Annotated in this window: 104 protein-coding genes and 3 pseudogenes (1 of these 107 running past the window's edge); 53 read left to right on the forward strand and 54 right to left on the reverse strand. The window is 59.2% G+C overall.

Annotated elements, in window-relative coordinates:
• Positions 1 to 58 precede the first annotated feature (58 nt).
• Positions 59 to 250, reverse strand: coding sequence for a CsbD family protein (locus NE850_RS11710; RefSeq protein WP_007175795.1), 192 nt, complete (start codon positions 248 to 250; stop codon positions 59 to 61).
• Between the two features lie 174 nt (positions 251 to 424).
• Here NE850_RS11710 and NE850_RS11715 point away from each other — a divergent pair, with 174 nt between their 5' ends.
• The 5 genes from NE850_RS11715 (at position 425) to NE850_RS11735 (ending at position 5,074) form a co-directional block, all read left to right on the forward strand.
• Complete coding sequence (locus tag NE850_RS11715) at positions 425 to 751, forward strand: hypothetical protein (RefSeq protein ID WP_007175796.1); 327 nt, start codon at positions 425 to 427, stop codon at positions 749 to 751.
• Positions 752 to 1,039: 288 nt separating this feature from the next.
• The gene (gene dcm, locus NE850_RS11720) at positions 1,040 to 2,320 is read left to right on the forward strand and encodes a DNA (cytosine-5-)-methyltransferase (RefSeq protein ID WP_007175797.1); all 1,281 of its coding nucleotides are present in this window, start codon (positions 1,040 to 1,042) and stop codon (positions 2,318 to 2,320) included.
• A gap of 54 nt (positions 2,321 to 2,374) precedes the next feature.
• A complete protein-coding gene (locus NE850_RS11725; RefSeq protein ID WP_007175798.1) occupies positions 2,375 to 2,821 on the forward strand; it encodes a very short patch repair endonuclease in 447 nt (148 codons plus the stop codon).
• 163 nt (positions 2,822 to 2,984) lie between these two features.
• Positions 2,985 to 3,488 (forward strand): YbhB/YbcL family Raf kinase inhibitor-like protein, encoded by a 504-nt coding sequence (locus tag NE850_RS11730; RefSeq protein ID WP_007175799.1) that lies wholly within the window; start codon positions 2,985 to 2,987, stop codon positions 3,486 to 3,488.
• Positions 3,489 to 3,625: 137 nt separating this feature from the next.
• Positions 3,626 to 5,074, forward strand: coding sequence for an MFS transporter (locus NE850_RS11735; protein WP_165185335.1), 1,449 nt, complete (start codon positions 3,626 to 3,628; stop codon positions 5,072 to 5,074).
• Positions 5,075 to 5,231: 157 nt separating this feature from the next.
• Here NE850_RS11735 and otsA read toward each other — a convergent pair whose 3' ends face one another.
• The 6 genes from otsA to NE850_RS11765 form a co-directional block, all read right to left on the reverse strand.
• On the reverse strand, positions 5,232 to 6,659 hold the full coding sequence (gene otsA, locus NE850_RS11740) for an alpha,alpha-trehalose-phosphate synthase (UDP-forming) (RefSeq protein WP_007175801.1): 1,428 nt from the start codon (positions 6,657 to 6,659) through the stop codon (positions 5,232 to 5,234).
• A gap of 213 nt (positions 6,660 to 6,872) precedes the next feature.
• Entirely contained in the window at positions 6,873 to 7,085 is a 213-nt protein-coding gene (locus NE850_RS11745) for a hypothetical protein (protein WP_007175802.1), read from the reverse strand.
• Positions 7,086 to 7,238: 153 nt separating this feature from the next.
• Complete coding sequence (locus NE850_RS11750; protein ID WP_007175803.1) at positions 7,239 to 7,508, reverse strand: hypothetical protein; 270 nt, start codon at positions 7,506 to 7,508, stop codon at positions 7,239 to 7,241.
• A 126-nt stretch (positions 7,509 to 7,634) separates the two neighbouring features.
• Complete coding sequence (locus NE850_RS11755; protein WP_007175804.1) at positions 7,635 to 9,035, reverse strand: sigma-54 dependent transcriptional regulator; 1,401 nt, start codon at positions 9,033 to 9,035, stop codon at positions 7,635 to 7,637.
• A gap of 315 nt (positions 9,036 to 9,350) precedes the next feature.
• Complete coding sequence (locus NE850_RS11760) at positions 9,351 to 9,620, reverse strand: hypothetical protein (protein WP_007175805.1); 270 nt, start codon at positions 9,618 to 9,620, stop codon at positions 9,351 to 9,353.
• Positions 9,621 to 9,666: 46 nt separating this feature from the next.
• Positions 9,667 to 9,984, reverse strand: a complete 318-nt coding sequence (locus tag NE850_RS11765; RefSeq protein WP_007175806.1) for a YqjD family protein — start codon at positions 9,982 to 9,984, stop codon at positions 9,667 to 9,669.
• 373 nt (positions 9,985 to 10,357) lie between these two features.
• On the opposite strand from NE850_RS11765, the gene NE850_RS11770 reads away from it, so the two are divergent.
• The 3 genes from NE850_RS11770 to NE850_RS11780 all read left to right on the forward strand — a co-directional run bounded on the left by NE850_RS11770 (position 10,358) and on the right by NE850_RS11780 (position 12,909).
• A complete protein-coding gene (locus NE850_RS11770; protein ID WP_007175807.1) occupies positions 10,358 to 11,416 on the forward strand; it encodes a sigma-54-dependent Fis family transcriptional regulator in 1,059 nt (352 codons plus the stop codon).
• A 348-nt stretch (positions 11,417 to 11,764) separates the two neighbouring features.
• Positions 11,765 to 12,343 carry a hypothetical protein gene (locus tag NE850_RS11775; RefSeq protein ID WP_165185333.1) on the forward strand — a complete coding sequence of 193 codons (579 nt, stop codon included), beginning with the start codon at positions 11,765 to 11,767 and terminating at the stop codon, positions 12,341 to 12,343.
• Positions 12,340 to 12,909, forward strand: coding sequence for a hypothetical protein (locus NE850_RS11780; protein ID WP_007175809.1), 570 nt, complete (start codon positions 12,340 to 12,342; stop codon positions 12,907 to 12,909). The genes NE850_RS11775 and NE850_RS11780 overlap by 4 nt, the downstream gene beginning before the upstream one ends.
• Before the next feature lie 87 nt (positions 12,910 to 12,996).
• Here NE850_RS11780 and NE850_RS11785 read toward each other — a convergent pair whose 3' ends face one another.
• Complete coding sequence (locus tag NE850_RS11785; protein ID WP_007175810.1) at positions 12,997 to 14,343, reverse strand: AAA-associated domain-containing protein; 1,347 nt, start codon at positions 14,341 to 14,343, stop codon at positions 12,997 to 12,999.
• A gap of 97 nt (positions 14,344 to 14,440) precedes the next feature.
• Complete coding sequence (locus NE850_RS11790; protein WP_007175811.1) at positions 14,441 to 16,192, reverse strand: ABC transporter permease subunit; 1,752 nt, start codon at positions 16,190 to 16,192, stop codon at positions 14,441 to 14,443.
• Positions 16,193 to 16,896: 704 nt separating this feature from the next.
• Between NE850_RS11790 and NE850_RS11795 the strand changes: the two genes are divergently transcribed.
• On the forward strand, positions 16,897 to 18,588 hold the full coding sequence (locus NE850_RS11795; protein WP_007175812.1) for a sensor domain-containing diguanylate cyclase: 1,692 nt from the start codon (positions 16,897 to 16,899) through the stop codon (positions 18,586 to 18,588).
• A gap of 195 nt (positions 18,589 to 18,783) precedes the next feature.
• Positions 18,784 to 19,050 carry a hypothetical protein gene (locus NE850_RS11800; RefSeq protein ID WP_007175813.1) on the forward strand — a complete coding sequence of 89 codons (267 nt, stop codon included), beginning with the start codon at positions 18,784 to 18,786 and terminating at the stop codon, positions 19,048 to 19,050.
• A gap of 86 nt (positions 19,051 to 19,136) precedes the next feature.
• On the opposite strand, the gene NE850_RS11805 is transcribed toward NE850_RS11800, so the two are convergent.
• Entirely contained in the window at positions 19,137 to 20,456 is a 1,320-nt protein-coding gene (locus NE850_RS11805; protein WP_007175814.1) for an ATP-binding protein, read from the reverse strand.
• A complete protein-coding gene (locus NE850_RS11810; protein WP_012432166.1) occupies positions 20,440 to 21,165 on the reverse strand; it encodes a response regulator in 726 nt (241 codons plus the stop codon). The genes NE850_RS11805 and NE850_RS11810 overlap by 17 nt, the downstream gene beginning before the upstream one ends.
• A gap of 221 nt (positions 21,166 to 21,386) precedes the next feature.
• Between NE850_RS11810 and NE850_RS11815 the strand changes: the two genes are divergently transcribed.
• Positions 21,387 to 21,914 (forward strand): periplasmic heavy metal sensor, encoded by a 528-nt coding sequence (locus NE850_RS11815; RefSeq protein ID WP_165185332.1) that lies wholly within the window; start codon positions 21,387 to 21,389, stop codon positions 21,912 to 21,914.
• Positions 21,915 to 22,080: 166 nt separating this feature from the next.
• On the opposite strand, the gene NE850_RS11820 is transcribed toward NE850_RS11815, so the two are convergent.
• On the reverse strand, positions 22,081 to 22,791 hold the full coding sequence (locus NE850_RS11820; protein WP_165185331.1) for a pirin family protein: 711 nt from the start codon (positions 22,789 to 22,791) through the stop codon (positions 22,081 to 22,083).
• A 693-nt stretch (positions 22,792 to 23,484) separates the two neighbouring features.
• Here NE850_RS11820 and NE850_RS11825 point away from each other — a divergent pair.
• From NE850_RS11825 to NE850_RS11840, 4 genes are all read left to right on the forward strand, one after another.
• Positions 23,485 to 24,174: an ABC transporter permease gene (locus NE850_RS11825; protein ID WP_007175818.1), complete on the forward strand. Its 690-nt coding sequence runs from the start codon at positions 23,485 to 23,487 to the stop codon at positions 24,172 to 24,174.
• Entirely contained in the window at positions 24,171 to 24,884 is a 714-nt protein-coding gene (locus NE850_RS11830; protein WP_007175819.1) for an ABC transporter permease, read from the forward strand. Before NE850_RS11825 ends, NE850_RS11830 begins: the two co-directional genes overlap by 4 nt.
• Before the next feature lie 46 nt (positions 24,885 to 24,930).
• Entirely contained in the window at positions 24,931 to 25,710 is a 780-nt protein-coding gene (locus tag NE850_RS11835) for an ABC transporter ATP-binding protein (protein ID WP_007175820.1), read from the forward strand.
• A gap of 590 nt (positions 25,711 to 26,300) precedes the next feature.
• Entirely contained in the window at positions 26,301 to 27,452 is a 1,152-nt protein-coding gene (locus tag NE850_RS11840) for a porin (protein WP_007175821.1), read from the forward strand.
• Positions 27,453 to 27,708: 256 nt separating this feature from the next.
• Here NE850_RS11840 and NE850_RS11845 read toward each other — a convergent pair whose 3' ends face one another.
• Both NE850_RS11845 and NE850_RS11850 read right to left on the reverse strand, forming a co-directional pair.
• Positions 27,709 to 28,047: a P-II family nitrogen regulator gene (locus NE850_RS11845; RefSeq protein ID WP_007175822.1), complete on the reverse strand. Its 339-nt coding sequence runs from the start codon at positions 28,045 to 28,047 to the stop codon at positions 27,709 to 27,711.
• A gap of 136 nt (positions 28,048 to 28,183) precedes the next feature.
• Positions 28,184 to 29,884, reverse strand: coding sequence for an NAD+ synthase (locus tag NE850_RS11850; protein ID WP_007175823.1), 1,701 nt, complete (start codon positions 29,882 to 29,884; stop codon positions 28,184 to 28,186).
• Between the two features lie 133 nt (positions 29,885 to 30,017).
• On the opposite strand from NE850_RS11850, the pseudogene NE850_RS11855 reads away from it, so the two are divergent.
• From NE850_RS11855 to NE850_RS11885, 7 genes and pseudogenes are all read left to right on the forward strand, one after another.
• A pseudogene (locus tag NE850_RS11855) lies at positions 30,018 to 30,284 on the forward strand (peptidogalycan biosysnthesis protein); the annotation flags it as partial.
• Between the two features lie 311 nt (positions 30,285 to 30,595).
• Complete coding sequence (locus NE850_RS11860) at positions 30,596 to 32,557, forward strand: hypothetical protein (RefSeq protein WP_165185326.1); 1,962 nt, start codon at positions 30,596 to 30,598, stop codon at positions 32,555 to 32,557.
• A gap of 550 nt (positions 32,558 to 33,107) precedes the next feature.
• Positions 33,108 to 34,934 (forward strand): hypothetical protein, encoded by a 1,827-nt coding sequence (locus NE850_RS11865; protein WP_165185323.1) that lies wholly within the window; start codon positions 33,108 to 33,110, stop codon positions 34,932 to 34,934.
• Positions 34,927 to 35,553, forward strand: a complete 627-nt coding sequence (locus NE850_RS11870; protein ID WP_165185320.1) for a hypothetical protein — start codon at positions 34,927 to 34,929, stop codon at positions 35,551 to 35,553. The genes NE850_RS11865 and NE850_RS11870 overlap by 8 nt, the downstream gene beginning before the upstream one ends.
• Positions 35,550 to 35,945, forward strand: a complete 396-nt coding sequence (locus NE850_RS11875) for a hypothetical protein (protein WP_165185317.1) — start codon at positions 35,550 to 35,552, stop codon at positions 35,943 to 35,945. Before NE850_RS11870 ends, NE850_RS11875 begins: the two co-directional genes overlap by 4 nt.
• 6 nt (positions 35,946 to 35,951) lie before the next feature.
• Positions 35,952 to 38,051, forward strand: a complete 2,100-nt coding sequence (locus NE850_RS11880; RefSeq protein WP_165185314.1) for a helix-hairpin-helix domain-containing protein — start codon at positions 35,952 to 35,954, stop codon at positions 38,049 to 38,051.
• A gap of 4 nt (positions 38,052 to 38,055) precedes the next feature.
• Complete coding sequence (locus NE850_RS11885; protein ID WP_165185311.1) at positions 38,056 to 39,342, forward strand: hypothetical protein; 1,287 nt, start codon at positions 38,056 to 38,058, stop codon at positions 39,340 to 39,342.
• Positions 39,343 to 39,404: 62 nt separating this feature from the next.
• On the opposite strand, the gene NE850_RS11890 is transcribed toward NE850_RS11885, so the two are convergent.
• From NE850_RS11890 to NE850_RS11915, 6 genes are all read right to left on the reverse strand, one after another.
• On the reverse strand, positions 39,405 to 40,541 hold the full coding sequence (locus tag NE850_RS11890; RefSeq protein WP_165185309.1) for a GNAT family N-acetyltransferase: 1,137 nt from the start codon (positions 40,539 to 40,541) through the stop codon (positions 39,405 to 39,407).
• Positions 40,542 to 40,715: 174 nt separating this feature from the next.
• On the reverse strand, positions 40,716 to 41,258 hold the full coding sequence (locus NE850_RS11895) for a hypothetical protein (protein ID WP_165185306.1): 543 nt from the start codon (positions 41,256 to 41,258) through the stop codon (positions 40,716 to 40,718).
• 243 nt (positions 41,259 to 41,501) lie between these two features.
• The gene (locus NE850_RS11900; RefSeq protein WP_165185303.1) at positions 41,502 to 42,371 is read right to left on the reverse strand and encodes a hypothetical protein; all 870 of its coding nucleotides are present in this window, start codon (positions 42,369 to 42,371) and stop codon (positions 41,502 to 41,504) included.
• Complete coding sequence (locus tag NE850_RS11905; protein WP_310698789.1) at positions 42,364 to 44,085, reverse strand: AAA family ATPase; 1,722 nt, start codon at positions 44,083 to 44,085, stop codon at positions 42,364 to 42,366. Before NE850_RS11905 ends, NE850_RS11900 begins: the two co-directional genes overlap by 8 nt.
• A 58-nt stretch (positions 44,086 to 44,143) precedes the next feature.
• Positions 44,144 to 45,304 (reverse strand): DUF3800 domain-containing protein, encoded by a 1,161-nt coding sequence (locus NE850_RS11910; RefSeq protein WP_165185297.1) that lies wholly within the window; start codon positions 45,302 to 45,304, stop codon positions 44,144 to 44,146.
• A 413-nt stretch (positions 45,305 to 45,717) separates the two neighbouring features.
• Positions 45,718 to 47,706 carry an ATP-binding protein gene (locus NE850_RS11915; protein WP_232064119.1) on the reverse strand — a complete coding sequence of 663 codons (1,989 nt, stop codon included), beginning with the start codon at positions 47,704 to 47,706 and terminating at the stop codon, positions 45,718 to 45,720.
• Between the two features lie 289 nt (positions 47,707 to 47,995).
• On the opposite strand from NE850_RS11915, the gene NE850_RS11920 reads away from it, so the two are divergent.
• On the forward strand, positions 47,996 to 48,622 hold the full coding sequence (locus NE850_RS11920; protein WP_165185294.1) for a rhomboid family intramembrane serine protease: 627 nt from the start codon (positions 47,996 to 47,998) through the stop codon (positions 48,620 to 48,622).
• Between the two features lie 103 nt (positions 48,623 to 48,725).
• Here NE850_RS11920 and NE850_RS11925 read toward each other — a convergent pair whose 3' ends face one another.
• The 7 genes and pseudogenes from NE850_RS11925 to NE850_RS11950 all read right to left on the reverse strand — a co-directional run bounded on the left by NE850_RS11925 (position 48,726) and on the right by NE850_RS11950 (position 54,353).
• Positions 48,726 to 49,451 carry a hypothetical protein gene (locus NE850_RS11925; protein ID WP_165185292.1) on the reverse strand — a complete coding sequence of 242 codons (726 nt, stop codon included), beginning with the start codon at positions 49,449 to 49,451 and terminating at the stop codon, positions 48,726 to 48,728.
• A 111-nt stretch (positions 49,452 to 49,562) separates the two neighbouring features.
• A complete protein-coding gene (locus NE850_RS39455) occupies positions 49,563 to 49,940 on the reverse strand; it encodes a GIY-YIG nuclease family protein (RefSeq protein ID WP_197740244.1) in 378 nt (125 codons plus the stop codon).
• Positions 49,918 to 50,094 carry a hypothetical protein gene (locus tag NE850_RS11930; RefSeq protein ID WP_310698792.1) on the reverse strand — a complete coding sequence of 59 codons (177 nt, stop codon included), beginning with the start codon at positions 50,092 to 50,094 and terminating at the stop codon, positions 49,918 to 49,920. Before NE850_RS11930 ends, NE850_RS39455 begins: the two co-directional genes overlap by 23 nt.
• A 17-nt stretch (positions 50,095 to 50,111) precedes the next feature.
• Positions 50,112 to 50,249 (reverse strand): annotated as a pseudogene (locus tag NE850_RS11935) (flagellar basal body protein); the annotation flags it as partial.
• A gap of 107 nt (positions 50,250 to 50,356) precedes the next feature.
• Positions 50,357 to 51,853, reverse strand: coding sequence for a flagellar filament capping protein FliD (gene fliD, locus NE850_RS11940; protein ID WP_310698793.1), 1,497 nt, complete (start codon positions 51,851 to 51,853; stop codon positions 50,357 to 50,359).
• Between the two features lie 409 nt (positions 51,854 to 52,262).
• Complete coding sequence (locus tag NE850_RS11945; RefSeq protein WP_310698794.1) at positions 52,263 to 53,405, reverse strand: NADH:flavin oxidoreductase/NADH oxidase; 1,143 nt, start codon at positions 53,403 to 53,405, stop codon at positions 52,263 to 52,265.
• Between the two features lie 351 nt (positions 53,406 to 53,756).
• Complete coding sequence (locus tag NE850_RS11950; RefSeq protein WP_310698795.1) at positions 53,757 to 54,353, reverse strand: short chain dehydrogenase; 597 nt, start codon at positions 54,351 to 54,353, stop codon at positions 53,757 to 53,759.
• Between the two features lie 97 nt (positions 54,354 to 54,450).
• Between NE850_RS11950 and NE850_RS11955 the strand changes: the two genes are divergently transcribed.
• Positions 54,451 to 55,386, forward strand: coding sequence for a LysR substrate-binding domain-containing protein (locus NE850_RS11955; protein ID WP_310698796.1), 936 nt, complete (start codon positions 54,451 to 54,453; stop codon positions 55,384 to 55,386).
• On the opposite strand, the gene NE850_RS11960 is transcribed toward NE850_RS11955, so the two are convergent.
• Positions 55,349 to 56,380, reverse strand: coding sequence for an AraC family transcriptional regulator (locus NE850_RS11960; protein ID WP_310698797.1), 1,032 nt, complete (start codon positions 56,378 to 56,380; stop codon positions 55,349 to 55,351). The two genes, NE850_RS11955 and NE850_RS11960, sit on opposite strands and share 38 nt — an antisense overlap.
• A 260-nt stretch (positions 56,381 to 56,640) precedes the next feature.
• On the opposite strand from NE850_RS11960, the gene NE850_RS11965 reads away from it, so the two are divergent.
• Complete coding sequence (locus NE850_RS11965) at positions 56,641 to 57,348, forward strand: response regulator (protein ID WP_310698798.1); 708 nt, start codon at positions 56,641 to 56,643, stop codon at positions 57,346 to 57,348.
• Between the two features lie 17 nt (positions 57,349 to 57,365).
• Here NE850_RS11965 and NE850_RS11970 read toward each other — a convergent pair whose 3' ends face one another.
• Complete coding sequence (locus NE850_RS11970; RefSeq protein ID WP_310698799.1) at positions 57,366 to 57,737, reverse strand: response regulator; 372 nt, start codon at positions 57,735 to 57,737, stop codon at positions 57,366 to 57,368.
• A gap of 149 nt (positions 57,738 to 57,886) precedes the next feature.
• The gene (locus NE850_RS11975) at positions 57,887 to 59,728 is read right to left on the reverse strand and encodes an ATP-binding protein (protein ID WP_310698800.1); all 1,842 of its coding nucleotides are present in this window, start codon (positions 59,726 to 59,728) and stop codon (positions 57,887 to 57,889) included.
• Positions 59,729 to 60,200: 472 nt separating this feature from the next.
• Between NE850_RS11975 and NE850_RS11980 the strand changes: the two genes are divergently transcribed.
• The 10 genes from NE850_RS11980 (at position 60,201) to NE850_RS12025 (ending at position 72,238) form a co-directional block, all read left to right on the forward strand.
• Positions 60,201 to 60,329 carry a hypothetical protein gene (locus tag NE850_RS11980; RefSeq protein ID WP_310698801.1) on the forward strand — a complete coding sequence of 43 codons (129 nt, stop codon included), beginning with the start codon at positions 60,201 to 60,203 and terminating at the stop codon, positions 60,327 to 60,329.
• 361 nt (positions 60,330 to 60,690) lie between these two features.
• Positions 60,691 to 60,954, forward strand: coding sequence for a DUF3331 domain-containing protein (locus NE850_RS39460; protein WP_405044826.1), 264 nt, complete (start codon positions 60,691 to 60,693; stop codon positions 60,952 to 60,954).
• A 170-nt stretch (positions 60,955 to 61,124) separates the two neighbouring features.
• On the forward strand, positions 61,125 to 61,811 hold the full coding sequence (locus NE850_RS11990) for a gamma-glutamylcyclotransferase (protein ID WP_165187396.1): 687 nt from the start codon (positions 61,125 to 61,127) through the stop codon (positions 61,809 to 61,811).
• A gap of 51 nt (positions 61,812 to 61,862) precedes the next feature.
• On the forward strand, positions 61,863 to 62,891 hold the full coding sequence (locus NE850_RS11995) for a LysR family transcriptional regulator (protein ID WP_165185287.1): 1,029 nt from the start codon (positions 61,863 to 61,865) through the stop codon (positions 62,889 to 62,891).
• Between the two features lie 29 nt (positions 62,892 to 62,920).
• Positions 62,921 to 63,853: an alpha/beta hydrolase gene (locus NE850_RS12000; RefSeq protein ID WP_232064118.1), complete on the forward strand. Its 933-nt coding sequence runs from the start codon at positions 62,921 to 62,923 to the stop codon at positions 63,851 to 63,853.
• A 194-nt stretch (positions 63,854 to 64,047) separates the two neighbouring features.
• Positions 64,048 to 65,223, forward strand: coding sequence for an efflux RND transporter periplasmic adaptor subunit (locus NE850_RS12005; protein ID WP_165185285.1), 1,176 nt, complete (start codon positions 64,048 to 64,050; stop codon positions 65,221 to 65,223).
• An 18-nt stretch (positions 65,224 to 65,241) separates the two neighbouring features.
• Entirely contained in the window at positions 65,242 to 68,508 is a 3,267-nt protein-coding gene (locus NE850_RS12010) for an efflux RND transporter permease subunit (protein WP_165185284.1), read from the forward strand.
• A gap of 10 nt (positions 68,509 to 68,518) precedes the next feature.
• A complete protein-coding gene (locus NE850_RS12015; protein ID WP_165185282.1) occupies positions 68,519 to 70,069 on the forward strand; it encodes an efflux transporter outer membrane subunit in 1,551 nt (516 codons plus the stop codon).
• Positions 70,070 to 70,146: 77 nt separating this feature from the next.
• A complete protein-coding gene (locus tag NE850_RS12020; RefSeq protein WP_165185281.1) occupies positions 70,147 to 70,368 on the forward strand; it encodes a hypothetical protein in 222 nt (73 codons plus the stop codon).
• A gap of 706 nt (positions 70,369 to 71,074) precedes the next feature.
• The gene (locus NE850_RS12025) at positions 71,075 to 72,238 is read left to right on the forward strand and encodes a porin (RefSeq protein WP_165185279.1); all 1,164 of its coding nucleotides are present in this window, start codon (positions 71,075 to 71,077) and stop codon (positions 72,236 to 72,238) included.
• A gap of 355 nt (positions 72,239 to 72,593) precedes the next feature.
• On the opposite strand, the gene NE850_RS12030 is transcribed toward NE850_RS12025, so the two are convergent.
• The 8 genes from NE850_RS12030 to NE850_RS12065 form a co-directional block, all read right to left on the reverse strand.
• Complete coding sequence (locus tag NE850_RS12030; protein WP_405044827.1) at positions 72,594 to 73,397, reverse strand: VacJ family lipoprotein; 804 nt, start codon at positions 73,395 to 73,397, stop codon at positions 72,594 to 72,596.
• Between the two features lie 92 nt (positions 73,398 to 73,489).
• A complete protein-coding gene (locus NE850_RS12035; protein ID WP_165185278.1) occupies positions 73,490 to 73,705 on the reverse strand; it encodes a hypothetical protein in 216 nt (71 codons plus the stop codon).
• A 137-nt stretch (positions 73,706 to 73,842) separates the two neighbouring features.
• Entirely contained in the window at positions 73,843 to 74,130 is a 288-nt protein-coding gene (locus NE850_RS12040; protein WP_165185275.1) for a hypothetical protein, read from the reverse strand.
• 192 nt (positions 74,131 to 74,322) lie between these two features.
• A complete protein-coding gene (locus tag NE850_RS12045; protein ID WP_165185272.1) occupies positions 74,323 to 74,742 on the reverse strand; it encodes a DUF3331 domain-containing protein in 420 nt (139 codons plus the stop codon).
• 648 nt (positions 74,743 to 75,390) lie between these two features.
• A complete protein-coding gene (locus NE850_RS12050; RefSeq protein WP_165185270.1) occupies positions 75,391 to 76,296 on the reverse strand; it encodes a LysR family transcriptional regulator in 906 nt (301 codons plus the stop codon).
• A gap of 76 nt (positions 76,297 to 76,372) precedes the next feature.
• Positions 76,373 to 77,389, reverse strand: a complete 1,017-nt coding sequence (egtD, locus tag NE850_RS12055; RefSeq protein ID WP_405044828.1) for an L-histidine N(alpha)-methyltransferase — start codon at positions 77,387 to 77,389, stop codon at positions 76,373 to 76,375.
• A complete protein-coding gene (gene egtB, locus NE850_RS12060) occupies positions 77,373 to 78,623 on the reverse strand; it encodes an ergothioneine biosynthesis protein EgtB (protein WP_165185267.1) in 1,251 nt (416 codons plus the stop codon). The genes egtD and egtB overlap by 17 nt, the downstream gene beginning before the upstream one ends.
• 100 nt (positions 78,624 to 78,723) lie before the next feature.
• Complete coding sequence (locus NE850_RS12065; RefSeq protein WP_165185264.1) at positions 78,724 to 80,301, reverse strand: MFS transporter; 1,578 nt, start codon at positions 80,299 to 80,301, stop codon at positions 78,724 to 78,726.
• Positions 80,302 to 80,564: 263 nt separating this feature from the next.
• Between NE850_RS12065 and NE850_RS12070 the strand changes: the two genes are divergently transcribed.
• Positions 80,565 to 81,740, forward strand: a complete 1,176-nt coding sequence (locus tag NE850_RS12070) for an epoxide hydrolase family protein (RefSeq protein ID WP_165185261.1) — start codon at positions 80,565 to 80,567, stop codon at positions 81,738 to 81,740.
• Between the two features lie 90 nt (positions 81,741 to 81,830).
• Here the strand turns inward: NE850_RS12070 and NE850_RS12075 are convergent, their stop codons facing one another.
• Positions 81,831 to 82,217, reverse strand: coding sequence for a DUF427 domain-containing protein (locus NE850_RS12075; RefSeq protein WP_165185257.1), 387 nt, complete (start codon positions 82,215 to 82,217; stop codon positions 81,831 to 81,833).
• 273 nt (positions 82,218 to 82,490) lie between these two features.
• Between NE850_RS12075 and NE850_RS12080 the strand changes: the two genes are divergently transcribed.
• Positions 82,491 to 84,116 carry a methyl-accepting chemotaxis protein gene (locus tag NE850_RS12080; protein WP_232064117.1) on the forward strand — a complete coding sequence of 542 codons (1,626 nt, stop codon included), beginning with the start codon at positions 82,491 to 82,493 and terminating at the stop codon, positions 84,114 to 84,116.
• A 71-nt stretch (positions 84,117 to 84,187) separates the two neighbouring features.
• On the opposite strand, the gene NE850_RS12085 is transcribed toward NE850_RS12080, so the two are convergent.
• Positions 84,188 to 85,309: an alkene reductase gene (locus tag NE850_RS12085; protein WP_165185254.1), complete on the reverse strand. Its 1,122-nt coding sequence runs from the start codon at positions 85,307 to 85,309 to the stop codon at positions 84,188 to 84,190.
• 525 nt (positions 85,310 to 85,834) lie between these two features.
• Between NE850_RS12085 and NE850_RS12090 the strand changes: the two genes are divergently transcribed.
• The 4 genes from NE850_RS12090 to NE850_RS12105 all read left to right on the forward strand — a co-directional run bounded on the left by NE850_RS12090 (position 85,835) and on the right by NE850_RS12105 (position 89,788).
• A complete protein-coding gene (locus NE850_RS12090; RefSeq protein WP_165185251.1) occupies positions 85,835 to 86,500 on the forward strand; it encodes a gamma-glutamylcyclotransferase in 666 nt (221 codons plus the stop codon).
• 300 nt (positions 86,501 to 86,800) lie between these two features.
• Positions 86,801 to 87,862, forward strand: a complete 1,062-nt coding sequence (locus tag NE850_RS12095) for an MFS transporter (protein ID WP_165185248.1) — start codon at positions 86,801 to 86,803, stop codon at positions 87,860 to 87,862.
• A gap of 123 nt (positions 87,863 to 87,985) precedes the next feature.
• On the forward strand, positions 87,986 to 88,624 hold the full coding sequence (locus tag NE850_RS12100) for a glutathione S-transferase family protein (protein WP_310698802.1): 639 nt from the start codon (positions 87,986 to 87,988) through the stop codon (positions 88,622 to 88,624).
• Positions 88,625 to 88,780: 156 nt separating this feature from the next.
• A complete protein-coding gene (locus NE850_RS12105) occupies positions 88,781 to 89,788 on the forward strand; it encodes an LLM class oxidoreductase (RefSeq protein WP_232064116.1) in 1,008 nt (335 codons plus the stop codon).
• A gap of 22 nt (positions 89,789 to 89,810) precedes the next feature.
• Here NE850_RS12105 and NE850_RS12110 read toward each other — a convergent pair whose 3' ends face one another.
• Entirely contained in the window at positions 89,811 to 90,749 is a 939-nt protein-coding gene (locus NE850_RS12110) for a LysR family transcriptional regulator (protein ID WP_165185242.1), read from the reverse strand.
• A gap of 297 nt (positions 90,750 to 91,046) precedes the next feature.
• On the opposite strand from NE850_RS12110, the gene NE850_RS12115 reads away from it, so the two are divergent.
• Positions 91,047 to 92,525, forward strand: coding sequence for an MDR family MFS transporter (locus NE850_RS12115; RefSeq protein ID WP_310698803.1), 1,479 nt, complete (start codon positions 91,047 to 91,049; stop codon positions 92,523 to 92,525).
• Between the two features lie 506 nt (positions 92,526 to 93,031).
• Positions 93,032 to 93,136: pseudogene (locus tag NE850_RS39465) on the forward strand (hypothetical protein); the annotation flags it as partial.
• A 16-nt stretch (positions 93,137 to 93,152) separates the two neighbouring features.
• On the opposite strand, the gene NE850_RS12120 reads toward NE850_RS39465, so the two are convergent.
• From NE850_RS12120 to NE850_RS12155, 8 genes are all read right to left on the reverse strand, one after another.
• A complete protein-coding gene (locus NE850_RS12120) occupies positions 93,153 to 93,341 on the reverse strand; it encodes a LysR family transcriptional regulator (protein WP_310698804.1) in 189 nt (62 codons plus the stop codon).
• 261 nt (positions 93,342 to 93,602) lie between these two features.
• Positions 93,603 to 94,535 (reverse strand): electron transfer flavoprotein subunit alpha/FixB family protein, encoded by a 933-nt coding sequence (locus NE850_RS12125; RefSeq protein ID WP_165185234.1) that lies wholly within the window; start codon positions 94,533 to 94,535, stop codon positions 93,603 to 93,605.
• A gap of 22 nt (positions 94,536 to 94,557) precedes the next feature.
• Positions 94,558 to 95,307, reverse strand: a complete 750-nt coding sequence (locus NE850_RS12130) for an electron transfer flavoprotein subunit beta/FixA family protein (protein WP_165185232.1) — start codon at positions 95,305 to 95,307, stop codon at positions 94,558 to 94,560.
• Between the two features lie 47 nt (positions 95,308 to 95,354).
• Positions 95,355 to 95,816 (reverse strand): PaaI family thioesterase, encoded by a 462-nt coding sequence (locus NE850_RS12135; RefSeq protein WP_165185229.1) that lies wholly within the window; start codon positions 95,814 to 95,816, stop codon positions 95,355 to 95,357.
• Entirely contained in the window at positions 95,806 to 96,978 is a 1,173-nt protein-coding gene (locus tag NE850_RS12140; RefSeq protein WP_165185226.1) for an NADH:flavin oxidoreductase/NADH oxidase, read from the reverse strand. The genes NE850_RS12135 and NE850_RS12140 overlap by 11 nt, the downstream gene beginning before the upstream one ends.
• Positions 96,979 to 97,084: 106 nt before the next feature.
• Positions 97,085 to 97,744: a TetR/AcrR family transcriptional regulator gene (locus NE850_RS12145; RefSeq protein ID WP_197740211.1), complete on the reverse strand. Its 660-nt coding sequence runs from the start codon at positions 97,742 to 97,744 to the stop codon at positions 97,085 to 97,087.
• 119 nt (positions 97,745 to 97,863) lie between these two features.
• The gene (locus tag NE850_RS12150) at positions 97,864 to 99,021 is read right to left on the reverse strand and encodes an acyl-CoA dehydrogenase family protein (RefSeq protein WP_165185223.1); all 1,158 of its coding nucleotides are present in this window, start codon (positions 99,019 to 99,021) and stop codon (positions 97,864 to 97,866) included.
• 59 nt (positions 99,022 to 99,080) lie between these two features.
• Positions 99,081 to 100,241: an acyl-CoA dehydrogenase family protein gene (locus NE850_RS12155; protein WP_197740210.1), complete on the reverse strand. Its 1,161-nt coding sequence runs from the start codon at positions 100,239 to 100,241 to the stop codon at positions 99,081 to 99,083.
• Positions 100,242 to 100,506: 265 nt separating this feature from the next.
• Between NE850_RS12155 and NE850_RS12160 the strand changes: the two genes are divergently transcribed.
• Complete coding sequence (locus NE850_RS12160; RefSeq protein WP_165185220.1) at positions 100,507 to 101,007, forward strand: 6,7-dimethyl-8-ribityllumazine synthase; 501 nt, start codon at positions 100,507 to 100,509, stop codon at positions 101,005 to 101,007.
• 78 nt (positions 101,008 to 101,085) lie between these two features.
• Here NE850_RS12160 and NE850_RS12165 read toward each other — a convergent pair whose 3' ends face one another.
• The 5 genes from NE850_RS12165 to NE850_RS12185 form a co-directional block, all read right to left on the reverse strand.
• Positions 101,086 to 101,940: a 3-hydroxybutyryl-CoA dehydrogenase gene (locus NE850_RS12165; RefSeq protein ID WP_165187377.1), complete on the reverse strand. Its 855-nt coding sequence runs from the start codon at positions 101,938 to 101,940 to the stop codon at positions 101,086 to 101,088.
• A gap of 48 nt (positions 101,941 to 101,988) precedes the next feature.
• Positions 101,989 to 103,173, reverse strand: coding sequence for a beta-ketothiolase BktB (bktB, locus tag NE850_RS12170; RefSeq protein ID WP_165185218.1), 1,185 nt, complete (start codon positions 103,171 to 103,173; stop codon positions 101,989 to 101,991).
• A gap of 35 nt (positions 103,174 to 103,208) precedes the next feature.
• Complete coding sequence (locus NE850_RS12175) at positions 103,209 to 103,979, reverse strand: enoyl-CoA hydratase (protein ID WP_165185215.1); 771 nt, start codon at positions 103,977 to 103,979, stop codon at positions 103,209 to 103,211.
• Positions 103,980 to 104,228: 249 nt separating this feature from the next.
• Positions 104,229 to 105,350: an LLM class flavin-dependent oxidoreductase gene (locus tag NE850_RS12180; protein ID WP_165185212.1), complete on the reverse strand. Its 1,122-nt coding sequence runs from the start codon at positions 105,348 to 105,350 to the stop codon at positions 104,229 to 104,231.
• Between the two features lie 159 nt (positions 105,351 to 105,509).
• Positions 105,510 to 106,025, reverse strand: a complete 516-nt coding sequence (locus tag NE850_RS12185) for a flavin reductase family protein (RefSeq protein WP_165185209.1) — start codon at positions 106,023 to 106,025, stop codon at positions 105,510 to 105,512.
• A gap of 221 nt (positions 106,026 to 106,246) precedes the next feature.
• On the opposite strand from NE850_RS12185, the gene NE850_RS12190 reads away from it, so the two are divergent.
• The 9 genes from NE850_RS12190 to NE850_RS12230 all read left to right on the forward strand — a co-directional run.
• Complete coding sequence (locus NE850_RS12190) at positions 106,247 to 107,200, forward strand: LysR family transcriptional regulator (protein WP_165185206.1); 954 nt, start codon at positions 106,247 to 106,249, stop codon at positions 107,198 to 107,200.
• 65 nt (positions 107,201 to 107,265) lie between these two features.
• The gene (locus tag NE850_RS12195; protein WP_165185204.1) at positions 107,266 to 108,060 is read left to right on the forward strand and encodes an SDR family NAD(P)-dependent oxidoreductase; all 795 of its coding nucleotides are present in this window, start codon (positions 107,266 to 107,268) and stop codon (positions 108,058 to 108,060) included.
• Between the two features lie 73 nt (positions 108,061 to 108,133).
• Positions 108,134 to 109,714 (forward strand): class I adenylate-forming enzyme family protein, encoded by a 1,581-nt coding sequence (locus NE850_RS12200; protein WP_165185201.1) that lies wholly within the window; start codon positions 108,134 to 108,136, stop codon positions 109,712 to 109,714.
• A 49-nt stretch (positions 109,715 to 109,763) separates the two neighbouring features.
• Entirely contained in the window at positions 109,764 to 110,546 is a 783-nt protein-coding gene (locus NE850_RS12205) for an enoyl-CoA hydratase/isomerase family protein (RefSeq protein ID WP_165185198.1), read from the forward strand.
• 99 nt (positions 110,547 to 110,645) lie between these two features.
• Positions 110,646 to 111,356 (forward strand): enoyl-CoA hydratase/isomerase family protein, encoded by a 711-nt coding sequence (locus tag NE850_RS12210; protein ID WP_165185196.1) that lies wholly within the window; start codon positions 110,646 to 110,648, stop codon positions 111,354 to 111,356.
• A 72-nt stretch (positions 111,357 to 111,428) separates the two neighbouring features.
• Entirely contained in the window at positions 111,429 to 112,928 is a 1,500-nt protein-coding gene (gene glcD, locus NE850_RS12215; RefSeq protein WP_165185193.1) for a glycolate oxidase subunit GlcD, read from the forward strand.
• Positions 112,928 to 113,995 carry a glycolate oxidase subunit GlcE gene (gene glcE, locus NE850_RS12220; protein ID WP_165185191.1) on the forward strand — a complete coding sequence of 356 codons (1,068 nt, stop codon included), beginning with the start codon at positions 112,928 to 112,930 and terminating at the stop codon, positions 113,993 to 113,995. The genes glcD and glcE overlap by 1 nt, the downstream gene beginning before the upstream one ends.
• Before the next feature lie 15 nt (positions 113,996 to 114,010).
• Entirely contained in the window at positions 114,011 to 115,228 is a 1,218-nt protein-coding gene (gene glcF, locus NE850_RS12225) for a glycolate oxidase subunit GlcF (protein WP_165185188.1), read from the forward strand.
• 44 nt (positions 115,229 to 115,272) lie between these two features.
• Positions 115,273 to 115,343, forward strand: partial view of a heme-binding protein gene (locus NE850_RS12230; RefSeq protein WP_165185186.1) — the 5' end (the start) only. It continues 334 nt past the right edge of the window; 71 of the gene's 405 nt are visible here — the first part of the coding sequence; the start codon lies at positions 115,273 to 115,275; its stop codon lies off the right edge, out of view.

Below are 115,343 nucleotides of genomic sequence, written 5' to 3' on the forward strand. Positions count from 1 at the left end.
CGCTAAAGAACGGAAAAGGCGCCGAAGCGCCTTGTCCGTCAATTGCATCGGAGCCCGGTTACGGCGCGTTGCGCTTTGCATTGTCCTTGGCGTCTTCCTTAGCGTCGCCATAGGCCTTTTGCACCTTGCCCGCGCCTTGTTGCAGGTCGCCCTTCAGTTCCTTGCCCGGGTTGTCGGTGACCTTGCCGACCGCTTCATTGACCTTGCCCTTGACCTGCTCGGTCACACCCTTCACCTGGTCCTTGTTCATGTTCGGCTCCACTATTTGGAATGCCGGCGCGACATTACGCCAGTATCCACATTCAGCAACGGGTGTGCCCGAAGCCGCAGGCGGCCCGTTTGCCTGGCGAGCGCCGCGAAAAAATATTCCAGAAAAGTCCTAAAGTCCCGCCGCAGCCTGCCGTAAAGGTGCCAAGGAGGAGCCATGGACCGTCCACTCGTTACGCTTTTGGGGTCGTCCCAAGCTGTACTGATCGATCGGGACATCGCGCATATCGCGCGTGTGATGAGGCCGTCTTTACACGGCGATCTGGGCGGCCCAATCCTGCCGGCCGCCTACTGGCGCAAACGTCTGTACCAGTTGCTCGACGCCGGCAATCTGTCCCACGCGCAACTGTGCGCGGTCGACAGCCTTCTGCTCCAGCTCGATCAGTATCAGGCCGAGCCCCAATTGGCATGGGACGCACTGGCCCCGGCCTCCGCCGCCTTGTTCCCGCCACCTTATCCGGCTAGCGCCCGCCACACTGCCTGAAACGCTGCGAGCCTGAACCGCCGGCCCTTTTCAGGCTAGCCGTCCGCTCTTTGCTCACGAATAAAAAAAGGCCGCGAATCATGCCGCGGCCTCAACACGTCGCAACGCGGGGAATTCGCGTCACGCGGCAAGCCTACACGCACAATTGTGACAGCCGCATTTAGCCGCGGACTTTCCGCGTCCGTGGCGGACCGAGGCGTGAAATTTTCCACCCAAGCGGCGCAAAAAATGGGGAATTGGGACGACCTTAGGTCATAATGTCCGCAAAAATTCCCAGCAAGGACACTCGTGACCCTCGCCGCACCGCTCGCACTGCTCAAGCAAGCGCGCGCCCGCTTCACTCAACGCGAAATCGCCGCGCATGTCGGCAAGGACATCAAGACGGTGCGCCGCTGGGAAAAAGGCGAAACGCCGTGCCCTGCCATGTTGGAGCCGGCTTTGCGCGATCTGCTGCAAAACCGGGCGCAAGCCGGAGGCGGCGCGGGCGGCGGTGCCCAATTCCGCTTTATCGATCTGTTCGCCGGCATCGGCGGGATTCGCATGGGCTTCGAAGCGCACGGCGGCGACTGCGTCTTTACGAGCGAGTGGAACGACTTTTCGACCAAAACGTATCGCGAGAATTACCCGGGCGACGGCGAGCACGCGCTGATCGGCGACATCGTGTCGTTTCCGGCTGAAGAGGTGCCGGGCCACGACGTGCTGCTCGGCGGCTTCCCATGCCAGCCGTTTTCGATCGCTGGGGTCAGCAAGAAAAATGCGCTCGGGCGGCCACATGGTTTCGAGTGCACGACGCAGGGCACGCTGTTCTTCGACGTCGCCCGGATCATCGCGGCAAAACGTCCCGCCGCGTTCCTGCTGGAGAACGTGAAGAATCTGCTGTCACACGACAAGGGCCGCACCTTCGACGTGATCCTGCAAACTTTGCGCGATGAACTGGGCTACGAAGTGCACTACCGCGTGGTGGACGGCCAGCATTTCACGCCGCAGCACCGCGAGCGGATCATTATCGTCGGCTTTCGCGGCGAGACCTCCTTCTCCTGGGACGATCTGCATCTGCCGGAAAACGGCCCGCGCCTCGGTTCGATCCTGCATCGCACGGACGGCAGCGAACCGGTGCTGCCGTGGGACCACGACCGCTTCTTCGATCACACGAGCCGGCGCGTGCAACCCAAGTACACGCTCACGCCGAACCTCTGGACCTATTTGCAGAACTACGCGGAAAAACACCGCGCGGCGGGCAACGGTTTCGGCTTCGGTATGGCTTATCCGGACAGCGTGACGCGCACGTTATCGGCGCGCTATCACAAGGACGGCTCGGAGATCCTCGTCTATCAGGGCGAGGCGCTGCGTCCGCGCCGCCTCACGCCGCGCGAATGCGCGCGGCTGATGGGCTTTCCCGACACCTTCAGAATCCCGGTGAGCGACACGCAGGCCTACCGGCAATTCGGCAACAGCGTCGTGATGCCGGTGATGCGCGAAGTGGCGCGCATCATGCTGCCGCACGTGCAAACCCTGCTCGCGAAGGAGACGCGCCGTGGTTCGAAGCAGACTCTCTCGCTGCACGCCTGAGCGCTCGGTCGGTGTTTGCGCCCGGCATGTCGCCTCATTGGCCCAGCATTAGAAATGGTCGATATCGTCGATAGCGCGACGCGCAGCCGGATGATGTCCGGCATCCGCGGCCGCAATACCAAGCCCGAGATCCTGATCCGCAGCCTGCTGCACCGGCAAGGCTTTCGCTTTCGTCTGGATGCGCGCGATCTGCCGGGACGCCCGGACATCGTCTTGCCGCGCTATCGCGCTGTCGTGCTGGTGCATGGCTGTTTCTGGCATGGCCACGACTGCCGTCTTTTCAAATGGCCGCAAACGCGGCCGGAGTTCTGGCGCGACAAGATCGGCCGCAATCGCAGCAACGACGAGAAGGTTCGCGCGGCGCTGCTCGCAAGTGGCTGGCGCGTCGCCGTGGTGTGGGAATGCGCTTTGCGTGGTGCCAACCGCGATATCGAAGGTGTCTTGCAACGGCTCGTCGAATGGCTGAAAGGCGACGCGCCGAGCTTCGAGGAGCGCGGCTGAAAGCCGCAAACAGCCCTTCCGGCTTGAGCCGGTCCGAAGCCCGCTGGTGATACACTCGACTGGCTAACCCGGGGGTATTTCGGCGTGGCGCCCTGCGCTGCAACACAAGCGCACAACTGCCCGCCCCGACCATCCCGGAACCACTCAAGAAGGGAGGCACATCATGGCAGAATTCCGTCTCTGGTCCGACGAATTTCCCACCAATGGCTTCATGCCGAAAGCCCACGAATATCATGACAAGGCCTTCGGCGTGGACGGCGAGAACATCTCGCCCGCGTTGCAGTGGGAAGCGCCGCCGCCCGACACCCAAAGCTTCGCGCTCACCGTTCACGATCCCGACGCGCCCACCGGCAGCGGCTTCTGGCACTGGGTCGTGGTGAACATCCCGGCCGACGTCCGCTCACTGCCGCGCAACGCCGGCAAGGCGGACGGCTCGTTGCTGCCGCACGGCGCGCTGCAGGTGCGCAACGACTACGGCACGGTCGGCTTCGGTGGTGCCGCACCGCCGCGCGGCGACAAGGCGCACCGCTACATCTTCCGTCTGCATGCGCTGCGGGTGCCGCATCTGCCGATCAACGCGGACACCACCAATGCGGTGGCACGTTTCATGACCCATCTGAACGAACTCGACTCGACTACTCATACCGGCCTGTACGAACTCAAATAACGCGCGAGCCGCGATGCCGGCGCGCGCCAGATGGCGCCGGCATCAGCGTTGCGACTGCCGGCTCTCCCGACAACGGCGGGCAGCGCATGCGACTTGTCGCGTGACCCGCGAGCCGCCTACTACAACTCGAACAATCGATGCACGCACAACCATCGCGCAAGGACGGCGCAGTGCCCGCCGAAGCGGCCGACACACTCGCCCCCGACACTTCGATTCCGGACAACGCCGAACAGGGCCTGCCGGTTCCACAACGCTACTGGGCGATGCTGGTCATCGCGCTCGCCCTCACGCTCGCGGTACTCGACAGCGCGATTGCCAACGTGGCGCTGCCGACAATCGCGCGCAACCTGCGCGCCAGCGCGGCCGGTTCGATCTGGGTCGTCAACGCCTATCAGCTTGCGATCACCATCTCGCTGCTGCCGCTCGCCTCGCTCGGCGACCGCATCGGCTACCGGCGCATCTATCTGTCCGGCCTGATCCTCTTCACGGCCGCGTCGTTCGGTTGCGCGTTGTCGACTTCGCTGTCTACTCTCGCACTCGCTCGCGTGATTCAAGGCTTCGGTGCGGCGGGCATCATGAGCGTGAACACGGCGCTGGTGCGCATGATCTATCCACGCGCACAACTCGGGCGCGGCATCGCCGTCAACGCGATGGTAGTGGCGGTGTCGTCGGCAGTCGGGCCGACCGTCGCGTCCGGCGTGCTGTCCATCGCCTCGTGGCCGTGGCTGTTCGCGATCAATGTGCCGATCGGCATCGCGGCCATCGTCGGCGGCTTCAAGGCGCTGCCGATGAACCGCGGCCACGAATCGCCGTACGACTACCTGAGCGCCGTGATGAACGCGTTCGTATTCGGCCTGCTGATTTTTGCCGTGGACGGCCTCGGCCACGGCGAGCGCTTCGGCTACGTCGCGATCGAGGTGGTCGCCGCGGTGGTGATCGGCTATTTCTTCGTGCGCCGTCAGTTGACGCAACCCGCGCCTTTGCTGCCGGTGGATCTGCTCAAGATTCCTGTCTTCGCGCTTTCCATCGGCACGTCGATCTGTTCGTTCTGCGCGCAGATGCTCGCTTTCGTGTCGCTGCCCTTTCTGTTGCAGGAAACCTTGGGGTTCTCGCAAGTGGATACCGGCTTGCTCATGACGCCCTGGCCGGCAGTGATCATTATCGCGGCGCCGATTGCGGGCGTACTCTCGGACAAGGTGTCCTCGGGATGGCTGGGCGGCATCGGACTAGCCGCGATGGCGGCCGGGCTGATCCTGCTCGCCACACTCGGCGCGCATCCGGACGCCATGCAGATCACGTGGCGCATGGCCTTGTGCGGCGCGGGCTTCGGCATCTTCCAGTCGCCCAACAATCGCACCATGCTGGCCGCGGCGCCGCGCGAGCGCAGCGGCGGCGCGAGCGGCATGCTGGGCACCGCGCGCCTGACCGGGCAGACGCTCGGCGCGGCGCTGGTCGCGCTGATCTTCGGCGTTGCGCCGCAACACGGACCGACGATCGCGCTGTATGTGGCCGCATGCTTTTCGGCGGTTGCTGCGGTGATCAGCACGATGCGCGTCATGCAGCGGGTCAACGCGCAGCCGGCCTGAGCGCTTGCTCCAAGTTTTCAGTTGCGCCCATGCAAAAAGGGCACGTCTCGCATCATGCGATTCGCGCCCTTCTGTTCCTCTGCCCCACCTACGCTGCCCCTGATGACGTGACCGGCACACGCGGCGACACTTGCAAGCCGCGCGGCCGCTGCTCCCGCTACGACGATGCGGTCACGTCAGCGAGCTTTACCGCTTTGGCGGTCACCGAAGAGGCCGTGGCGACGTTGCGCAGATCGGCAAGGAAGGTGTCGCGCCAGACCGACAGATTGTTCTCGCGCATCGGCGCCATCATGTCGGCATGCCGCGCCTGACGTTCGGCGAGCGGCATCGACAGAGCGCGTTCGAGCGCTTCGGCCATCTGCGACAGATCGAACGGATTGACGACCAGCGCGCCCGGCAACTGCTCGGCGGCGCCGGCGAATTGCGACAGCACCAGCACGCCCGGATCGGCCGGATCCTGAGAGGCGACATACTCCTTCGCGACCAGATTCATGCCGTCGCGCAGCGGCGTCACATAACCGACCTGCGATTGGCGGAACAGCGCCATCAGCAGATTGCGCTCGTATTTGCGGTTCAGATACTGGATCGGCGTCCAGTCGAGTTGCGCGAACCGGCCGTTGATGCGCCCCGCCTCGCCCTCCAGCGTCTGACGAATCCGCTGGTAAGTCTGCACGTCCGCGCGCGTCGGCGGCGCGATCTGCACCAGCGAGACGCGTCCGTGCCACCCCGGCGCATTCAGCAACAGCCGCTCGAACGCCTGAAAGCGCTCCACCAGCCCCTTCGAATAGTCGAGACGGTCCACGCTCATGATCAGCTTGCGTCCGCGCATGCCGTCGCGCAGACTGCGCACCGGCTTGCGGTCGGTGAACTGCTCGGCGGCCTTGGCAATCGCGTCCGGATAGATTCCGATCGGATACGCGCCCACTTTCAGGAAGCGGTTATACGCATGCACCATGCCGTCTTCGCTCGACGTGCCGTGCTGGCCGCGCTCGATGAAATCGACGAACGACTGGCGATCGGCGTCGGTCTGGAAGCCGATCACGTCGTAGCTGCACATGGCCTTGACCAGTTCTTCGTGTGGCGGAATGGTGCGCAGCACTTCCGGCACCGGAAACGGAATATGCAGGAAGAAGCCGATGGGATTCTTCACGCCCAGCTCGCGCAGGCAGCGCGCGAACGGCAGCAGGTGATAGTCGTGAACCCAGATGATGTCGTCGGGCCTCAGCAATTCCTTGAGTTGCCTGGCGAGCGTGGCGTTCACGCGCTGATAGCCCGCGTATTCCTGCCGGTCGTAGCGCGAGAGGTCGTTGCGATAGTGGAACGTCGGCCACAGCGTCGCATTGGAAAACCCACGGTAGTACTGGTCGTAATCGCGCTTGGTGAGACCCACCGTCGCGTACGTCACGTTGCCCTGTTTCTCGATCACCGGAGCGCTCGGCTCGCTCACCGTCTCGCCGCTCCAGCCGAACCAGACCCCGCCGGTTTCCTTCAGCGCGTCCAGCACGCCGATCGCCAGCCCCCCCGCTGCGGGACGGCCTTCCTGAGTCGGCGCGACACGATTCGATACCACGATCAGTCTGCTCATTGGTGCTCCACCTAGTTCAGTTGTTTCGTTGCATACGGATATGTGCCAAAAAGGTGCATGCAAGTCGCGTGCCGTTTTTAGAGATATTGGAAATAAAAATGTATGCAGATGTGACAGACAAGCAGAAACGCGCAGCACCGTTTCGCCACGAAGAAATTTTTTCTGCTTTATCCGACGAAACCGGAAGGCCTATTTACCGGCCCCTGATCGGCTTTACGCGTCCTGTTCCGAGCCGAGGTCGCGCTGGTATTCGAGCCCTTCCGGGCGCACGCCGCCCTGGTTGTGCTCGCCGTCCGGCGGCGCATCGGGTGCGACGCGGTTCTGCCCGGCCGGATCGGGCGACGCCGGCGGGCCGTCTTTGCTGCCGCCCGGCCGGGAGTCGCGCTTCGAGTGGCGCGCTGAACGTCGCAATGCGGGATGTCTCATGATCCATGCCTCCAGGGGAAGCCCGCCGCGAGGTTTTGCGGCATCAGTACAGTCTAGGGGTCGCCAAGGTAAATTGCCGGTAAAAGATGCGCCGGCTTTGTAACAAGTACATAAATTCTCTGCGCCGGACTGTGGTGTAGCGCACGGAACGCGTCAGAGTTGCATGCGTCGCTGCTGTAACGGCTGACGCTGACTGGCTTGTGGCGTTTGCGTGGGCTGCGGCGGCGGATCGCCGATCGGCGGCGCGACCGGTTCGATGGGTTCGATCGGTTGCGGCCCCGGATCGGGACTCGGAACAGGAACCGTGTCGGGTTCGCCGGGGCTCGGCGGCGCGACCGGAGGCGCAGAGGGCGGTTCGATCGGCTCGGGACGATGAGCGTGCTTCGACAGGGGAAGCGCGGGAGCGGCGGCGTATTCCGGCATGTTGGTTATCCTCGTTTGCGTTTCACTGGATCGCAGCAAGGCCTGTGCCGTTACGGGCCGCTCCCGGATGGGGTGGCGTTAGCAGTGTGCCAGCGGTGCACGTCGCGCGAATGGCGTGCGAAGCCGTCAAGCGTCCGCGCCGCCCAGCGCGCGCGATTCGTCGGCGGCGTCACCGTCTTCACGTGCGTCGTTGCCATATTCGACCAGGCGGTTGTACAGCGTCTTGAGGCTGATGCCGAGAATCTCGGCGGCCCGCGTCTTCACGCCGCCGCACTGTTCGAGCGTGGCCAGAATCAACTGACGGTCCGCTTCCGCAAGGGAGGTGCCGAACGGAATCGTGATCGCCGTGCCGGCCGCGGGCTTGGACAGCGTGATCTGCAGCGGCACGGTCGCCGTGCTGTCCGAATCCGAGCCCGACATGATGTGGGCACGTTGCACGTAATTCTTCAGTTCGCGCACATTGCCCGGCCACGGATACGACATCAGCATGTCCTTCACGGCCGGGGGGAAATGCTTTTTGGTGCTGTGGCGTTCGTTGAGTTCGTCGAGGAAAGCCTGGGCCAGCAGTTCCACGTCTTTGCCCCGGTCGCGCAACGGCGGCAGGCTGATCGGAAACACATTCAACCGATGGTACAGGTCGAGCCGCAGCTTGCCTTCCAGCACGGCCTGCTCGGGATCGCGGTTGGTGGCCGCAATCAGGCGCACGTCCGTTTCGATCTCCTTGGTCGTGCCGACCCGCATGAACATGCCGGTTTCGAGCACACGCAACAGCTTGACCTGCAACTCGATCGGCATCTCGGTGATTTCGTCGAGGAACAGCGTGCCGCCGTTCGCGCGCTCGAAATAGCCTTTGTGCTGGCGGTCCGCGCCGGTGAACGAGCCGCGCTCGTGGCCGAACATTTCCGATTCGATCAGATTCGGCGAGATCGCGCCGCAGTTCACCGCGAGAAACGCGTGCTTACGGCGCAAGCTCAACTGGTGCAGGGTTTGCGCGGCGACTTCCTTGCCGGTGCCCGACTCGCCCACCAACATGACCGAGGCCGCCGTCGGCGCGACACGGCCTATCTGGTCGTAGACCTCCTGCATGGCCGGCGAATTACCGAGCATCAGACCGAAGCGTCCCATGCGGCGTAACTCGCCGCGCAGCGTGCCGATTTCCGCCTTCAGGTCGCCCGCGCGCGGCAGGCGCGAGAGGATCGCCTTCACGCGCTGCATGTTGATCGGCTTGACCAGATAGTCGGTGGCGCCCATTTTCAGCGCGTTGACCGCCGACTCGACCGTGGCGTGGCCGGTAATCACGATCACTTCCACGCCGGAGCGCGGATCCAGATCTTCGAACAGATCGACCCCGCTGCCGTCGGGCAGCTTCAGGTCCGTAAAAACGACGTCCGGCATCTGCCGGACCAGTTGAATGCGCGCTTCGCGCAAATCGCCCGCGGTGGCGGTGGTCAGACCGTCTTCCCCGATGATGGCGGAAAGCGCCTCGCGGGTACCGGCATCGTCATCGACAATCAGTACATGTGGCATCGCGTCTCGAAAGCCTGCAAGCGTGGGTATGGGAAAACATGCTAAGGCGCATGCTGAAAAGTGCGCCGGCGGCGCGGCGCTTCGCCGGCGTTAGCGGGTGCTCCAATGTGAGTGCCCACCAACTTCAAGTCAACATACTCGCCGGTGACTTGATCCAATTTTGCAACAATACGGGGCCAAAGCCCCGGGCGAAAACCGCCATTGTTGTCTATTTGTCCATTATACGGCTTTATTGGTACAAATTAGTAATGCGCGCCGCGGTGCACGGCGCGCCGCTCGTTAGAGCCGCGCGCCCGTCGCCGTGCGGGCAAACGCTCAACTACGCGGAAACGGCCATGCGCCGCCATTGCCGTTCGGATAGGCGGAACCGTTGCCGCCGGGGGTGTCCGGGCTCACCTCCGCTGCCGGCGTAACATTAGCCGCCGGTGTAGCCGAAGCCGCCACCGCGCCGCCCTCGTTTTCCCAACGGCTCAATTCTCGCGCCGCAGGGACTTGAGCGGCGCGGCTGCGCTGCACGTAACGAATGGCCAGAAAACCGCCGAGCGCCATCAGTGCGCCGAAAATGCCGATCTTGGGTCGTGCCATCGTGAACTCCTTGTCTTCATCAAGCGGATTGACACCGGAATGCGCATCAGCGGGTAGTCAGCACGCCGAGCACGAAGCCGACGCCCGCAGCAATGCCGATCGAGCGCCACGGGTTGTGCCGCACGTAACGTTCGGTATTGACCGTGGCCGTGCGGTAACGTCGCTGCGCATTCTGCTGCGCGTCGCCAAGCGCCGATTGCAGGGTTTCGACGTGCGTGCCAAGTTTGTCGCGCAGCACGCCGACGCCCTCGCCCGGCACATTGGCGGCAAGCCGCAGCATTTCTTCCGAGTCCTTCAGCAGCACCCGCAGGTCTTCGACAATCTTCTGGCCGCCGAGTGCAAGTTGTTGTGTACTGTCAGTCATCATTCACTCCTGGTCTGAGTTCGGCGTTCGCATGTGTGCTTTGCGGCGAATCTGCGCGTCCTGCGAATTGGCGAGCGTCGAGTGCTGCCATCGCGAGAACATGAAGTGCAATTGCTCAAAAAAGCAAGCGCGTGTCGGATCAGTTCAGCAAACGTCGTGCCCGGTAACTTCGCCCTCAGAATGCATGACAAGTGTGGCGCCACGCACTTTCGACCGAGCGTATAAGAATGTATCCCGTCGACGCGACATCGTTTGCCGAAAACGGTGTCAAAGTGGTTAAATCGATCTTTGAGAGATAGCGGCTTGACTGGTTTATCTCGTTCCCAGGCCTGCGCGCCGCAACACCGAACTCATTTGCACAGGATCCCCGTTTATGGCGTCAATCGACCTGGACTCGCCCACCGTCTCCGCCGGAGGCAATGCTTCGGCACAGGCGAAGCAGCGCGTCGCGGACGGCATCGCGGGACTGAAATCGTACGGCCTGCTGTACGGCTCGTCGCCGGTGATGCTCGATCTGTACGAGCAGATCGAACGCGTCGCCAGCACCGACGCGACCGCGCTGATCATCGGCGAATCCGGCACGGGCAAGGAACTGATCGCCCGCACGATTCACGATAAAAGCAGCCGTAAGGACGCACCGTTCGTTGCCGTGAACTGCGGCGCGATTCCCGACGAACTCATCGAAGCCGAATTGTTCGGCCACGAGAAAGGCAGTTTCACGGGCGCGGTCCAAGGCCGAGTCGGCTACTTCGAACACGCGAACGGCGGCACGCTGTTCCTCGATGAAATTACCGAAATGGCGCCGGTGCGCCAGGTCAAACTTCTGCGCGCGCTCGAAACCGGCACGTTCTACCGGGTGGGCGGCACCGACCTGATCAGCGGCAACGTGCGCGTGATCGCCGCGACCAATCGCGACCCGGCGGTGGCGGTCAAGGAAAACGGCTTGCGTGAAGACCTCATGTACCGGCTCGCGGTTTTCCCGCTGCGCGCGCCGCCGCTGCGCGAGCGCGAGAACGACCGCGAACTGCTCGCGCAGCACTTCCTCGCGCTGCTCAATCAGCAGGAAGGCACGAGCAAGAGCTTCAGCAAAAGATCGATCGAAACGCTGCGCACCTGGTCGTGGCCGGGTAACGTGCGTGAATTGAAGAACGCGGTCTATCGCGCGTTCATTCTCGCGGAGAAGACGGTGGAGCTGCCGCATCCGCATCTTGCGTCGCGCGTGAAAAAGCCCATGACGCAGGGCGATGCGATGAGCGTATGGATCGGCACGCCGCTCGCCGACGCGCAAAAACAGATCATTCTCGGCACCCTCAAATATTGCGGCGGCGACAAACGGCGCGCGGCCAAAGCGCTCGGCGTGAGCCTCAAGACGCTATACAACCGCTTGAGCACATACGGCGACGAAGGCGCGGAAGAAGAGGCTGAGCAATAAGTTCATGCCGCAGTGCTCACGTGACGCAGTCGCGTGAGTTACTCCGCGCGCGTTACTCCGCGTGAATACTTGCATCGTGCGCCCGGCCGCCGGTTACGAAACCTCTGCTACACGCTCCGAATCTCGAATCAAATCCCTTCGTACCACCAATCAAAATCGGCGAGCACTCACCAGAAACCAGTTTATCCCGCATCATCTTTTGCAATTGCTTGCATTTTCCCTCTGCCAATTACAAATAGCATCCTGCAAAATGCGGCACACGCATTGCTGGGTGGGGAACGCGTGTCGCTCGTTCAGAGTGGCTCTCGAGCGCGAACGAAAGGCATTTGCAGGAGCAGAGACAGGGAAATGCAAAAAAGTGTGATGTGGGCCGAATGGACAAAACGAACAGCCGGGCGTGGACATCCCAAGGCAACGGCGCTTGTTGTTCTGGTCGCGGCCATTTCGTCGGCGTTGAGCGGTTGTAGCTCACTCTATTCGGAAGGCGCCACCGCAGGCGCCGGTATCGCGGGCGCCGCGCTCGCGGCGAAAGTCACGAGCAACGCGGCCGTCGCCACCGGCATCGGCCTCGGCGCGGTGGCCGCCGCGCGGGCCGGCGTGCAGTACTCGGAGCGCGTGGTCCACACGAATACGCAGGACGGCATCGCCAAAATTGCCGGGCCGCTCGACGTCGGCGCGGTGGCGCCTTGGAGCGTGACCCATTCCGTGCCGATCGAAGACGACGAACACGGCCGCGTCACCGTCAGCCGCACAATCAGCGCGGGCGCGCTCGACTGCAAGGAAATCGTCTTCTCCGTCGATCAGTCTGCCACCAAGAATGTGCCGGCCAGCAGCGCGTTTTACGTCGCTTCGATCTGCCGTGACGGCGACAACTGGAAATGGGCGTCGGCCGAACCCGCCACCGAACGCTGGGGCGCGTTGCAATGACGGCGCGTTCGCGTACGGCCGGACAAGCGGCGCGCCGCCGTCGCCACGCCGCATGGTCCGGCAACCGGCTGCGGCTCGTACTGGCCGGCGTGCTGTGCGTCGGGGCGAGCGTCCTGACGAGCGGCTGCTCGTCGGTCGGCGCGGCAAGCGGCGCGGCGGCCGGTGTCGCGTCGGGTCTGGTGACATCCAATCCGGCAATCGGCATCGGTGTCGGCATTGCCGTACAGGCTGCGACAGACGAGGCCATCGGCCACTATATGCGCACCATGCACACCGATCAGCAGAACATGATCGCCGCGTTGGCGGGCGCCATGCCGGTCGGCGAGACCCGCCCGTGGGCGGTCAAGCACACGCTGCCGATCGAAAACGGCCACGGCCAGGTGCGCGTGACGCGCGCGTTCGGTTCGGCGCTCGCGCTCTGCAAGGAATTCGTGTTCTCGGTGCAGGACGGCGACGGCCCGAACGCGCATGAGGACTGGTACACGGCAAGTGCGTGCCAGCAGGACAAGGGCTGGAAGTGGGCCTCCGCTGAGCCGGCCGTTACACGCTGGGGCAATCTGCAATAAGCGCGCGGCGATAAAAAACGGCAGGGTCTCCCCTGCCGTTCTTGCTTCGCGTCAGCGTCGAGCGCCTTGATCGTTACTTAAGCGCGCTCAAGACTCCACGTCTTCCAGACTGAAGATTTCGGTCTGGTCGTTGTACGAGAAGATCTCGCCATAACGGCCCCAGTTGATGACCGCGTCGAGCGTCTCTTCCGCAGCGCTGTCCGACAGAAAATCCTCCAGCTCCTGCTCGAAGCGCACGCGCGGCGCGCGATGCCCCGGCCGTTCGTTGAGCACCTTCTTGATTCGCGCGGCGAGCGGCACGTGCCGCAGCAGATGCTCGGCGAACATCATCTTGCGTTCCTGCGTGCCGAACTCGGCGAACACGCGCGCCGGCGGCGTCAGGAAAATATCGCCTTCGCGCACGTCGGCGAAACCGAGATGCTGCAGCACTTCGGCCACCGGGAACAGATCGTCCACCTCCAGATGCAGCGAACGGGCGATTTCCGGCATGTCGGCGCGGCCGTGGTACGGCGCTGCCGCGAGCGTTTCGATCAGACCGGCCATCAGGTTGGTCGACACATGCGGCAGCCAGCTGTGCAGCTCGAGCCCCTTCTTGGTCTTTTCGTCGGTCTGGCGCGCGGTCATCTTCGCGTAGATCTCGTCCACCAGCCGGCGGAACGCCGGATCCAGGCGATTACGCGGATGCTTGAACGGCACCTTGATCTCGGCGATCACGCGCCCCGGATTCGACGACAGCACCAGAATCCGGTCGCACATGAACACCGCTTCCTCGATGTTATGCGTGACGATCAGCACCGCCTTGATCGGCATGCGGCCTTGCGTCCACAGGTCGAGCAGGTCGGTACGCAGCGTTTCGGCGGTCAGCACGTCGAGCGCGGAGAACGGCTCGTCCATCAGCAGCAGCGTGGGGTCGACCACCAGCGCGCGCGCAAAGCCTACGCGCTGACGCATGCCGCCCGACAGTTCGCGCGGATAGGCGTTCTCGAAACCGTCCAGACCGATCAGGTCGATCGCCGCAAGCGCGCGCGTGCGCCGCTCGCTCGCGCCCACGCCTTGCGCTTCGAGCCCTGCTTCCACGTTCTGCAGCACGGTCAGCCACGGGAACAGCGCGAAGGTCTGGAACACCATCGCGACGCCCTTGGCGGGGCCGTCGAGCGGCTTGCCCATATACGTGACTTCGCCGTCGGTCGGCTCGATCAGACCGGCGATGATACGCAACAGCGTCGACTTGCCCGAGCCTGAACGGCCCAGCAGTCCGACAATCTCGCCTTCACGCAGCGACAGGTTCGCGTCGTCGAGAACGAGCAGCTCGCCCTGCGACTTGTTGAAACCGCGGCACACGTCCTTGACGCGCAGGATCTCTTCGCCGAGGCGCGGCGGCTTCGGCGGCGTCTGGATCGGCGCGGCGGTCATAGCAGCTTTAGGATTTTGCATCGCGTTTTGCCTTTATTACTCAAGAAAACGCCGGGCCGCCCCCCAAGTTTTCTTACCCCCTCGGGGGGCCTGGCGCCAAGCGACAGGTCCGGGGCACTTAATCAAGCCGGAGCTTGGCTTCGGCGTAGGCGTACATCGGACGCCACAGCAGGCGGTTGAACAGTGTCACGAACAGGGACATCACGGCGATCCCCACGATGATCTTCGGATAGTCGCCCGCGGCGGTGGACTGGGCAATGTAGGCGCCCAACCCATGCGCGGCCACTTTGGTGTCGCCCCACTGCACGAATTCCGCGACGATGCTCGCATTCCACGCGCCGCCCGACGCGGTGATCGCGCCCGTCACGTAATACGGGAAAATACCCGGCAGAATTGCCTGACGCCACCACTGCCAGCCGCGGATATGGAAGTTCTTGGCCGCCTCGCGATAGTCGTTCGGATACGACGTCGCGCCGGCAATCACGTTGAACAGGATATACCACTGAGTGCCGAGCACGATCAGCGGCGACAGCCAGATGTCCGGGTTCAGATGGAAGCGCACGATCGCGATCACGAACACCGGGAACAGCAGATTGGCCGGGAACGCGGCGAGAAACTGCGCGAGCGGCTGGATCTTCTCGGCGAGCGCCGGGCGCAAGCCGATCAGCACCCCGACCGGCACCCACACCACCGACGCCAGCGCGATCAGCACCACCACCCGCAGGAGCGTGATGAGCCCGAGCACGAAGACGTGCCAGACTTCGTCCAGCGAGACGCCGGTGCGCACATACATGACGACGCGATACACCACGTAGACGGTCGTGACCAGCACCAGCGCCGCCCACGCGATATCGCCGACGCGCGAACTCTTCTGCATCTGCGGGATCTGGAAGCGCGGCCCCTGGAAGGCCGGCAGCCGCAACGGCACGCGCGCGGCCTTGGCGAACATCCAGCCGAGCGGCACCAGCAGCCGGTGGATCAGCCGGGTACGGCGAATCAGATCGAGCAGCCATGACTCCGGCGCGTCGCCCGAACTGGTGTTTTCCATGCGGAATTTGTCGGCCCACGCGACGAGCGGCCGGAACAGCAACTGGTCGTACGCGAGAATCACGATCGTCATGGCGAGAATCACCCAGCCGATCGCGTGCAGATTCTTGTCCGAGATCGCCTGCGCCAGATACGCGCCGATCCCCGGCAGGATGATCGTCCGGTTGCCGACCGTGATCGCTTCGGAAGCCACCACGAAGAACCAGCCGCCGGACATCGACATCATCATGTTCCAGATGAGGCCGGGCATCGAGAACGGGACTTCCAGTTTCCAGAAGCGCTGCCACGAAGTCAGATGAAAGCCGCGCGAGACTTCGTCCAGATCGCGCGGCACCGTGCGCAGCGACTGATAGAAGCTGAACGTCATGTTCCACGCCTGGCTCGTGAAGATCGCGAAGATCGCCGCCAGTTCGGCGCCGAGCACGCGGCCGGGAAACAGCGCGAGGAAGAACGTGACCGTAAACGAAATGTAGCCGAGCACCGGCACCGACTGCAGGATGTCCAGAATCGGCACCAGCACGAGGCCGGCGCGGCGGCTCTTGGCCGCCAGCGTGCCGTACGCCAGCGTGAAGACCAGCGAGGCGACCATGGCCGCCAGCATGCGCAGCGTGGTGCGCATGGCGTACTCGGGCAGATTCGCCGGATCGAGGGAGATGGCTTGAGTCTTGAGCGTCGACATGGGCGCCAAGGTCTCGTGAAAGCCGATCGCCGCCATCGCGATCAGGCAGATGATCAGCGGAAAGGCAACGAAGTCCCAGCGGTTGGGCAGCACCCGCCATGCCGATGCATTCGCGGTGCGCTTGAGGTCGAAGCTGAAATCCATCAGACGCCCTCCCCGTCGAGCCAGCTGGTCGAAAAGGAGGCCGCGGCTGCGGCGCGGCGGTCTGAAGATCGGTCCGGAAAGCGGAAATCAGGCATGGCAAAACGCGTGTGCGCGGTAAATCGTTAGCGTTGGAGACACGTGGACCGGTGAAGGATGTGTCCATGGACGAGCCCGCCCAAGACCGCAACCGTCAAGCCGGACTCCTGTCGCCGCAGGCGCCGCCCGTAGGCTGGCGAGCTTTCCTTGTTTTGGACGGCACGACACTACACCATCCTATGTTTCAGGCACAACCTTTCGCGGCAAATAGCGACAAATAACAGGGAACGTCCGGCTAGCGCCGTTGGGCGCCGCGCGTACCCGCCGAGCGGCCGGCCATTCATCGGCGCGCGCGGACCACGGCTTCAGCGAGCGCGGCCGCAACCCGGAATCGCGCCGGGCAACCCGGAAAACCCGTACAGCCATCAAGAAACCAGCCGGGCCGCCGTTAAGATCCTGATGGGCGCGCTATACGGGCTTTGCATTCCCGCAATAACGATGGCGTCAGGCCCCATGCCGGTTAAAATCAGAAGACGACGCCTGCCGTCGATTTATCCCGGGCCACAGCGGCGGCATATTGCCGAGCGCTTGCAAAGGGACGACACAGCGCCGGCGCGCTGCCACGAATGAGCTAGTTGCATGTCACAGCCAGACGGATCACAGAGTCGATGAACAGGACAACCTTGCGCCAGGCAACCGGGCCGGTCAGCTTCATGCTGGTCGTACTGGTTTGCTGGTTCGTGGCCGGCATGGTTGCGGACCGGATGGTACAGCAAGAGCTGAACGCGGCCCTGCGTGCGCAGCGCCAGATGTCCACGTCGATCGTCGACAACATGGCGGAGGTGATCGCCAGCGATCTCGCAATGTCTCGGGCCATCCCCGCGACCATGGCCGAAATGGACGTGATCCAGCGTGCCCTGGTGCAATCCCAGAATTATGCCGTGAACAGCGAAGCGACGGAACCCGCCCTGCGCGCCGCATTGCTCAAAGACACGAAGATGGCCGCCGTGAGCAACTTCCTGCACGACGCGCAAGGTTTCTCCGGGCTTGACCAGATCTGGCTCGTCAATGCGAACGGCGTCTGTGTCGCATCGAGCAACTCCGCCAATAATCCGCTCGCGGCCAGGCGCTCCTTCGTCGGCACCGACATGCGCGTGCGCAGCTATCTGACGAACGCGCTGCTCGGCGCGTTCTCCGAAGCCTATGGCGTGGGCCGCACGAGCGGCGAGCCGGGCATCTTCATCGCCGCGCCGGCGTATTCGGAAGGTCTGCTGGTCGGCGTGGTCGTCGCCAAGGTCGGGATCGCGCGGCTGCGCCACTGGGTCGCGCATGCCGGCACCTTCGTGACCGACGAGAACGGCGTCATCATCATGGCGCACGACAGCACGCTCGAAGGCCGCGCGCTGCCGAACTCACGCGTCATGCAGATGAACCCCGCCGAGCGCAAGGTCATCTATCTGCGCGAGACATTCCCCGACATCCAGATCAGCGTGGACTCGCAAGTGCGCGAACAGGCGCCGTGGGTACCCACCGCTGTGGCCGGACAGCTGTTCGGCATGTCCGAGCGCCCCGTGCCGTCGCTCTATCAGGCGCGCGGGGGCCTGAACTCAGGGCTGTCGGCGCATCTGGTCGATCCGCTCGCAGCCTGGCCGGAACTGCTGCGCAATCACAAGCGCGATCATCTGCTGGTGTTCCTGACGCTGGCCGGCACGGTCGCGCTGGCCTGGGTGATCACCGTGTCGTATGTGCGCGAGCGGCGCCACCATCGCGCCACTCGCGATCTTGCCGAGCAACTGCAATCCGCCAATACGCTGCTATCCGCCGAAGCCCGTCACGACGCGCTGACCGGTGCGCTGTCGCGGCGCTACTTCCTCGATCTGCTGCGCCATGAGATCGAACGCGCGCGTGTGAGCAACGAACCGTTGTGCATGGCGATCGCCGACCTCGACCACTTCAAGCAGATCAACGACCGCTTCGGCCACGCCGCGGGCGACCGCGCGCTCGAACATTTCGTCGACACCTGCCGCGCCGAGTTGCGCGGCGCCGATGCGATCGGCCGGCTCGGCGGCGAAGAATTCGGGCTGCTGCTGCCGGCCACGGACCTGGCCGGCGGCCGCGAAGTCGTCGAGCGGCTGCGGCTGCGTCTGAAAGCGATGCCTTCGCCGAAGCTGCCCGCTTCCGTGGGCTTGAGCGTGAGCATCGGCATCACCGAACTCTCCGCCGACGACCTGCCCGAACGGATCATGAGCCGCGCCGACACCGCGCTTTACGCGGCGAAATCAGGCGGCCGCGACCGCACCGAAGCCCTGCCGCCCGACGACACCGCGCCGCCCGCCCGCACGGTGGCCAACGTCTGGTAACGCTCCCGCCGGCGGCTGGCCGCCGGCGTCTCGACGCGCACGCAAGTTAAGCGCGCTACTGAGCACGCCACCGGGCACGCAATGTCAGCACGCACGCTGACGCAGCGCAAGACCCGCCCTCGGGCATCCCGTAACGAAGCAGGTATGATCGACCCTGATATCAAGGTTGCCGCTACCGCTCTAACGGAGATTCGCATGAAGGGAAATCTGGTCATCGTCTGTCGCGATCAGGATGCTGACGCGTTCGACCATCTGCTGGCCGAATATGGTGCGTTCCAGACGCGCCTGTCGTCCACCGCGTGGTATCTGAAACTGGATGTGGCGCCGGAACTGATTCAGGAGGAGATCCTGGCGCGTCTCGGCAAATACACCACGCATTACATTTTCGAAGCCGAAACGGTAACGTGGAATACCGTGGATAGCGACGCGGCGAATGCGCTAAATACGCTGTTTTCAGACTAGCGCGCCGCCGCCTGGCCGCGCCGCCGGATCTTGCGTCCGGGTCTCAGGGCGCGGTGCAGACTGCTGGAGCCGGCGCCGCGCTCCGATCATGACCACGCGCTTTCCGAGGTGGCCGCGACGCGCGGCAACACGTCGAACGGAAAGCTCATCAAGACGCGCAAGCCCCGCCCGCCGTGGTTGCCGATCTCCCACTCCCCACCCGCACGCCGCACCAGCCGCTCGACAATGGCGAGCCCGAGGCCGCTATGGCCGTTGCCGCCGCGCGCCGGATCGAGCCGCACGAACGGCCGGCTGGCGTTGATCAGGTCCTGAGCCGCAATGCCGCCGCCGCTGTCGCTCACCGACAAGGTGAAGCCTTGCGGGGTCCGCGCCGTGGCGACGACGATTGGCGGCGCGCCGTACGCATGCGCATTGTCGAGCAGGTTCGACAGAATCCGGTCGAGCGTGGCGGCGGGCAACAGGAACGCCGGCCCCGCGTCGAGTTCGGTCTGCACGGTAGGTGTGCCGGAAGCCACCGCGCGATAACTGCGCACCACCCGCTCGCACTGCGCGTCCACTTCGACCGCCTCGCTGCGATCGGCGCCGTCGTGCGCGAATACCAGAAACTGGTCGACGATATGCGTCATGGAATCGACGTCGCGCACCACGCCGTCGCGCATCTTCACTTCCTCCATCATCTCGGCGCGCAGCCGCAGACGCGCGAGCGGCGTTTTCAGATCGTGTGCGACACCCGCCAGCATCACGGCGCGGTCGTTCTCCGTGCGCGCCACTTCCTGGACCATCTGGTTGAAACCGTGTGTCAACTGACGCAACTCGCGCGGGCCGCGCTCCGGCACCGGCGGCACCGGCAGACCGCGCCCGAAGCGCGCCACCGCCTGGGCAAGCGAGCGCAATGGCTGCTGCAGCGCCCACGCGGCAAAGAGCGCCGCCATGACCGCGAACGAGAAAATGATGGCAAGCCACAACACCGTGCGGTCGAGCGAGCGCGGCGTGCGCAACGGCTGCACCGGCACGACGATCCAGCTGCGATCCGACGTGGCGCGCACCCAGAGCGTGGGCGGACGGCCCGGCAGGCCGACGCGCACCTGTGTGCCGGACGGCATGCGGTCGCGCACGTCTTCGACGAAACGCTCCATTGGCGGCGGCATGTCAGCGGTTTCCGGCGGCACTTCCGGGCTCGCCGGATCGACCAGCTTCACGCGTGACGGCAACGGCTGATCCGGCGTTCGGGCCACATGCTGGCGCACCGCGTCGACGAGGAAGGTGGCTTCTTCGACCGCGTAGCGCGTTTGCAGTTGACTGCGCTCGAGGCGCATGAGCGCGTACCACGCGAAATGCGACAGCAGCAATACCGCGACGACTAGCAGCGCCAGCCGCCCGAACAGCGAATCAATGGGCCGGCGCATGCTGTTCGCCGTCGGGCACGAACACGTAGCCGCGGCCGCGCACCGTTTGAATGAAGCGCGGCGTGGACGGGTCGGTTTCGAGAATGCGGCGCAAACGCCAGACCTGTACGTCGATGCCGCGGTCGGTGCCGTCGTACTCCGGACCGTGCAGCAGTTCGAGCAGGCGCTCGCGCGTGAGCGTGCGCATGGGGTGATTGACGAAGATCTTCAGCAATGCGAATTCGCTGCCCGACAACGTGAGCGGCTTGTCTTCCAGATGCAGCGTGCGCGACTGGAAGTCCAGCGTGAAGCGGCCGAAGTTGAACGGCTCGCGCTGCTCCGGCGCTGCCGCCGACGGCAGCGTGCGGCGTCGGCGCAGCACGGCCTGCACGCGCGCCAGCAGCTCGCGCGGATTGAACGGCTTGCCGAGGTAGTCGTCCGCGCCGAGTTCCAGCCCGACAATGCGGTCGACGTCGTCCGCCCGCGCCGTGAGCATGATCACGGGAATGTCGTCGCCCGACGCGCGCAGCTTGCGCAGCGCCGTGAGCCCGTCGACACCCGGCATCATCAGATCGAGCACGATCAGATCCGGGCGCTCGCGTTCGAGGCGGCGCTCGAGCGAGCCCGCGTCGTGCAGCACCGAAACCTCGATACCCTGGCGGGCCAGATAGTCGCGCAGCAGATCGCGCAATTCGACGTCGTCGTCGACAACAAGTATTTGAGTAGCCATGAGATGAAGTTTAACGCGCAGCGAGAAGGGTTTTCGATTTCAAACGGCCCCCAAGGGTTACCGGGTGTTACGGTGAAAGCCACACGTAATGTCCCGTAACAGCCGCGTCCAGCCACGTAACACAGCGAACGGCGCAGTTCTCTACGCTGTGTCTTACCGAATGCAGGCCGCCCACTTCGAACCGGTTGCTTCGTCGGCTATTCCATTACAGGGAGTCTCATATGTCCACCAAAAAGATGTCGCGCGTTCTCGCCGTTGCCGCCACTGCTCTCGCCATCGGCGCGGGCGCTGCCTATGCCGCACAACCCGCCGAGCACGGCGGCCCCGGCGGCTGGCACGGCCACTTCATGAAGCAACTGACGCAACTGCACGACCAGCTGAAGCTGAACGCGGATCAGGAAAAGCAGTGGCAAGCCGCGCTGGATACCATGAAGCAGAACCATGAGGCCATGCGCGCCAACCATGAGCAGATCAAGAACCAGTTCAAGGCCGAGCAGCAACAGCCGATCCTGGATCTGAACGCAATGGCCGCCGCGCACCAGCAGGTCGAGCAGAAAGACGCGCAACTGCGTCAGCAGACTTCGGACGCCTGGCTCAAGTTCTACAACGGCCTGAACGACCAGCAGAAGACCACCGTCAGCACGGCGCTCAAGCAGCGCTTTGCGAAGATGGAGTCGCGTCACGAGAAGATGCATGAGCGCTGGGAGCATCGCAAGGGCGCAGCGTCGGCGCCGGCTGCCAATCAGTAAGCGGCGCGGACAGGCAGCAGGCAGCTTGCGCGGCCGCCTGCCTTGCCGGATGCAAAAACGCCACGGAGGTTTCCTTCCGTGGCGTTTTTTTTGTTACACGGCGTGCTCGTTGCGCGTTCAACCTTTCCTTCGGAAACAACGAAACACGTCGCTGGCGAATTCCGGCCTAGCCGTTGAGCTGGCCCAGATCGAACAGCAGCACTTCAGCGTTCTCACCGTTCTCCAGCTTTACCGTCTCCGTGTCGCTGAGTTTGGCGGCGTCGCCCGCATGGAGCGCCTCGCCGTTTACCGTCACGGCGCCGCGCGCCACATGCACATACGCGAGCCGTCCTTTGGGCAGCGCGAACGTGGCCGTTTCCGCGCCGTCGATCAGCGCCGCGTAAATCGACGCATCCGCATGGATCGTCACCGAGCCGTCGCGGCCATCGGGCGAAGCGATCACCCGCAAACGGCCGCGCTTGTCGGCGGCGTCGAAGCGTTTTTCCTCATAGCCCGGCTGGTCGCCCGCGCGTTGCGGAATCACCCAGATCTGCAACAGATGCGTGGGTTCATCCTGCGACGCGTTGAACTCGCTGTGCTGCACGCCCGTGCCGGCGCTCATGCGCTGCACGTCGCCGGGACGGATGGTCGAGCCGTTGCCCATGCTGTCACGGTGAGCCAGCGCCCCTTCGAGCACATAGGTGACGATTTCCATGTCGCGATGGCCGTGCGTGCCGAAGCCCTGGCCGCCGGCAATCCGGTCTTCGTTGATGACCCGCAGCGGGCCGAAATGGACGTGCTGGGGATCGCGATAGGCGGCAAACGAGAAGCTGTGATACGAGTCGAGCCAGCCGTGGTTGGCGCGGCCGCGTTCCTGCGAGCGGCGAATCTCGAACATGATGGTGGGGCTCCCGGTGAATAAATAGCGATGCAGGGAATGTATGGGCACGGGTTGCGCAAGACAATCGGCACAGGCGCACCGGATCGTTTCATCAATCACCGCAATCACACCGCAATCGCGGTCATGCGCCGGCAGGAACGCGACGGCGTCGCGCTCGCACAACGTCCTCGCATGGCAGTTTGCCGCTGGAATCCTGCCGGACTGGCGCCTCGTCCACGTTCGGGTAAAATACCGCCCTTTTCGAGATTGCCTGGGCGCCGAAGGCGCGCCGGCGGGCTCGTCACGGGGAAGCGCGATGGATTGGTGGCGCGTTTCAGAGAGGCGCCAGGCTGCGTCGATGCATCGAATGGACGCGCCTTGCGCCGAAGCGGAAACCCCGAGCGGCGTGACAATTTTGACCGCCTAGAATAGCGACGGCCGGCCACCGGGCGCGGCGCCCACGAAACCGGGGGCTCGCCCGCATGGGCTTTCGCGAGGCTTCGTAATACAGTCGGCAGTAGATTCACAAGCAGTTTCACGACAAGAGTCGAAAAGCGCGCTGCAGGACCGGCAACGGCCATGCAGTCATGATTTGCACAGCGGTGCGCTGTGCGCCGCAGGTCACAGCGAGCCACAAGCTCGCGGCAAACGCGGCGCAGAGTTGGCCGCGTCTTTCGCGGTGTGTCGCAAGCACATCGTCAAGGACCCCCTATGTTCCTTCAAGGCTACGGCCCGCTGCTCCTCAACGGCACCTGGCAAACCGTCAAACTGGCGGTGTTGTCGCTGGCGTTCGCTTTCGTGCTGGGCCTGCTCGGCGCGGCGGCGAAACTGTCGAAAAACCGCATCTCGAACGGCGTAGGCACCGTCTACACCACGCTCGTGCGCGGCGTGCCCGATCTGGTGCTGATGCTGCTGCTGTTCTATAGCATCCAGATCTGGCTGAACAACCTGACCGATCTGCTCGGCTGGGACCAGATCGACATCGATCCGTTCGTGGCCGGCGTCGCGGTGCTCGGCTTCATTTACGGCGCGTACTTCACCGAGACCTTCCGCGGCGCGTTTCTCGCGGTGCCGCGCGGCCAGCTCGAAGCCGGCGCGGCTTACGGCATGACCGGCTGGCAGGTGTTCTCGCGCGTGATGTTCCCGCAGATGATGCGCTTCGCGCTGCCCGGCATCGGCAATAACTGGCAGGTGATGGTCAAGGCCACGGCGCTGGTGTCGATCATCGGCCTCGCGGACGTCGTCAAGGCCTCGCAGGATGCGGGCAAGGGGACGCTGCGGTTCTTCTTCTTCACCCTGTTCGCAGGGGCGATCTATCTCGTCATCACCACAGTGTCCAACTTCGTGCTGATGTACCTCGACAAGCGTTACTCGACCGGCGTGCGAAAGGCGGATCTATGATCGAGATCATTCAGGAATACTGGCGCAATTATCTTTATACCGACGGCTACCGCTTCACCGGCCTCGCGATCACGCTGTGGCTGCTGGTGGTGTCGATCGGGCTCGGCTTCTGCCTGTCGATTCCGCTCGCGGTAGCGCGCGTGTCCAAGAAGAAGTGGCTCGCCGGCCTGGTGTGGCTGTATACGTATATCTTCCGCGGCACACCGCTGTATGTGCAGTTGCTGCTCTGCTACACCGGCTTGTACAGCCTCGAGATCATTCGCAATCACGAACTCACCAACGCGTTTTTCCGCGACGGCATGCATTGCACGCTGCTCGCCTTCACGCTGAACACCTGCGCGTACACCACGGAGATTTTCGCCGGCGCGATCAGGGCGACGCCGTATGGCGAAATCGAAGCGGCACGCGCTTATGGCATGTCGTCGTTCACGCTGTACCGGCGCGTGATTCTGCCGTCGGCATTGCGCCGCGCATTGCCCTACTACAGCAATGAAGTGATCCTGATGCTGCATGCCACCACCGTTGCATTTACCGCGACCGTGCCGGACATCCTCAAGATTGCGCGCGACGTGAACTCCGCGACGTATCAGTCGTTCAATGCATTCGGCATCGCTGCCGTGCTCTATCTGTGCATCTCTTTCGCGCTCGTGTGGCTGTTTCGCTGCGCCGAGCGCCGCTGGCTCGCTTACCTGCGGCCGCAAGGCAAGTAACCCGGGGCACCGCGCCCTCAGCAAGTAAGCACGCCCAAGGATCCTGATGAACACCAAGAAGCAGAAGCTCTTCGTCGACGAGCTTCACAAACAGTACGGCGACAACGAAGTTCTCAAAGGCGTCTCGCTCAAAGCCAACGCCGGCGACGTGATCAGCGTGATCGGCTCGTCCGGTTCGGGCAAGAGCACGATGCTTCGCTGCATCAACTTTCTCGAACAGCCGAACTCAGGGCGCATCTTCGTCGACGGTGAAGAAGTGCGCACGCAGATCGGCAAGAACGGCGCGCTGCGCGTGTCGGACCCGAAGCAGTTGCAGCGCGTGCGCACCCGGCTGTCGATGGTGTTCCAGCACTTCAACCTGTGGGCGCATATGAACGTGCTCGAGAACATCATCGAGGCACCTGTGAACGTGCTGGGTCTGAAGCGCAAGGAAGCCGAAGAGCGCGCGCGTGAATATCTGGAAAAGGTCGGCCTCGCGCCGCGCCTCGAAAAGCAGTATCCGTCGCATCTGTCGGGCGGCCAGCAGCAGCGCGTGGCGATTGCCCGTGCGCTCGCCATGAACCCGGACGTGATGCTGTTCGACGAGCCGACTTCCGCGCTCGACCCCGAACTGGTCGGCGAAGTGCTGAAGGTCATGCAGAAGCTCGCCGAAGAAGGCCGCACGATGATAGTCGTCACGCATGAAATGGCATTCGCGCGCAACGTATCGAATCACGTGATGTTTCTGCATCAAGGCCGGGTGGAAGAAGAAGGCCATCCCGACGAAGTATTCAGGAACACGAAGAGCGAACGACTCAAGCAATTCCTCTCCGGAAGCCTCAAATAGAGACCCCCTGACAACCCGCTATTTGGGCTGTAGTCAAAGTAGTATTACAAGGCGCTTACGAGCGCCTTTTTTGTTTCGGTCAACTGCACATTCCGGCGATTTCGGCCGCGAAAACTGTGTCCCGCCACCCTCCAGCCCCCACCTTTCCGCCTTACTCTGCCGCATCTTAAGCGTCAATAGTGGCAATCCTTAACGTTACTCGCGCCGAACCGTGATTCCCTTGTCGTATAAGGGTTTGCGCGTTTTTTGCACGCGTTGCCGCGGGCGGTCGCGCACATTCTTATTGCAATTTGGAGACATCAAACGAGGCAGGTACTAATTTCTTCTCCCACTGAAGGGTATTTTTGATAAATTAGTAACCAAAGTAGCAAAACAAAGTTGATTAAAAGTAGTTTCACTTCAAAGCACAGAGGAGAACCGGTCGGCGAGGGATCGGCATGGCGACCAGATAGCCTCAAGGCTACACGTCACGGCAGGAGACCCAATCCACCCGCTAATCTCCCTGGTACCGATTTCTGTTCGGCGCAGCTTGCGGCCGAGCACCATTCGCAGTACTGGGTTTCACTTTTTGACAGGGTATGGAGGAGAAGATGAAGAAAGCTTTGCTCGCCGCTGCGCTGATGACAGCCGGTGTTGTTGCGCACGCCCAAAGCAGCGTGACGCTGTACGGCCGCCTTGACGCCGGTATCGAATACATGACGGGCGTTCCGCAAGGCGTGGGTGCGAATGGTCAGGCAACTGGCAGCACGAACCGCTGGCGCGCGGAAAGCGGCGACTGGGGTACCAGCCTGTGGGGCTTGAAGGGCGTTGAGGACATCGGTGGCGGCAACAAGGTCCTGTTCCAGTTGGAAGGCTCCTTCAACACCATGACGGGTGCAGGCCCTGGCGGCGGCGGTCTCTTCAATCGTTGGGCAACTGTCGGCCTGTCGAACGACCAGTACGGTACGTTCACGATGGGCCGCATGCTCTTCATCTCGAACGGCGATTGGGACTTCGACCCGTTCGGTCAATCCAACTGGTCGTCGGCATCGCTGGTGCGTGGCCGCAACTGGCCGCAATCGAGCAACAACTTCGCGTACCAGTCGCCGAAGATCGCAGGCTTTGACTTCTACGGCCAATACGCGCTGTCGAATGCAACGAGCTGGAACGGCAACGGCACCACTCCGCAAGGTCGTGAAGCCGGCGCGCAGATCACCTATACGAATTCGCTGTTCCAGGTTCGCGGCATGTACGACGAAATCCGCAATCCGACGAACGGTACGCTGTACGGCCCGAACGCAAGCGCGGTCAATCCGGGCAACATCGGCAGCGGCGTATTCGCGGCATCGCGTGAATACTCGGCGTTCGTGAACGTGTTCCTCGGCCAGTTCAAGATTCAGGGCGCTTACCAGGCTATCCGTTCGGCAGGTGCAACGGGCGTTCTGCCGGGCCAGCCGACCACGCTCGATCACGAATGGGGCGGTGTGACGTGGCAAGCAACGCCGGCTGCAGCGCTGATCGCAGCGGTCTACCACGTGAATGGCAACAATGGCGCAGGCAACGCGACGATCTACACGGTCGGCGGTTCGTACAACCTGTCCAAGCGCACGCTGCTGGACATCCAGGTCGCGACGACGCAAAACAGCAAGACGGCTAACTACGGCCTGAACGCGAACAATGCAGGTACGGCAACCAGCACGGACAACCCGCTGCCGGGTCATAGCCAGACTGGCGTGTACGCAGGCATTCAACACTCGTTCTAATCGAACGGTGGCCCTTGGGGAGAGTTCCTTAGGGGCCTGGTCACAAGTTCTTCAAAGAGAATCTTTTTCACGCTGCTGCGAGAGGCGCGTATCGGTGCGATGTCCGAAAGGGTATCGCACCGTTTTTTATTTGAGCGCACGGTTTTGCCACTGCCCGAGCGCACCGCGGCGGTGCAGTTACGGACCGCGTTGTGCGTCTGAGCAGTCGGTAAATTCTGGCACCCGCCCCTGCTTCAGGATGACGAAGCCAGGTACTTCAGACCGCTGCTTCGTTTTCTTCGCCGGTACGAATGCGGATCACGCGCTCCACGTCCGCGACGAAAATCTTGCCGTCGCCGATCTTGCCGGTGCGTGCCGCGCCGATGATCGCGTCGATCACCTGGTCGCACTGGATATCCGCCACCACCACTTCGATCTTCACTTTCGGCAGAAAGTCGACCACGTACTCTGCACCACGATAGAGCTCGGTATGCCCCTTCTGCCGACCGAAGCCCTTGACCTCGGTGACGGTCAACCCCGTGAGGCCGACTTCAGCGAGCGCCTCGCGCACTTCGTCGAGTTTGAACGGTTTGATGACTGCAGTGATGCGCTTCATGGCGGACCTCGTCTCGTGTCTGGAAGAGTGAAAGGGAAATGGATGATTTTTATTCTACGCCGCACCGGATGCGTTGCGGCAATCCGGCGCGTGGTTCAGTTGGGTCCGCAGCGATTCGCTGCGGATGCGCCGCAGTTCACTCCACCGGCTCGGTGTAGCGCGACGTGATCGGATAACGCCAGTCGCGCCCGAACGCGCGATGCGTGACGCGAATGCCGATCGGCGCCTGACGCCGTTTGTACTCGTTGATCTTGATGAGGCGCGTGACGCGTTTGACGTCTTCGACCGCGTAGCCCGCCGCGATGATTTCGGCGAGCGAGCGGTCCTCTTCCATGTACATGCGCATGATCGCGTCGAGCACTTCGTACGGCGGCAAGCTGTCCTGATCGGTCTGGTTCTCGCGCAGTTCCGCCGACGGCGCGCGCGTCAGGATCCGTTCGGGAATGACGTCCTGCTTGCCGAAGGTGGTCGCCTGGTTGCGGTAGTGACAGAGCCGGTAGACCAGCGTCTTCGCAATGTCCTTGATGACCGCGAAGCCGCCGGCCATGTCGCCGTACAACGTGCAGTAGCCCACGGCCATTTCGCTCTTGTTGCCGGTGGTCAGCACGATCGCGCCGAACTTGTTCGAGAGCGCCATCAGCAAGGTGCCGCGAATCCGTGCCTGAATGTTTTCTTCGGTGGCGTCTTCGGCGCGACCGGCGAATTCTTCCGCGAGCGAGCCCCGGAACGCGTCGAACATCGGCGCGATCGCGATTTCGTCGTAGCGCACGCCGACGCGGCGCGCCATCTCGGCGGCGTCGGTCGTGGAAATGTCCGCCGTGTAGCGCGACGGCATCATCACCGCGCGCACGCGGTCAGCGCCGAGCGCGTCGCACGCGACGGCCAGCACCAGCGCCGAATCCACGCCGCCCGAGAGGCCGATCAGCGCGCCGGGGAAACCATTCTTGTTGATGTAGTCGCGCACGCCCATGACGAGCGCCGCATAAACCTGAGCCTCGATCGAGAGATCCGGCGCGATCGCCGTGCGCAGCGGCTTGCCGTTTTCGAATTCGACGATCGCGGTCGCCTCTTCGAACTGCGCCATCTTGGCGACCAGCTCGCCCTGCGCGTCGAGCACGAACGAGCCGCCGTCGAACACCAGTTCGTCCTGCGCGCCGACCATGTTCACGTAGACCATCGGCAGGCCGGTCTCGCGAATCCGCGCGCGCAGAATGTCGAAGCGCACCACTTCCTTGTTCAGGTGATACGGCGAGCCGTTCGGAATCAGCACGACTTGCGCGCCCGCCGCCTTCGCCATTTGCGCCGCCGACGCATGCCATGCGTCCTCGCAGATCACCACGCCGTACTTCACGCCGTCGAGTTCGAACACGAACGGCTGCGGGTCGGACGCGAAGTAGCGCTTCTCGTCGAACACCTCGGTGTTGGGCAGATCCTGCTTGCGATAGGTGCCGCGCACTTCTCCGTCGACGATCAGCGAAGCCGCGTTGAACGTATCGACCGGCGGCACGCCGCGCTCGATCGGCGCGTTTGCATTACCATGGCCGTGCGCCGCGGTGTGAGTCACATCGCGCAACGGATGGCCGACAATGACATGCAACCCGGTGAACGGCTTGAGTTGCGCAGCGAGGTCGGCCAGCGCCGCCGCGCTCGCGGCATAGAACGCGGGACGCAGCAGCAGATCTTCGGGCGGATAGCCGGAGAGCGCGAGTTCAGGCGCGATCAGCAGCTTCGCACCATCGTTGTGCGCGGCGCGGGCGGCGGCGACAATCTTTTCGACGTTGCCGGCGAAGTCGCCGACGGTGACATTGATTTGGGCAAGAGCGATTCGGGTCTTCATGGCAGGATCGACAGGCAAGCCGACGTGGCTTGCGAGTACCGCGGCTGGTTAGCTCGACGGAATGGACAAATCGGATAAACGATCGGCATGGCGCTCAACGCGCTGCGCCGCTCATTGGGAACAGTCACACAGATTGAACCAGGAACGCTTTGATTATCGCACGGGCATTCTGGCGTCGCCCTCCGAGGTGGACGCCGCCGAATGGAACGCCCTTCTCGCGCAGCAGCCGCAACCCACGCCGTTTCTGCGGCACGAGTTTCTGAGCGCCCTGCATGCGACCCGCTGCGCGGTCGCCGATACCGGCTGGGCGCCGCAATTCGTCACACTGACGGACCCGCGCACGGACAAACTCGTGGCCGCCGCGCCCGTGTATCTGAAGGGCCACTCGTACGGCGAGTACGAATAGATATGTACTATAGTAAGGCGTGACCAACCGAGCGAGCGACTGCAAATCGTTGATTTATATGAAGTATATTTCAATACATGCCTTCGAACGCACTTGGACATGCACCGGTCTTTGCGAAACACGCAAGCCAGTGCGCTCAGTCGGCTTCCATCAGTTGATTGAACGTGGCTTTGTGCCGCCGTCCTCGGGGGATTCCAAACGGTCTGGTTCGGCAAGACTTCTCAACTTCTCCGCCGTTCGGGCGACCCAGTGCCGCTCCAAGGTGCCTTTCCGGGTAGGTCAATAACTAACCGCATAGGTCAGCAATGGACGTCGACGCCGACTCACCACTTCAGCACACCGTGACGCCCACCGGGGTCCTGATGCTGACCAGAGCGCGCGACACCGGACGCAGCATTGCCCGAGCCCCTGTCCTCATCGACTTCGACGAATTAGGCATAGCTCGCGGAGGATTACTCGAGACAGCACTGCTCGCAACAGAATGCCCCATCGGAAGGGCGACGTTGAACTGCTTGCGCCGCGTGCTAAATCTAGCGCCGCTTCCTTTAAAGCTTACTCAGCTACTCGGTACCAAAATACACGAACTAGGCTCCGCCGATATATTAGAGATTTTCGGCTTGATTGAAGATGTGCTGGCAAGGAGAAATACCAAATCACTGTACACCGACTCTGTTAATGCCCGCTCAATCCTTAAGAATTGCAACCTCCCCCTTAAAGACAATCGATATATTAGTAATTTCAAATTCTCCTCCCGCTTCCCAATACCACCTCGCGGAGTCATATCTCTATGGAGCGAATTTCACGTACCGGACAGTACAGATGCAGACCTCCGGACGCCTATTTCTCAACAAGACTTCAATAGCATTGAAGAGAGAAACAAAAATGCATACAAAAAAATTGAAAAAACGAAAGCCTTGCTTATTTCAAAATGCAAAGAAACTCTAGACGCACACGAATCACTCGTACGACTTCTTTTGGAAACAAAGTATCGGAACGCCCCTGCACTGGATAAACGTTCAAAGAAGTCCTTAGAGCGCGGAAATATTCCGTGCATGAAGAAAGAAGTTTATGAAAAAATGACCGAGGAAGATAGATTGTGGATAATATGTGACGCCATAGAGCGTTTTCAAATCTATAACAATCTAACCGCGCGAACTCTTCGACTGTCGGGGATAACAGCGCTCTACCCTCTCGTAGCAACTACCAAATCGTCTCATGAACTGCTGGCTGCAGCACTTTCAGATTACTATTTGCCACGACTAGCCGTTACCGCCTGCTCGATACTACTCACGCTAGAAAGCACCTGGAACGCTGACACACTCTACTCACTGACCCGCGCCGACATCCAAACAACAAAATCCGGCTTTCATCTGACTGGGTTGAAAGGCAGAGGAAATCAGCCTCAAGATTTCAAATTAGAACAAGACGATTCGCTTGAAGCCGAACTTGAAATCCTGGCCCGCGAATCTGAAGATGTTGAAATTACAGACAGCGAAGCAGTAAGGGCATTAAAACTGCTATTGGCAAATCAAGAGCGCATAAAAATATTTACTGAAATTGAAAAAGCGCACCTTTTTTCATCCTTGAGACTCGGCAAGCATTCTGAATCTATTTTTGTTTATGCGGTTCAGGATACAGCGATTCTCGAATTTTGCAAACACCATAATCTTCCTCGGCTATCCCTCAAAGACATTCGAACCATTGGAGCGCACGCTGCATATTTGCGGCCCAATGGTGGAATACATTTAGCAAATGCTCTCCTCCGACACAGAAGTCTAGCAACGACAAGCGATTATCTTCGGTCCAGCATCATCAATGCACTTTGCGACGCGAATATATTGAGATTCATGAAAAAGCTACAAGCGTCCATTCTTTTCTCTTGTGGCCGAGAAGACATCTTAATATCCAAAAATATTTCCAATGATTTTATTGACAAAGACCTCCTTTTTCCGATTAGCCCGTTTCAAAGCGAAGGCGAGCAATCACTCATCGATAAGTGGCTAGACGCCAGCGGCGAAATGAAGCTGGAAATTGGAGTAATCGAGATTCATCATTGCGCAGCGCAATACGCCTTCTATCGCGACAACTTTGGCGAACTTTCGACGGCCTCGCCTGAGCGCTTTATCAAACGTCATCTCCCGCGAATCGTTACCTGCGTAGCCCTTCGGAATGTTATCCGGGGAAGCACTCACTCCGCATTGTTGATGCAACTTGAGGAGAAGTATCGTGAACCATGGCCCTTCGTCGCAAACCCGCTCAACGGATAGCGGCAAACCCGATTCTGATGGGTTCGCCTGCGACGTCAGTCACCGAGACCCTATGGTCGACGTTGACCTAAACGCGGCCTTACAGCCGTCCGAGGTGGGCCAAGGCAGGTCCAATTGGTCGAGCATACGAAAACATAGCAGATACCTTTCGGATTGGGAGGAAGACGTTCTGCGCATCAACGTAGCCCATCATAGTGCACGGGACCCTAAGATAATTCGAGTCGACCTTCGCGCAATCTGGCTCGATTGCGGTGGTGTGGGCATATACGAGGGCCCCGTCCCCTTAACGCACTTTCGAAATCTTAAAGACGTTGTCAAGTACGCCGTCAATCAATGCGTCTCGAAGCATCACAAAGGCGAGGTCGCCAGCGCCGTCGGCCCCCTTGTGCGGACGCTAACTCGCATTTTCATTTGGATGTTGCGCAACGGTTTCTACAACCTACACGACGTTACGCCGCCAGCAGTCGACCGCCTGATAATTAGATTATCGGTTCAATCCTGGGAGCGAGTGCTCCATCACGGTCGTAGTTTGGTTCTTCTCTTGCAACGAATGAAGGACACCCCCGGTCTTGCCGCAGAGTTCACGGGCGCAGGCCATCTTGCCGAGTACACCCTAAATTTAGACAAGGTTGAACAAACGATAGGAATTCCTCGACCGTGGGTCGGGTATCCGCTTTGGTTTCGACGCCGGGTAAGACTCCTCTCCGGCGACAGACGACGTCCTCCGAAAAAGGTTGGTCGGCGCAAGGCGCCAGAGCGCTACTCTGAGCTTGCAAAGACCATGTACGCGCTCAACTACTTGGCGGCACATACGGACGGCGCGGATTGTCTTAATTTCCTACCGTGCCCTGGGGTAACTGCTCAAGCTGAACGTCTCGCTCCCTACGCGCCACAACGTTCTGCCGACATCGAAACCATTGACTATCTCAAGCTGCTGAACGAGAGCATCAAATGGTTATACGACCGGCGAGAAGCCTTCGTGGAGCTTCTCTCAGCTGCTCGCGAAGTGCTCGTGAAGTCGATGAAGGATTCGCCTTCTGTCGGCCCAGAGGCAATCAACCAAAGAGTCGCAGCGCACGTGGCTGCCTGCTACGCCCATCTGAATGTCGACGGTCTCTTTCCTTATCAAAGCATCGGACTAGCGCAGGGTGTTGAGTCTCTTTCCGGTTTGGTTACGACCGCGCAGAGTGCAATGTTTGTGCTTATCGCATCAAACCATGGTCGTCGGTCGAACGAGGTCATCGGTCACGGAGTTCCGTACGGTCTATCACTAAGTTCTCTCCGGAGTATCGGCAACGGTTTTGAGGAGTGGTCAATAGAGTTCTACGTCGAAAAGACCATTCAAGATTACGATGACTTCCCCTGCAATGACCTCGTCGCTGATGCGGTTTCATTCCTTATCGACATCTACCATGAACTGCGCGGGTTGGATGCGCCCCCAGTAATGGTCCCGTCCGATAGAGAGGAGGGGCGGCGCCACAAGCTTTTCACCAGTCGCCCTCTCACAGTACTTGGCTTGCGAGGGCAGCGTTTTGAATTTGGCTTGCGACAGAGCCTAAAGGAGTTCTTCCGGCTGGCGAACGTCGACTATTCGAAGTTCGCTCATCGACTGCTCCCGTATCGGCGTATGTTCTCTTGTCTGTTTATGCATCGATACGACTGTGCAGAATTACTAGCGCTCTCACGCCAGCATCGCCACTACTCTCCAGACCAGACCCTACCGTACTACACCGATGCTCCCAACGGAAAGACCACACCGAAGGTTCGAGTAGCCCTTGCGAGAAGAAAAGCCGAAGCCGCCAGTGTGCAACAGTCGATAGTCGAGGGACGTACCGCCTACCTCGCGGAAAAAGTGAAGGAGATGTTCGACGGGTCAACAGCTGGCGGATTTTTCCCACGATTGGTATTGCGCCTTGCCAAGCGCCTATCGGCTTCGGCCTCCTTTCGACTTGCGGACGTCAGGGACAAATCCAAAGTTGTTACTGACATCCTTCAGCACCGAGGCTACGAAGCCGACCCCTTACCACACTGCATTTGCATGGCCCGAAATCCAACTCACACGAAAAAAATGGGGAATTGCTTCAGGGAGGGCGAACTTCATAAGGAAGACGCTTCCCCCGAAAAATGTCACAGGTGCATCCACAACCTAAACAACGAAAATAATCTCGCCGTATTGGGTGCAGACGTGGAGGCATCGCTCGCTAAATCTGAGGACTTTCAACTACCTCCGGCAATTCGAGCGAGGCATGCGTCCCATGCAAAGAGGCTCGCAGACCTGATTTCACTGGAGCGCACTCTGAGCGAGGAAACGCGAGCTCAGTTTAGACTTCTAGAGGTCACATGGGTCCAAACATTCCAAGGAGATTCCCGTGAGTGACACTGGTCTGCCCTCGAACTCACCAGCGAGAATCCTCGCGACGAAGCACATCGAAGACAAGCTTAAGATATTGCAATTGTGGTCGTGTGATGGAATCCCATGGAAAACTGACGACTTAACAGGTCAAACTTGCCTAGATGAAAACGACGAAAAAGTGTTGGACTACTTTCCAACATACATCAAGGCATTCGCACTATGGGATGGAAGCCAAAATTGTCGTTCCGTTCGGGAACAACTTGGCTCCCTGCACCGCTGCAGCCGCACAACCCTCTCCCAAACGTATCACTCCACGCTAAACGACGAAATCGAACAGACGCTATCCAAACTGAAATCCAACTCCGTCAGTCAGATTGAGAATTCGAATAAGTCTCTGACAATTGAACGACAAAGTCAGGAAATTTCTCGGTTAGAAAAATTAATTTGCAGACAGGAATGCGATGTGGTCGAACTAACAATGCAACGACACGATGCTGTTAAAAAATTGCGAGATGAAAAGGACGCGCACAAACGAAACAGGGTTCAGTGGAAAGAAGAGAAAGCAGAGCTCGAAGCCAAGATTTCTGAGCTCACGAAAACGCTAAGGAAGCTGACTCCCTTGAAATCGAGAACTAGAAAATGATGAAGCGACTAAAGAATCGTAGCTCAACACAAGAGCGCGGACGAAACAATGCGGAACGGCTGCGCATCTGGGTCAAGCAAATGACGCCCGACCAAATTCCGCTCAATCAATTCGGAAAAGTCGCGCGCTCTCGCGTGTGTGAACAAGTAGGGATTCCTCCGTCCACGATTCGAACGAACTCTGCACTAAAAAAAATCTTTAAACAGCTCGATGCTAGCGTTCTCCTTTACGCCACCACAGCCACCACGAACTTAAAAAAAATACCTGATTCAGCTAACGAGACGGAGCGATTGCGTCTCGAAAACTCGGACCTTGCCCTCAAATTGAGCGACTCCGAACGACGGGTCTATGTACTGCAATACCTTGAGAACTTTGGCATCGTTGTAAGCTGAGGCGCAATGACCGAGCTAAAAAATTGTAGGGGAAATATCGTTCGACTGCTCTCCCATGGAGCCTTCGGAGGCGCAATTTCTGCGCTCGAATTGTCCCAATTTATTGGAACAAAACGCACAGGCGTCGTAGTGGTCGTTGCCGACGCCCCGCTTTTCCTGGAGCGACCGATAATTGGCGAATCGTGGAACATTAAAGGCCACTGGTTTGAAAGCCCTGTATACGGTCGACAATTCAAAGCAATCGAGGCTACGCGGTGCAAGCCGAGTGGCCTGGGTTTGGTTCATTTTCTCGGGAAAACCGGACTGTTCGGCGCGCTGACCGTACGAGATGCGCGTAATCTACGGAGGGGACACGGTACGTCATTGGTTGAAGCACTCGACCTTGGAGACGTTGAAATGTTGCGAGTCCACGGAATCCGGAGAGAAAAGTGCAAAGCGCTGGTTGAAGGCTGGTCACGCTACTGGTCGCTGGCGCAAATCAATGATTTGCTAGCACCTTACTGGATTCATCCGAGGGTTGCGACAAAACTCCACAACCTCTTCGGTGTCTCGGCGTATGGGCTGATTCTTGATAATCCGTACCGGCTAGCCCCTTTTCTAAAATGGAACGACCTCGAGCGGTTAGCTTCTACATTGAGTACGAAAACTCCTCCGGAAGTTCGTCTTATTGCTGCTTGCAACCATCTTCTCCTTGACATGCAGCGTCGCGGCAGAGTTTCAGTTCCATATTCGTATGTCATCGACCGCCTCTCAGTCCGTCTCGGTAGTAAATCTGCAGCCACTGCGGCGATAAAGAAAGCGGTCGCGGCTAAGGTCGCTTATGTTGCAATTGAAAGAGGTACACGACACCTTCACTCCGCAGGGGTCGAAATTATTCAGCGCGCGCTGTGCGCATCGCTCGTCACAACGCGAGCTTTGGTTGCCGTACCCGAAAAACAGGCTCAATCTGTTGAAATCATCAGCGCACCCTCTCTTACTATCGATTCTGCAATTTTGATTCTTGCTCAGAGCCATCGTTGTGTAGTCCATATTCTTGGAGTCGCGGACAGTGAGACCACGAGCCTCATCGCGCGGTTGGCACATGTTGCCGCTGCAGCAAGCGACGTGCTTCGGGATGCGGAGCCACATTTATCGTGTGAGGGCGCTGACGTCATTGTTCACGATGCCGACCAATTGAGCTTTGTTACACTGAACAAGCTGCTGCACCGGTTGCGCAACGCTTCCCGAATCAGAATGCTCGGGCGAGCACACGGCTATCCTGCTCAAACCGACGGACTCTCTGTCTTCGCAGACCTTGGAGTCAGTAACGTTCTATCGCTCGAGTCGCTGGCATCTTTTGCTAAGCCGGACATTATTGTGGGCAAGCCAGACTTCAAGCACATCGGCGTCCAAGCTTCGACCTTCGTCCCTCGCGTGCGGCCGACGTCTATCTACTGGCTCGAAACACCGCCAGCTCGCGAAGCGTCCGCGACCGCCGCCGCCTTCCGTGAGTGCGCGCACTTTGGCTCAGCGGTCCTGTTCACGACACACGCTGCTGAAGCTATAAGATGGAATATGCAGTTTCACAACGAGACAGCCGAATTGCGCGCAATGCAAGGCGAGCGTACGCACGTCGTCAAGATACAGAATCTGCAATCCGCCTCTGACGGCGACCCAATAGTGATGTTGAGGTCTGACCTTGAGCGTGGATTAATTGCCGGCACGCGAGGTGTGCTTTCGACGAGCGACAACGCCTCATACTTTCATCCATCACATGGTGACATCGCGTATGAGACGATTGATGTAGGAAATGTTGGGACGGTGACGGTCACTCCCGAACATCTGTCGAATTGTGCCCTTTCATACGCCGTACCGTTGCGGGCCCCCTTCCTTGGCTGCGTCGACTATGCCGTCATCGCCCTCGCCAGTGACCACGACCGAACACAGGCGCAACTGTTAATGTCGCGGGCCATCTCTCACGCCCGGAGAGGGGTGCTAGTCGTCAGTGAACAACGTCCAGAGTTCGAGTTCGATAAGGAGTTCCGAGAGCCGCCGCCAGGCGCCTCGATTGCCGGATTCCGTAGTATGCTGATTGCAGCGAGCGTGGCGCGCAGCACCTCGGAGTGAGCATATGAATATCAGTAGCGGCCTCCTTCTGATTTGGTCAAACGTCAAAGGGTTGCGGTACCCGAGTCTGCGCGACCAGGAAGGCAGACTCCTCGAACCCTTTACTTCTTATTTGCATAGCATCGTCCAAACGAGCGCAGAGCGATTTGACCCCAAACGTGCATGGTCGGAGACGCAGGCCGCGACATATGCAGTGACAGCTTTTTGCGACTTTTTGCAGAAGCGGCGCCGGAGGCTGACAAATGTCGACCAGAAGCTCCTATTGATGTTTCGAAATGACGCCTTTAACAAGACTCTAGTACATCCGAGCGGACATGGCCGGGAGCATCCTGCTGCGAGGACCACCAACATTAAACTTCGCCATGTATATGACATGCTCGCCTGGTGTCAGGAAAACCGACGAATTCCAAAGCGGACAATCGGACCAAGAAATTGTCGGGTTACCTCAGCTCTGCCGTGCGACGTGGACCAACAAAATTCGAGCAAACTGAATTACCCGCTCTGTTACCGTGGGATTGGTGAAAATGCACGCATAGACGAGAGTCAATATTGGGCGACCGACGAAGACATTCGACAAGTCGAGGAGATTTTTCGCGAAAAGCATGGACTCTTCGCCGCCGAACGCAACGTTCTCTTTCTTCGGTTAGGGGAGTACGAAGGCTGGCGCGTCGGCAGCAGCAATTCGCTGAGAACAGAGCAATTTTCGGATAAGGCTTTTGATGCACAGAAAAACTCCGACGCGTTCGAAGTCTGTCCTCCAGACCAAAAAATTGGATATCAGTTTTCGTTTTCCATGCCGTGGCCGCTAGCGCACTTTATCAAAAACTACATTTCGACCAGCCGCACGAAACATATGCAGGCTCTCGGCATTAGTGAAGAGCAGGCGCAGTACCGAATATTCCTCAGTGCGAACGAAGGCAAGCCTTTAAGACCACGGTCGGTATCTGGAATTTTTTCGGCGGCGCTGAGGGAATTGGGCCGTCCAAAACGTGCTGCTTATCATTCATTCAGGCGCTACAAGGCTCAAAAAATTGCAGAGGAAATCATCGAGCGTCGTACTCGGGAGGGCAGGTCTCTGGCTCTAGACGATGTAGTTGACGAAATTGCGCGAGTACTCGGCCATGCTACCCGCGAAGCGCAGCGCGCATACGTACGTGCGACCAAGAAGGCAAGCCTCCGGACGGTCGAAGAGCGTCAGCATGACGACATCGTGGAGCTTCAACTTTTGATAGCAGAAGAACGGGCGAAAAATTCTGCACTCATCCAGCGAATCAACGAATTGTCCGTCTAGAGCGGAGCAACGATAAACACTTCGTCCGAGCTCACGATATGTCCGTCTTCTTTGAGACTACGTCAATCAGTACGTCGCTTGAACGGCGTATGTGCTTCCAATTCCCCGATGTGCTCATCCATCGCTGCCGTTTCCTGGTCGAGGAACTCACTGATGGCATGAGCAAACCTCTTGTCTGCAATCCAGTGCGCTGACCACGTAGGCGTGGGAAGCAGTCCACGCGACATCTTGTGAACACCTTGCGCACCACCTTCGAAGCTCGCGAGGCCGTTGACGATGCAATACTCGATGCCCTGCATGTAACAGGTCTCGAAGTGCAGGCCGGAGACAAACTCCTTGGTCCCCCAATAGCGCCCGTACATCGTGTCGCCATCGACGACGTTCAACGCGCAGGCGAGTCTGTTGCCGTCAACCTCGGCGACTACCAGCATTAGCGCATCGGGCATGGTGGCATGGACCTGGTCGAAAAAGTCGCGGGTCAGGTATGGCGGGTTCCAGTGCTCCCTGTAGGTGTTCTCGTAGCAGGAGTAGAAGAAATCCAGCGCATCCGCATCCACGTCCGCACCGCGTAGCCAGCTGAACGTCACCCCGGCGTCCAAAACCCGGCGGCGGTCTTGCTTTACCTTCTTGCGCTTGTCGTGGCTCATCTTCGACAAAAAGTCGTCGAAGCTTTCGTAGTTGAAATTTTCCCAGTGAAACTGGACCCCCTCCCGGAGCATGTACCCAGCATCCGTCAACGCCTCAAGGTCCGCCTCATGGGGAAACAGCACGTGCAGCGATGACACGTCCATCTGCTGCGCAAGTTGAATAGCTCCCCTTGCCAGCAAGACCCGGTCTGCATGGGTCGGCGCCAGTAGCCGCGGTCCCGTTACGGGCGAGAACGGGACCGCTGACAGCAGCTTGGGGTAATAGCGAAGGCCGTGCCGTTTGAAGGCATCCGCCCACGCGTGGTCGAAGACGTACTCCCCGCGCGAATGTGATTTCAGGTAGAGCGGCATCGCGCCGGCCAGGTCAGCGCCCCTCTTCATCAGCAGAAAAAAGGGCTGCCAGCCGGTATGCGCAGACGCACAGCCGGTCTCGTGCATCGCGGAAAGGAATTCGTACTGTACGAATGGATTGCCATCGGAGAGCGCGTTCCACTCGCCCGCGTCGACTTCCGAAATTGAGTCCACGACGTGAATTTCGACCTTGCTGCTCACCTGGCTTCGCTCCTGAACGACATTCCCGCCTGCGGCGGCGACAACCAGCATTGTCGCCGATACGGAAAAAGTCTTCAGGGAACTGCGAAATCAATCAGAGGGGTCGGTAAAGCGCGCGAGTGCGAACCCCGACGGCTTGCTACGCCGGCGCAGTCTATCCCCTATGAAGCAAAACTACTTATCCTTGGTCAGTTGCGCGTCTAGGCTCGCCAGATGTGCTAGCAAGGCATCCGTTCGACCCATATCGGCGTAGACGCGTGTGAGCGGTGAAGCCTCAGAGGTCCCCTGTTGACGATTCAGCGCAACTGGCCCGAGATACGGATTTTGAATGTCTAAAGCCGGCTCGGCTTCGAACATCGCTCGCGAAAGCCATTGCTGCAATTCCTGCCGGTCACTCTTACGCCCGTCTTGCACCGCGCCACTCGTTTTATCCAGTGTGACCCGCAAGTATGAAGCGGCTACTTCACTTGACCGGTGCCCCAAGAACGCGCTCGCCTCACTCAACCGGATACCGGTCGCGGCTGCCAATACGCTTGCCGCCGCGTTGCGCTCGTTGGTCTGGCGCCCTGCAAAGCATTGGCCGAACCGCATTGCACGCGGTTCAAGATGTCTTGTCCCGACATCCCGTCCGCTCAAAGCATGCTTCCATATCGCTTCTTGAAAGGCGCCGATTTCTGTTTCTGGCCACTCTGATGCTTCTTGCGTTCCCAACCCCATTTTTGCCTCCACTCGAATTGCGGACTTTCGGCGCCCAATAAGACGCCTTCACGAAATCAGGGTAGTAGCTCCAAAGCGCAAAAGCAAACGATTGGCGGCCCCGTTCGACGACGAGCGCACCCGCTTTGCCCAGTGCCGAGCCTCATCCTCACACGCTCTCGTGCGCGAACTACGCCGTACCGGTCACGGCAGGGACGGCGCACCGGCACGGCCGCAAACATCCGCGTGAAGCTTCCAGAAATGTTAGGTGACCAGCGGCCCGTCGGCCGCCCTATCTGGAGCTGTCAGCCGCTCGTACAGCCAGTCGATGACATGAGGGTCGAGCAGACCCGTTACGAAAGCAGAATTCCAGTTGTTTTTCCCTCCGTGCTCCTGGTCGAGCAGTTCCACTTCTTCAAGTAGCGTAGTCTGCAGTTGTTCCGGATTGGCGGGCGTAATCGCCAATGCTCTAACGGCCAGACGCGGCCGCTGGCAAAGGCGAGTCCAGCCATCTGCGAAATGCCGGAGAATTGCTGTCCGTTCGACGATAAGTCGTTTGTGAAATGAAATGGCCTCGTATTGCGCGTGGCCAGGAAAGACGCACAGTTGCAAGCTCACTCTCGGGATTAACCCAAGGTCATCAAATCGTGCCGCAATCAACCGGTCAGACAGACAATCGTCGAAATATGGATGCAGAATTCGCTCGTCAGGAGCATTGCCAAGCAAAACCCGACCGCGCCGAGTATTGCATTTACATGCCGGAACGAGATTCAGCGAGAACACGGCGAAGGCCGCGTAGTCCTCCTTTGGCAACAGATGGTCTAATGTTCCGCTGTGTAACGAACCGCACATCGGGCAGACCCTGTGCTCAGACTCCAGACGAATGTCATTGATGTATCTGAGGACCGCTGGAGGTTTCTGATAGTGGGCCCTCAAGAGCGTCTCAACTTCCGCATCCAGCGGAACTCCCTGCACAGCAAACCCGTTTCCCGCCGCTGCTCGATACTGGGTATACCCCGCCGTGACCGCGGGTACGGAACCCTGCAACCGAGGGAAGCTGCCTACGCGCGGATTGTTAGCCAAGGCAGTGAATGCTGCAGCATCATCAATGTCCGGCGGAGTAAGCCTATTCATTCGTCTGCCTCCTCTCGAGCGCCAGACGCAGTGAGCTCAATATCTCCGGAGACAGTTCTCCCTTATATGCGCCGTACAATTGCTCCCAAGTCTCATAGCGGCTAAGCAGACGCTGCTCGACGTCGGCCGCGAGCTTCGAGGGCTCGTCCTCTCCAAATACAAAGTACGAAATCGACCCCACATCCGCGCCAAATGTCTGCAACCTCAACGGGTCAATAAAAACGAAACCGTCATCGGTCGTGCGGAGCACACTCACCTGCTCCCGAAAAACCTCACGTACGAAGTAGGCTGAGTGAGTTGCGATGATTGCAGCCGACCCAGTTTGGGCCAACATTGTGTTCAGCAGAGCTACGAACTGGCTTATGAAATTCGGATGTAGGTGTGTCTCCGGTTCGTCCAGCAACAGCAGCGAGCCGTTTTCTATGTACAGACTGGCCTGCGCCGCGAATCGCAAGAACGAGATTTCTCCACTGCTCAAGGCGAAAGTCTGACCATCTACCTCGCGGATGGGGTCCTTGTTCAAATCGATAGATGCGAACAGGTCCAGCAGGTTGTCCTCAGCTATAGGATGTTCGGCGTCGACACTGAGGTCGGGTGCACGGTCGCCTTCGTCCGTGACCCGAAGGAACGAAAGTGCGACCGGGTCGTCGCCCTTGTTAGTCCTCAAGAGAGCAATCTGCTGCCAATCCGAAATGGACTGAATCGCCGTCAGAAATATCTGCCACCTCTGGAAGTTACCGATGCGACCTTCGGAGCGTGCAACCTGTAGCACCATGTCGGCGACTCCCGCGCCTCGTCGCACGCGTCCTCCGCGATTCAAGGCAAACCGCTTGTACCAGACCTTCGGGTTCTTCCTGCGCTCCGATGGGAAAACGGAGGCCGATTCGTTCGTCGGCGCAAATGCAAGAACACGATTGATGAGGACACGCCCATGAGTGGTCGCCTCACGCAACGCGCTGTCGTCGCCTGCCAAGGCAGCATTCACCACTCGCCCAAGTGCTTGGCTCTTTCCAACTCCGTTTTTCCCTATGACCACTGAGATGCGCTTTGGCAGTTCCGCCCCGTGGTCAAAGCGGAACTTGAGTTCATGCCTGTTCTTCTTACCCGCTAGCTGGAATCTGACTTCGATGTCATCGGACATACGGCCGATTTGCTCCGAGTCGAGGCCTTTGAGGATTGGTCCAGCATTTTTGTATGCGAAGAACGCTTCCGCAGTTCGAATGAACGCCTTCTGGAAAACCTGTGTTGCCGAAGCAACTTTAGGTAGCTCAGAGCGGGCCTTTAGCTCAGTGAGAGCAACCAAGTCGTTCAGTGCGAGCAGCACCTTCGATGCGACGTCCGGCCCCATCACCCTCACGATTCGCCGATAATCGTCCATGGCTGGCAACATCGTAAAGAACTGCTGCGATTCTTCGGCAGGCACAAATTCATCGCTCGCAGCATTGACCGTGTCTTCCAACCAGCGGACGTCCGCTGGCTCCGAAAGACCTGAAGTCGCATAGCCGAAGAACCCGCTCATACTCATGGAGTCTACATCCCCGTCAAACTTGACGTGGATGTCTACCTGAATCTGGAAACGCGCTCCCTTGACCTTTTCAGCACTAGGGACGATAAGTACCGAGTACGGGCGCATCCGGTGGGGGGGCAACTCCGTCAATCCGAAAAACGTCTTGAAGTCTCGGCCCGACCCGCGGCCGTTTGTTGTAGCTGCCATAAGTGTCTTCGTAGAAAATTGCGAACTTCGGATGCTGCTTCAATCGACTCAGTAAGAATCACCCGAGATGAGGTGGAGTCACTTCCCCGAAAGTGAATGCCTGATGCTTGAAATCACTGTCTTCAGGGACGGTTCTGTAAATCATCCCGTTGCTAAACTTGTCGGAGACATCAATCAACTTCTCCAGAAGTTTCAAGTTGCCGCGTTGCGTTTCGTCCAAGGCTGCCTTTGCTTTGCGCAGCTCCGGCATCGAATTCTCCTCGATGAAGTTGAAGTGCTTACCGAGTAATCCGCACACAACATCGGACAGTTGCACTCCGAACGAATCTTTCGAGTTCACGAACGAGAATGAAACACGCCTGGTTCCATTCATGAATTCGATGTCGCCGAGTTGCTTCTGAACGGTCAGCTCTTCATCGAAAATGTGCTCTGACTTCCTGAAAAGACAGACGGGACGTACATAGAAATCATGCAGCCCCTCTATGAGGACGTGGCTTTCATTGTCGACGAGAAACGCGAGTTCCTCAAGTTTTGTCGCTTCTTTCAGCATAGACTTCAGCCACAAGTCCGCTGGTGTTCGTGGGGTCTTTGCTGTTGCATTCAGAAACGCTAAGACAGACTCCGAAAACTCCGATGTCTTCTTGCCCACATTCGGGTAGTCGTAGGCCCGAAGAAGCGCAAGGAACGAAAACAGGTCTCGTGAGACAATGGCATGAAGTTCGTTCTTGATTTCGCGATGATAAATCACGAACGGGAGAAAACGGGGGTCGGCGAAGAGCGAGTCGATGATATCGACCAACGACCAGTAAACCAGATTCAGGTTGTAGTAGTGGATGTAGATTCTGTTATTTAGCAGATATTGGAGAAAAATTTTCAACTTCTCCGAGCGCAGAATATCGAGATAGTCACCCTTCGCGATGAGGTCGAATTTAATCTCTGGCGCGCTCTTCTGGATTCTCAACGCCTCGCGTAGCGGAGCAACATCTGGAAGCGGTGTCATCGTCCGATGCGCGATACCACCGAGGATGAAATTTTTCATCTCTCGATTGTTCGGCTGTCCGTCTTCCCTCAGATGGAGTTTGCGGATGTTGTTGGTCTCGTCGTAGTAGAAGACCATCTTCTCATCAACTCCGTACAACCGCTTGATGACTTTGTCCCCGGGAGATGGCATCAGCTTCAGAAAGCCTTGCCGCACGTGGTTTACGTCGATTGTCAGCATTTTGATTGCAGAAAAAAAGCAGCGTCTAATAGATTCGCCGGATGATTGTAGAAACAGTACCACTCATTCAAGTGTGCTGATGACCTTTATCGATTGGGGTAACTCATCCGATATCTGTTGATTCGCCGTATTTTCAACTTAACAGCGTCGGAACAGCCTGCCCGCCAGTTTCTCCGCTTCCTGATGCATCACAGACGTGGCTGCGATAATGTTTCGCGTGGACATCCGCGGTGCTGCAAATCCGCCAAGCCGGCTACGTTTGGGTTTGTCCGAATAATCGCCGTCTGCGTTGGCGGCACTACCGCGCCAATGATTGAGTAATGGATGTCCGAACTCCGGAGCAGCATAGACCAGATGCCATGCGAGCCAAAGCCATCTCGCCCGCACACGACCGGCGTCGCTTAGCATCATTGTCATTCATTCGTGTCGACTACTAGGTCCATTTGAAGAACAGTGAGCGGCTCCATGAACTTTTTGAGTTGCTCCTGTTGCGTAATCAGGAACGGTGCATCCTTTACCCGGCTGTGCAGATTCAGTAACCGCTTTTCCGCACGAACCAAGATGGTGTCGTACAGCATTGGGTAAATCTTTACCTCTTCGCCGTGCTTGATAGGTTCGTTCTCACCATCTTCAATCTTATCTCCAAGAACGAACCCATCAACTCTCGTGAATTTCTTTATATAGCCGAGCGCCCGCAGCTCTTTTACGTACTTCCAGACCTGGTCTTTCTCTTTGCTTCCGAGAGGCAAACCCGTTGTCTTAAGGTCGATGATGACCAGTTGGTCGACCCCGTCCTCATCGTGATTCTCGTCATAGGACGGACGGGCGTAAAAGCCAACACTGGCGTCCGGGAGGGCTACAAAATCCGGTCGATTGCGACTTCCTTTTCCCGTGGTGTCTTTGAATATGGTCTTGATGACCTGCGTCATCCCGACGTTTGACGTGAAGTCGATGGACTCAAACTGTGCCCCGAACATCCAGAGACCGCGCTCGAACAGCGGCTGCAGTTCGTGAACCTCGTCGATGCCGACCGTCTTAAGTTTGATGCGTAATTCGGCTATGAGCTTTAGTCGATTCTGGATTTCATCCAAGACGAGCTTCGCCATGCTGACGCTCCACTCTGTCAAGATTTCGTGCAAGCTGTCATAGTCGCTCGGGTCGCACTTCTGCAGGACGTCGAGCAATCCATAGCGGGACTTTGACTTTTCGAGCTTGGTCAGAATCGTCGTAAGTTGGACAAGCTCGTTCTCGCCGAAATTCGGGCACGTCTCGACTACTTCCTCGATGAAAGATGAAACGCGGTCCTTGCTTACAGGAGAAAGAGCGTTGATGGCATTACCGACCCGCTCGATAACTGCACTCTTAGTTGCCTCACGCTCACTTCTGCTCGCCTCGTGGATTATGTTTCGGATTCGGTCTTGAACCGCTTCGCGAGTCCTCAACCAAGCCAGATTGTCCTCATCGAAGCCGCTCCAGTCTTCAGTCACCGCATCGTGGTCGTTCAAGAAGTCCGCCTGAACGATGAACGTGTAGCGCTTTGCCTCGGAAGTACGGCCGTCAAGTACACGCTCGTAGTCGCTCGGACTCCAGCTACACTGGCCAACCGCACGGCCCCGCACCCACCAAGCGATACCGTGCTGCTTCGTCGTCTTGTCGGCTTTCTTTGTATCTATGTGTAGGATTCGAACGGTTCCGAGGCCCTCTACGTTGAACTCTTCTTGCGACAGGTAGGTTGGGATGTCGTTAAAGCTTATCTGCTTTGAGTCGATGGACACCTTGAACGCGGGGTTTGCGAGAAATCGGCTGCCGATAATCTCCCGGGCCTTCTCATCCGTGAAGAGAAGTTGCGGGATGTCACCGACACCTTCGATTATTGTCCCGTGCCCCTCCACACCTTGAGCGGTAAAGGAGATTTCATCAAGAACGAGGGGCTTGGTGCTGGTTCGCCCGACGCGACAAACAAACTCTTGTCCGTTCTTTCGGGACCTAACAATATATTCAGAAGCGAAGCAGAATGAAGCAAACCTGCCCTTTCCGTTCTTCCCAAAAACCTCGCGCGGAAGGCCTGCGGTACCTTGGGGCGGCAAGGACTTTTTCCCTTGAGCCGCAATGCGGTTGTACGACCAAGTCCGCCAGATGTACTCAAACTCGTCGCGCGTCATGCCGTTGCCATTGTCTTCAATCCTGAAGTGGCGTTCATTTCTCGCGCTTGGGAGAGTAATGCGAACTTCTGTGGCGTAGGCATCCCAACAGTTCGCGACCAGTTCAACAATGGCGGTTGGCGGGTCGGACACAATAGCGCCCGCGTAGTTGTTCAGAAACCGTTCGTCAAATAGCGGCTCTTGTTCCATCCGTTCCCCCGATACTGTTTTTGTGCGGCCGCTCAATTGATTTGAAATCATCAGCCGGCACTCGCTAACGACCTCCCCGTGTCCATTGCCCACAGGGTCGCTTGTCTGTTGTATTTGCATCATATTGTAGACTAGAAGCGCTTTACAATTGCGGCCCGTGAACAGACGGTGCGAGCGAGATTCTGCGCTGCCCAAACAGACCATACGTCCTAATATGCAGATTAGATAATCGACCTTCAATATCGGCACGATGAGCGGCTTACTCGCACAACTCCACCGGGGCACCTGCGCCGAACCAATCTGCAGCTAACCCACCCATACCGCCCCGGACGAGTTGGAGATGTCGCAACCCAGTGCTTCAACCACCCCATCGCGAGCCGCTGGTTCGTTCGTGGACCAGCTCAAGGCCCGGGTTGCGCTGCTGGCCCTCTTTGTCGGCTCGATGTGGGCGACGTTCTTTCTGTCGGTTTTAATGCCTTTTCTGCACCTGAACCGTCACGGTGTTGTCTCGCGCACCCTTGGCGGCCTGCAGGGCATCCTGTTCGCGCCGTGGCTGCACGCCGGGCTCTGGCATATAGCGGCCAATACGGGCGGCTTGCTCGTGCTCGGCTGGCTCGCGATGTGGCCGCGCATCACCAACTTCTGGCAGGCGACGGTCGGCGCCATGCTCGGCGCGGGATTGTGTGCATGGCTGCTCGGCGCGCCTTATTCTGTGCACATCGGCGCGAGCGGCTTGATGTTCGGCTATGCCGGTTATCTCGTTGCACGCGGCTTCTACACGCGCGGCATCCTCTCGATTCTCATCGCCCTGTTCGTGGTCAGTAGCTATGGATTGAGTATGCTGCTCGGCGCGCTGCCCCTCTATCCTGACGTGTCGTGGCAAAGCCATCTCGGTGGCGCGATTGGCGGCATCATCGCCGCGCGACTGTCGCGACTGTCGCGACAAACGCTACGCCTTCAAGCCTGACTTTTATCATTTACGGTCGATATACCGTTCTGGAAAAGCCACGCCGGGAGTGACTCGCTGGTTCTTTAGCATCTGAAGGCTGACAAACCTTTACGTCTGCGTTTCACGCCCCCTTTTCCTCCGGTCGCCTGTAAATTCCGTCGAAGAATTTCTGCGTTTTCGCCAGCTTCGGCAAATCCAGGACGAGTTCCTCGATGTCGTTGTGACGATACTGCCGCAGACACGCGGAAGCGGAGAAAATCCATACGCTCCCGAATTCTTCCGCGTCCTTGACCCCGTCCACTTTGAAAAACGGCGCGGAGCTTGTCATGTTCCACTCCGGGTGCATCGGAGCCCACAGACAGGCGAGCGGTCGAATTTCCGCCTGCTCGCCCTTAGGGCCGAGTTCCTTTCTGCGCATCTTATGCAGCACCTTGTCCAAGCCCAAATCGTTAAAGCGTCCTGTTTCTTTGTTCCAGCATGCGTCGAACTCTTTTCGCATGCGCTTTTGCAGTTCGGAAGGCTCAGAATCGCAAGGGATGGCCTTGCCACTCCTATACCCGTGGAATGATGCCGATTTCACCTCAGTCTGGTAGAAAACAGGCCCATGGACCGGGTCCTCAACCTTGACCCATGCATCCAGCCTCTTGCCCGTCTTACCCGTTACGGGAAGGCAGGAACCTGGAATGCGTTCAGCTGTTCTTCCGTCTGCTTTCATGTAATGGCAAAAAAGCGCGATGGCGAACTCCTCGTGCGCTAGCATCTTGACGGCGTTGGAATGCTCGCGTGCATCCTCGTTCTCGTCGTAGAACTCAATCATTGCCCGGAGGTCGATGAGGCGTTGGGTCATGTTTTCTGTCGCTGCTCGTTTTGGTCCATCAGGGCAATTCGCGCGGCATGCGCGCTTTCTTCTACATCACACAGGCGGCGCATGGAGCAAGCCGCTCATTACGGAGGAGCATTAGTTTCGGTTGTAGCCGTGGTTCCTTGTTCCCAAGACCTCCTTCCAGTGATTTTCCCGCCCTGCGATTTCCTCGCTTGTCGACTGGATGTCCGCTATCTCCAAAAGCGATAAGCTGAAGTCGTCCTTCCGCTCCGGACTCGCCGAACCTAGTTCCTTGACGAGGGCCACATTGTTTCCGTGGCCATTGGAGACATATGTGGACCAACGCTGCCAGATTCCGCTTTCGCCGTCAGCCTTACCCACATAGAGCTTTCCGTTGCTTCGGTCGGTGATGAGGTAGATACCTTTGACGCTCGACAGCGCTGTGCGCCAGGACTCGATATTCTGAGTGACAACGATGTCAAGCTCAGCCTTACGCAGGTTGACGAGAAAAATTTCGCCGGCTTTGCCACAATTGCCACTCGTCGAACCGCCCTTCGATGAAGACGTTTACCGCACCGCTAATCTGCGTGTTCGTGCTGGAGCGCAGTTGTGCGTACTGCTCGCCAGCCGCATGGAACTGGTCGACCAGCACCTGCGCCTTGCTCATCACCGTTTGGCGTGCGGCGAGGCTCGACGGGTTATCGGACGCACACGCGAGTACCCTGGCGTCGCCACGTTGCTGATGTTCTGCCCGGTGGTCTGAAGACCCCACGAAGCCGCGTTCAGCCCGCTCAGGCCGATATTCAAAAGACTGCTGGTCATTCAGAACCCCGATGACATACGTGCCAGGAAAATGGCTGCAGAAGGCCACCGTCCCGCCGCCTGCGCCGCGGGACGTCCGTCAGTACTGCGACTAAGAAGTGCTATGTCTAGCGGGCGTTCAGCGCGCCGGATGTATTTCCATTGCCAAAGAGCGCCGTGAGATAGTTCGCGTTGTTATTCATCTGCGCCATCAGCGTATTCAACGCCGTGAACTGCGCGCCATACTGTTTGGTCAGTTGGTCCGCGTAGGTGTCGAGCCGCGCCTTCTGCGCAGACAGCGATTTCATCTCGCTATCAATCGAACTCAGTCGGCTATCGATAATGCCGTCCTTCTTGACGTAGGCATCGACACGACTCATCACAGCGGCTGCAATGCCGTTGTTGGAGTCAAAAAGCGCCGCGACTTTGTCCGGAAAGTTAGTGAGGGCGGAAGTGAGAGCGGCATCGTCAATCGACAGCATTCCGTCTTTCATCGAGACGCCAATCGAGCCCAGGGTGAGCGCGCCGTTCGACGAAGAAACGCCTTTTCCGATGACCGCTGCGAGTTCGTTGCGAATGCCGTTAAGCATCGAGTCGCCGAGGAGCGCAGCGCCTTGTGAGCCCTTTTTCTGCGAGGGGTCGAACGCCGTCAGTGCTGCCGCTGTGCTCACGAAATTATTGTACGCGGCGACAAACGCAGTGACAGACGCTTTCTGGATAGTGACGTCGCGGGTTATCGACAACGTTTGCGTTGTGCCGACGGCCTCAGCGCCCAGAGACAGCGTCACGCCCGCAATAGCGTTTTCAACGCTGTTGCTCGCGCTGTAGACGCGGGTGCCCGCAATGGTGAACGACGCGTCCTGACCGGCGACGCTTTGCGTCCAGCCGGAACTCCCATCGACTGTGGTGTACGGGGAAACCGTTTTTGTCGGGTCTTTCGGGTCGACAGTACTGGTGGCTGACGCGACATTCAGTTTGGACAGCCCAGCATCAGCACTATCCTCTGCGAGGTTGGCCGACATCGAGATACTGTTGCCAACGCCGGTCTCAGTGGAGCGCAGCACAAGATGCGCGCCATCTGCGCCTGTGACGACCGTCGCCGTAACGCCGGAGCCCTTGGCCGCCGCGTTAATCGCCGATGCGATGCCCGCAACCGTATTGTTCTTGTCCGTGATTTCGATGGAGATGTCCTTGCCGCCAACGGTAAGCTTCAGCGTACCTTCGCCGAGCTTTGCCTTCGGGTCAAACGCGCCGGAACTGATAGTCTGCGCGGTTGCGATGTTGTCGACGGTGATGTCGTAGCTGCCGGCGACGGCACCCTTGCCGGCCAACGCGGCGACACCCTTGCCATCGGCCTTCGTGGCCAGCCCACTGAGCGCCGTACCGTCGGCGAGCGACTTCGAGGCTTCCTGCAGCGCCGCGAGCGCTGACTTGAGCTTGCCAATCGCTGAAGTCTGCGTCTGTCTGGATGCCTGCTGCCCGGCGATGCTGCTTGCCTGCCCCGCAACCTTTGCGTTCACGAGCGCGGTGACAATCCCTGAAATGTCAGCGTTGGAGCCCGTCGAACCGCTGATGATTGACTGCACCGCGGATTGCATCCCCGGTGTATCGTAAATTGACGTCATGTATCTGTCCGTTGGCCTAGTAAGTAACGTCCGACTTTCGACTTGAGCCGCCATGGGTAATCAAAGAAAGTCATCGCCAGTTCAAGAGCGCATCCATAACGCCCGACAAATCTTACTTTTTAATTACGGATAGATTACTCAATGATTTAGTGTCGCCGACGCACGCGGCAGCAAGTAAAAATATTTTTTGGGAATAACGCGCCGACGGACCTCAACCGTGGTAGCGCCAAGGAAGACCGGTGGTCGGACGGGAAAGTGGCGCGCGATGCAGGACAGAAGAGGAAGCGGCTTGGCGAAGATTGAACGGATAACCCAGCCCTCAACGGCTTTCCATATGTGAGTTTTCAAGAACTGCGTCGCGCGCTGAGGCCGCTGGGCGGCCGGGCTGCAAAACCTATTCCTCCGGCCCCTACGTCTCGGGTGTATGCAGCGCGCCCAAGCCGTTCGCGCGGTTACTCAGCCACCAACCGTATTGTCGGGGCCACGCATCGAACCCGTCAGCTTCGAGCACTTGGCGTGCATGAAGCGCCCAGTTGGGGTTGTAGAGCGCCTCACGACCGATGCCAATCAAGTCGGCCTGCCCACTCTCAAGCACGCCATCGGCATGAACCGGGTCGGCTATGAGTCCATCGGCCATCGTAGAAACTCGTGCTTCCCTGCGAATTTTTTCCGCATAGGCGACCTGATGGCCAAGGCCATGTTGCAACCTGTTAGCCAGGGTAGCCAGCCCGGAAATGCCACCAGATGAACAAGCGACGACGTCGACACCGGCATTTTTTAACTCACGAGCAAATTCAACGGTATCGTCAATGCCATAACCACCGTCGGAACCATCGATAGCCGAAACGCGGCACATGAGTGGTTTGTCTGAGGGCCATACGGCGCGAAGGCGCTTCACGATTTCAAGCGGATAAGTCACACGCCCCGAGGCGCCTCTGCCGTAGGCATCGCCTCTCAGGTTAGCAATCGGCGAAAGAAATTCATGCAGAAGGTATCCGTGCGCGCAATGAATCTCCAACACCTCGAAGCCCGCGCGGGCCGCCCGTCGCGCAGCTGCCTCCCAGGCAGCAGTAACTTCCCTCATTTGCACGTCGCTCATTGCTGCGGGTTCCGGCCATCCTTTTGCTGCAGGTAGTGCCGAAGGCGCGATTGTGCGCCAAGGTAATTCTCCTCGAAGCGCATCCGTTTCAGTAAGGAAGCCATACCCTTCCCACGGACGTTGAATGCTCCCCTTCCTTCCAGCATGACCAAGCTGAATCCCTGGTATCGCTCCCTGCGACCGAATGAAAGTTGCGACGCGACTTAACGGCGCAACATGGTCATTGGACCAGAGTCCCAAGTCACCATGTGTCACCCGACCGCGTGCTTCGACCGCGGCGGTCTCGACCATGACCATGCCGACACCAGCTTGCGCGAACTTCCCATAGTTCACGAGATGCCAGTCATTCGCCAGTCCCTCATGCGCAGAGTACTGGCTCATAGGGCTAACAACGATTCGATTGGGGAGCGTGGTTCCGCGGAGTGTCAGCGGCGAGAAGAGCCTGGACTTCACAGTATTGCCGATTCACTTTTGGACTAGAAGCGCCGCACTCTAATGGATGCTAGTCCGCTTAGGGTGCAGTTACAGCCGAATTCTCATTTCGCAACGCGCGAACAATACGCTCAGTTAGTCGCGTCTGTCGTCGTGCGAACGAGCAGAATGAAAAGGTGGATGGACAAGGCAAGCTATCTTGCGGATGACTCGCCCTGTCGGTCGCTGAATGAGTCGGTCAATTCGTCTTGTAAAAATTATATTTTTCGAAATGACAAACAATTGCAGTCGCGACTTAGATGGACAATGTACACAGGAAGACGTCTAAGGTTGACTCGACGGATGCTGCACGGAGTTTCTCGTGAGAACCGCTTACCAGACGCGATACGTGCGCCCAGTTTGCGCACCGTCGACACTACGGTGAAATGCTTTTGCTACCAGTGCAGCATTGACCGCCTGGAATCCCGGAAAGAATGGTCCATAGGCAGCGACCGATTCAGTCACGATGGACGGACTCACGGCATTAATGCGTTGGCCACGCCTCAATTCCGTAGCCGCAGCCAGCACGAACGCGTCGACGGCTGCGTTGGCCGTTGTGGCGTTACTGCCCTGAGCGATAGGTTCGTGAGAGCAGATACCACTTGTTAGCGTTATCGAGCCGCCGTCATTGAGGTACTGTTGGCCGATGAGGGCGAGTCTGACCTGGCCCAGGACCTTGTTCACAAGACCAAAGCTGAATTGCTCCGCAGTAGTATCTGTGAGCGGACCGAAGTGCACATGTCCGGTTGCAGAAACGATGGCGTCAACCCGGCCAACTTTCTCAAACAGAGCGGCAATGCTCGCGTCCTCCGTAATGTCCGCCTGCAGGTCGCCGCGTGTCTTGCCGACGCTAATGAGCTCGTGATGCTTGAGCTCGCTCATGATTGCTTTGCCTATCGTGCCGGTACCGCCGAATACGAGAACTTTCACCTGAGTCTCCATTGAATGTACCGGTGGATTGTGGACTTCGACGCGATGCCAGACCAGTAGCGCTTGATTAGAAAACATCTAACTGGAAGTTAGGAACATGGACAGATTGCGAAGCATGGAGGTGTTTGTCGCCGTGGTCGACACGGGGACGTTCAGCGCCGCGGCACAGATTCTCAACCTGTCTGGCGTGATGGTCGGCAAAACAATCCAGCAACTCGAGGACCACCTTCGAGCTCGTCTTCTGAATCGGAGTACGCGGCGACAAAATCTCACTGACGCTGGCGCTGCTTTCTACAAAGCGGCACGTGCGATTCTCGACCAAGTGAAAATCGCAGAGGACACGATTGAGAACATGCAGGCTACTCCACAGGGGCGCCTGCGCGTAAGTGCCCCTGACACACTAGGTAGCGCTGCCATCGCGCCGCTGCTGGCCTCCTACTCACTTGCGCACCCCAACGTGCATGTGGAGCTGGTGCTCAACAACGAACGCGTGAATCTGATTGAAGAGGGGTTTGACCTTGCCGTACGCATCGGGCCACTCGCCGACTCTCATCTTGTTGCGCGTCCACTCAAGCCATACGAGATGGTCATCTGCGCATCGCCGGAGTACCTTGAGCGCGCCGGCGTGCCTCGAAAAGTGGCCGAGCTGGAAGAACACCATTGCCTCGGCCACCTCGCTTTCAAGGTTCGTCACGTATGGTACGTTGGTGACACGGAGTACGCGTGGCCCCAAAAGACAACCCTGTCGACCAACGATGGGCACGCGTTACGTGCAGCCGCTATAGCAGGCGCTGGGGTCATCATTCAACCCGAAGTGCTGCTTGCTGAGGACATCGCGAGGGGGCGTCTTGTGCGCATACTGGACTCGTATCTGCCGACACCCCGGCCAATCAACCTCGTCTATCTTCGGGACTCAAAGCCGCGGCGTAAGCTGATGAGCCTGGTTCACTGGATTCTTCGGGAACTCGCCCCGCAGCCGGGTGCAATTGGCGACCCTAGGCACCACATGCACGGCGCCACCCACCCGGTGTAGTTCCGGTTGCCGCCGAGAACGCCCTCGTGAAATGGCTCTGGTCGGAAAACCCGCAGGCGGCGCCGATTTCCGCGAGCGAGAAGGAACTGCGACGAAGCAGCTCCTTCGCGCGCTCTATCCGGTAGGCGCGCAACCACCGGAACGGGGGCATCCCTGTTGTGCTGCGAAATGCGTCAACGAACTGCCGTACCGACAGCCCGCACGCCATTGCAATGTCACTCAGCGGTGGTTCGACCAGCAGGTCCGCAACGAGCAATTCCTTAGCTATGCGCTCCTGCGTCTTCGAGAGCACACGGCAGCGCGGAGGCAAAGGCCCCCGAAAGCGTCCGTACGTAGTAGCAAGCCGTTCGTACATGGCATGCGCGACATGGTCAAAGAAAAGACTTCCGGCAAGCTGCGGGTCTGCCATCGCGGGAACGAGAGCCAGGCCCAGGTGGTGTAAGACGGGGTCAATTATCCGGTCGACGTCATCCAGCTCCCCTACTGGCGGCAAAGCAGACAGCCCGCAGAGTTCGTCAAAGGCGGGGCGTGGAATATGAAAAAGTATGCACTCAAAGGGGTCCGGCAGGTTCGCTACCGGCTCATCGGACAGATGGCCCAGCATTATTGAACCCGGAGCGTACGGCTCTGTCGGCACCCGTCGCCCTCGCTTCCAAAGCTCCGCCCCGCCCGAGTGTTGCAATTGCAGCGAGAGGATATATGCATCCTCGGTCGGCATTGGCGCGCTTTTCCCTAGCCCATGCACGGACGAACACATATGAGTGGCGGTCAGCTGTGCCGTCTTCAAACTGGTCGTGGTAAGCGTGTGTGCCGTTTCCACGTTGAACAGGTGGGCGAACTCCCGGGCATAGGTGTCGGTCGCGGCGCTCCATGTCGCAACGCGCACAGCGCCATCGACGCTGACTGATGCCGAAGCATCGCCGGCCCCGACTACTGAACCCGCCTGCTCTAGACCGGTTTCCGGAGAAGCCGTCGTTCCGCGCTGCTTTGCCATTGCAGCCTCCCGAAAATAAGAGAGGGGTCCGAGTCCGTCATGGACCACCGACCGTCATTGTCGCAGGATTAACAAATCCTGAGTTACGACGCGCACCGTCCAATCTATGTAATGCATTCGTAATATTTGACCGGCGCAGGATGCAACCGACGGTATTGCCGTTCTATACTTCACTTGCTTGAACGGGGAGAATAGGTAAACGCAAAAGGAAGCCGCCAAGCGTTAAACGAACTCCTGCTGTCTTGCTGGAGTGTGGCCAGATGTCCAGTGGACTTGTTCTTCAACCATCCGTGAAGTCTTCCAGCACCTCTGATTGGCATGACGCCGTTGTCTACGTCGTCGACGACGAAGCACCGGTACGTCGCGCACTTGCGACGCTCATGCGCTCCGTCGACATGCACGTCGAAACATTCTCCTCTCCTGAGGAATTTCTGCAGCACCCGCGCCCGCCAGTGCCAAGCTGTCTCATCCTTGATGTCCGCCTACGCAATAAAAACGGTCTGACCTTCCAGCAGGAAATTTTACAAAGGGGACTAAGTATTCCCGTCGTATTCATGACCGGGCACGGTGATATCGAGATGACCGTCAAGGCGATGAAAGCCGGCGCGATGGACTTCTTTGCCAAGCCATTCCGCGACCAGGACATGCTCGACGCCATCGGTCAGGCGCTGGCCCGCGACGCCACGCGGCTTCAATCTGAACATGCGTTGGCCGGACTGCGGGCGTCCTATGAGACCCTCTCGCCTCGCGAAAGAGAGGTGGTGCCGTTCCTCCTTGCCGGCCTGCTTAACAAGCAAATTGCTTCGGAAATGAGCGTGAGCGAAATCACAGTTAAGGTTCACCGGGGTCAGGTGATGCGCAAGCTCAACGCGCGCTCTCTACCGGACCTTGTTCGCAAAGCAGAGGCGCTCGGCATCGAACCACACGAAGCTCGCCCCTCGCCAGGAACGAGTGGAACCAGGCAATAGCAACCACGTAGCGACGCTTATGGTGAGCCGATTGCGACAGAGAGCCAATGCATCATCGCAGATGGCTGATATGGCTTCTGAAGAAGGACGAGAGCGCCATTACCCGCCGCTCTCGCCTGCAACGCAGGCGTCGGATACGCGCTGATAAAGATGGTTGCCGGCGCCGCGCCTTGGGCAACGAGGCGTTCATGCATTTCCACTCCGGACATGCCAGACATCCGGATGTCCGAAATCAGGCAGGCCGAAGCAGCAGCCTCCCCGGACGCAAGGAAAGCTTCGGCTGACTCAAAGAGGCGCGCCTCCCAGCCGAGTGAGCGCACAAGGCTCCCAAGCGCACGACGCACTGCCTGGTCGTCGTCGACAATGGATACAACAGGAGTTGTTTGCAAAATCGCGGCCCCTACGTCTCTCCCAGTGAATACCGCGGGCGTTGGAGCACCCGTAGTCTCGTAACTTAAAGACTACCTTACGCACGCGACTGGCGCGATGATACGATTGTATAAGCGGGTTGTACCCGACAACATCCGCTCGTTTCCTGTCAGGCTGTGGCAATAGACGCTTGAGCCGTGGGCAGAATGACGCTGAAAGTCGCGCCGCCTTCGGTGTTGTTGGAGGCCAGAATCTGACCGCCATGCGCCTCGATAATCGAGTTGCAGATTGCGAGCCCCATGCCCATGCCGGTAGTACGGGTGGTAAAGAAGGCATCGAAGAGTCGTGGGAGATTCACCGCGCTGATGCCCGGGCCGCTGTCGCGCACGGCTAGTACAACGTTGTTGTCACCGTCGGTCGAGGAGCTCACGGTCAGCCGATGCTTGCCCGGTATCGTGGCCATCGACTGTAATCCATTGATGATGATATTGATGAGCACCTGCTGGAGCTGCACGCGGTCACCCAGCACGAGCGGCATCTCGGGCGCGAGGCGCAACACGAGGCAGCACGCATGGCTCTCCATCTCGCCTTTAGTGAGAGCGACTACCTCGTCGACCAGTTTGTTAACTTCCACCGGCGCGTGTTCGGGCGGTGCGCCCTTCATCAGTCTTCTCACCCGCTGGACTATTTCGGCTGCCCGTGTGCCCTCGCTGGTCATCTCGGTCACACAGCCTTCGATTTCCTCCATGTTGGGCGGGTCACGATGCAGCCAGCGCAGGCAGGCTTCGCCGCTCGTGATGATGGCCGCAAGCGGCTGTCCGACTTCATGGGCAATTGAGGCGCTAAGCTCGCCCAGAGCCGAAATACGGCTGGCACGGGCGAGCTCACTTTGCGTCTGCCGAAGTTGAGTCTCAGTCTCCCGCGCGTCCGTCACGTCCATCACTGCACCAATGAACTGACGGTTGCCGCCCACAGCGTCGGCAGCATGTGCGACCACGTGCAGATGCTTTACCCGACCGTCCGGGAAAACGAGACGGTGCTCGATGTCAAAATCATCCGCCGTGCCGCTCACCTGCGAGAGCATGCGCTCGAAGATATGGAGGTCCTCCGGATGAAGCCGCTCACGCACAATCTCAAGCGTCGGCACATGGGTGGGGTCACACTCAAAAATCCGGAACGCCTCCTCAGACCAGAAAAGCTCACCTGAGGCGATGTTCCAACCGAAGCTTCCCGTATGGCTTAGTTGCTGGGCTTCGGCAAGGTACTGCGCCTGACTTTTCCTGACGAGTTCTTCGGCCTGCCTGCGCCGCGTTATATCGTTGTTCGTTTCCAGGGTTGCGCAGGGCTCTCCCCGACTGTCGTGCTGAAGCGTCCAGCGGCTCGCCACGATAACTGCGGAACCGTCGCGTTTGGTATGCACAAGGTCGCCTTCCCAGTATCCATCGCGTGCCAGTACCTGTTGTATTTCTTCTCGCGGCGCGAGAAAGACGGTTTTGAGCAGGTTGTCGACGACCTTTCCTACAGCTTCTTCCTTGCCCCATCCGTAGAGCACCTCCGCCGCATGATTCCAGTACGTAATCACGTCCTGCCGGTCACGCACGAAGACAGTATCGTGAGTCAGGTCCAGGAGTCTCGCCTGCTCCCGCTGCAAACGCTCGGATGTTCTGATACGCCGAACGAGCGAGGTGATAGCAATCGAAGTAATGAAAAAGGCCGATATTGGCAGGATGTCCTGCGGCTTATCGATTGCAAGGCTATAAATCGGCGGCGTGAAGTAGACGTTCAGCAGCAGACCGCCGACGACTGAAAAAATCGCGGATGAAATGAAACTGTCCAGCAAAGATAGCAGCACGATGACAATCAGCATGCAGAAGCCTGTGGTGGCAATCCTGAGATGAAGGTTCAGGCAAAGCCAGGCCATGGCGCAAAGGATGACGCTGCCGCCAATCCATAGTCGCAACAGATAGCCCCACTGACTTCTCTTGTCCGATGAACCGATATTCCCGCCCACGCTTCCTCCTGCGGCGGGTCGCCTGACCTCTAGCCCGGCAACTCGCACCAGCCTCGTTTAGACGGCCTTCCCCATCCTTACCTTATTGAGAGGAAATGACTTTTCTGTGCAACGCATACAGACTCCATAATATACAAACGTATAAGCGCGGTGCATCTCCGGCTACTCGTTTCCCCGCGAAGTTTGTGCCCGCGCACGAGTCGCCCTGCGCCATTACGTTATACGGCTGTATAGCCCGATTACGCCTTCGCGGCAATGCCGTACCCCACCGTAGAATAGATTCCCCGCCTCGCCGTACCTACCCTTCAGTCATCGCGATAGCGCACCTCTCAGGGCTCTACGGATTCTCGTAGGTCCACTCCGTTCCCTTCAGTTGCTGCCCGCGAAATGGCAAGCCGGTTTGCTTTCCGCTCGCAGCCGTGCTTGGCCTTACTTCCCTTAACCGACGCATTACTGCTTCAAGGAACTAGCCGTGTCACAAACTCTGCATAACTGGATATTCATCGGCGCCAACGCCTACGTCGAGTACACGTTCGTCAGCTGGCTTCAAAGAAGCGTCTACAGACGAACGGTGGACTACCAGCAGGTCTGTCTTCAGTAGGTGCGCTGCATCACATTGGTTGTTCGATAACGGCATTAACTCTGGACGAGAGGAAATGATGTTGAACACTCAAACGGTTCCCAGTCTTTCGGAATCACCTGCTGAATCCGACGATTCCCGGCCTCACCAGCCTTCAATTGCGCACCCGCCCGCCGAAGCGGCGCTCATCGGACTTTCACATGGACGCGGCAGAGTCGGCCGGCGGCGACCCACCGATGCCTCCGTTGCTGAAAAGGACCCCTGGCTACGAACGCTGGCCGCTCTCCAGCGGTTTTCTGAGCCGCCTGACGGCTCCTTCAGTCCGTTCGCCCAGCCGGAGTATCGATACCCACCTTCGCGGCGCGCAGCGGGCGACTCCCAGATGAAAACCTTCAACCTGACGGTGCTGGAGCACATGGCCAACTCTCGCGTATGCCTTTCCTGGCACGACCCGACCTTGTGCAATTACGAAGAACAGGTTTGGACACCCGGACTTGCCCGCCGCTCGGGGAGATGCGCACTGTCAGGCGCACACATCAGACGAGGCGACGCCGTATATCGCCCTCAGACACGCGGCAGTACGCCCCCCGCGAACAGTGACGCGATGATTCTCACGTCAGCGCTCGAGCAGGTCCGTGACGGCTGAACGGCGTCCGATTGTCGCTCCTGAGTGGCCAAAGCGTCTCCCGTAGGAGTGTTTATCTGGCATTACGCCGCCGTCATACTGTCGCCAAACGTGGGGACATGTTTTCTGAGGCGTCTACCAGCGCCGTCGTGCATTGCCCCAGCAACTTAGAAGGTGACGGGGCAATGGCGATGTTGACAAGAGAGGCGATTAGCTCAGGCGCGTACTTCGAACATTTCGAGGCGCTGCCGAACCTGTGGACCCTGGAGCGAATCCACAGTTCGCTCACAGAAACCCTGCAGGCGAGGCCGACCGATGCGGATGACACTTGGATTTTCGCCTACGGCTCCCTGATGTGGAACCCGATGGTCGAGTTCGAGAAAAGGCAGACGGCAACATTGCACGGTTGGCACCGAAGCTTTTGCCTGCGCATGGTTGCAGGTCGAGGGAGCCCCGATGGGCCGGGGCGCATGCTCGCGCTGCGGCCGGGCGGCCACACGAACGGCGTCGCGCTGAAGTTACCGGACGCAATGCTGGACCAAGAGCTTCGGCTCATCTGGATTCGGGAGATGGTGCTTGGGTCTTACAGGCCAACGTGGGCATCCATAACGCTGGGCGACGGTACCGAGACCCATGCACTTGCCTTTGTCGCAGATGAATGTCGCGAACAGTTTGAGGCGGATTCAAGCGTGGCAACCGTCGCTCCGCTCATCGGCACCGCAACAGGAAAGTTTGGAAGCAATACCGAGTACCTGCTGAAGCTGCGCGAGGCTTTGTTTGAGTGCGGCCTGGAGGACTCCTATATCGAAGAGCTCGCCAGCGAGATTGAGCGCCTATCGCGACGAGCCCGCTGCGACGTACCCGGCGCATCCGAATGACTGCAGCGGCGCAGAACAAGCCGCCCAGCGTAATTGCCTTAAGTGAGAATCATGGACAAACTTCAAGCGATGCAGGTCTTCACGCGGGTAGTCGACACCAACAGCTTTTCCGGTGCTGCCGACTCCCTGCACATGACGCGTTCGTCGGTGACGACCATTATCCAGGCTCTTGAGGCCTACCTGAAGGTGAGGCTACTCAATCGCACGACCCGCCGCATCAGCCTCACTCCGGACGGAGCCGCTTACTATGAGCGCTGCTCGCGCATCCTCGCCGAGGTCGAAGATTCCGAGAGCTCGTTTTCACGGGCGTCCGCCCCGCGAGGCAAGCTCAAAGTCGATATGCCGGGGTCAATCGGACGCCTTTTAGTCGTTCCAGCGCTGGATGAGTTCCACTCCCGATACCCGGATATTGACCTCATGCTCGGCGTCGGAGACAAGGCAGTAGACCTTATTCAGGACAGTGTGGACTGCGCCATCCGCATGGGCCCGATGCAGGACTCCACGCTTGTTGCACGTCGGGTCGGCGTATCGGAGTTTGTCACCGTAGCAAGTCCCGAATACATCGCCCGCAATGGCGCTCCGGCATCACTCGCGGAGTTAGAGACGCACACCGCTGTTAACTATTTCTCCAGTCGCAACGGCCGCATTGTGGAGATGGATTTCATCGTCGACAGCAAGCCTGTCGAAGTCCGCATGCGCTCGAAGCTCGCCGCCAATGATGGCGATGCTTACCTCCAGTGCGGATTGCGAGGCCTCGGGCTCATTCAGGTGCCTCACTTCCTTGCGCAGCCCCATCTGGAATCAGGCGCCCTAATTGAAGTGCTCGGGAAATGGCGACCCAGCCCGTTTCCGATTTCGGCGGTATATCCACAGAATCGTCACCTATCCCCACAGGTCCGAGTGTTCGTCGAATGGGTTGCCGAACTGTTTGAGAACTGTCAATTGCTTCGCGCTGACAACGTGCTTCCGTCCGGTATTGCCCAATACGTCAAGCATCGCCAAGCCTCCAACGCTGCGGGTCACGTGCTGGAATCAGCGCGGGCACCGGGTGCGCGCAGCAGGGATATGGCGCCGATGTAAGCGGTCTGGCAAGGCCGCGGAGCGTTGCCATGTGGCGCGCGTTCTTTGACAGCACAATTCGCTACGACCGAATTGTCTTATCGAAAGTGAGATGTTTATCTGGCTACCGGATGTATGCAAAATTCCGGCTGCTTAAACCTCCTTTATCTTTGGCGCATAGCGCAGACACTTTGATGAAAGCCAGGCTGGACATCTCGGACATCACGATTGCAGGGCATGCGCAAGACATCATGTTGCGCAGCTTCAATCCGTGCGCTCACAGCGGTATGCCAATCGTGTTGTATTTCCACGGCGGTGGCTTCGTCAAGGGCTCACTGAACGAGGCTAGCAAGCCTGCCTCGCTCATTGCAGCAAGAATCCCGGCATGGGTCATTGCCGTGGGTTATTCGCTCGCGCCAGAGTTCCCGTTTCCAGCCGCGACCGAGGACGCCCATCTGGCTCTCGAGTGGGCAGTGGATAGCGCTCGCGAGTATCGCGCAGACTCGAACCGCATTGCCGCGGTCGGACACGACGCTGGAGGCAACATCGCGACGGGACTTGCCGCCATCGCTCGCGACCGGGGCGTGCGTCGCCTGTCGGGCCAGGCACTACTCGCGCCAATGCTAGACCCGAGCATGACCCGACTGGTGGAGGGGCAGCGCTCTGGCAGGAACGACCTTGCCCCGGAGGATTGCGCGCGCTCGTACCGAGCGTACCTGCCAAGCGCAAACCACCGTATCCACCCTTATGCAGCGCCGCTCGAATCACGACGCCTTAGCACCCTGCCCCCGACGTTGATAGCGACTGCGGAACAGGACCTCGTGCGGGGAGATGGCGAAACCTATGCGCGGGAGCTTATTACGGCGGGCGTACCCGTTGAGATGACGCGCCATGGCGGGGTCTGCCATGGTGAGCTCATCTCACATGCGCCGGCGCTTAACGATGTTGTCGAGTTCCTGCGCAAGCGGCTCGCGCGCGATTGATTGCCTGACCATATTGTCGCTCCGACGGATACAAAGAAACCACTGTTCGCTACTTTATAACCAGAAACACGGAGTCCATACTTCCGTCAACGCTCTACACCCAGTGATGGATGTAAGGCCGAGACGGTTATGAACTGAAATTCAAACCTGTCACGTTTTTACAGACCACTTTGCATCTATAAGGAGTACTACTCATGCTCACCAATCACAAACGACTTACTGCCGCGCTCGGTGCGCTGGCAGTTGTCGGCGCAGTCGCCGGCATTGGCTTCACCCACGGGACCACATCAGGTCCGGTGAGTGCAGCTCAGGCCGCTGACGCGCCGCCACCAGCTACCCAGGTGGACGTCGCGACCGTCCTCTCGCAGACCATCACGGACTGGCAAAGCTATTCCGGCCGTCTCGAAGCCATTGACCACGTCGATGTCCGCCCGCTCGTTCCCGGCACTATTGTCGCCGTTCACTTCAAGGATGGCGCGCTGGTGAAGAAAGGCGACCCGCTTTTCACGATTGACCCGCGCCCCTACCAGGCCGAAGTCGACCGCGCTGCGGCACAGGTTGCAGCAGCCAAGGCTCGTGCGATTTACACGTCGACCGATGCTGCACGAGCTGACCGCCTGCTGGCCGACAATGCCATCGCAAAGCGCGACTACGACGAAAAGCAGAATGCCTCTCGCGAAGCTGCCGCAGGTGTGAAAGCTGCAGAAGCCGCCCTGGAGGCCGCACAGGTCAATCTCGGATACACCAAAATCACCGCCCCGGTGACCGGCCGCGTATCACGTGCGGAACTGACTGTCGGTAACGTTGTTTCGATTGGTGCAAGCGCGCCCTTGCTTACGACGCTGGTTTCCGTGTCGCCGATTTACGCCTCGTTCGATGTAGACGAGCAGACGTATCTGCAATACCTGGGCCGCGACCGCAACACCAAGGTCCCGGTGTCGCTGGGTCTTGCGAATGAAGACGGATATTCGCGCAAAGGTGCGGTTACGTCGGTTGATAACAGGCTCGACACGTCATCCGGCACCATCCGCGTCCGCGCCACTATCGAAAACACGGACGGCGCACTCGTTCCGGGTCTCTACGCGCGTGTCAAGGTTGGCGGTGGCGAACCGCATCCGGCCATTCTGATTGACGATGCCGCCGTGGGCACCGACCAGGCGAAGAAATTTGTGTTGGTTGTGGATGGCACGAACAAGGTCGTCTACCGGGAAGTTCAGCTTGGCTCCTTGCACGACAACCTTCGCGTCGTGACCTCGGGACTCAAGGCGGGTGAGCGCATCGTCGTGAACGGCATGATGCACGCCAAGCCGAGCGACACCGTCAGCCCGCACATGGTCAACATGGCCGACGCTGCCAAATCCGTAGCGTAACAACGCGAGAAGGTCACCATGAACATCTCAAAATTTTTCATCGACAGGCCAATCTTTGCGGCCGTTCTGTCGGTGGTGATTGTGCTGGCGGGCTTCATCGCGCTGACAAAATTGCCAACGGCCGAATATCCGGAAGTTGTGCCGCCATCGGTTGTGGTACGCGCACAGTATCCTGGCGCGAATCCGAAGGTCATTGCCGAAACCGTTGCCTCTCCAATCGAAGAGCAGATTAACGGCGTCGAAAACATGCTGTACATGCAGTCGCAGGCTAACAGCGACGGCAACATGACGACGACCGTGACGTTCAAGCTCGGCACTGACCCGGACAAGGCACAGCAACTCGTGCAGAACCGCGTGTCGCAAGCCATGCCTCGTCTTCCGGAGGACGTGCAGCGCCTTGGTGTAAATACCATTAAGTCGTCGCCTACCCTGACGATGGGTGTGAACCTCGTATCGCCCAACGGACGCTACGACCTCACCTATCTGCGCAACTACGCCCTTATTAATGTCAAGGACCGGCTTGCACAGGTCCCCGGCGTCGGCGAAGTCGCGATGTGGGGCGCAGGCGACTACTCCATGCGCGTCTGGCTTGACCCGACGAAGGTGGCCCGTCAGAACCTGACGGCGACCGACGTCGTGAAGGCAATCCGCGAGCAGAATGTTCAGGTCGCGGCGGGCATCGTCGGCGGCGCTCCGATGACGACCAACGTTCCGATGCAACTGAGCGTGAACGCCCAGGGCCGTCTGAAGACCGAAGAAGAGTTCCGCAACATCATCCTGAAGACATCCCCAGACGGCGCGGTGACGCATCTGAGCGATGTGGCACGCGTGGAAATGGGTGCCGCAGAGTATGCACTGCGAGCGAGCCTCGACGGTAAGCCGGGCGTGCAGCTCATCATCTTCCAGCAGCCCAACGCGAACTCGCTTCAGATTTCGACCGATGTTCGCCGAATCACGGCAGAGTTGCAGAAGGACATGCCCGAAGGCGTTGAAGCGAAGATTGTCTATGACCCAACGCAGTTTGTCCGGGAAAGTATCGACGCGGTCGTTCACACTCTGTTTGAGGCTATCGTCCTTGTCGTTATCGTCGTCATCGTCTTCCTGCAGACCTGGCGCGCATCGCTGATTCCGTTGCTGGCAGTGCCCGTGTCGATTGTGGGCACGTTCTCGTTGATGCTGGCATTCGGCTTCACCATCAATGCGTTGTCCCTGTTCGGCATGGTTCTGGCCATCGGGATTGTGGTCGACGATGCGATTGTGGTGGTGGAGAACGTCGAGCGGAACATCGCTGCGGGCCTGACGCCACTTGAGGCTTCGTACGAAGCGATGCGGGAAGTGAGTGGGCCGATTATCGCCATTGCACTGACTCTCGTAGCCGTGTTCGTGCCGCTGGCATTCATGTCGGGCCTGACGGGTCAGTTCTACAAGCAGTTCGCCATGACGATTGCGATTTCGACCGTCATCTCGGCGTTCAACTCGCTCACACTGTCGCCCGCGCTTTCAGCGCTGCTGCTGAAGGACCATCACGCGCCGAAGGACTGGCTCACCCGAATCATGGACCGCATTCTTGGACCGTTCTTCAACGTGTTCAACAAGGTGTTCCATCGTGGCTCGGAAGCGTACGGTAAGGGTGTCGGCGGCATCATCAATCGCAAGGCCGCGATGATGGTCGTCTATGGTGTCCTGCTGGGCGGCACGTTCCTGTTCGGCAAGATTGTGCCCGGCGGCTTTGTGCCGGGTCAGGACAAGGACTATCTCGTTAGCATTCTGCAGTTGCCCCCGGGTGCATCGCTCGACCGGACAGAAAAAGTCGTTCATGAGATGGGCATCATTGCCCGCAAACAGCCTGGTGTCGTGCACTCGCCGGAATTCCCGGGCCTGAACGTTACCGGCCTGATGAATTCGTCGAGCAGCGGCCTGGTGTTCCCGGTCATGAGTCCCTCGAAGGAGCGCAGCAAGGATGAATCGGCAGCGGCGATTGTCGGTAACCTGAACAAGGAATATGCCGGCATCAAGGACGCAATGATTGCGACCTTCCCGCCTCCTCCGGTGTCGGGTCTGGGTACTATCGGCGGCTTCAAGCTGCAGATTGAGGACCGCGGCGCGCTGGGTTATGAAGCGCTGAACAAGGCAGTGCAGGCATTCCTCGCTGCAGCAGCAAAAGCGCCTGAACTCGGCCCCTCGTTCTCGAGCTACCAGATTAACGTTCCGCAGCTGAACGTCGAGCTGGACCGCGAGAAGGCCAAGCAATTGGGCGTCTCGGTGACTGACGTGTTCGACACGATGCAGATTTACCTGGGCTCGCTGTACGTGAACGACTTTAACAAGTTCGGTCGCGTCTACCAGGTGCGTGCACAGGCTGATGCTCCGTTCCGCACGTCGGCTGAAAGCATTCTGCAGCTCAAGACCCGCAATGCGGCAGGCGAGATGGTGCCCCTGTCGTCGCTCATTAAGGTGACGCCGACGTTCGGCCCGGAGACGGTGATTCGGTACAACGGCTTCCTCGCAGCAGACATCAACGGTGGCCCCGCGCCGGGATATTCGTCTGGCCAGGCTATGGCGGCGGTTGAACGCATCGCAGCTCAAACCCTGCCGCGCGGCATCAAGTTCGAATGGACAGACTTGACCTACCAGCAGATTCTGACCGGCAACGCCGCGTTCTGGGTGTTCCCTATCAGCGTGCTACTTGTGTTCCTCGTGCTGGCTGCCATGTACGAAAGCCTGACGTTGCCGCTCGCCATTCTGCTGATTGTGCCGATGAGCATTCTGTCCGCGCTCTTCGGGGTGTGGCTCACGCGTGGCGACAACAACATCTTCACGCAAATTGGTCTGATGGTGCTGGTGGGGCTGTCGGCGAAGAACGCGATTCTGATTGTGGAGTTCGCACGCGAGTTGGAAATCCAGGGCCGCACGATTGTTCAGGCCGCGATTGAAGCCTGCCGTCTGCGTCTGCGCCCGATTCTGATGACGTCTATCGCGTTCATCATGGGTGTGATTCCGCTGGTCGTGTCCACGGGTGCCGGCTCCGAAATGCGTCGTGCAATGGGTATCGCAGTGTTCTTCGGGATGTTGGGAGTGACGCTCTTCGGCCTCATTCTCACACCTGTGTTCTATGTGATTCTCCGCAAACTCTCGGGCGGTAAACAGCTTACGGACAAGCACGGCAACCATCCGCACATCCACGGTCCGGACGACAACGATGGCGGGCATGGCGGCAGCGGCGGCTCAACTGGTCCGTCTGCCAAACCGGGCGCGAAGGCTCCCGAACCGGCATTCCAGGAGTAAGGAGACCATCATGAAAGGGATTTTTTCAATGAAGACGGGTTTCACCGGCTCGTTCCTGCTGGGCGCCCTGCTGGTTCTGGCCGGCTGCTCGCTGGCACCGAAGTACGACGTGCCGTCCACACCGACTACTGCGACTTTCAAAGAGGCACCGCAGCAGCCGTTGTCACCGGAAGAAGCTGGCACGTGGAAGACAGCGCAACCGTCGGAAGACGTCGCCCGCGGCGAATGGTGGAAAGTGTTCGAGGACGCGAAGCTGAACGACCTCGAACAGCAGGCCCTGGATGCGAACCAGAACCTGAAATCCGCAGCAGCCCGCGTGAAAGAAGCGCGGGCGATGAATCAGGCTGCGCGCGCTGGGCTCTTCCCGTCGCTCGACGCCGGGTTTGGTCCGACGAGGCAGCGGGTCTCAGCCGCGTCGCTCTTCGAGTCGGATGGCACGAATGTGCCTCAGCAGACGTTCTGGCGCGCTCAGGCCAGCGCTTCGTACGAAGTGGACCTGTTCGGTCGAGTCGCGTCGACAGTTGACGCGGCCCGTGCCGACACGCAGCGCAGTGAGGCGCTCTTCCGCTCAGTGACGCTTGCCCTGCAGGCGGACGTCGCGCAGAACTACTTTGCGCTGCGTGAGCTCGACGCCGAGTCCGAGGTGTTCAGGAACGCGGTTGACCTCAGACAGCAGGCCCTGAAGCTGGTACAGCGCCGCTATACGGAAGGCGAAATCACTGAACTCGACCTCTCGCGGGCTAAGGCGGAACTGGCCACTGCGCAGTCGGATGCAATGACCGTGCAGCGTCTTCGAGCCGCCTCTGAGCATAGCCTCGCCGTGTTGCTCGGCAAGGCACCGGCCGAGTTCTCGATGGCGGCGGACCCGATTCGCCCGGTCAACCTGCGCGTGCCGCCGGGCCTGCCATCTTCGCTGCTCGAGCGTCGACCGGACATTGCCGCTGCAGAGCGTTCGATGGCCGCGGCGAACTCGCGCATCGGTATCGCGAAGGCGGCGTTCTTCCCCTCACTCACCATCACTGGTACGGGTGGCTTCGAATCGGCTACGATTGGCGACCTCTTCAAATGGAGCAGCCGCGCATTCCTGCTCGGTCCACTTGCCGGTACGGCGCTAAATATTCCGATTTTTGACGGTGGACGCCGCAAGGGAAACCTTGCGAATGCGCGCGCCGTCTACGAGGAGGACGTCGCCAACTACCGGCAGCAGGTACTCGTAGCGTTCCGTGAAGTCGAAGACAACCTGTCGGACATGCGCATCCTGGAAGACCAGACGAAAACGCAGAACGAAGCAGTCAAGGCATCGCAACGTGCAGCGGACCTCTCGCGGTCGCAGTACACCGAGGGCGCGGTGAACTATCTGGACGTCATCGATGCGGAGCGTACCGTTCTGCAGGCTCGCCGCTCAGCGGTGCAGCTGCAGGGTGTGCAGGCGGCGTCCACTGTCAACCTGATTCGCGCGCTTGGTGGCGGATGGGGCGACGTTGTGCCGCAACCTGGTCAGCCGGCCATGGGACAGGTAGCGCCCACAGCTCCGGTGCAAACAGCAGTCGCACAGAAGTAACGGAGCAGTTGTGAGTTGAGCATTACGCAGGCCCATCCAGAGCATCGGATGGGCCTGCCGCTTTCTGGAGTGACATCATGAAATCCGCCATGTCGAACACGATTCTCGGAACACCGATTAACCGGCTGCATCGGGCTATCGGCCGACGGATACGCTCGATTAACGTCCTCTATCCCGCGAAAATGCTGCGCATCGCCATCGTCGCGTCGGTTCTCTATTTCGGTGTCGCTGTGCTCGCGATAGGGATGGCAATCCTTCTGGCCATAGCGGACGCCGTTCGGTGTGTATTGCTTTTCTAAAGAACACGGGAAGGTCGGTGCGGCGATTGCGACTAGTCAACGACTGGTAACTGGAGGGACGCGCCATATGCAGCGAGCGGACAGAGCCAACGTCTCAAGAGAAGCGGACTGAGGCGGGGGCCGCCTTGTGAGCGGAACCCCGGGCCCGGGTGACAACTTGCGGGAAGCACCTAGGCTGGCCGCATCTTATCTCGGGCAGAACCACGTTGTAAGGTCCCGTTGCACGAATACTGTGTTCGCCCACAACGAATAGAACATACGGAAAGCACGTTCACACTCGCGTCGATTCCCCTGCAAATTGCGGAGTTTCCTAGATTGAAAATTGGACAGGCGGTAACGACGCGGAGGGAGGAGAATCGGGACTTCGCGTGAAGAGCGCGAAGTCCCTGGCCCAGGGCAACAACAACTGCGAGGAGATAGGGTTGAGTGAAGCGTACATCGCCGAGCTTCTATCCGGAAGACCTGGCTTACGAATAGTCTTTTCGCTCATTCCGAACAGCGCCTGACAGGTGGAAGGTGAGTTCAATGAATACAGGCATTTAACGCTCTCCTGATTCCAGCTTCTACTTTATCAACCGGCACAAACGCTCATTTTTGCGTAGCGCACCTGATACACCCTTCACTTTGCCAATTATCGCCATCGTTCTGACACGTTATCTTTACGGTCGCATTACCGACGTAAGTAAAACATCTGGAGAACGAAGATATGAAGCAGTACGTATTGACCCCTATCGCAATTGCGCTCGCTGGCTTCACGGTGGCAGCCAACGCGCAATCCAGCGTCACGCTTTACGGCATCGTCGACGCAGGCATCGGCTATGTGCACAACGCTGATGGCAACAAGAAACAGGTGGGGATGATTAACGGCAACATGAACGGCAACCGCTGGGGTATCAAGGGTTCCGAGGACCTGGGCAGTGGACTGAAGGCGGTTTTTCAGTTGGAAAGTGGTTTTGACCCGGGCACCGGCAAACTGAACCAGGGTGGTCGTGAGTTCGGTCGTCAGGCCTTCGTGGGACTGACCAGCGACAAGTACGGTACTGTCACACTCGGCCGTCAGTACGACCCGCTTGTCGACATGGTGCAGGGCATCACGGGCGACAACTTCTTCGGCGGCATCTTCGCGACGCCGGGCGACGTCGACAACTACGACAACAGCCTGCGTACGTCCAACGCAGTGAAGTACGTTTCGCCCACCTATGCAGGGTTCCAGCTCGAAGGCCTCTACGGCTTCAGCAATGGCGCGGGCACGACAGGCCAGGGGCAGACGTGGAGCGGCGCAGCAACGTACAACAACGGTCCCGTATCGCTTGCCGCAGGCTACTTCTACGCGAATAATCCAACTGCAAATCGTACGACAGGCTGGAACAGCCCGTCTTCCGACTCGCTCTTCAACAGTCCCGTCAATAACGGCTACTCGACAGCACACTCCATCGGCATCGCGCGGGTTGCAGGTCAGTACGTCTTCGGCTCCGCGACGGTCGGCCTCTCGTACAGCAACGCGCGTTACAGCCCGGACGGCAAGTCCGGCTTCAGCGAGACCGAGAAGTACAATATCGGCAACGTCTTCGCAGCGTACCAGCTCACGCCCGCATTGCTCGTGGGTGCAGGCTACACGTACATGAAGGCGAGCGGCGACACGTCAGCGAGCTATCACCAGGCTTCGTTGGGTGCCGACTATGCGCTGTCCAAGCGCACGGACTTCTACGCGATGGCCGCCTATCAACACGCGAGCGGCACGCAGTCGGTGTACGACGCGGCAACTGGCACGCGCACGACGCAAGCCGCCCAGGCATCCATTGGTTCGTACGGCTACGCCGGCACCAGCCATCAGGAAATCGCAATCGTGGGTATCCGCCACAAGTTCTAAGCTCCGAGGTCGGGCCAGCTTTCTTCTGGCCCGACCAGAAGAAAATAAAAAAAGCGCGAGGACTGCCGTCTTCGCGCTTTTTTCCTGCCACATCGAATCAGGACTGGAACTCGTAAGTTATACCGCACTCGGCACACGAGACCACCATTGTTGAGGCTACAAGGCCTCCTCTGTGACCCGCCGCGCCATCCCTGACGAACTCGAACATCGTTCTTGCGTCCTCGTCGCCGAGCACGGAAACGTCCGTCGACCCGCAGATTTCGCATTCGACCTGTAGTGCGATGTCAAAGCCGGACATGACAACGTGCCCCCCGTTGCGGGTTATTGCGCCGTCCATAAGTCCAACCCCTCATCTCTACTTCGAAGCAGGCATGGCTCCGCCATCGGGCTGCGCCTGAGCTGCTAAATCGCCGGTGCTCTCGGCGGGCTCTTCGTATGAAGGCAGAGCGTTACCGTCGTTCAACAGGTATGCACGTCGCTGCATGTATCCGTCACGCACAAAGCTGTACTTATCGAGAGCCGCCTGTTCAAGAAGGTCAGTCGCACCCAGCATATCGGCGCGCGCACTTACGACGTTCAGCCCAAAGAGAGGTGCACCCGCCTCAACCGGAAGATAGGCCGTAGGAGTGAGCGCACTCGCAACAACCCAGCCGCTTGCGTCGCGCGCGGAGCTCGGTCCAAACAGTGGCAGTACAAGATAAGGGCCCGCGGGTACGCCATAATGCCCAAGCGTAAGCCCGAAATCCTCATGATGCTTCGGCAGACCCGCAGCCGACGCCCAGTCGAGCAGGCCGCCAAGACCGAACGTTGAGTTAAACGTGAAGCGCATCAGGTCTTCGGTTGCTGCGGTGACCTTAAATTGCAGCAGGTTATTAGCGAAATTGCCAATGTCACCGAGGTTCGAAAAGAAATTGCTGACGGCATTGCGCAAGGGCTGTGGTATCACTTTCGTATAACCGGTCGCCACAGGCTTGGCGACATGCTGGTCAAGGCTCTCATTGAATGAGAAGACCGCCCTGTTCATGGGCTCAAGCGGGTCCGACGCCTTCCGGTCGGGCCCCGTTGCGCAAGCAGTCAGCCCCGTTACCGCGGCGACGCCCATAAGGACACCTGCGACACGCGTGTTCCACAACTTCTTCATCTTTGCTGCTTCCTTCAATAATTCTCGGTCGTCTATCGCCGACGACCAGCAGCGAACAGGTGGACAGTGCTTCTTCCCCGGGTCACCGCCGCCAAATCAAGGTACAAGGTTCAGGAGTTACTGCTCTCTTTCGCGACCGATACCGACGTCGGCGCGACATCTTGCGCAGGCGCTAGCGGCCCCTGCTGTTCCGGCGGCAGTTGCGAGTGCTGCACTTCTTCTGATTGCTGCAGGTGCTCGACCTGCGTCTTAGACAGGTGGTCCAGCAGACTCGGACCACCTACGAGGCTTACCAGAAAGCTCACTACGATTGCTGCGATAGCCATTTTGTCTCCGTGACGGACTACAGTTACCTCCGCCATGTCGAAAATGCGCTCCAGCTATCGCAGGACCAAAAACGTTCGAAAAATGGGAGGTGAGGTTTCGTCGCGCAGATGCTCCCGCGCGCACAACGTCACGCTGTTTAGTGATGGCTGTGAATCGACGGCGCAGCCGTTGCTACACCTGCTTGCGAGACTATGTCGGCCGTGCCACCCACATCCGACGTAGCATCAGCTACCACCGCACGGCTAGCCTGCTCGCGCTTTTCCTTCCGTAGCTCGAGCAGGTCTTTGTGTGACGGTGTATTCGGTCCGAATTGCGGCGGGTAAGTGCCTGCGCGACCAATGCCTCCGCCGCCCTCCGCGAGAGCGGCGCTCGCGGCGCCGGCCAGAATCAGCGCGAGCGAAACGCGCAGAAGTCGTGAACCCATTTGAATCTCCAGTTTGATGAGTGAAAGCATTGGTCATGGCAAGACCCCTTCATTTGGCTGCTGGAGGCATCCCGCCGCCAGGCAAATCAAGATTAGCCAGACTGTCGCTTCAGATAAAGATTGGTTTTCCGAATTGATTTCTTGTCGTTACCGAACAATCACCGGATTGCCCGATTTACGCTTTATACCAACTTACTCGGACTCGTCTTCTTCAAGAAGTGGCGCAAGTCTGTCGACGACCGATTGAAGAATCATTGCGTGCGCGTTCAGAGGAATCGGTCTTACCTGCGGCTTGAATACCAGGTCGCCCCGTCGAATAACTTTGCCGCTGATGACGCAGACACCGGACAGGCGTGATATTGCGGCTCGCCAGGTCTGGTAACCATACCTGCAGCTCGGCTCATTCCAGGTTACGGTCGCCGACGTCGGCCCCGTGCGCTCAACAATGTTCACAACAAGTTCTGGCGACGGCGTATAAATCGTCCGCGCGCCAAGTACGACTTGCGTTGCGGAAAACCGGCGGGTTGTATCCTGTTGTCCGCCCTTTGAAAAAACCCTGAGCTCGCCAAGCAGGTGGCCCCACGGGTCCCTCTGGTTCTCGAGAAAACGCATTGTCTGCTCCTGAAACAAGCCGCTACCCTTGCGTTCTCTCTTGTGCGCGCTGCAACACCTGATAGCGTCATCTGCGCAAAGCAACCGCATGCCAGTAGAAAAGCTTCATTGATGGCGCCTGTCGTCCAGCGGGCACGCTGTCTAACTTCGCGCCTTTTTTGCAACTCGACCGATGCTTGCAATTCTGAGACCTTTCAGACTTCAGATAAAGCTCGTCGGAGTGGTTAGTGTGTAGCCTGAGAAGCGACAGTCGGAATTAGCCGCCGTGCAAGGTAAAGCCGCGGATATAGATTGCTCTGAATCGGCGAAAATATAATTTTTCCACGGCGTAATCTGTAGTGTTAATAGGATTAACAGCGCGGAACAATGCTGCTCCATTGTTGCTCCACTTCACTGGAGCAACTGAAAGCGAGGGAGTATCAGGAGTCGGCGTCAGGAATTCGGGAAGTCGCATCCGGTCGCACCACTTCGACTGGAATGCGTCACAGATTTGCCGCGTGCAGCTGCGGGCCTCGCGTCACGCGAGTCTGCCGCGCGGGCACTGATGAAATCAGCTGCACGGACGCATCCTTCAAACCGCCAGGGCTACCACGAACCAGGTCGGGCCTGCCCGGCATCACAGCCGGGCATCCAACGCACGCCTGTTTGTTATTCTTTCTGCAGAGTCTCGGCAAGGTGATTAACCACCGCTCGGGTCTTGGCGGCCATCTTCTGCCCAAGAGAGATGATGGCATGCACGGGTGGCCCGTTGACATCTGCCTCGGGCAGCAGGTGTACAAGCCGTCCTGCTCGTACGTGAGGCAGCGCCACGCGGTCGTGAATCTGCGCAATGCCAAAACCCGCCACCGCCGCCTCGACAAGCGCCTGCCCATCCGCAAGTACGAGCACAGGGTGCGGCACGATTTCCCTCACGGTATCGTTTTCTCGCGCAGTCCACGGCCGTAGTCGACCGGTCGGGCCACGGAAAACTATAGCGTCGTGGTCTGTCAGCTCCGCAAGCATCTTTACTCCACCCCGGCGCGCGAGATACTCAGGCGATGCGTACAGCCCTAGCTTCAGGTCGCAGAGCTTGCGCACGGTAAATTCGCTGTCGTCCGGCAACGCGCCAATGCGAACAACAACGTCCCAGCCCTCCCCGACCGGGTCAGACATCCGGTCAGTCAGGGCCATCTCCACCGTGAGCTTGGGATACTTTTCCCGAAGCTGGATGAAGCTCGGCAGCAACAGTCGTCCAAAGCCTGCTGGCAGGTCAATCTTGACCCGCCCAGCGGGCTCAGCGCGCCTCGAGGCGAGCTGCTGCTCCGCTTCTCGAAGACCATCGAGAGCCTCCTGCGCAGCAAGGAGATACGTCTCGCCGTCCTCGGTCAGCCGGACCGCGCGGGTCGTGCGCTGAAAGAGCTGCGAGCCGAGTCGGGCCTCAAGGCGCTGGACCGCCTTACCCACATTGGACTTGCTGCTACCGATTTCTTCGGCTGCGCGTGTGAAGCTGCCGGTTTGGGCAACCGCCACAAACACCGCTATCTCGTTTATGGGTGCATCTACCCGCTCGCTCATCTCTTAGCCCCGTTACGCAAGGTGGGAAAATCAGACTGTATCAGGCGCCTGCAGCCTGCGAGTAGCCGCTGTGCAGTCACCGCGGCACAGGCGTGGCGCTCGGGCTCTCCAGCCAGTGAATGCTAAACAGACCCGCATCGTCCGTCCAGACCGGACCGGGCCTGAATCCGGCGGCGGCCGCAATCTCCCTGAAACCCTCCACCGTGAACTTGTGAGAGTTCTCGGTGTGGATGGTGTCGCCTTCCTCGAAGCGGAAGTTGTAGCCCGCAACGCGGACGGTCTGTCGGCGCAGGCTCACCAGATGCATCTCGACGCGCTGCATAGGTTCGTTATAGAACGCTTGATGCATGAAGCCGTCCGGGTCAAAATCTGCTTGTAGCTCCGCATTCGCCCGCACAAGCAGATTGAGGTTGAACGCTGCCGTTACGCCTTCACTATCGTTGTAGGCCTGATGCAAGGTCTGTGCATCCTTCACAAGGTCAACGCCAACCAGCAACCCCCCGCCCGCCAGCATCTTCTGAGCTCGGCGCAGGAAAGCCGTGGTCTCGTTCGGCGTGAAATTTCCGATGGTCGAGCCCGAGAAAAAACCTACCTTGCGCCCACCCATCTCCTCGATATCTACGAGCTGTTCGGGCTTCATATAGTCGCCTGCAATGGGCAGAACCTCGAGACACGGGTATGCGCTACGCAAGCTCTGGGCGGAATCCTCCAGATGTTCTGCGGAGATGTCCACAGGGATAAAGCGGTCCGGGGCCCTATCCGGCGGGAAGGCATCGAGCAGCACACGGATTTTCTCAAGCGAGCCCGCACCGAACTCGATAATGTTCGCATGGGCACCCATCTGCTCGGCAATTTGCGATGCGTTCGAATGCAGGATGTCGAGCTCAGTCCGGGTCGGATAGTATTCCGGCAGTTCGCAAATCCGGTCGAAGAGGGCTGAGCCGGTGGCGTCGTAAAAAAACTTCGGCGCAATACTGCGGGGCGACCTCGACAGTCCCGCGAGTAGGTTCCGGCCAAAATCGCTTTCCCGGATAGCCAGAAGCAGCTCACGCTCACCTTCCTGCAGCGCTTTAATTTCAGATGTCCCTGACAAGACGCACCCCCGAGAATTGCCAGCGCGTCGCCGGCGGGAAGAAGTTGCGGTAAGTTGGTCGCGTATGCCCCTTCGGCGTGGCAATGCTGCCGCCGCGGAGAACCTGCTGCCCAACCATGAATTTGCCGTTGTATTCAGCCGCAACCCCAGGCAACGGCCGAAACCCGGGATATGGGTCATAGGAGGACCGGGTCCATTGCCAGACATGACCGGTCATGTGCTGGATACCCGGGGCATGAAACGCTGCTTCCCACTCGAATTCGGTCGGTAGCCGCGCGCCCGACCACTCTGCGTACGCAGCGGCTTCGTAGAAACTGATGTGGCAAACCGCTGCAGTTGACACTAGCGGGTGCCGCCCCTGCAAACCAAACTCTTCCCACACACGGAGACAGCAAGGCGCGCCCGCCGGCTCCGCTGTTGCAATCCAGTAAGCAGGCGCCTTCAACCCTTCGCGCTGGACCATCGCCCAGCCGTCCGACAGCCAGAACTCGGGGCGCTCATACCCTCCGTCGGCTACAAAGTCGGCGAATTCGCCATTGCTCACGAGGTGGTCTGCTATTTCGTACGGGCGCAGCAATACCTTGTGCCGTGGACTCTCGTTGTCGAACGCGAAGGCCTGGCCGCCGAAACCGATGTCAAGTACGCCGCCAGCTTGACGAAGCCACTGGACAGGCCGAATTTCCCCTGGAATATCTTCGTCTGCGTGTACCGCGGGCACGCTCGCGTAAGCGGGCCGCATTGGATTGCACGAGAATGCGTGCAGGATGTCGGTAAGAAGAAGCTCCTGGTGCTGCTGCTCGTGATTTAATCCCAACACGATAATGGGCTCGAGTTGCGAGAGCGTCCCAACGTCCGCCGTGGCTATCAACCGAAGCATTGCCTCGTCCACGTGGTGGCGATAGCGATGCACGTCCTCTACCGACGGCCGGGACAACAGACCTCGCATCGGCCGCGCGTGACGCGGACCAAGCGCCTCATAATACGAGTTGAAAAGGTACTGGTACTTCTCATTGAACGGCACGTATCCTGCGACATGCTTCATGAGCACAACCGTCTCGAAGAACCAGGTAGTGTGCGCCAGATGCCATTTTGTTGGACTTGCGTCCGGCATGGACTGGATGCATTGGTCCTCCGCTGTCAGCGGACGTGCCAACTCAATGCTGCGGCCGCGCACTTCCCGATAACTTCTTTGCAGTTTCGAGATAAAGAAACTCGTTGCGTCCCTGTCAGCCATCACTTCGCCTGTCCAGACCAGTTCACCCTGATTAGCCTCAACTGATATGCCACGGGGCTACCGCATCCGGGCAGCCCCCTGCAGCGCAGCAACTCAAACCTTATGCGCTCACCGCCTCTTTGACGTCATTCTTCTCGTCGGACTGCGCGCCTGGTTCGTCATCCTGTGCAGGCGTCTTGCTCAGGAAAGCGAAGGTGGCCAATGCCGACAGCAGTGTAATAACAATCAGCACGTGCAGCAGGCTTGTGAAAGCATCCGCATAGCTCGTCGACAATGCATGCCGGGTTACTTCCGGCAGGGTCGACGCGGCATGCACCATGTCACCGGCGGTCACTCGCTGGGCGGCCTCGGCAACCCGAGCGGAGATGTCGCCACCATTGTCAGGAATGACACGGGAAAGACTGGTATGCGCCAGCGCCCCAAGAACTGCAGTCGCGATTGCGAGAGCGATACCTTCACCTGCAACGCGGGTTGTGCTGAAGATGCCCGAAGCCATCCCTGCGCGCTCTTTCGGCACCACGCTGACCGACAGGCCGTCCATCAAACCCCACGGCATGCCTGCACCAATGCCAATCACCAGCATCGGCATGATGAGCTCAGCCTTCGGTCCGCTAAAGTCGACAAGGCTCAACCAGTAGAGACCGGCGGCAGCAATCAGGAAACCGATACCCGAGAGCACGCCAGCAGACATCCAGCGCGTGAATGAAGCGACCAGCATCGGCACGACGAGCATGGGTGCGGAGAGCGCAATCATCAGCATGCCGGCATCGATTTCGCTCAGACCTTCGGCGCCGATAAAGCGCAGCGGCAGCATCACGATAAGCACGATGTAGCAATAGCAAGTGCCGACCGGCAGAATCTGCACGCCGACAAAGCGCGGGTACCTAAACAGGCTCAGTTCGAGCATCGGACGCTTGACGCGCGTTTCAACGAGAATGAACGCAGCGAGAAAGAAAGCGGACGCCGCGAGAAGCGTGACGACGAGCGGACTACCCCAACCACTTTCCGGCGCCTGAATCACACCGAACGTAAAAAGAGCAAGGGTTGCCGTGAAGGTCACGGTACCCGGATAGTCGAGACCCGTTGCGCCCGGGTCGCGCGTCTCGCGCATACGCGGCACGCCGAAGATGAATGCGACGACGCCGATGGCGGCGATGACCTGAAAAATCGAGCGCCAGCCGAAGTGTTCGATGAGGACACCGGCCATCAGCGGGCCAAAGGCAAGACCGATGCCGAAGCTCGTGCCAAGCATGCTGAATGCCCGCGTACGGGCATGCCCGTCGAACTCCTGGGCAAGCGATGCGCCGCCGCTAGAGAGCGACGCCGCAGCCGCGATACCCTGTACGCCACGCAAAATATCGAGCCATAGCACCGACGGCGCGAAGCTCATGGCGAACGAAGTGATGATGAAACCGCCCAGCCCGAGAACAAACAGGCGCTTGCGGCCGAACTGGTCAGCCAGTGCGCCGGCAGCCATCAGCAGACTGCCGAAGCTCAGCATGAACGCATTAGTCACCCAGGTCAGCATGGCGGGGCTGCCGCCCAGGTCCCGTCCGATTGCTGGCGTAGCGACAGCGCCTCCTGAAAAGGCAAGTGGCAAAACTAGCGCGGACAGACAGACGGCTGCAAGAATTAGCAGCTTGTTACTGTCTTGTCCCTGCGACATTGAGGTATTCATCGGCGGACCTTTGAGATGATGGGTTGCGAAGCGGAGCGACGCACTCATACGCAATGAGCCCGTCAAACGGCGTCATTCTGCAGAACACCGCTGCGAAGATAAACACCGCAGCGGTGGTTAGAGCGTCTCCCCTGAAGCGACAATCGTTTCCCCGAACTGTCGCCCACGAAGCGACACTGCGTCTCCACGAGACGGCTTTTTCAAAATCATCCGATTGCCTACGATGACGTCACTTTCACGACTCTCACCAGGCAGGTACAAAGATGAACATCACCCCGTTTCACATTGACATCCCGCAGGCCGAACTCGATGACCTGAAGAAACGTCTGGACGCCACCCGTTTTCCTGAGCGCGAGACCGTGGACGACCATTCCCAAGGCGCGCAGCTGGACCCGGTTCAGAAGCTCGTCGAATACTGGCGCACCCAGTACGACTGGCGCCGCGTCGAAGCTCGCATCAACAGCTATCCCCAGTTCAAGACCGAAGTCGACGGCATTGGCATCCACTTTCTGCACATCCGCTCGAAGCACGAAAATGCGCTGCCGGTTGTCCTGACTCACGGCTGGCCGGGTTCCATCATCGAATTCCTCGACGTCATTGACCTGCTCGTCGACCCGACCGCGCACGGCGGCAAAGCTGAAGACGCATTCCACGTCGTGCTGCCGTCGATTCCCGGTTACGGCTTTAGCGACAAGCCGACGGCAAAGGGATGGGAGCGCAATCGCATCGGCCGCGCCTGGGACACCATCATGAAAGGCCTGGGCTACAACGAATACGTTGCACAAGGCGGCGATTGGGGCAGTGTCATCACCACCGAGATGGGCCGCATCAAGCTTGAGGGGCTACGCGCTATTCACGTCAACTTGCCATTCGTTGCCCCGGCCCAGTTCCCGGAAGTACCGACAGCGGAAGAGCAGATTGCAATCGACCAATGCCTGCGGTTCGCGAATGACGGCTCGTACTATCACCACCTCCAGACGACTCGACCCCAAACCATTGGCTATTCGCTGGCCGATTCGCCCGTCGGCCTCGCTGCATGGATTTACGAGAAGCTCGGCGCGTGGAGCGATAGCAAGGGCATCCCGGAAGACGTGTTCTCCTACGACCAGATGCTCGACAACATCACGTTGTACTGGCTGACGAACAGCGGCGCCTCTTCGGCACGTATGTACGCCGAGCATCCGGGTCTGACCTTCGCCGCGGTGCCGGTCGACATTCCGGTCGCTGTCAGCGTGTTCCCGGGCGAAATCTATACTCCGCCGAAGGAATGGGCCGAGCGTACGTTCAGCAACATGTTCTACTGGAACCGCACGTCCAAGGGCGGCCACTTTGCCGCGTTTGAACAACCGGAAATCTTCGCGGCAGAAGTCCGGGCAGCATTCGCCAAGGTGCGCGAATCGGAAACTGAGGGCCACATCCTGGCTCCTACGCCGAACTGATTCACCGGGTGTCTGTCCGGCAGTTGTCAGCTAGCGCTAAAGCACAAATGGCACCTGGAAGTCTCAGGTGCCATTTTTTTCGAGGAGCTATCAGTCCTCAAGAATCTGAATAGAATCCACTCGGTCCGGGTAGAACGCGAGACACCCATCAATCTGCGCCACAGCCGGGTAGGTCCCCACATACGACCATACGGCGTTTATCCCGCGCTCACCAATACCTTTTATGGTGAAGTACGTCGCTTCGCCTTTATATGGGCAATAGCTCTTGTGCTCCGTGGGTTCCAGCAGCGTCATGTCCACATCGTCGCGTGGAATGTATTGAACAGGCGGGTATTTCGCTTCGGTGAACGTCACTGCGCGCCGTGTATTCGCGACGATTCGTCCTCCGCTTTTCACAAGCACGTGGACCCCGGTCATTGCCAGGCTGATGCGATGGGTGGCGTCGGGCAGCTTGATGGCCCTTTCCGCTTGTTGCATGAAAACTCCTTTTCCTGTGCGCGCTGCTCCTGAAATGACAGGAACGGCAAAGTTCGACTGATGCCCATCCTACGTACTATTGCCGACTTCGAAAACGCACCATGAGCGAATAATCATGTCGCCAGATTTGAACAAAGCCGCGGAACTTCGCCTTGAGGCGACCCTTCACTGGACGCGATTTTCACGCCTCTTTTCACCGCAAACTGATAGTCGAATCCAATTATTCGAACCAGGAAAACAACTGCGGTATCAAGCGCGAAATGTCTAAAATGCATGCGTAAAGTATTCGTAAGGGCAGCCGATAAAAAGGGTTTCAATTACGCGCTTTACGCCAAAGACTTCAGCATGAACCTCAGAGATATTCCGCTACGCCGTGGGCTCGTGACACTACTCGTCCTCTTTGGGCTTCTGGTACTGGCGACCGGTCTGGTTGCGATGAAGGCGCTCGAACGAACCATCGCCGTCTCACAATCTATTCGCACGCTTGATATAGCCACCATCGACCTCAAGGACACTTACCTGAACAACCTGAAGGCACGTAGTGCACTCGCGCGGGCCTACATCGCCCAGAGCGAAAACGTATCAGCCAGACAGGGAGCTATCTCAGCCGCAACAGGCTTTTACGCGACCGCTCATAAGTCGTTTGATGCGTTCGTCGGCGTTACCAAGGGCAGCGAGGAGGAGCGCGCCGCGGCGGCCGTTGTCGAGAAGACGTTTCGAGCCCATGCTGCGGTATTCGACAAGCTCTTTGAAATTGTGAAGGCTGGCGACATGCAGCTCTATGCCAGTGTGAACGAGGGGCCCATGACGGCGACCAGTGTCGCGTTCGGTAAGGCATCCGACGAATTCTTCAAGGTTCAGGCAACCGCATCAAAGGTTCTCGAGCAGGAGCGCGACCGAAACACGGTCCGGATGTTCGCCATTACCGGCGTTGTCGTTGCCTGCGCAGTCATCCTGATTGCCTTGTCATACTGGGCACTCAACCGTGTGCTCGTTCGGCCATTGCGCGAAGCAGTCCTTGCCGTAGGCGAAGTGGCTCGCGGCAATCTCGTGACGCAACTTCCCCCTCCATCCCGCAGCGAGATTGGCACACTGGCTGAAGCACTGCAATTGATGCAGGTGAACCTCACCGCCATCGTTCAAAACGTACGCGGCGGCTCCGACTCGATGGTCACCGGGGTCCGCGAGCTCTCCGCGGGCAACACCGACCTTTCGGCGCGCACTGAAGAGCAGGCAGCGGCGCTCGAGGAAACCGCTTCGAGCATGGAGCAGTTGACTGCCACTGTGCGACAGAACACCGAGAGCGCCCAGCAGGCAAGCCGGCTGGCCACTATGGCTTCCGGAACCGCGCGCGATGGCGGCATTGCTGTCCAGCAGGTCATCGACACCATGCAGAGCATCGCGCGGAGTTCCGAGGAAATTAAAGACATCATCAGCGTCATTGAAGGCATTGCTTTCCAGACTAATATCCTTGCTCTGAATGCTGCCGTGGAGGCCGCGCGCGCCGGTGAGGACGGACGGGGTTTCGCAGTCGTCGCCGGCGAGGTCCGCAGCCTCGCCCAGCGCAGTGCCACGGCCGCCAAAGAAATCAAGCAACTGATTGAAGATTCGACCTCTCGCATTGCAGTCGGTAGTGCTCAGGTCGACCGCACCGGCAAAACGATGACGGATGTTGTTCAGTCGGTACAGCAGGTGACCGACCTGATGGCCGAAATCGCGGCTGCATCGGGGGAGCAGACCGCCGGTATCGAGCAGGTCAGCAAGGCCATTTCGCAGATGGACGAGGTGACGCAGCAGAACGCAGCACTTGTCGAGCAGGCGGCGGCTGCCGCCCAGTCCCTGGAGAGCCAGGCACAGACGCTCGCGGGAGCGGTATCCGCATTCAAGGTTGGGAGCTGAGGGAGCGGCTGCGGCCACCCTCCCCCGAGCAGTTTCCCGGGAGGGTGGCCGGCTTGGCTCAGTGGCGCGCCTTATTCAGGGGAGACGAGTGCGCTATCGAGCGTCGGGTAATCCGTATATCCCGCTTCGCCGCCACCGAAGAACGTAGCTGCGTCGGGAGTGTTCAGTGGGCCACCCGGGCGAAACCGCTCGACGAGGTCCGGATTGGCGAGAAAGGGCCGCCCAAATGCAATCGCGTCAGCCTGCCCTTTCTCGAGTCGCTCCTCCGCCGTCTCAGGCGTGTAGTTGCCCGCGACGATAATCTTACCGCCGTATATCGCCCTTAACTCGGCGCGAAAATCATCCGAAAGCGCCTCACCGCCCACCCAGTCCGGCTCGGCGATGTGGATGTAGGCGATGCCCAATCGCTCCAAGTGCGTGGCAAGGTGGAGCGTGGAGGCCTGCGCCTCGGAATCGCTCATCCCAAATGCGACAACGTTGGGTGACACCCGTACGCCCACCCTGTCAGCGCCAAAAACGCCCGCTACCGCTTCGACGACCTCAACGACGAACCGGGCACGCTTTTCTACACTGCCGCCGTATGCGTCCGTCCGTAGGTTCGTCCCGGTCGCAAGGAACTGATGCAATAGATATCCATTTGCGGCGTGTACCTCGACCATATCGAATCCCGCACGCCTCGCTCGCTTCGCCGCCTCCACATACTGTCGCAGAATGACAGGCAGCTCGGCCGCGTCGAGAGCGCGCGGTTCATCGGCCGGGACCATTCCGAACGAACCATCTCCATGTTTCACAAACACCGCTGTGTTCTCTGCGCGAATCGCCGAAGGAGCAACAGGGACCTGCATATTCTCCTGCACGAGGCGATGCGATACTCTGCCGACGTGCCAGAGCTGCAGAGACATCTTGCCGCCCTTTGCGTGGACAGTCTTGACTACCTCTGCCCACCCCGCTTCCTGCTCATCGGTGTAAATGTCCGCGGTTGCAAAATAACCCTGCCCTTGCCTCGAAATCTGAGTGCCCTCGGTCACGATAAGGCCCGCGCCGGCACGTTGCTCGTAGTACCGAACATTCATCGCCCCTGGCACGTCGCCGGGTTGTGCGGCCCGGTTGCGCGTAAGAGGCGCCATAACCACGCGGTTCTCCGGCGCAACGCTACCAATCGTCACGGGTGACAGAAGTTTATTCAGAGACATACATATTCCTATTGCTCGCCAGCTGAAGGACCTTAGGCGCACATCGCACCTTTGACGCCAGCCATACAGAGAACACTCTGACGAGGTCTATCCCGAAATTGCTCAATCAAATGAGTGCGATAAAGCTGCATCCGGCGAAAATATATGTCGGTCATCCTGAACAATTCCTGTCTACTTCTGTCCTGCACGCTTTCGCCGAACAACCGCCGCTGTCTTCATTCAAGCAGTTTTCGGAACCACCGAAAGATGAGCGGTGTTTTTTCAGTTTCTCTTAGCATCCTTTATTCGAGTTCATCGCGTCGAGCGCATTGTCGCTCCTGCGCGGACGCTGCGTCTCCTTAACGTGGGTTTATCTGAAGCGCGTAGCAGGCCATACTCGCAAATCACAATCTCAGACAAGTCCCTGAGAACAACATATGGATTCACCGGACCGAGCGTCGCCCGAGTTGACGCGAGTGTGTCAGCCACCCGCGAGTGCATTCTCACCTGTAAGCGCTGCTGTTCCGGCCCAATGAGACTAATGCCATGTTGAACCGAACTGCCATCAGCTCTGGAGCGTATCTCGAAAGCTTTGACTCGCTGCCGAAAGATATTCTCTGGACGCAAGCCCAGATTGACCAATCGCTCGCGGAGACCATGTCGCGCCGCCCGGAGCGGGGAGAACTTTGGGTCTTTGCGTACGGTTCGCTGATGTGGAATCCCATTTCCGAGTATGACAGTCGCGTTATAGCGACACTCGATGATTGGCACCGCAGTTTCTGTATTCGCCTGGTCGCTGGCCGCGGTAGCCCCGAGAAGCCAGGAAGGATGCTTTCGCTCGAGCCAGGCGGCACAACCGAAGGTGTGGCTCTGCGTATGCCCGAAGCAACCCTGGATGAAGAACTGCGCATTCTCTGGATTCGCGAGATGGTCACTGGGGCCTACACTCCGACCTGGGCGCCAATCAGGTTCAGAACGGACGGAGAAGTAATGGCCCTCGTGTTTGTGGCCAACTCGCAGCAGGCTCAATTCGAACCCGACGCCCGGCCGGCAGCGATAGCTCCACTCATGGCAGCTGCATCCGGGTCGTTCGGTACGAATGCAGAGTACGTGTTCAAACTGCAACGCGCGCTTGCCGACTGCCAGATGCGAGACTCGTACATAGACGAGCTAGCGGCCGAACTCCAGCAACTCAGCCAAAACTCTGTGTAATCAATTGTGCCGTGCTTGTTTGTCAGACAGCGGCGAAATCTCAATTCGCCGGCGACGGCTTTTTCTCACTCGCCGCGCGAGCTACATTTTTCGCAGGAGATATTGGTAAGTTAATTGTCTGAGTCTATGCCACGTCTCCAGCTCCTAGCGGTCCACTTTTTCCACGCCAGGCCGATAGCGCAAGACCACACGACAAGGGACCCGTCTGTACGGTCGATTCGATTGCCCCAGCGCGACTGGGGGGCGCGGATGTACTGAAAAGGTCGCTGTGCCGCGCCGTGCGACTAGAAGGAAGTTTCGATGGGTGCTCTCATTCTGGCAGCAAGTCTCGTGATGCCGTTGGCGACCATATTTTCGCCGGCGGCCAAAAGAACACGGCTGCTTACGGCTGTTCTGTTCTGCCTCGCGGTTTGCAGTTGCCTTTGTGCAATCAACCCCGCATTTGGCACGGTCTTTGGCTTGCCAAGTTTCTCTCTCTCGCTTCACCCAGCTCTTCTTCATCCCGTACTTCTGGCAGGCGCCGTTTCCAGCGGTGGGGTCAATGACGGAGCAGTTGGTTTGCCATGGCAAGGAACCTCTTCGGCGAGAAGCGCATTATTTGGTCTTGTACTCGGACTGCCGATGGCGACCTGGCTCTCGACGAAGTTTCCTCAACCAGTCTCGTTCGTTGCCGCTGCCTACCTCACGGCAGCCATCGGCATATGGATGATGCTCCGACATCGCCGCAGAAGCCCGGGTCATGCGGCAGTAACCAAGCTGGCGTCCCCTGTCCGGCTTACGGGTGTCATATGGGTCTCCCTCGCGGCGATAGCTCTGCAGTACGCCGCGATGTTCTCCGTCTTCAGCAACTCCTTGCACCTTCTCACCGACCAGCCAGCAATCGACTTTCCGTTCGCCAGTCTGCTGATGGTCCTGTTCGGTGTTGGTGGCATCGCGGGTGCTCTCCTCGCCGGGGGATTTCTGCGCAAGCAGCCGGCTCTTACCGCCCTTATTCATCCCATCGCTCTGGCATCTGTCTATGTGCTGCTATACCTGTTCGCTCACGGCCCTGACGCGTTGACTGCTGTAGCCGTCTTGAGCTGGGGTGCAACGCATTCAGGCGGCATGCTTGTCACACAGTCGACGTTGCGTTCACTTGCTCCAGAAACACCCGATGTCACGACAGCACTGCACGTCTGCGCCGGCTCCGTGGGCGTGCTTGCAGGCGTGGCTGTCGCGGCCGTGTTTGCGTCTGCACTTGGCTCGACGGGCTTCCTGCTTTGCGGTGTCGGGCTCGCCATCTGCTCGCTGGCCGCCGTCGCTACGCAGCTCTCGCGGATGGACCTGGATGCCCCGATTGTCGCTCGCGATTCTACAGACTGACTCTCAAACCGCTGTTTATCGAAGGCCTGATTTTGACCATACTTCATCCCAACGGTGCACCACGGCGCACCACCTGAAACCCGGTCCAAGCCGGTCAATCATCTACGTAGGACGACGCTCAAAATGAAACTCTACATCGCCCAGGCTACCTGCTCCCTCGCCGCACAGGCCATCGCTAACGAAATCGGCCTGACGCCGGAACTGGTCCACTTCGACGTGTTCGGCAAGTCGACCACCGACGGCACGACGTTCTCTGATGTCAACTCGCTTCTCTACGTGCCGGCGCTGCTGCTGGACGGCGAAAAGGAAGCGTTGACCGAAACCATCACCATCACGTCCTATCTCGCCGACCAGCATCCGGAAACGAACCTGATTCCGAAGCACGGTACGATTGAGCGCGCTCGTACGGACCAGTTGCTGACCTTCATCGCTACCGAAATCGCGCAGAAGCACATCCCCCTGATGCGCAAGCTGATGACCCCGGAAGGCATCGAATTCCATACGAACAAGTTGCTCACGGCATACGGCGTGCTCGACAAGCAACTGTCCGACGGTCGTTCGTACCTGACGGGCGAACAGTTCACGGTTGCTGACGCTTACGTGTGGGCAACGCTGTGGCACGAGCGTTCGGGCGTCAACCTGGACCACCTCAAGAACCTGGCTGCCTTCATCGCCCGTATCGAAGCCCGCCCGTCTGCCCAGAAGGCCCTGAAGGACGAAGCTGAACTCGTCGCGCTGCACAAGGAACAACTGGCTGCGTAACGTCTTTCGGGCGGCGTTAGCCGCTCGGTCCTGACCAATGAACTCCTCGCTCTACGGCGAGGAGTTTGTTTTTTTGTCGGTTGGCGCATCTCGCATCTGCCGCGCCGCGAAACAAACCAGCGTTGTCCTCCTTGATTCGATACCAGTCGAACAGCCATGAACGAGAACATCATGAGTAATGCATCCGGCCCTGGCACCTCGTTACCAGTCGAGCTCGCAACGCACCGGGGATTTTCCCGCGTATTTCAACCGGGCAAACTGACGTTCGGCTTTATCGCTCCACTCGAAGGGTATCCTGACTCGCCAGGTCCTTCGCTTGCAGACCACGCGGCAATGGCTCAAAAGGCGGACCGAATGGGTATGGCTGCGCTGTGGCTACGTGACGTTCCCTTCTATGACCCGAACTTTGGCGACGTCGGGCAGATACTCGACCCTATGGTGTACGCGGGCTGGCTCGCCGCAGTCACCCGAGATATTGCAATCGGAACCGCAGGTATCGTTGCGCCGCTGCGGCATCCTCTGCTTGTCGCGAAGCAGGCAGCCACCGTCGACCAGCTTCTAGGCGGGCGCTTCCTGCTCGGACTCGCCGGCGGTGACCGTCCGACGGAGTTTCCGGCGTTTGGTCTGCCATACGTAAATCGTGCTGAGCGCTATCGCGAAGCACGCGGCATCATCAGGGCGGTCACGGAGGATACGTATCCGGTAATCGAGTCCGAACATTATGGGAACCTGCGAGGACAACTCGACATGGTGCCTCGTCCGCTTGGCCCAAAGCTACCAACGATTGCCATCGGGCGCGGCGGTCAGTCCGTCGAATGGATTGCGGAGCATATGGATGCGTGGATTTGGGCGGGCTTTGACGCGCGGACCATGACAGACGTCATTCCGCGCTGGCGCGCCGCTTGTGCTGGGATGAACTTCAAGCCGTACGGCTACGGCACACTTTTCGATTTGCACGAGGACCCGGATGCGCCGGTCCAGCCAGGACGGGTCTTACGGGCCGGGCGCAATACGCTTATTGAGTTCTGGAAGATGCAGGAGGAGGCGGGCATAGCGCACGTCGGATTGCACATGAAGCCCACGCGGCGGCCTGCGAGTGACATTCTTGACGAACTCGCCGAGTTCGTTCTGCCGCACTTCCCTGCCCACAAGCGAGAGGTGTGAACCTGACCGCGAAGTTGGACCGTCAGCTTTCGAGCTCAACAAGCTCTTTCTGGATGAGTGGGTTCGAAGACGACTCCTGTTCAAACGCTTCAACCAGAAAGTCTACAAAGGACCGGACGCTTGGCGCGAGATTGCGCCGACTCGCGTAGGCGACACTCAACCCGTCAGTCGGCATACAAGCGTCCGTCGGCACCTGTACAAGACGGCCATCGGTCAGGTCGTGCTGGACGATATATCGCGGCAGCAGTGCGGCGCCCATGCTTTCCAATGCCATGTTTCGCAGCACTTCTGCATTGTTCACCTGCAGGCGCGATGCACCCACTGCGTGTTCGTTGACCCACCGATGAGCGACGCCTGCTGCCGCGCCGGCTGAAACGTCCTCGAGATACAGCAGATTCAGGCGGTCAAGATTGAGCGCCGCTTCCTGCATCCCGTACGGCACCAGATAGTCCGGGGTTGCAACCAGGCACAAGTCCCACTGTACAAGTCGCCGCCTGACTACAGAACTGTGATGAGGATAGTCGTCCGCAGCAATGACAACATCAAAGCGCTGCTCGACAAGGTCAATGGCCCCGCTGGTCAACGCTATCTGGAGCGTGACGGCTGGATAGCGGAGCCCGTATTCCTTCAGAATCCTCGCCAGACAATGAGCTCCAAGCGACCCTTGCACTGCAATTCTCAGTGTTCCGGACGGTGCATTGCTCGCTGCCAGCAGCGCTCCCTCAACTTCGTCGATGTCCGCGACAATCCCCCGCACCTTCTCCAGTAGGATGCGCCCGGCCTCGGTCAGAGTCACGCTGCGCGTTGTGCGCTGAAGCAAACGCGCATCAAGGCGTTCCTCGATTGAAGAGATGTTCCTCGTGACTACTGCCGTAGAAACGTCGAACTGCTCAGCCGCGCCCACAAAGCTGCTCACTTCAGCGACCTTCACGAACATTCGGAGTGACTGTAGATAATCCATTTGCGTCGATTCTTAAGGTCTCGCCAAGAGAATTGCAGCGCTATTGCGCCACGAGAAACTCTAAGGCCACGAACCGCCACAAATAAAGCCCGACATCCCGAATTGACTTTTCAGCCTTGCTCGACAATCGGTATTTTCTTCATCATTGGACGCCCGAGGCGCCACTGTTATTCGGTGTTTGAGAAATGGTTTTTCGCGCGCAGCGAATAGTGATGATTCGTTCGACGGGCATAATCGACAGGTGCGCCGGCGCATGCGATGCCGCCTTCGAATGTCCTTGATGTCCCAGCGAACAGCATGCCACATACAACTACCGTCCGCCCTCTTGTCGTCATCTCGGTGATGGCCTCGATGGCAATGGTCGCTATCGAGGCGACCATCGTCTCGACCGCCATGCCACAGATTGCGTCCGAGTTAGGCGGTCTTAATCTCTACAGCTGGGTGTTCTCTTCGTTCCTGCTTACGCAGACCGCCTTGACAGTCGTGTTTGGCAAGCTCGCTGACCTGTTCGGACGGAAGCTAGCCATACTCTCTGGCATCGCAGTCTTCGTACTGGGCTCCGTGCTCGCGGGCTTCTCATGGTCCATGCCCGCTATGATTGTATTCCGGCTGATACAAGGCATCGGGGCCGGCGCCATCTTGCCCGTCACGTTGACCATTATTGGCGACCTGTACCCGCCGAGAGAGCGTGGCAAAGTTCAGGGGTATCTCGCAAGCGTCTGGGCCGTATGCGCCGTCCTTGGCCCAACGGCAGGTGGATTGCTGATTCGCGAGCTCTCCTGGGGCTGGATTTTCTGGATAAACGTGCCAATCGGGCTACTGGCCTCAATGGGGTTTGTCTACTTCTACCACGAGGAAAAGCCCCGAGGCCGCCCACAGATTGATGTGGCCGGGGCGGCACTTTTCACGATAGCGGTTGCGGCCCTGATGATGCTGCTCACCGACGCGGGAAGTGCGAGCGGTGTGCGTCTCGGAGTCGAGCTTGCGACGCTCCTGATAAGCAGCATCCTTTTCTTTGTACAGGAACGGCGCGCGGTTGACCCGATGATGTCGTTGAGCCTATGGGCACATCGACCAGTTGCTGTCTGCAACGCAGCGACCGTGCTGACGGGCATGTCCCTGATGGGGCTCACTACGTTCCTGCCAATGTATGTTCAGGGTGTGATGCATCGTACGCCTGTAGAGGCAGGCATGACCCTCACCATGATGATGGTGGGCTGGCCGTCTGGCGCGACCATTGCGTCCAGAACGTTCCACCGTATCGGACTGCGTCGGATACTTGTTTACGGTAGTCTCTTCGTGCCCGCAGGCGCCATCCCTTTCGTACTGATGACAGCAGAAAGTAGCGCGCTTTTTGCCGCAATTGGGTCGGCCGTCATGGGGTTCGGAATGGGCGTGCTGAGCGTCAGCTGCATGGTCCTGATTCAGGAGATTGTGCCCGCGGCTCAGCGAGGTAGCGCAACTGCTTCAAACCTGTTTTCGCGCAATCTCGGCAACACGCTTGGCGCAGCGGTGTTCGGTGCAATTGTGAACTACGGCCTGGCCCACACCAATGGCGCTCCTCCCGTCACTTCGGAAGAGCTCGGTCGCCTGCTTGCCTCCCAAGCTGAGAAGTTTGCCGCCAGCGACGCGCTGAGGCTCGCCTTGCACCACTCTCTGCACGTGATGTTCCTTTGCATGTTCGCGGTAGCCGTGTGCGCCTTCCTTGCGATGCTGTGCGTGCCGTCACTTGACATCACGAAGATGAGCAAGGTGCGTGAAACAGCGGAGCCCTGAATTCAATCCGAACATCTCGGTACCTACTGCTCATCAATGTTCCCGGGTTCTCGCTGAGAGTCTCGGAACCGGGCATCGGCAAACTTCGCGAACGCGAACAAAGCGACAATGCCTACAGGGCTGACGACAAAGAATACAATTAACACGACGACTCCAACCGGACGTTACCAAATCCAGTCTAGGTCGCGCAGCGGCGCTGATAATCGTGAAAATCGCGAATACTCCATTCGCACGGGGTGAATTGCTGAGCAGACAAAAGCGGTACTGTGGCTAGCTATCTAACCAGAAAATAGTGGTAGCGCGCTCCACTGGCACCGAACTGTCCTCGACGATTAGTCTTCAATTCGTTCATGGCGAATTGTGTTTTACCTCGCAAGCGCCTTTCACCCTGCTGACTTGCCACGTACACTTCCCCGTCAAGTGTCGCAGTGCTTGTTTTATGGCATCCCACGACGGCGTCGAATTGTTCTGCGCGCACGCCGCTTTATCCCGTTCAAATTCCTAAAATGTTGAAAGTGACTATCTCCGCGGTATTGACTGCTGCAACCGTATTTCTTTGTGCGCCGGCATCCGCGCAGCAAACTCCGAAGACCCGCGCACAGGTTTCCGCGGAGCTCGAAGAACTTGTCAGTGTCGGCTACCAGCCCGGTTCCGAGCGCACCCAATATCCAGGCGCTCTTCGAGCCGCTGAACAATCTTGCCTACATTGGACTTGCCGGTGCCGAGTGCTTCAGCGGCTTTCGTGAAGCTTCCCGTCTGCGCAACCGCCTCAAAAGCCGTGATTTCTGGAATAGATACATCTGCACGGTCCACCATCGCTAGCTCCATTAGACATGCGCCGTTCCAGACAAAAAGAAGCGCAGGCGGACTATACGTGATGGCCCCGGGACGCCGAAAGGTCGACCTGCCGAATTAATTTTTCGTCGCGGGCTGACAATCAGCGCGAGACTAGCAAGCGCGCAAAAACAAGTTCTTTCCTGACGACCCAGCAGAGGAACCCGAACCCGGCGCCGAAGAAATGGAGCACCGGGTCCGAAGCGGCTTTCCGTTGCCCTGCGCACCGGATTTCCGCTTCCATCAGAGCGTTTCAGCCAGCTCCGGAATCACCGAGAAGAGGTCCCCAACAAGTCCGTAGTCGGCGACACCGAAGATAGGCGCCTCAGGGTCCTTGTTGATGGCGACGATGACCTTGGAGTCTTTCATCCCGGCAAGGTGCTGAATGGCGCCCGATATGCCTATCGCAACGTAGAGCTGCGGCGCGACAATCTTGCCGGTCTGGCCGACCTGATAGTCGTTGGGGACAAAGCCGGCATCGACCGCTGCCCGCGAGGCACCAAGCGCTGCGCCCAACTTGTCGGCCAGCGGTTCAAGCACCTTCGTATAATTCTCCCCGCTGCCGAGCCCGCGTCCGCCTGACACGATAGTGTTCGCGGAGGTCAGCTCCGGCCGGTCGAGTTTGGTCACCTCGCGACTCACGAATTGCGACGTTCCGGCATCCGGTCCAGCAGCGACAGTCTCGACCACCGCCGCTCCGCCTTCATGAGCGACGGCGTCGAAGCCGGTCGTACGCACAGTGATGACCTTGATGCCGTCGTGAGACTGGACCGTAGCGATGGCGTTGCCCGCGTAAATGGGGCGTTGAAACGTATCCGCGCTCTCGACCGCGATGATGTCGCTGATTTGCGCCACATCAAGTCTTGCAGCAATGCGCGGCGTGACGTTCTTGCCGGAAGCTGTCGCCGCGGCGAGGATGTGCGAATAGTTTGCCGCACTAGCGAGAACGGTCTCTGCTACGTTTTCCGCGAGCCCGGCTTCGAGATGCGGCGAATCAGCATGAAGGACCCTGGTTACGCCGGCTACCCTTGCGGCGGCCTCCGCTACGCCGTGCGCATTGAAGCCGGCGACCAGGATGTGAACATCGCCGCCTATCGCTTGCGCGGCAGCAACTGCGTTCAGTGTGGCCACTTTAAGGGCCGAGTTGTCATGCTCTGCAATTACCAGAATCGTCATTTCCCTGTTTCTCCGGATGTCTTCACAGCACCTTGGCTTCGTTCTTCAGTTTCTCAACCAACGCCTTGACGTCAGGAACTTTGACGCCGGCAGAGCGCTTCGGCGGCTCGACCACCTTAAGCGTCCTGAGCCGCGGCGAAACATCGATACCAAGTTCTTCCGGCTTGAGGGTTTCCAAAGGCTTCTTCTTCGCCTTCATGATGTTGGGCAACGTCACGTATCGCGGTTCGTTGAGTCGCAGGTCCGTCGTTACGACGGCAGGCAGTGTCAACGAGAGCGTCTCTGCGCCGCCATCGACCTCGCGAGACACCAGCGCTTTGCCGTCCGTCACGGTCAACTTCGAGGCAAACGTAGCCTGAGGGAGTCCGGCCAGCGCAGCCAGCATCTGCCCGGTCTGATTCGAATCATCATCGATAGCCTGCTTGCCAAGGATGATGAGCTGCGGTTGCTCCTTGTCAACCAGCGCCTTGAGCAGCTTGGCCACCGCGAGCGGTTGCAGCTCCTCGCCGGATTCAATGAGGATGGCACGGTCTGCCCCAATCGCTAGGGCTGTACGGAGCGTCTCCTGCGCCTGCGCGACACCGGCGGACACTGCGATGACCTCCGTCGCAACACCAGCCTCCTTCAGGCGCACGGCCTCTTCAACGGCAATTTCATCGAACGGATTCATCGACATCTTGACGTTTGCAAGGTCAACGCCCGACCCATCCGACTTCACACGCACTTTCACGTTGTAGTCGACCACTCTCTTCACTGGAACGAGAACTTTCAATTCAGAACCTCTTTGCTATGGCTGTTTAATCTTCCAGACGGATGTCTTTACTCGGACGTCGACGCCGAAAACACTCCACTCGCCCGCACCACCAATCGGCCACCCTCGCCGCGAATGACGCACGACGCGAATCTCACACGGCCCGCAGCCTTGTCAATGGCCACGGTTGCCTCAAGCCACTCGCCAATGCGGCCGTTCGAGACAAAATCGATATTCAGGCTGACCGTTCCAAATCTGGTAGGGCGTGGACCAATCTGGAGCAGGTTGAAACCGATGGCATAGTCGGCCAATGTCGCGAGCATTCCGCCGTGAACGTTGCCGCCCTGGTTACGATGGCGCTCAAGCATCCGGCTGGCAATGCACAGGCTGCCCCCAGCATCCTCCCGCATATAGACCGGGCCTACCGTGTCCAGAAAGTCTTCCGATGGCACGGGGCGGAAACCGGCTGGGACGACCCAACCGGCCGTTTCCAGCTCGGAATCAATCTCAGGCGTGGTGTCAGTAGACATGTTGGTGACCTACGGGTCGCGGTACGCCCGCTTCGTCCATCGATTTAATCAGGCGCGCACGCTTGGCCAACCACCAGCCATAAGGAGCGGGCCACCCATCAAAGGTGTCCTGCCCCAGCTCGTGTCGCGCATGCAATGCCCAGTTCGGGTTGTGAAGCGCCTCACGGCCGATGCCAATGAGGTCCGCCTGTTCGCCCTCCAGTACTTCCTCGGCCTGCTGTGCGTTGATGATGAGCCCGACAGCCATCGTCGAGATGCCCGCTCCCGCGCGGACACGGGCGGCGTATGGCACCTGGTGCCCATACGTGCGTGGCAGGCGACTGGAGACCGTCGCAAACCCGGAGATTCCACCCGACGAGCAGTCGACAACATCGACACCCAGTGCTTTAAGCTCTCGCGCGAATGCCACGGTGTCCTCGATGTCATAGCCACCCTCCACGCCATCAACCGACGAAACGCGGCACATCAACGGTTTCTCCGCCGGCCAGACCGCGCGTACCCGCTTCACAATTTCGAGCGGATACGCCATGCGGCGCGTTGCGTCACCGCCATATTCGTCGGAACGCTGGTTGGCGACCGGGGAAAGAAACTCGTGCAGAAGATAGCCGTGGGCACAGTGAACTTCCAGAACGTCAAAGCCCGCGTCAGCCGCGCGACGGGCGGCAGCCTCCCATGCGAGCGCAACCTCTTCCAGTTCACGCCGGCTCATCTCCATCGGTTCGGGCCAGCCATCGGCAGCCGCAATGGCTGAGGGCGCAACGGTCTGCCAGGCGGGCTCGCCGCGCGCAGCCTCTACATCGGTCAGAACACCGTAACCTTCCCACGGGCGCTGCATGCTGCCCTTCCGGCCTGAGTGGCCAATCTGCAATGCCGGGACGGAGCCTTGCGAACGAATGAAGGCTGCGACTCGTGCCAGTGGGGCGACGTGGTCGTCGCTCCAGAGCCCCAGGTCTCCGTATGTGCCGCGTCCATCAGGAGAAACCGCTGCGGTTTCGACCATGACCATCCCGGCACCGCTCTGCGCAAACTTGCCGTAATTGACGAGATGCCAGTCGTTGGCAAATCCGTCTTCAGACGAATAGGTGCTCATCGGGCTGATGACAATGCGATTGGGCAAGGACACCGAGCGCAGCGTCAGTGAAGAGAACAGTCTGGGATTCAAGGCTTACTCCGCAAAAGAAAAAATAACAGCAACTACGGTCGAACGGCGTTACGAGATAGAACAGAGGCGAGCCTGACACCCCAGAGTCCGCTGCCTACGAGCAGCCTTACTTCAGACCATGCCGTACGAGCTTCATGTAGGTGTCCACTACCCACTCAGGCAGCTTCGACTTCTCATGGCCCTTTACATATCTCATGTACAGATAACTTCGGGCCGACTGGAAGATGTAGGCCAGCGCCTCGAGCTCCCTACCGTCAAACCGCTTGATTTCACCGTTGGCCACGCTTCGCTCAAGAGAATGAACGTAGTGCTCGGTGAGCAACTTCATATGCGCCGCGTGGGCGATTGGCGCCGCAACCTCGGCTTCATTTAGCACGCGAACAAATCCGGGATTGGTCCGCAGGTAGGAGAAGAACGCTCTGAAGCCGCGCTCCTCGACTTCCAGAAAGGACTCAGCCCCATGCACCTTCTTGCTGATGTACGCAAGCATGTCGACACCCACATGGGGGAGCAGCACATCAAAGAGCGCCTGGCGCGATTCGAAATACAGATAGAAGGTGCCCTGCGCAATGCCTGCCTCCTCGGTAATCCGGCCGATGGATGCTTCCGCGTACCCATGCCGCCCGACAACCGTCGATGCCGACGCAAATATCCTGTTTCTCAGTTCCTCAGCCCGCATCTCTCGGGTAGAGCGTCTTGCCTTGCCCGCCGGGCGAGGAACGTCCTTGTCTGTCACTTCAGAAGTCATACCGGCTGCCTCGTTCATGTCGTGTCCGCTATCTGCCATCTGCCAAAGGGCGAGATGACGCCCAGCGATTTACGGCTCAGGTCATAGTCATCCCAGGTCCCAGAAAACACGATATTACCGGTGCCTCGCCACTTGCTTCATTGCCGCTTCATCCATTTGTAGATGTTGTTACGCTGGATAGCCGACGAACCGCCGATGATTGGCAGGGCAAGCGAGTCGCGAACGTATCGCTCGACGTCGAAGTCCTTGACGTACCCATACGCGCCGAAGATGGTCTGACACTCGAGAGAAATCGCCTTGCCGGCTTCTGTGGCAAAGAGCTTGGCCATCGAAGTCTCGCCGGTGCACGGCAAATGCCGGTCTGCGAGGCTCGCCGCGTGATAAAGCATCAGGCGGGCCGCGTGAAGGCGGGTCTTCATTTCCGCCAGCTTGTGCTGGACAGACTGATAGTTCCCAATCGCCTTGCCGAACTGCTGCCGCTCGCCCGCATACGTCCAGGCATCATCGAGTGCGGCCTGGCCGATGCCGATTGCCATGGCCGCGACTTCGAGCTTCTCTACATCAAGGCCCGAGCCAAGCACCATTGGCCAGGCGCCATTCCACTTTTCCACGCCTCCGACGATGCTCGACAACGGCAACTCCACATCTTCGAACGTCACGTCAGTCGTGGGGAATCCCTTCAGGCCAAGACCGTTGATTGGCTCAATTGTCACGCCGGCCTGGGTCGGCGGAATCAGGAGAAGCGTCAGATTCCGGTAGCGCTCCTCCTCTGGCCCGGTCCGCACGAGGGCATAGATGTAGTCACTCACGCCTGCCCCGGAACAGAAGCGCTTGGCCCCGTTGACGACGATGGTGTCTCCCCGGCGCTCGGCCCTCGTCCTCATGCTGGCGAGGTCGGAGCCTACATCCGGCTCAGTCCATCCGTAGGCGAAAATCATGGAACCGTCGACCACCCGCGGAAGAATCTCCTCTTTCTGCTGCTGGGTTCCGCACTCGACGATATTCATCCCCGCGTAGCAGGCGGCGTTGATATACGGGAGGGCAACAGCAAGGCTTCTTCGCGCGAGCTCCTCAATGACCACCATCGTGCCAATGATGTTGCGACCGAGACCGCCGTACTCCTCGGGCACTGTCAGCCCGAGTACGCCGAGTCCGGCTAGCTTCTCGAAAACCTCGCGAGGAAACCGGTTTTCCTTATCCCACTTCGCTACTAGGTCCCGAGGCATCTCCTTGTCGACAAATCGACGGAGGGTGTCGCGCAATTGACGAATATCGTCCGACTCTGTGAAATCCACGATGAAGTTATCCTTGACTGTTCAAACCACTACCCGAAAAGCGACGCGAAGCACCTGGACTAGAGCCCCGCGTTGGTCCACTTGTAGATGTTGTTTCTCTGAATCGCCGATGAGCCTCCCATAATCGGAATGAGCAGAGCATCCCGGACATAGCGCTCCGCGCCGAACTCCTTCACATAGCCGTACGCGCCCATAATCGTCTGGCATTCAAGCGCAATGTCCTTCGCGGCTTCTGCGGCAAACAGTTTGGTCATGGAGGTCTCCACCGCGCACCGTTCATGCCGGTTTGCCATCGACGAAGCGTGATAGAGCATCAGCCGCGCAGCGTGCAGGCTGGTCTTCATGTCCGCGAGCTTGTGATTGATGGACTGATAGTCGCCAATCAACTTGCCGAACTGCCGGCGCTCGTGCGCATATGCCCATGCGTCTTCGAATGCCGCGGTCGCAACGCCGGTGGCAACTGCCGCGACCTCCAGCTTCTCGACATCGAGCCCGGAGCCAACCAGCATCGACCACCCTTGATGCCATCCTGCGTCACCGCCAACAATGTTCCACGCTGGCACTTCGACGTTGTCAAAGATGACATCCGTTGTACCCACGCCTTTCATACCGAGGCTGTCGATTTCGGTGATGGTTACGCCCGGCGTGTTCGGGGGAATCAGCACCATGGACAGATTGCGATGCCGCTCACCCTCCGGCCCGCTGCGGACCAGCGTGAAGATGTAATCGCATACTGACGCGCCGGAGCAGAAACGCTTTGCTCCGCTGATGACGACCTTGTCACCCACCCGCTCTGCCCGGGTCTTCACGCTCGCGAGGTCAGCACCGATGTCGGGTTCCGTCCAGCCATACGCAAAGAGCAGACTGCCGTCGACGACTTTCGGCAACAGTTCCCGCTTCTGCTCCTCTGAGCCACACTCGACTAGATTCATGCCGGCATAGCAGGCCGCCATGATGTACGGCACCGAGACGGCAAGGCTGCGACGCGACAACTCTTCAATGACCATCATCGTCGCGACAATGTCGCGACCCGCTCCACCGTATTCTTCCGGGACGGTCAGACCCAGTACTCCCAGCGATGCGAGCTTGGTAAAAACGTCTCGCGGGAACACGTTTTCCCGGTCCCACTTTGCCGCAGCTTCCCGGGGCATCTCTTTTTCGACAAAGCGGCGCAGCGTGTCGCGAAGTTGTTGCATCTCGCCTGATTCAGTGAAGTCCACACTTTCTCCTGGTTGCAGTTCTGCAGATGTGAGAAAGATATGTCCGCACGAATAATGAGTCAACAGTCATTTTATGAACAATCAATCATTCATTCGCAAACTCAAACGTCTTTTTTATCCCATCCGCACTGTGCGGGCGGCACAGCGCCAGACGGTGCCGGCATTTTTCAGATAATGTGAAAAGTGACTTCACGTGATTCGTAGGCCACACAGCCGTTCGCGGCGGTAGCATCGTGCGTATTCGCTCTATCCAAGGTCCTACGCAATGAACGCTTTTGATACCCAATACGCGCTGTCCAACAAGGCAGATGAAGGCCCGCGCAGCCGCATTGCGTTTATCCAGGCTTGCTGGCATCAGGATATCGTCGACCAGTGCAAGACTGCCTTTCTCGAAACCATGCAGTCGCAAGACTACGCGCTAGACGACATCGACTTCTACGAGGTGCCGGGCGTCTTCGAAATCCCGTTGCATGTGAAGATGCTGGCTCAAAGTGGCAAATACGCCGGCATCGTGGCTGCGGGTCTCATCGTTAACGGCGGAATCTATCGTCATGACTTTGTCTCGACCGCAGTCATCAACGGACTCATGCAGGTTCAACTCGAGACCGGTACGCCCGTCTTTTCTGCCGTGCTTACACCGCACAACTTTCACTCGTCCGAAGAACATGTGACGTTCTTCCGTGACCATTTCGTGGTCAAAGGGGTAGAGGTGGCGAAAGCCTGCGTCCAGACAGTCAACAAGATTGCGTCGCTCGCAACGGCTTGAGCCTCAGCCAGACCGACCGAGAATCCAAGGCCCGCCGCTCGATGCAGCGGGCCTTTGTTCATCCACGAGCAGCAGGTTCTAAGCCGCGTACGAATAGACTCCCTGTCCAGTCTTGCGGCCCAGGCGGCCGGCGGTCACCATCTCGCGCAGCAGAGGGCTCGGACGGTACTTGGGGTCCCCGAAATCGGCATGGAAAACTTCCATCACCGACAGGCAGACATCCAGACCAATCATGTCTGCAAGCGCGAGCGGCCCAAGCGGGTGGTTCGCGCCCAGCTTCATACCCGCATCGATTTCCTCGGCCGTAGCCACCCTTTCTCCAAGCAGGAAAAACGCTTCGTTAATCATAGGCACCAGCAGGCGGTTGACGACAAAGCCCGGAGAGTTTGCGACCACGATGGGTGTCTTCCCCGCGGCGATGGCGAGCTGACGCGCGGTTTCCACTGCAACGTCGCTCGTTTGAAGCCCTCGGATAACCTCGACGAGCGGCATAAGTGGCACCGGGTTGAAGAAGTGCATGCCGACTACGCGCGACGGCACCCCGATGTGAGCAGCGAGCCGCGTGATGGAAATTGATGACGTATTGGAGCTGACGATGGTCTGCGCCGACACTGCCTTCACAATCTGCTCGAAGATGCGAAGTTTGGCGTCCACGTTTTCCGTCGCCGCCTCTATCACGAAGTCAACGTCCTTGAGCACTGAGTAGTCCGTGGACGTCGTTACCCGCGCAAGTGCCGCGTCTTTGTCTGCGCCAGTCAACTTCCCCTTTTCGACCAGACGACCAAGCGCGGTGTCAATCTTTCCAACGCCCTTTTCCAGCGCTGCGGTCGAGATGTCGATGAGCACAACCTGCAAGCCTGAAACGCTTAGGGTCTGCGCGACTCCCTGCCCCATCGTGCCGGAGCCCACGATGCCGACCGACTTTACTGCCAGTGCGGCGACCGGCGTACTGTCCTGATTCTGGATTCCCACGGCGCCTCCTCAAATCCGTTCGAAGATGGCCGCAATACCCTGGCCGCCACCAATGCACATCGTGACCAGCGCGTAGCGCCCACCCGTACGCTGCAACTCATAGAGCGCCTTGACGGTAATCAGCGCGCCGGTGGCGCCAATTGGGTGACCGAGCGAAATACCCGAACCATTCGGGTTGACCTTGGCCGGGTCCAGTCCAAGCTCACGTGCGACAGCACACGCCTGGGCAGCAAACGCCTCGTTAGCCTCGATGACGTCAATGTCATCGATGGTGAGACCTGCGCGTGCGAGCGCGGCCCGACTGGCCGGAACGGGACCGATTCCCATAATTTTCGGGTCGACGCCGGCGTGTGCATAGGCGACCAGCCTGCCCAGCAGCTTTGAACCACGGCTCTCGGCCACTTTTCGCTCCATCAGTACCAGCGCCGCTGCGGCGTCATTGATTCCGGAAGCGTTGCCGGCGGTAACCGTGCCGTTCTCCTTCGTAAAAACCGGCTTCAGCTTTGCGAAGTCTTCGAACGCGGGGGCTGTGCGAACGTGTTCGTCAACTTCGAACAATGTCGGACCTTTTTTACCTTTTACTTCAACGGGCAGAATCTGCTCCTTGAAATATCCCCTTTCGATGGCATTGGATGCGCGCCGATGGGATTCGAGAGCTAGCGCGTCCTGCTGCTCCCGGGTCACACCGAACTGCTGTGCCACGTTCTCCGCGGTGACACCCATATGGAATCGATGAAACGGGTCGCTCAGCGCCCCAACCAGCATATCCACCAGTTGTGTATCGCCCATGCGTGCCCCGAAGCGCGCCTGCGGGACTGCGTATGGCGCGCGGCTCATGTTTTCCGCACCACCTGCGACAGCAATGTCAGCGTCGCCCAGCAGGATTGTTTGTGCCGCCGAGATGACCGCCTGCAGACCAGAGCCGCAAAGGCGATTCACCGTGAGCGCAGGTGCGTCCTGTGTCACTCCGCCGTTCACCGCTGCAACACGAGCCAGATACATGTCCTTCGGCTCGGTATGAACGACATTGCCAAAGACAACGTGTCCGACCTCATCACCGCCAACTGAAGCCCGTCGCAGCGCTTCACGCACCACCTGCGCGCCGAGCTCTGTCGGCGCGATGTCCTTCAGGCTACCGCCAAACGTTCCAATGGCGGTACGTACGCCGCTTACGACAACTACTTCGCGTTCCATTTCAACTCCTTGGGGTATTAAAAGTGATTCGCGCCTTATTGGCCGACCTTCCGGAAATCGGGTCTTCGCTTCTCGCCAAAGGCGGCGAAGGCCTCACGAGCTGCAGGCTGCGTCACCATCTTCTGAAACAGGCGGGTCTCTTCTTCGATTCGAACGCTGACAGTCTCAGCGTCGTGGCTTTTCAGCAGGCGTTTTGTCTCCATCAGCGCGGAGACTGGCTTGTCAGCCAGATTCGCTGCCTCTTGCCGCGCATAGGCCAGGACCTCATTAGGAGGCAGCAACCGGGTCACCAGTCCGCCATTGAGCGCCTCTTCCGCGCTGAACTGCCCTCCGAGCAGCAGAGCTTCGGCTGCGTTCCTGTATCCAAAAATCTTCTGCAACAGAAGGCTCGACCCGGCTTCAGGACACACTCCGAGATTCACAAACGGCACGCGGAAACGGGCATCGGTCGCCGCATAGACGAGGTCGCAGTGCAGCAACATGGTGGCCCCGATTCCGACGACCACGCCATTGACCGCAGCAACAACAGGCTTTGGGAAAGTACTAAGCACCCGGATGAATTGCCAGACCGGCGCATCCGGCTCAACGGGCGGGTTAGAAATGAACTCGTCGATATCATTGCCAGCCGAAAACGCCTCCTGGCTGCCCTGAAAGACGACAGCGCGAACCTGGTCGTCACCCGCTGCGTTTTCTAACGCAGCGACCATGTCCGTGTACATCGCTGCAGTAAAGGAGTTTTTCTTCCCGGCGCGGTTGAATGTAATGGTCAGCACGCCAGCACTCTGATTTAAAAGGATGTCTTGCATCGGTGATTTGAGCCTCCAGCCTTACCAAATAAAAAAGCCGCTCGCGTGCCCTTGGAATGCACGCGAACGGCGAAACCAGCACAAGGAGATTCCCCGGTTCCTCAATCGAGAAACATGGAGGTTCAGCGTTCCGGGGCAGCACGCAGAGTTTGTGCATTGCACCGCAGTAATTCGATACATTCGTAGCAGCGCCGACGGATGCCCTTTGCTATCGCGGCAGACGCCGCGATAGCAGACGCAAATTCCTTATTATGCGTGCTCGACCTGTTGCGCCTCCGCTAGTCGGGGCTCCATGTATTCGCTCAGCTTTGGCATCACCCGCTTCGCCGTCAGCTCCATCGAACGGCGCCACAGCGCCTCGTCATCCCATTCATGGAAGGTCGTCAGGAGAGTACCGAACGGGCCGGTTTTCTCGCTGAATGCCACCAGCTGGTCAACAACCGAGTTTGCGTCGCCGGCAATAACCATTTCGCGAATACAATGCTCGATGTTCACCTCGTCGTCCGACATGTCGGGGCGCGACTTGAAGATGCTTGCGTAGCCGATAGCCTTCAAGTGGGTGACCATGAAATCGAAGTACTTGGCCAGCGCGTTGGATTCGCGGGCTAGGTATTCGTCGGCCTCTGCCTGGGAGTCGGCGACGAAGACGGAACGGGCGATTCGCCAGTTGCGTCGGTCAGCCTTGAAACCCGCGCCTTGCGCGCCTTCGCTGTATGACTGCCAGTGCGTGGCCACGGTCGACGGAAGGTTGAAGTTAGCCGAAATCACGTCCCAGTCGTTGGCACCCGCCAGCCTTGCTGTGCTGGAAAAGTTGCTCATCGCCGAAGTCGCCACGCGCGGGAATGGGTTCTGGTACGGAACGGGCATCAGCCCGACGCCGAGCGCCTCGTTCACCGTGTTCTTGATGCTCACCTTGTGATGTGCCGTCTCGAGGTCATACGGTGCGTCCGTATTCCAGATGGCGCGAATCATGGCGTAACACGATGCCAGCATCGCGCCGCTTGCCTTGTGGTCACTGTCAAAGACTTCGAAGTCCGACGCGAGACCGCCGGGGCCTATGCCCATGATGAAGCGGCCCTTCGACATGTGGTCAAACATGGCAGCATCGGCCGCGATTCGGGCAGGATGGTGATGAGGCAGATTCAACACGCCGGTGCACAATTTCATGCGCTGGGTAACCGGAATCAGAGCTGACAGAAACTGCAGCGCGTTGGTAATCGGCTCGGTGCGCTGCGAGGTATGTTCGCCCACCCACAGCTCGTCGAACCCAACCTTGTCGGCGTGAATCGCGCACGCTACATCCATGTCGTACATCTGGTGATACTGCGCGCCGGCAAGGTGCAACGGCTGCATGAACATTCCAAGTTTCATATCATCTCCTGAATCTTTCAACTTGATAAACCGCTAGCGCGCCGCAAGCCTGGCTCGTCGGCGGTTCAGACTTTAGTGGCTGGCGAACTTCGACTCTGCTGACCAGAGTGAGTACCGACTGCCACTCTCCAAGGAACTACTCTTCACACTACTTAGCTTTCAGCTGTCGAGCCGACGGTAACGGCCACCCACATACACCAGCGGTTCGCTCACCTGCGGCAATACCACGTCGATGACGTTGCCGATGATGATGGTGTGGGTGCCATGTTCGATTTCGCGCGCGACTTCGCAGAAAATCGCAGCCTGAGCGTCAGCGAGGTAGCGGATGCCTCTGACGCCGGTTTTCCAGTCACCTTCAACGAATCGCTGGGTACGCATATCCGAGCGGCTAAAAATCGTACTAATCTGCTCGTGCGCAGCCTGAAGCAGGCTTACGCAGAAAAGTCCGGTTTCCTTGATAATCGGGGAGGCGCTGGCAGAGCGATTCACGCAAATCAGGGCAGACGCTGGTTCCATCGAGACCGATGAAAATGCAGTGGCCGCAAGACCGTGGGGGTAATCGTCGCTGTCGACGGTGGTAATGAGCATTACGGACGATGCGACCCGGCTCATGGCGGATTTGAATCCTGCTGCGAGCTCGGGCGTTGCAACAGTCGCCGCGCTATATGCGTGCATCTGTGTCTCCTTCGTGTTTCACTGTCACGACTTTGTGTCGTTAAACATTAGCACTGGAATCACCGAAAACCGTTTTCACATTTAGCGAAATAACTTTTCGCCTTTTCCGAAAAGCTGAAGCCTCTTTGCGAGTGCACTTCCGCCTATACTGGCTCGTACTGGGCTGACATCACGACGACATCAGCGACCAGAATTAAAACGACACTTGAGACAAACGCACCATGGCTGACCGCATACAGGACATGCGACTCTTCCGTCTGGTCGTCCAGACAGGGTCACTTTCAACCGCAGGACGGCAACTAGGCCTTTCGCCTGCGGCCATGAGCGGCCGGCTTAAGGCCATGGAGGAGCAATACGGAGCGCCCCTGCTCAAGCGGAGCACCCGCGGATTGAGCACAACGCCCGAAGGCCAATACCTGTTCGAGAATTCGGTGGGCATTATCGACGACGTCGAATCGCTCGACCGCGCGATTAAAGGCGGTCACGCCGACCTTCAGGGCACAATCGGAATCACCTGCCCCATCGACCTCGGCCGGCAATACCTCTCTCCATTGATTGACGCGTTTATCGCCGAGAATCCGGGGGTTATTTTCCGCATCAACTTCAGCGACCAGGTGCTGAACTTCGTCGACCGCGGTCTCGACATTGCATTTCGTTGGGGAAACCTTCCGGATAGCTCAATGGTGGCCAGACCCCTTGGCAACGACCGACCAGTCGTTTGCTGCTCACCTGACTACATCGATAGGCACGGTCCTCCCCGCACGCTCGATGAACTGCGAAATCACAACTGTTTGATTCTGCTGCGCGATGACTTTCCGCTCGACCGCTGGCGGTTCATGCAGGACGGCTTTTCGACCTCGGTGCAGGTCAAGGGCAACAGGATGACCAACGACGGATATGCCCTGCGTCAATGGGCCGTTGCAGGCTTGGGTGTGTTATGGAAAGGGGCCTGGGAAGTCGGCGCTGACGTTAAGGCCGGGCGACTCGTTCCTGTGCTGGAGGACTACCACCTGCCAGCCCAACGTTTTCACCTTCTAACGGATGGCTCAAAGCGTCTTACAGCACGGGTGAAGACTTTCGTCGATTTTACCGTTCAATATTTCAAACAGATGGAAGAGCCCGCCCGCCATCTCGTAGCGTCCCACTCGTCGCACCTGCTCGACTCGGTCATCTAGCTAGAAAAAGATATCTCCGGTTAAACGTTTAAATAATCCATATTCGATAAATAGGAGTGCTATCCATGAAGATTGACTTAACCTCAAAGACGGCGCTGGTCACCGGGTCCACCCAGGGAATCGGGTTCGCCATTGCGCGTGGGCTGGCTAACGCTGGAGCATCGGTGGTTTTGAACGGGTTAACGAAGGATGAAGTCGACCACGCGATTGAGAGACTGCAGTCAGAATTGCCAACCGCCGAAATCAGCGGCGTTGTCGCCAATGTCGCCACTGCTGAAGGTGTGGCCGCGCTGAAGGCTGCAGTGCCTGCAGTCGACATTCTCATCAACAATGCAGGCATCTATGGCCAGCAGGACTTCTTCGAGACACCCGACGACGTATGGCTTCGAATGTACGAAATCAACGTGATGGGAGGCGTGCGAACCGCACGCGCCTATCTTCAGGGCATGGCGGAGCGCGGCTGGGGTCGCGTCGTGTTCATCTCGTCGGAATCGGCGCTCAACGTTCCGGTTGACATGCTTCACTACGCCACGACGAAAACAGCAAACCTGACGGTCTCACGTGGTCTCGCAAAACGCATGGCCGGCACAGGCGTCACCGTCAACGCGGTGTTGCCAGGTCCGACGCTGTCCGACGGTCTGCAGGCGCTCCTGAAGGAAGAGCAGGAGAAGTCGGGGCTGTCGATGGAAGAGACGGCGGCAGCGTTTGTCGTCGCCCATCGCCCCACCTCACTCATCCGCCGCGCGGCGAGCATGGAAGAAGTCGCCAACCTGGTCATCTACCTTTCGTCGCCCCAGGCATCTGCAACCACAGGTGCTGCCCTGCGCGTGGACGGTGGCGTTGTCGACACGGTTGCCTGAAGGTGGCTTAACACCCGGCCCCGGACGTTGTGTCCACGGCCGGGGAATCCGAACAACGTATTGCAGGTAATTCATGAGCTACAACGAGCTTCACGGACTGACCATCCCGGCGCTACTTCGCCGGCGTGCCGCGGAAATACCGCAAGCCGCGGCTTTCTCCGGGCACTCCTGGCAGGGCCATCGGGACCGTCTGAGCTACGACCAGCTGGTCCACCGGATGGAGATGATGGGGCGCGCCTTTTATCGCCGCGGCGTGCGGCACGGCGACCGCGTGGCTGTGTTTCTCACAAACTACGCCAACCGCGAGTGCGTACTGACCGCTCTGGGTTGCCTGGAAATTGGCGCCGTTGTGGTGCCGCTGAACACACGCTCTTCCGACGAAGAGCTCCGGCACGCGCTGACACTGACCGAACCGGTCGCCGTGGTCTGCATGCAGGAGTCCGCTGCAAGGCTTGGCGAACTGTATCCGGCAGCCAGCCTGATGCTGCTCGACGCACCGACTGAATCTCCACAGTACTGGCCGGACCCTGAGCGCACGTTCGTGGCCGACGCCGTGCCCGTGGAAGTCATTCATACGGACCTGGCCTGCCTCCTGTTCACCTCGGGCACTACCGCCCGCGCTAAAGCTGTCATGCATAGCCACCGCAGCATGTTGCATGCTGGTCAGGCTATGGGTGGCGCGGTTGGGCTGGAGCGCGGGGACCGGTATCAGGGGGCATGGCCGTTCTTCACGAGCTCGGTCATGAGCATGGCGTGCATGTCCTCGTGGGTCAGTGGCGCTTGCGTCGTGCTCGAGCAGGTACCCCTGTCCAACGCGGAACGTCTTCGACTCATCGAGACTGAAGGCACGACCGTCTACCACGGCGTCACATCCATCATTCACTTCCTTATCGACGAATACCTCCAGGACACCTACGACCTGCGGCGGGTACGCCGGTTCGGTTACGGCGGCTCGGTCATGCCCCCAGAAGTCATCGAGAAGATTTCCACCCGTGTTCACTGGGCAGACCAGGTTCATGTCTGGGGTATGACGGAAACAGGGCCAGCCGGAACGTATCTTCCCGCGCACCTCCTGCCACGTAAAGCAGGCGCGATTGGGTTCCCCATGCCAACGTGTTCGGTGCGCCTCGTCGAGAGCGACGGACTACCCGTGCCGCAAGGGGAACTGGGCGAAATCGTGTTCAGTGGCCCTTCAATGGCTCTCGGCTACTTCGGCAATCCGGACGCGACTCGCGAAGCGTTTGTCGACGGTTGGGTCCACACCGGCGACATCGGGCGCTTTGATGACGAGGGCGTACTCCATTTCGTCGACCGGATAAAAGACATCATCAACCGCGGTGGCCTCAAGATTTCATCGGCCGCGGTGGAGAGCGTCCTGTACAGCTTTCCCGGTATCGCCGAGGCGGCCGTCATTGCGGTACCTCACGAGGGGCTGGGCGAGGATGTGGCCGCCTGCGTGGTACCAGCGGCAGGGCAGACGCTTGATATCGAGGCGCTTGCTGCTCACTGTGCCAGCCAGCTTGCCGACTATGCGCGACCACGCCAGTGGCATGTGCTGGACGCGCTGCCGAAAAACCCGATGGGCAAGGTGCTCAAGCGCGAACTGCGCGACAGCCTTGCCTCATCGACATCATCCGCGAAGGTACCTGCCTGAGCACCAACCCGACCCGAAAGTCGATTTGTCACTGTAGAAAGGAATTGCCATGTCTGAAGCATTGTTGCTCGAAGTTCGCGACCGCGTTGCCTATGTCACCATCAACCGCCCGGACGCCTTGAACGCGGTCAATGGCGAGCTGCATACCGACCTGTCCAAAATCTTCATTGACCTTGGTGCCCGGCGGGACCTGTCGGCCATCGTGCTGACGGGTGCGGGTCGCGCATTTTGTGCCGGCGGCGATATCGAGTGGATGCGCGCGGCTGTGCGTGACCCGGAAAGCTTCGAAATCGTCACATGGGAAGCCAAGCGCATCGTCTACGCGATGCTCGATTGCGAAATCCCCATCGTCGGTCGCATCAACGGCGACGCCGTTGGCCTCGGCGCCACGCTCGCACTCCTCTGCGACATCACGGTCGCTGACGACACCGCACGTATCGGTGACCCTCACGTGCGCGTCGGCCTGAACGCGGCCGACGGCGGCGGCTTCCTGTGGCCGCAGATTATTGGCTTCGGCAAGGCCCGCGAACTTCTGCTTACCGGTGACCTGTTAAGCGCCGCAGAGGCGCAGCGTCTCGGCGCAATCGGCCACGTGGTTCCGGCTGCCGAACTGGATGCCAAGGTGGACAGTATCGTCGCCAAGCTGCGCAAGGGCGCGACCAAGGCGATTCGGTGGACGAAGGCGGGCTACACCATCCCGTTGCGTCAGCTCGCCCACGGACACATGGATGCCGGTGTCGCTTATGAATGCCTCACGAACCTCAGCGCCGACCACGCCGAAGCTATCGATGCCTTCGCCGAGAAGCGCAAGCCGGTTTTCGGCAAGGACTAAGACCAAGCTAACGCTACGCCGCCCGGCCAGCCAGCCAGCCAGCCAGGCTGGGCGGCCGCGTCAAGCTCCCAGCAATCAGTATGCTCAAGGACTCCCGCCATGTTTCGACTCGAACTCGCTAACGGCATCGCCGTTATTCACCTCGACGCTCCCCCGGTCAATGCAATGTCCTTCGCAGCCTGGGGTGAACTGCCTGGCGTCATCGCGAGTGCAAAAAAACAGGGGGCTACAGCACTCGTCTTCAGTGGCCTGCCGCAAAAGCATTTCTGTGGAGGCAATGACGTTCGGGAGTTCGAGAACATTACCTGCGCTGAGACGATGCGCGGCATTGGTATGGTCCGCGACGCGATGAAGGCGATTGTTTCGAGCCCTCTTCCTTCCATTGCGGCCCTACATGGTGCGGTCATGGGCAGCGGAATGATTCTGGCCGGCGCATGCGACATCCGCCTCTCGACGGCCGACACGCGCCTGGCGCTTCCGGAGGTCAAGGTTGGAGCCTACGGTGGCTACGCGATGGTGAAGGAGCACCTCCCGCATGGCGTGGCTCGGGCGATGACCCTACTCGGCTCGCCCGTCAGTGGACAACGCGCGTTCGACCTGGGGTTTGTTCAGGAACTCGCCGCCGACGCGCAGGCGGTGCTAGACCGGGCAATCGCGATGGCTCTCGATATCAGTAAAAACCTTGCGAATCCCCTTGGTCAGCAAATCAGGTCGGTGATGAACCATCAGGATGAAAATTCCCTTTGGACCGCGTACGACATCGAGAGGGATTTTGCTGCAGAAATGATGGGCAAGGCGGCCGCTCGCTGAAATAGTGAACGCATCGCATTGAGGCGCAACACGCGCTTCGCCAAGCTCTCGCCTTGGAATTGAGCATACCGAATGTCATATCAATACGACGAAAAATTCGACGGCGCGCTGGCGTCTTATGACAAGACGCGGGCCGTCGCGGAGCTTCACTCTCTGCTGCCCGATTTGGATATTCTGCATGAGCTGGAGGACCTGCGCCCTTACGAATGCGATGGTCTCTCTGCTTATCGAACGACGCCGATGATGGTCGTGCTTCCCGAACGCGTCGAACAAGTGCAGGCAATACTGCGCTTCGCTCACGCGCGCAGCATCCCAATTGTCGCGCGCGGCGCCGGCACCGGCCTGTCGGGAGGTGCACTACCGCTTGAGAAGGGCATTCTCCTCGTGATGGCCAGGTTCAATCGCATCCTTGATGTTGACGTTGAGGCTTGCACAGCATGTGTTCAGCCCGGGGTGCGTAACCTTGCCATCTCCCAGGCGGCCGCGCCCTTCGGTCTGTACTATGCGCCGGACCCGTCGTCGCAGATAGCCTGTTCAATCGGTGGCAACGTAGCCGAGAACGCAGGGGGCGTGCACTGCCTGAAATACGGGCTGACCGTGCACAACATCCAAAAACTCGAGGTGCTCACGATAGAAGGCGAGCAGCTCACCTTCGGCTCGGACGCGCTCGATTCGCCAGGATTCGACCTGCTGGCCCTCATGACCGGTTCGGAAGGCATGCTGGGCATCGTCGTGGAAGTGACGGTCAAACTTCTGGTCAAACCGCGAAGCGCAAAGGTATTGCTGGCCTCATTCGATGATATCGGCAAGGCCGGCGCTGCGGTCGCAGAAATCATCGGCGCGGGGGTCATCCCCGGCGGCCTCGAGATGATGGACAACCTCGCGATTCGGGCAGCCGAAGACTTCATTCACGCGGGCTACCCGGTTGATGCGCAGGCTATTCTCCTGTGCGAACTCGACGGCGCTGAAAGCGATGTCGACGAAGATTGCGCAATGGTCGACGCGTTGTTGCGCAAAGTGGGCGCAACCGATGTGAGGCTGGCTGGGAGCGAAGCAGAACGGCAGCGGTTCTGGGCGGGCCGGAAAAACGCGTTCCCGGCAGTCGGCCGCATCTCGCCCGACTATTACTGCATGGACGGCACCATTCCGCGACGAGAGTTGCCGCGTGTGCTCAAGGGCATCGAAGACCTGTCGGTCGAACACGGTTTGCGCGTGGCTAATGTCTTTCACGCAGGCGACGGCAACATGCATCCCCTCATCCTCTTCGATGCGAACACACCGGGGGAAATGGACCTGGCCGAAGCGTTGGGCGCCCGCATCCTTGAGCTTTGCGTGGCCGTCGGCGGCAGCATTACCGGCGAACACGGAGTGGGCCGCGAGAAAATCAACCAGATGTGCGCCCAGTTCAGCTCTGACGAGTTGTCGCTTTTTCACGCCGTCAAGGCTGCATTCGACCCGGGCGGCCTTCTCAATCCGGGCAAGAACATCCCTACGCTGCATCGCTGTGCCGAATTCGGCTCGATGCACGTTCACCATGGCGCCGTGCCTTTTCCAGAGCTGGAGCGATTCTGATGCACCCCGATAATAGCTCCTTCGATGACAGCCGGCGTTTGCTCGCTGAAGTTGCCTTGGCCGCAGGCACCGGCAAAGCCCTTCGAATTCGTGGCGGCAATAGCAAGCCGTTTCCCGGTCGCGTAGTCGATGGTATCGACATGAATACGTGCACCCACCGCGGCATTGTGAGCTACGACCCGACAGAGCTGGTCGTCACGGCCCGCGCCGGCACCTCCGTCGCCGAACTCGACGCCTTGTTGGCGGAAAATGGACAAATGCTGCCGTGGGAGCCCCCTTCTTTTGACGGCAAGGCCACGGTTGGCGGCATGGTCGCCACGGGTTTGTCCGGCCCCCGACGACCTTACGCTGGCGCGACACGCGATTTTGTACTCGGCTGCCGTGTCATCACCGGGGAGGCGAAACACCTTCGATTTGGCGGCGAGGTCATGAAAAACGTGGCCGGCTATGACGTCTCGCGACTCGTCGTCGGCAGCTTTGGTTGCCTGGGCCTCGTCACCGAGGTCTCGATGAAGGTACTTCCGAAGCCACGCGCCACGCGTAGCCTTTTGCTCGAACTCCCTGCCGCCGACATCCCGAAAAGGCTGCGTGCGTGGCGCGATGCTGGGCTGCCAGTGACAGGTGCAAGTCATCTGGACAGCTGGCTGCACGTCCGGGTGGAAGGCGGCAACGGACTTGTTGCGAATGCCATGCGGGAGATTGGCGGAGAAGACCTCGAGCCTGCATTCTGGGATGAGCTACGCGACCAGCAATTGCCCTTTTTTGCTGACCGCCGCCCGCTCTGGCGGATTTCGGTACCGCAAACCGCCCCGCTCACCCCTCTTCCAGGTTCCGTGCTTCTTGACTGGGGCGGCGCCCAGCGCTGGTTGAAGAGTGATGCACCAGCCGCCGTCATTCGCGCTGATGCCGAGCAGCTCGGCGGACATGCGACCTTGTTCTCGCAGCGGGCAGACGCTGAGCCATTCCATCCAATGCCCGAGGCCATGCTACGCCTCCATCAGCGCATCAAGCGACAGCTGGACCCACGCGGCATCTTCAATCCGGCGCGTATGTACGCGGCACTCTGAAGGACAGACAACCTGATGCAGACCAATCTTAGTGCAGCCGCACAGGCTCTGCCGCGTGCAGAAGAAGCGGCGTCGATTCTGCGCTCCTGCGTTCACTGCGGTTTTTGCAATGCCACCTGCCCAACCTATCAGGTACTTGGCAACGAACTCGACGGGCCGCGCGGGCGCATCTACCTTATCAAGCAGCTGCTCGAAGGCGAGGAAGTCACCCGCAAGACACAGAGCCATCTGGACCGATGCCTCACCTGCCGCAACTGCGAGACAACGTGTCCGTCGGGCGTGAACTATCACGCGTTACTCGATGTGGGCCGCGCGGAAGTCGAACGCCGGGTGACCCGGCCGCTCCAGGAGCGAGTCCTGCGAGCAGGACTACGCCAGGTCATCCCCCGGCCAAAGCTGTTTCGGACCTTACTCGGCGTCGGCCGTCTGACGCGCGCGCTGTTGCCGGCGGCGATGCAGGCGAAAATTCCGGAACGAATTGATGCCGCGAAGGAACGCCCCCAATCGAAGCACGCGCGTAAGGTACTGATGCTCGAAGGCTGTGTTCAACCTACCCTGTCACCCAACACCAACGCTGCCGCAGCGCGCGTAATGGACAGACTGGGCATCAGTGTAACCGCGGCACCACAGACAGGCTGCTGCGGCGCGACGGACTATCACCTGAACGCACAGGAAGCCGGGCTTGCACGGGCGCGCAGGAACATCGACGCCTGGTGGCCAGCGATTCAGGCCGGCGCGGAGGCAATCGTCATGACGGCGAGCGGGTGCGGCGCCTTCGTCAAGGAATACGGTCATCTCCTGCGTGACGACCCGTTGTATCAGGCCAAGGCGCAACGCGTCAGCGAACTGACACGGGACCTCGTTGAGGTTCTGAGGGGTGAGCCTCTTGAACGGCTACGCGCAGCAACTGATAAGCGCGTGGCCTTTCATTGCCCGTGCACACTCCAGCATGCCCAGAAACTGGATGGGTCAGCCGAGGCAATACTTCAGCGCCTCGGATTCACGACCACTGCCGTCCCGGACTCGCATCTGTGCTGCGGCTCCGCGGGAACCTATTCCATAACCCAGCCTGAACTCGCGACGACGCTTCGCGACAACAAGTTGAAAGCGCTTGGAAGCGGCAACCCCGACCAGATTGTGACTGCAAACATCGGCTGTCAGGTCCATCTTCAGAGTGGCTCCGCGCGTCCGGTCAAGCATTGGATTGAGCTCGTCGAAGAGGCGCTTCCGTAAGTTGTTTGCACACAGATTCCCACTCCCTTATCAGGAACACCCTCATGCTCACAAAATCCGTACTGACCATTGCCGAGGTCACGCATATTCTTGAGGCAGCTCGCGCCGAGGCTGA

Origin of the sequence: Paraburkholderia sp. USG1 (assembly GCF_031570135.1) — a bacterium.
Classification (GTDB): Bacteria; Pseudomonadota; Gammaproteobacteria; order Burkholderiales; family Burkholderiaceae; genus Paraburkholderia; species Paraburkholderia dioscoreae.

Bases quoted from the DNA above. Each gene is read 5' to 3' on its own strand.
- NE850_RS11745 (WP_007175802.1), bottom strand. From the start codon at position 7,085: ATGAGACATCCCGCATTGCGACGTTCAGCGCGCCACTCGAAGCGCGAC.
- NE850_RS12100 (WP_310698802.1), top strand. From the start codon at position 87,986: ATGAAACTCTACATCGCCCAGGCTACCTGCTCCCTCGCCGCACAGGCC.
- NE850_RS11885 (WP_165185311.1), top strand. From the start codon at position 38,056: ATGAATATCAGTAGCGGCCTCCTTCTGATTTGGTCAAACGTCAAAGGG.
- NE850_RS11875 (WP_165185317.1), top strand. From the start codon at position 35,550: ATGATGAAGCGACTAAAGAATCGTAGCTCAACACAAGAGCGCGGACGA.
- glcE (WP_165185191.1), top strand. From the start codon at position 112,928: ATGCACCCCGATAATAGCTCCTTCGATGACAGCCGGCGTTTGCTCGCT.
- egtB (WP_165185267.1), bottom strand. From the start codon at position 78,623: ATGGCTGACAGGGACGCAACGAGTTTCTTTATCTCGAAACTGCAAAGA.
- NE850_RS11815 (WP_165185332.1), top strand. From the start codon at position 21,387: ATGTCCACCAAAAAGATGTCGCGCGTTCTCGCCGTTGCCGCCACTGCT.
- NE850_RS11900 (WP_165185303.1), bottom strand. From the start codon at position 42,371: ATGAATAGGCTTACTCCGCCGGACATTGATGATGCTGCAGCATTCACT.
- NE850_RS11765 (WP_007175806.1), bottom strand. From the start codon at position 9,984: ATGACTGACAGTACACAACAACTTGCACTCGGCGGCCAGAAGATTGTC.
- NE850_RS12025 (WP_165185279.1), top strand. From the start codon at position 71,075: ATGAAGCAGTACGTATTGACCCCTATCGCAATTGCGCTCGCTGGCTTC.
- glcF (WP_165185188.1), top strand. From the start codon at position 114,011: ATGCAGACCAATCTTAGTGCAGCCGCACAGGCTCTGCCGCGTGCAGAA.
- NE850_RS12020 (WP_165185281.1), top strand. From the start codon at position 70,147: ATGAAATCCGCCATGTCGAACACGATTCTCGGAACACCGATTAACCGG.
- NE850_RS11960 (WP_310698797.1), bottom strand. From the start codon at position 56,380: ATGGCAAAGCAGCGCGGAACGACGGCTTCTCCGGAAACCGGTCTAGAG.
- NE850_RS11965 (WP_310698798.1), top strand. From the start codon at position 56,641: ATGTCCAGTGGACTTGTTCTTCAACCATCCGTGAAGTCTTCCAGCACC.
- NE850_RS11790 (WP_007175811.1), bottom strand. From the start codon at position 16,192: ATGGATTTCAGCTTCGACCTCAAGCGCACCGCGAATGCATCGGCATGG.
- NE850_RS12035 (WP_165185278.1), bottom strand. From the start codon at position 73,705: ATGGCTATCGCAGCAATCGTAGTGAGCTTTCTGGTAAGCCTCGTAGGT.
- NE850_RS11925 (WP_165185292.1), bottom strand. From the start codon at position 49,451: ATGACCCAACGCCTCATCGACCTCCGGGCAATGATTGAGTTCTACGAC.
- NE850_RS12090 (WP_165185251.1), top strand. From the start codon at position 85,835: ATGTTGAACCGAACTGCCATCAGCTCTGGAGCGTATCTCGAAAGCTTT.
- NE850_RS12135 (WP_165185229.1), bottom strand. From the start codon at position 95,816: ATGTCTACTGACACCACGCCTGAGATTGATTCCGAGCTGGAAACGGCC.
- NE850_RS12125 (WP_165185234.1), bottom strand. From the start codon at position 94,535: ATGACGATTCTGGTAATTGCAGAGCATGACAACTCGGCCCTTAAAGTG.
- NE850_RS11920 (WP_165185294.1), top strand. From the start codon at position 47,996: ATGTCGCAACCCAGTGCTTCAACCACCCCATCGCGAGCCGCTGGTTCG.
- NE850_RS12145 (WP_197740211.1), bottom strand. From the start codon at position 97,744: ATGAACGAGGCAGCCGGTATGACTTCTGAAGTGACAGACAAGGACGTT.
- NE850_RS12050 (WP_165185270.1), bottom strand. From the start codon at position 76,296: ATGAGCGAGCGGGTAGATGCACCCATAAACGAGATAGCGGTGTTTGTG.
- NE850_RS11730 (WP_007175799.1), top strand. From the start codon at position 2,985: ATGGCAGAATTCCGTCTCTGGTCCGACGAATTTCCCACCAATGGCTTC.
- NE850_RS12005 (WP_165185285.1), top strand. From the start codon at position 64,048: ATGCTCACCAATCACAAACGACTTACTGCCGCGCTCGGTGCGCTGGCA.
- NE850_RS12190 (WP_165185206.1), top strand. From the start codon at position 106,247: ATGGCTGACCGCATACAGGACATGCGACTCTTCCGTCTGGTCGTCCAG.
- NE850_RS11860 (WP_165185326.1), top strand. From the start codon at position 30,596: ATGGACGTCGACGCCGACTCACCACTTCAGCACACCGTGACGCCCACC.
- NE850_RS12205 (WP_165185198.1), top strand. From the start codon at position 109,764: ATGTCTGAAGCATTGTTGCTCGAAGTTCGCGACCGCGTTGCCTATGTC.
- NE850_RS11775 (WP_165185333.1), top strand. From the start codon at position 11,765: ATGCAAAAAAGTGTGATGTGGGCCGAATGGACAAAACGAACAGCCGGG.
- NE850_RS11725 (WP_007175798.1), top strand. From the start codon at position 2,375: ATGGTCGATATCGTCGATAGCGCGACGCGCAGCCGGATGATGTCCGGC.
- NE850_RS12075 (WP_165185257.1), bottom strand. From the start codon at position 82,217: ATGCAACAAGCGGAAAGGGCCATCAAGCTGCCCGACGCCACCCATCGC.
- NE850_RS11835 (WP_007175820.1), top strand. From the start codon at position 24,931: ATGAACACCAAGAAGCAGAAGCTCTTCGTCGACGAGCTTCACAAACAG.
- NE850_RS11800 (WP_007175813.1), top strand. From the start codon at position 18,784: ATGAAGGGAAATCTGGTCATCGTCTGTCGCGATCAGGATGCTGACGCG.
- NE850_RS11750 (WP_007175803.1), bottom strand. From the start codon at position 7,508: ATGCCGGAATACGCCGCCGCTCCCGCGCTTCCCCTGTCGAAGCACGCT.
- NE850_RS11715 (WP_007175796.1), top strand. From the start codon at position 425: ATGGACCGTCCACTCGTTACGCTTTTGGGGTCGTCCCAAGCTGTACTG.
- NE850_RS11910 (WP_165185297.1), bottom strand. From the start codon at position 45,304: ATGCTGACAATCGACGTAAACCACGTGCGGCAAGGCTTTCTGAAGCTG.
- NE850_RS12200 (WP_165185201.1), top strand. From the start codon at position 108,134: ATGAGCTACAACGAGCTTCACGGACTGACCATCCCGGCGCTACTTCGC.
- NE850_RS11895 (WP_165185306.1), bottom strand. From the start codon at position 41,258: ATGGGGTTGGGAACGCAAGAAGCATCAGAGTGGCCAGAAACAGAAATC.
- NE850_RS11810 (WP_012432166.1), bottom strand. From the start codon at position 21,165: ATGGCTACTCAAATACTTGTTGTCGACGACGACGTCGAATTGCGCGAT.
- NE850_RS11825 (WP_007175818.1), top strand. From the start codon at position 23,485: ATGTTCCTTCAAGGCTACGGCCCGCTGCTCCTCAACGGCACCTGGCAA.
- NE850_RS12210 (WP_165185196.1), top strand. From the start codon at position 110,646: ATGTTTCGACTCGAACTCGCTAACGGCATCGCCGTTATTCACCTCGAC.
- NE850_RS12095 (WP_165185248.1), top strand. From the start codon at position 86,801: ATGGGTGCTCTCATTCTGGCAGCAAGTCTCGTGATGCCGTTGGCGACC.
- otsA (WP_007175801.1), bottom strand. From the start codon at position 6,659: ATGAGCAGACTGATCGTGGTATCGAATCGTGTCGCGCCGACTCAGGAA.
- NE850_RS12065 (WP_165185264.1), bottom strand. From the start codon at position 80,301: ATGAATACCTCAATGTCGCAGGGACAAGACAGTAACAAGCTGCTAATT.
- NE850_RS11795 (WP_007175812.1), top strand. From the start codon at position 16,897: ATGAACAGGACAACCTTGCGCCAGGCAACCGGGCCGGTCAGCTTCATG.
- NE850_RS11710 (WP_007175795.1), bottom strand. From the start codon at position 250: ATGAACAAGGACCAGGTGAAGGGTGTGACCGAGCAGGTCAAGGGCAAG.
- NE850_RS12040 (WP_165185275.1), bottom strand. From the start codon at position 74,130: ATGGGTTCACGACTTCTGCGCGTTTCGCTCGCGCTGATTCTGGCCGGC.
- NE850_RS12120 (WP_310698804.1), bottom strand. From the start codon at position 93,341: ATGGTGGACCGTGCAGATGTATCTATTCCAGAAATCACGGCTTTTGAG.
- NE850_RS11995 (WP_165185287.1), top strand. From the start codon at position 61,863: ATGGACAAACTTCAAGCGATGCAGGTCTTCACGCGGGTAGTCGACACC.
- NE850_RS12070 (WP_165185261.1), top strand. From the start codon at position 80,565: ATGAACATCACCCCGTTTCACATTGACATCCCGCAGGCCGAACTCGAT.
- NE850_RS12010 (WP_165185284.1), top strand. From the start codon at position 65,242: ATGAACATCTCAAAATTTTTCATCGACAGGCCAATCTTTGCGGCCGTT.
- NE850_RS12000 (WP_232064118.1), top strand. From the start codon at position 62,921: ATGTGGCGCGCGTTCTTTGACAGCACAATTCGCTACGACCGAATTGTC.
- NE850_RS12185 (WP_165185209.1), bottom strand. From the start codon at position 106,025: ATGCACGCATATAGCGCGGCGACTGTTGCAACGCCCGAGCTCGCAGCA.
- NE850_RS12115 (WP_310698803.1), top strand. From the start codon at position 91,047: ATGCCACATACAACTACCGTCCGCCCTCTTGTCGTCATCTCGGTGATG.
- NE850_RS11735 (WP_165185335.1), top strand. From the start codon at position 3,626: ATGCACGCACAACCATCGCGCAAGGACGGCGCAGTGCCCGCCGAAGCG.
- NE850_RS11840 (WP_007175821.1), top strand. From the start codon at position 26,301: ATGAAGAAAGCTTTGCTCGCCGCTGCGCTGATGACAGCCGGTGTTGTT.
- NE850_RS12110 (WP_165185242.1), bottom strand. From the start codon at position 90,749: ATGGATTATCTACAGTCACTCCGAATGTTCGTGAAGGTCGCTGAAGTG.
- NE850_RS12085 (WP_165185254.1), bottom strand. From the start codon at position 85,309: ATGTCTCTGAATAAACTTCTGTCACCCGTGACGATTGGTAGCGTTGCG.
- NE850_RS11930 (WP_310698792.1), bottom strand. From the start codon at position 50,094: ATGAGCAAGGCGCAGGTGCTGGTCGACCAGTTCCATGCGGCTGGCGAG.
- NE850_RS12105 (WP_232064116.1), top strand. From the start codon at position 88,781: ATGAACGAGAACATCATGAGTAATGCATCCGGCCCTGGCACCTCGTTA.
- NE850_RS11990 (WP_165187396.1), top strand. From the start codon at position 61,125: ATGTTGACAAGAGAGGCGATTAGCTCAGGCGCGTACTTCGAACATTTC.
- NE850_RS39460 (WP_405044826.1), top strand. From the start codon at position 60,691: ATGAAAACCTTCAACCTGACGGTGCTGGAGCACATGGCCAACTCTCGC.
- NE850_RS11785 (WP_007175810.1), bottom strand. From the start codon at position 14,343: ATGCAAAATCCTAAAGCTGCTATGACCGCCGCGCCGATCCAGACGCCG.
- NE850_RS11760 (WP_007175805.1), bottom strand. From the start codon at position 9,620: ATGGCACGACCCAAGATCGGCATTTTCGGCGCACTGATGGCGCTCGGC.
- NE850_RS11845 (WP_007175822.1), bottom strand. From the start codon at position 28,047: ATGAAGCGCATCACTGCAGTCATCAAACCGTTCAAACTCGACGAAGTG.
- NE850_RS11955 (WP_310698796.1), top strand. From the start codon at position 54,451: ATGGACAGATTGCGAAGCATGGAGGTGTTTGTCGCCGTGGTCGACACG.
- glcD (WP_165185193.1), top strand. From the start codon at position 111,429: ATGTCATATCAATACGACGAAAAATTCGACGGCGCGCTGGCGTCTTAT.
- NE850_RS12160 (WP_165185220.1), top strand. From the start codon at position 100,507: ATGAACGCTTTTGATACCCAATACGCGCTGTCCAACAAGGCAGATGAA.
- NE850_RS12195 (WP_165185204.1), top strand. From the start codon at position 107,266: ATGAAGATTGACTTAACCTCAAAGACGGCGCTGGTCACCGGGTCCACC.
- NE850_RS11865 (WP_165185323.1), top strand. From the start codon at position 33,108: ATGAAGGACACCCCCGGTCTTGCCGCAGAGTTCACGGGCGCAGGCCAT.
- bktB (WP_165185218.1), bottom strand. From the start codon at position 103,173: ATGGAACGCGAAGTAGTTGTCGTAAGCGGCGTACGTACCGCCATTGGA.
- NE850_RS12175 (WP_165185215.1), bottom strand. From the start codon at position 103,979: ATGCAAGACATCCTTTTAAATCAGAGTGCTGGCGTGCTGACCATTACA.
- NE850_RS11770 (WP_007175807.1), top strand. From the start codon at position 10,358: ATGGCGTCAATCGACCTGGACTCGCCCACCGTCTCCGCCGGAGGCAAT.
- NE850_RS11905 (WP_310698789.1), bottom strand. From the start codon at position 44,085: ATGGCAGCTACAACAAACGGCCGCGGGTCGGGCCGAGACTTCAAGACG.
- NE850_RS12045 (WP_165185272.1), bottom strand. From the start codon at position 74,742: ATGCGTTTTCTCGAGAACCAGAGGGACCCGTGGGGCCACCTGCTTGGC.
- fliD (WP_310698793.1), bottom strand. From the start codon at position 51,853: ATGACGTCAATTTACGATACACCGGGGATGCAATCCGCGGTGCAGTCA.
- NE850_RS11915 (WP_232064119.1), bottom strand. From the start codon at position 47,706: ATGATTTCAAATCAATTGAGCGGCCGCACAAAAACAGTATCGGGGGAA.
- NE850_RS12180 (WP_165185212.1), bottom strand. From the start codon at position 105,350: ATGAAACTTGGAATGTTCATGCAGCCGTTGCACCTTGCCGGCGCGCAG.
- NE850_RS11850 (WP_007175823.1), bottom strand. From the start codon at position 29,884: ATGAAGACCCGAATCGCTCTTGCCCAAATCAATGTCACCGTCGGCGAC.
- NE850_RS11830 (WP_007175819.1), top strand. From the start codon at position 24,171: ATGATCGAGATCATTCAGGAATACTGGCGCAATTATCTTTATACCGAC.
- NE850_RS11755 (WP_007175804.1), bottom strand. From the start codon at position 9,035: ATGCCACATGTACTGATTGTCGATGACGATGCCGGTACCCGCGAGGCG.
- NE850_RS12015 (WP_165185282.1), top strand. From the start codon at position 68,519: ATGAAAGGGATTTTTTCAATGAAGACGGGTTTCACCGGCTCGTTCCTG.
- NE850_RS11805 (WP_007175814.1), bottom strand. From the start codon at position 20,456: ATGCGCCGGCCCATTGATTCGCTGTTCGGGCGGCTGGCGCTGCTAGTC.
- NE850_RS11780 (WP_007175809.1), top strand. From the start codon at position 12,340: ATGACGGCGCGTTCGCGTACGGCCGGACAAGCGGCGCGCCGCCGTCGC.
- NE850_RS12080 (WP_232064117.1), top strand. From the start codon at position 82,491: ATGCGTAAAGTATTCGTAAGGGCAGCCGATAAAAAGGGTTTCAATTAC.
- NE850_RS11880 (WP_165185314.1), top strand. From the start codon at position 35,952: ATGACCGAGCTAAAAAATTGTAGGGGAAATATCGTTCGACTGCTCTCC.
- NE850_RS11820 (WP_165185331.1), bottom strand. From the start codon at position 22,791: ATGTTCGAGATTCGCCGCTCGCAGGAACGCGGCCGCGCCAACCACGGC.